General features: G+C 48.4%; 84 protein-coding genes (2 of these 84 cut by a window edge). 44 read left to right on the forward strand and 40 right to left on the reverse strand.

Annotated elements, in window-relative coordinates; translation table 11 throughout:
• From QUW60_RS00220 to tilS, 5 genes are all read right to left on the reverse strand, one after another.
• On the reverse strand, nt 1-103 hold the start of the coding sequence (locus QUW60_RS00220) for an AbgT family transporter (RefSeq protein ID WP_289557998.1). Its footprint begins 590 nt before the window's first position; 103 of the gene's 693 nt are visible here — the first part of the coding sequence; its start codon is at nt 101-103; its stop codon lies off the left edge, out of view.
• Nucleotides 96-818, reverse strand: coding sequence for a DUF5932 domain-containing protein (locus QUW60_RS00225; RefSeq protein ID WP_258338235.1), 723 nt, complete (start codon nt 816-818; stop codon nt 96-98). The genes QUW60_RS00220 and QUW60_RS00225 overlap by 8 nt, the downstream gene beginning before the upstream one ends.
• 22 nt (nt 819-840) lie before the next feature.
• Nucleotides 841-5,241 (reverse strand): DUF5113 domain-containing protein, encoded by a 4,401-nt coding sequence (locus QUW60_RS00230; RefSeq protein WP_289557999.1) that lies wholly within the window; start codon nt 5,239-5,241, stop codon nt 841-843.
• 211 nt (nt 5,242-5,452) lie between these two features.
• A complete protein-coding gene (locus tag QUW60_RS00235) occupies nt 5,453-5,629 on the reverse strand; it encodes an Hc1-related histone H1-like protein (RefSeq protein ID WP_258338233.1) in 177 nt (58 codons plus the stop codon).
• 117 nt (nt 5,630-5,746) lie between these two features.
• The gene (gene tilS / locus QUW60_RS00240; RefSeq protein ID WP_289558000.1) at nt 5,747-7,030 is read right to left on the reverse strand and encodes a tRNA lysidine(34) synthetase TilS; all 1,284 of its coding nucleotides are present in this window, start codon (nt 7,028-7,030) and stop codon (nt 5,747-5,749) included.
• 146 nt (nt 7,031-7,176) lie between these two features.
• Here tilS and feoB point away from each other — a divergent pair, with 146 nt between their 5' ends.
• Both feoB and QUW60_RS00250 read left to right on the forward strand, forming a co-directional pair.
• Nucleotides 7,177-9,651, forward strand: a complete 2,475-nt coding sequence (gene feoB / locus QUW60_RS00245; protein ID WP_258338231.1) for a ferrous iron transport protein B — start codon at nt 7,177-7,179, stop codon at nt 9,649-9,651.
• A gap of 12 nt (nt 9,652-9,663) precedes the next feature.
• Nucleotides 9,664-9,867: a FeoB-associated Cys-rich membrane protein gene (locus QUW60_RS00250; protein WP_258338230.1), complete on the forward strand. Its 204-nt coding sequence runs from the start codon at nt 9,664-9,666 to the stop codon at nt 9,865-9,867.
• 101 nt (nt 9,868-9,968) lie between these two features.
• Here QUW60_RS00250 and QUW60_RS00255 read toward each other — a convergent pair whose 3' ends face one another.
• Nucleotides 9,969-10,685: a DNA alkylation repair protein gene (locus QUW60_RS00255; protein WP_258338229.1), complete on the reverse strand. Its 717-nt coding sequence runs from the start codon at nt 10,683-10,685 to the stop codon at nt 9,969-9,971.
• 114 nt (nt 10,686-10,799) lie between these two features.
• On the opposite strand from QUW60_RS00255, the gene QUW60_RS00260 reads away from it, so the two are divergent.
• The 11 genes from QUW60_RS00260 to phoR all read left to right on the forward strand — a co-directional run bounded on the left by QUW60_RS00260 (nt 10,800) and on the right by phoR (nt 21,575).
• Entirely contained in the window at nt 10,800-11,252 is a 453-nt protein-coding gene (locus QUW60_RS00260) for a hypothetical protein (protein ID WP_289558002.1), read from the forward strand.
• A 98-nt stretch (nt 11,253-11,350) separates the two neighbouring features.
• Nucleotides 11,351-12,532 carry a tryptophan synthase subunit beta gene (trpB, locus tag QUW60_RS00265; protein WP_258338227.1) on the forward strand — a complete coding sequence of 394 codons (1,182 nt, stop codon included), beginning with the start codon at nt 11,351-11,353 and terminating at the stop codon, nt 12,530-12,532.
• 43 nt (nt 12,533-12,575) lie between these two features.
• Nucleotides 12,576-13,976, forward strand: coding sequence for an anthranilate synthase component I family protein (locus QUW60_RS00270; RefSeq protein WP_289558003.1), 1,401 nt, complete (start codon nt 12,576-12,578; stop codon nt 13,974-13,976).
• Between the two features lie 18 nt (nt 13,977-13,994).
• On the forward strand, nt 13,995-14,558 hold the full coding sequence (locus QUW60_RS00275; protein WP_258338225.1) for an anthranilate synthase component II: 564 nt from the start codon (nt 13,995-13,997) through the stop codon (nt 14,556-14,558).
• Nucleotides 14,559-14,570: 12 nt separating this feature from the next.
• Entirely contained in the window at nt 14,571-15,566 is a 996-nt protein-coding gene (trpD, locus tag QUW60_RS00280) for an anthranilate phosphoribosyltransferase (protein ID WP_289558005.1), read from the forward strand.
• 23 nt (nt 15,567-15,589) lie between these two features.
• Nucleotides 15,590-16,381 carry an indole-3-glycerol phosphate synthase TrpC gene (trpC, locus tag QUW60_RS00285; protein ID WP_258338223.1) on the forward strand — a complete coding sequence of 264 codons (792 nt, stop codon included), beginning with the start codon at nt 15,590-15,592 and terminating at the stop codon, nt 16,379-16,381.
• Nucleotides 16,378-17,016: a phosphoribosylanthranilate isomerase gene (locus tag QUW60_RS00290; protein WP_289558006.1), complete on the forward strand. Its 639-nt coding sequence runs from the start codon at nt 16,378-16,380 to the stop codon at nt 17,014-17,016. Before trpC ends, QUW60_RS00290 begins: the two co-directional genes overlap by 4 nt.
• On the forward strand, nt 17,013-17,789 hold the full coding sequence (gene trpA, locus QUW60_RS00295; protein ID WP_289558008.1) for a tryptophan synthase subunit alpha: 777 nt from the start codon (nt 17,013-17,015) through the stop codon (nt 17,787-17,789). The genes QUW60_RS00290 and trpA overlap by 4 nt, the downstream gene beginning before the upstream one ends.
• A 109-nt stretch (nt 17,790-17,898) precedes the next feature.
• Nucleotides 17,899-18,948, forward strand: a complete 1,050-nt coding sequence (locus QUW60_RS00300; RefSeq protein WP_258338220.1) for an asparaginase — start codon at nt 17,899-17,901, stop codon at nt 18,946-18,948.
• Between the two features lie 102 nt (nt 18,949-19,050).
• Nucleotides 19,051-19,740 carry a two-component system response regulator PhoB gene (phoB, locus tag QUW60_RS00305; protein ID WP_258338219.1) on the forward strand — a complete coding sequence of 230 codons (690 nt, stop codon included), beginning with the start codon at nt 19,051-19,053 and terminating at the stop codon, nt 19,738-19,740.
• Between the two features lie 26 nt (nt 19,741-19,766).
• A complete protein-coding gene (gene phoR, locus QUW60_RS00310) occupies nt 19,767-21,575 on the forward strand; it encodes a two-component system sensor histidine kinase PhoR (protein WP_258338218.1) in 1,809 nt (602 codons plus the stop codon).
• 245 nt (nt 21,576-21,820) lie between these two features.
• On the opposite strand, the gene QUW60_RS00315 is transcribed toward phoR, so the two are convergent.
• The gene (locus QUW60_RS00315) at nt 21,821-22,609 is read right to left on the reverse strand and encodes a DUF4738 domain-containing protein (RefSeq protein ID WP_258338217.1); all 789 of its coding nucleotides are present in this window, start codon (nt 22,607-22,609) and stop codon (nt 21,821-21,823) included.
• 34 nt (nt 22,610-22,643) lie between these two features.
• Complete coding sequence (locus QUW60_RS00320) at nt 22,644-23,960, reverse strand: UDP-glucose dehydrogenase family protein (protein ID WP_258338216.1); 1,317 nt, start codon at nt 23,958-23,960, stop codon at nt 22,644-22,646.
• A gap of 119 nt (nt 23,961-24,079) precedes the next feature.
• On the opposite strand from QUW60_RS00320, the gene QUW60_RS00325 reads away from it, so the two are divergent.
• The 6 genes from QUW60_RS00325 (at nt 24,080) to hydF (ending at nt 31,034) form a co-directional block, all read left to right on the forward strand.
• Complete coding sequence (locus QUW60_RS00325) at nt 24,080-25,168, forward strand: HU domain-containing protein (protein ID WP_289558011.1); 1,089 nt, start codon at nt 24,080-24,082, stop codon at nt 25,166-25,168.
• 24 nt (nt 25,169-25,192) lie between these two features.
• The gene (locus tag QUW60_RS00330) at nt 25,193-25,735 is read left to right on the forward strand and encodes an FHA domain-containing protein (protein WP_258338214.1); all 543 of its coding nucleotides are present in this window, start codon (nt 25,193-25,195) and stop codon (nt 25,733-25,735) included.
• 101 nt (nt 25,736-25,836) lie between these two features.
• Entirely contained in the window at nt 25,837-27,312 is a 1,476-nt protein-coding gene (locus QUW60_RS00335) for a 4Fe-4S dicluster domain-containing protein (protein WP_289558013.1), read from the forward strand.
• Between the two features lie 9 nt (nt 27,313-27,321).
• The gene (hydE, locus tag QUW60_RS00340; RefSeq protein ID WP_289558015.1) at nt 27,322-28,377 is read left to right on the forward strand and encodes a [FeFe] hydrogenase H-cluster radical SAM maturase HydE; all 1,056 of its coding nucleotides are present in this window, start codon (nt 27,322-27,324) and stop codon (nt 28,375-28,377) included.
• A 2-nt stretch (nt 28,378-28,379) separates the two neighbouring features.
• Nucleotides 28,380-29,798 (forward strand): [FeFe] hydrogenase H-cluster radical SAM maturase HydG, encoded by a 1,419-nt coding sequence (gene hydG, locus QUW60_RS00345; RefSeq protein WP_258338211.1) that lies wholly within the window; start codon nt 28,380-28,382, stop codon nt 29,796-29,798.
• A 45-nt stretch (nt 29,799-29,843) separates the two neighbouring features.
• Entirely contained in the window at nt 29,844-31,034 is a 1,191-nt protein-coding gene (gene hydF, locus QUW60_RS00350) for a [FeFe] hydrogenase H-cluster maturation GTPase HydF (protein WP_289558016.1), read from the forward strand.
• Nucleotides 31,035-31,138: 104 nt separating this feature from the next.
• On the opposite strand, the gene QUW60_RS00355 is transcribed toward hydF, so the two are convergent.
• The 4 genes from QUW60_RS00355 to QUW60_RS00370 all read right to left on the reverse strand — a co-directional run bounded on the left by QUW60_RS00355 (nt 31,139) and on the right by QUW60_RS00370 (nt 35,153).
• Complete coding sequence (locus QUW60_RS00355) at nt 31,139-31,612, reverse strand: DUF4625 domain-containing protein (RefSeq protein WP_289558017.1); 474 nt, start codon at nt 31,610-31,612, stop codon at nt 31,139-31,141.
• A gap of 64 nt (nt 31,613-31,676) precedes the next feature.
• On the reverse strand, nt 31,677-32,438 hold the full coding sequence (locus QUW60_RS00360) for a DUF4625 domain-containing protein (RefSeq protein ID WP_289558018.1): 762 nt from the start codon (nt 32,436-32,438) through the stop codon (nt 31,677-31,679).
• Nucleotides 32,439-32,489: 51 nt separating this feature from the next.
• The gene (locus QUW60_RS00365; RefSeq protein WP_289558019.1) at nt 32,490-34,685 is read right to left on the reverse strand and encodes a TonB-dependent receptor; all 2,196 of its coding nucleotides are present in this window, start codon (nt 34,683-34,685) and stop codon (nt 32,490-32,492) included.
• Between the two features lie 135 nt (nt 34,686-34,820).
• Entirely contained in the window at nt 34,821-35,153 is a 333-nt protein-coding gene (locus QUW60_RS00370; RefSeq protein ID WP_258338206.1) for a hypothetical protein, read from the reverse strand.
• Nucleotides 35,154-35,283: 130 nt separating this feature from the next.
• On the opposite strand from QUW60_RS00370, the gene QUW60_RS00375 reads away from it, so the two are divergent.
• The 6 genes from QUW60_RS00375 to QUW60_RS00400 all read left to right on the forward strand — a co-directional run bounded on the left by QUW60_RS00375 (nt 35,284) and on the right by QUW60_RS00400 (nt 44,148).
• A complete protein-coding gene (locus QUW60_RS00375) occupies nt 35,284-35,706 on the forward strand; it encodes a Fur family transcriptional regulator (protein ID WP_258338205.1) in 423 nt (140 codons plus the stop codon).
• Between the two features lie 404 nt (nt 35,707-36,110).
• Nucleotides 36,111-36,734, forward strand: coding sequence for a hypothetical protein (locus QUW60_RS00380; RefSeq protein WP_289558020.1), 624 nt, complete (start codon nt 36,111-36,113; stop codon nt 36,732-36,734).
• Between the two features lie 458 nt (nt 36,735-37,192).
• The gene (locus tag QUW60_RS00385) at nt 37,193-37,849 is read left to right on the forward strand and encodes a response regulator (protein WP_258338203.1); all 657 of its coding nucleotides are present in this window, start codon (nt 37,193-37,195) and stop codon (nt 37,847-37,849) included.
• A gap of 48 nt (nt 37,850-37,897) precedes the next feature.
• Nucleotides 37,898-38,878: a hypothetical protein gene (locus QUW60_RS00390; protein ID WP_289558022.1), complete on the forward strand. Its 981-nt coding sequence runs from the start codon at nt 37,898-37,900 to the stop codon at nt 38,876-38,878.
• Nucleotides 38,879-38,922: 44 nt separating this feature from the next.
• Complete coding sequence (locus QUW60_RS00395; protein WP_289558024.1) at nt 38,923-41,010, forward strand: leucine-rich repeat domain-containing protein; 2,088 nt, start codon at nt 38,923-38,925, stop codon at nt 41,008-41,010.
• A gap of 507 nt (nt 41,011-41,517) precedes the next feature.
• Nucleotides 41,518-44,148 (forward strand): AAA family ATPase, encoded by a 2,631-nt coding sequence (locus tag QUW60_RS00400; protein ID WP_289558026.1) that lies wholly within the window; start codon nt 41,518-41,520, stop codon nt 44,146-44,148.
• Nucleotides 44,149-44,223: 75 nt separating this feature from the next.
• Here QUW60_RS00400 and nqrF read toward each other — a convergent pair whose 3' ends face one another.
• The 6 genes from nqrF to QUW60_RS00430 are packed head-to-tail and all read right to left on the reverse strand — an operon-like array spanning nt 44,224 to nt 50,057.
• Nucleotides 44,224-45,492, reverse strand: a complete 1,269-nt coding sequence (nqrF, locus tag QUW60_RS00405) for an NADH:ubiquinone reductase (Na(+)-transporting) subunit F (RefSeq protein WP_289558028.1) — start codon at nt 45,490-45,492, stop codon at nt 44,224-44,226.
• An 18-nt stretch (nt 45,493-45,510) separates the two neighbouring features.
• Nucleotides 45,511-46,134 carry an NADH:ubiquinone reductase (Na(+)-transporting) subunit E gene (gene nqrE / locus QUW60_RS00410; RefSeq protein WP_258338199.1) on the reverse strand — a complete coding sequence of 208 codons (624 nt, stop codon included), beginning with the start codon at nt 46,132-46,134 and terminating at the stop codon, nt 45,511-45,513.
• A gap of 20 nt (nt 46,135-46,154) precedes the next feature.
• Complete coding sequence (locus QUW60_RS00415) at nt 46,155-46,793, reverse strand: NADH:ubiquinone reductase (Na(+)-transporting) subunit D (protein ID WP_258338198.1); 639 nt, start codon at nt 46,791-46,793, stop codon at nt 46,155-46,157.
• A gap of 14 nt (nt 46,794-46,807) precedes the next feature.
• Entirely contained in the window at nt 46,808-47,491 is a 684-nt protein-coding gene (locus QUW60_RS00420; protein ID WP_258338197.1) for a Na(+)-translocating NADH-quinone reductase subunit C, read from the reverse strand.
• Nucleotides 47,492-47,502: 11 nt separating this feature from the next.
• Complete coding sequence (locus QUW60_RS00425; protein WP_289558031.1) at nt 47,503-48,678, reverse strand: NADH:ubiquinone reductase (Na(+)-transporting) subunit B; 1,176 nt, start codon at nt 48,676-48,678, stop codon at nt 47,503-47,505.
• Between the two features lie 26 nt (nt 48,679-48,704).
• Nucleotides 48,705-50,057 (reverse strand): Na(+)-translocating NADH-quinone reductase subunit A, encoded by a 1,353-nt coding sequence (locus QUW60_RS00430; protein WP_289558033.1) that lies wholly within the window; start codon nt 50,055-50,057, stop codon nt 48,705-48,707.
• A gap of 431 nt (nt 50,058-50,488) precedes the next feature.
• On the opposite strand from QUW60_RS00430, the gene QUW60_RS00435 reads away from it, so the two are divergent.
• From QUW60_RS00435 to QUW60_RS00455, 5 genes are all read left to right on the forward strand, one after another.
• On the forward strand, nt 50,489-53,230 hold the full coding sequence (locus QUW60_RS00435) for a SusC/RagA family TonB-linked outer membrane protein (RefSeq protein WP_289558035.1): 2,742 nt from the start codon (nt 50,489-50,491) through the stop codon (nt 53,228-53,230).
• An 11-nt stretch (nt 53,231-53,241) separates the two neighbouring features.
• Nucleotides 53,242-54,879, forward strand: a complete 1,638-nt coding sequence (locus QUW60_RS00440; protein WP_289558036.1) for a RagB/SusD family nutrient uptake outer membrane protein — start codon at nt 53,242-53,244, stop codon at nt 54,877-54,879.
• A gap of 254 nt (nt 54,880-55,133) precedes the next feature.
• Nucleotides 55,134-59,675 (forward strand): translocation/assembly module TamB domain-containing protein, encoded by a 4,542-nt coding sequence (locus tag QUW60_RS00445; RefSeq protein WP_289558037.1) that lies wholly within the window; start codon nt 55,134-55,136, stop codon nt 59,673-59,675.
• An 18-nt stretch (nt 59,676-59,693) separates the two neighbouring features.
• Nucleotides 59,694-60,722 carry an agmatine deiminase family protein gene (locus QUW60_RS00450; RefSeq protein ID WP_289558039.1) on the forward strand — a complete coding sequence of 343 codons (1,029 nt, stop codon included), beginning with the start codon at nt 59,694-59,696 and terminating at the stop codon, nt 60,720-60,722.
• 15 nt (nt 60,723-60,737) lie between these two features.
• Nucleotides 60,738-61,625 (forward strand): carbon-nitrogen hydrolase, encoded by an 888-nt coding sequence (locus tag QUW60_RS00455; protein ID WP_258338190.1) that lies wholly within the window; start codon nt 60,738-60,740, stop codon nt 61,623-61,625.
• 470 nt (nt 61,626-62,095) lie between these two features.
• On the opposite strand, the gene QUW60_RS00460 is transcribed toward QUW60_RS00455, so the two are convergent.
• Nucleotides 62,096-63,601 carry a TrkH family potassium uptake protein gene (locus tag QUW60_RS00460; RefSeq protein ID WP_289558041.1) on the reverse strand — a complete coding sequence of 502 codons (1,506 nt, stop codon included), beginning with the start codon at nt 63,599-63,601 and terminating at the stop codon, nt 62,096-62,098.
• A gap of 713 nt (nt 63,602-64,314) precedes the next feature.
• Between QUW60_RS00460 and QUW60_RS00465 the strand changes: the two genes are divergently transcribed.
• Nucleotides 64,315-64,437: a hypothetical protein gene (locus tag QUW60_RS00465; RefSeq protein ID WP_258336959.1), complete on the forward strand. Its 123-nt coding sequence runs from the start codon at nt 64,315-64,317 to the stop codon at nt 64,435-64,437.
• 110 nt (nt 64,438-64,547) lie between these two features.
• Here QUW60_RS00465 and QUW60_RS00470 read toward each other — a convergent pair whose 3' ends face one another.
• The 14 genes from QUW60_RS00470 to QUW60_RS00535 form a co-directional block, all read right to left on the reverse strand.
• Complete coding sequence (locus tag QUW60_RS00470) at nt 64,548-65,057, reverse strand: UpxY family transcription antiterminator (RefSeq protein ID WP_258336805.1); 510 nt, start codon at nt 65,055-65,057, stop codon at nt 64,548-64,550.
• A gap of 5 nt (nt 65,058-65,062) precedes the next feature.
• On the reverse strand, nt 65,063-65,506 hold the full coding sequence (locus QUW60_RS00475; protein WP_289558044.1) for a lipocalin-like domain-containing protein: 444 nt from the start codon (nt 65,504-65,506) through the stop codon (nt 65,063-65,065).
• 18 nt (nt 65,507-65,524) lie between these two features.
• Nucleotides 65,525-67,000: a capsule assembly Wzi family protein gene (locus QUW60_RS00480; RefSeq protein WP_289558176.1), complete on the reverse strand. Its 1,476-nt coding sequence runs from the start codon at nt 66,998-67,000 to the stop codon at nt 65,525-65,527.
• Nucleotides 67,001-67,085: 85 nt separating this feature from the next.
• Entirely contained in the window at nt 67,086-68,225 is a 1,140-nt protein-coding gene (locus QUW60_RS00485) for a GumC domain-containing protein (RefSeq protein ID WP_289558045.1), read from the reverse strand.
• Nucleotides 68,226-68,367: 142 nt separating this feature from the next.
• Nucleotides 68,368-69,186 (reverse strand): glycosyltransferase, encoded by an 819-nt coding sequence (locus tag QUW60_RS00490; protein ID WP_289558047.1) that lies wholly within the window; start codon nt 69,184-69,186, stop codon nt 68,368-68,370.
• Between the two features lie 20 nt (nt 69,187-69,206).
• Nucleotides 69,207-70,319: a glycosyltransferase gene (locus QUW60_RS00495; protein WP_289558049.1), complete on the reverse strand. Its 1,113-nt coding sequence runs from the start codon at nt 70,317-70,319 to the stop codon at nt 69,207-69,209.
• Between the two features lie 5 nt (nt 70,320-70,324).
• Complete coding sequence (locus QUW60_RS00500; RefSeq protein WP_289558050.1) at nt 70,325-71,377, reverse strand: EpsG family protein; 1,053 nt, start codon at nt 71,375-71,377, stop codon at nt 70,325-70,327.
• On the reverse strand, nt 71,377-72,519 hold the full coding sequence (locus QUW60_RS00505; protein WP_289558053.1) for a glycosyltransferase family 4 protein: 1,143 nt from the start codon (nt 72,517-72,519) through the stop codon (nt 71,377-71,379). Before QUW60_RS00505 ends, QUW60_RS00500 begins: the two co-directional genes overlap by 1 nt.
• Complete coding sequence (locus QUW60_RS00510; protein ID WP_289558054.1) at nt 72,519-73,346, reverse strand: glycosyltransferase family 2 protein; 828 nt, start codon at nt 73,344-73,346, stop codon at nt 72,519-72,521. The genes QUW60_RS00505 and QUW60_RS00510 overlap by 1 nt, the downstream gene beginning before the upstream one ends.
• 8 nt (nt 73,347-73,354) lie before the next feature.
• Nucleotides 73,355-74,443, reverse strand: coding sequence for a glycosyltransferase family 4 protein (locus tag QUW60_RS00515; RefSeq protein ID WP_289558055.1), 1,089 nt, complete (start codon nt 74,441-74,443; stop codon nt 73,355-73,357).
• A gap of 20 nt (nt 74,444-74,463) precedes the next feature.
• Nucleotides 74,464-75,339: a glycosyltransferase family 2 protein gene (locus QUW60_RS00520; RefSeq protein WP_289558057.1), complete on the reverse strand. Its 876-nt coding sequence runs from the start codon at nt 75,337-75,339 to the stop codon at nt 74,464-74,466.
• A 4-nt stretch (nt 75,340-75,343) separates the two neighbouring features.
• On the reverse strand, nt 75,344-76,771 hold the full coding sequence (locus tag QUW60_RS00525; RefSeq protein ID WP_289558059.1) for an oligosaccharide flippase family protein: 1,428 nt from the start codon (nt 76,769-76,771) through the stop codon (nt 75,344-75,346).
• A 225-nt stretch (nt 76,772-76,996) separates the two neighbouring features.
• Entirely contained in the window at nt 76,997-77,839 is an 843-nt protein-coding gene (locus tag QUW60_RS00530; RefSeq protein WP_289558061.1) for an Rpn family recombination-promoting nuclease/putative transposase, read from the reverse strand.
• A 435-nt stretch (nt 77,840-78,274) separates the two neighbouring features.
• Complete coding sequence (locus QUW60_RS00535; RefSeq protein WP_258336815.1) at nt 78,275-80,602, reverse strand: transglycosylase domain-containing protein; 2,328 nt, start codon at nt 80,600-80,602, stop codon at nt 78,275-78,277.
• A 504-nt stretch (nt 80,603-81,106) separates the two neighbouring features.
• On the opposite strand from QUW60_RS00535, the gene pyrB reads away from it, so the two are divergent.
• Genes pyrB through QUW60_RS00565 form a run of 6 tightly spaced genes read left to right on the forward strand, consistent with a single transcriptional unit; the run spans nt 81,107 to nt 85,925 of the window.
• Complete coding sequence (pyrB, locus tag QUW60_RS00540) at nt 81,107-82,051, forward strand: aspartate carbamoyltransferase (protein WP_289558062.1); 945 nt, start codon at nt 81,107-81,109, stop codon at nt 82,049-82,051.
• 48 nt (nt 82,052-82,099) lie between these two features.
• Nucleotides 82,100-82,558, forward strand: a complete 459-nt coding sequence (gene pyrI, locus QUW60_RS00545; RefSeq protein ID WP_434736821.1) for an aspartate carbamoyltransferase regulatory subunit — start codon at nt 82,100-82,102, stop codon at nt 82,556-82,558.
• A gap of 2 nt (nt 82,559-82,560) precedes the next feature.
• Entirely contained in the window at nt 82,561-83,127 is a 567-nt protein-coding gene (locus tag QUW60_RS00550; RefSeq protein ID WP_258336818.1) for a flavin reductase family protein, read from the forward strand.
• A 3-nt stretch (nt 83,128-83,130) separates the two neighbouring features.
• Nucleotides 83,131-83,868, forward strand: a complete 738-nt coding sequence (locus QUW60_RS00555) for a porin family protein (RefSeq protein WP_289558066.1) — start codon at nt 83,131-83,133, stop codon at nt 83,866-83,868.
• A 29-nt stretch (nt 83,869-83,897) separates the two neighbouring features.
• On the forward strand, nt 83,898-85,178 hold the full coding sequence (gene glyA / locus QUW60_RS00560; RefSeq protein ID WP_258336820.1) for a serine hydroxymethyltransferase: 1,281 nt from the start codon (nt 83,898-83,900) through the stop codon (nt 85,176-85,178).
• 30 nt (nt 85,179-85,208) lie between these two features.
• Nucleotides 85,209-85,925: a YiaD family glycine zipper/OmpA-like lipoprotein gene (locus QUW60_RS00565; protein WP_258336821.1), complete on the forward strand. Its 717-nt coding sequence runs from the start codon at nt 85,209-85,211 to the stop codon at nt 85,923-85,925.
• Between the two features lie 69 nt (nt 85,926-85,994).
• Here the strand turns inward: QUW60_RS00565 and QUW60_RS00570 are convergent, their stop codons facing one another.
• Together QUW60_RS00570 and QUW60_RS00575 are read right to left on the reverse strand one after the other, a co-directional pair.
• Complete coding sequence (locus QUW60_RS00570; protein WP_289558177.1) at nt 85,995-86,618, reverse strand: trimeric intracellular cation channel family protein; 624 nt, start codon at nt 86,616-86,618, stop codon at nt 85,995-85,997.
• Between the two features lie 19 nt (nt 86,619-86,637).
• Nucleotides 86,638-86,943 carry a hypothetical protein gene (locus tag QUW60_RS00575; RefSeq protein ID WP_289558070.1) on the reverse strand — a complete coding sequence of 102 codons (306 nt, stop codon included), beginning with the start codon at nt 86,941-86,943 and terminating at the stop codon, nt 86,638-86,640.
• On the opposite strand from QUW60_RS00575, the gene QUW60_RS00580 reads away from it, so the two are divergent.
• Entirely contained in the window at nt 86,943-88,511 is a 1,569-nt protein-coding gene (locus QUW60_RS00580; protein ID WP_289558072.1) for a sulfatase family protein, read from the forward strand. The genes QUW60_RS00575 and QUW60_RS00580 overlap by 1 nt on opposite strands.
• Nucleotides 88,512-88,695: 184 nt before the next feature.
• Here the strand turns inward: QUW60_RS00580 and QUW60_RS00585 are convergent, their stop codons facing one another.
• Nucleotides 88,696-92,643 (reverse strand): hybrid sensor histidine kinase/response regulator transcription factor, encoded by a 3,948-nt coding sequence (locus tag QUW60_RS00585; RefSeq protein ID WP_289558074.1) that lies wholly within the window; start codon nt 92,641-92,643, stop codon nt 88,696-88,698.
• 259 nt (nt 92,644-92,902) lie between these two features.
• Here QUW60_RS00585 and QUW60_RS00590 point away from each other — a divergent pair, with 259 nt between their 5' ends.
• From QUW60_RS00590 to QUW60_RS00610, 5 genes are all read left to right on the forward strand, one after another.
• Nucleotides 92,903-96,241 carry a SusC/RagA family TonB-linked outer membrane protein gene (locus tag QUW60_RS00590; protein ID WP_375337932.1) on the forward strand — a complete coding sequence of 1,113 codons (3,339 nt, stop codon included), beginning with the start codon at nt 92,903-92,905 and terminating at the stop codon, nt 96,239-96,241.
• Nucleotides 96,242-96,252: 11 nt separating this feature from the next.
• Complete coding sequence (locus tag QUW60_RS00595; protein WP_258336826.1) at nt 96,253-98,100, forward strand: RagB/SusD family nutrient uptake outer membrane protein; 1,848 nt, start codon at nt 96,253-96,255, stop codon at nt 98,098-98,100.
• A 46-nt stretch (nt 98,101-98,146) separates the two neighbouring features.
• Nucleotides 98,147-100,060 (forward strand): DUF5006 domain-containing protein, encoded by a 1,914-nt coding sequence (locus tag QUW60_RS00600; RefSeq protein ID WP_289558078.1) that lies wholly within the window; start codon nt 98,147-98,149, stop codon nt 100,058-100,060.
• 77 nt (nt 100,061-100,137) lie between these two features.
• Nucleotides 100,138-102,471 (forward strand): glycoside hydrolase family 20 protein, encoded by a 2,334-nt coding sequence (locus tag QUW60_RS00605; RefSeq protein ID WP_289558080.1) that lies wholly within the window; start codon nt 100,138-100,140, stop codon nt 102,469-102,471.
• A gap of 23 nt (nt 102,472-102,494) precedes the next feature.
• Nucleotides 102,495-104,735 carry a M26 family metallopeptidase gene (locus tag QUW60_RS00610; RefSeq protein ID WP_289558082.1) on the forward strand — a complete coding sequence of 747 codons (2,241 nt, stop codon included), beginning with the start codon at nt 102,495-102,497 and terminating at the stop codon, nt 104,733-104,735.
• A 444-nt stretch (nt 104,736-105,179) separates the two neighbouring features.
• On the opposite strand, the gene QUW60_RS00615 is transcribed toward QUW60_RS00610, so the two are convergent.
• Genes QUW60_RS00615 through QUW60_RS00625 form a run of 3 tightly spaced genes read right to left on the reverse strand, consistent with a single transcriptional unit; the run spans nt 105,180 to nt 112,236 of the window.
• Nucleotides 105,180-108,770: a glycoside hydrolase family 2 TIM barrel-domain containing protein gene (locus QUW60_RS00615; RefSeq protein WP_289558084.1), complete on the reverse strand. Its 3,591-nt coding sequence runs from the start codon at nt 108,768-108,770 to the stop codon at nt 105,180-105,182.
• A gap of 11 nt (nt 108,771-108,781) precedes the next feature.
• Nucleotides 108,782-110,602, reverse strand: a complete 1,821-nt coding sequence (locus tag QUW60_RS00620; protein WP_289558086.1) for an alpha-L-fucosidase — start codon at nt 110,600-110,602, stop codon at nt 108,782-108,784.
• Between the two features lie 5 nt (nt 110,603-110,607).
• On the reverse strand, nt 110,608-112,236 hold the full coding sequence (locus tag QUW60_RS00625; RefSeq protein WP_289558087.1) for a glycosyl hydrolase family 18 protein: 1,629 nt from the start codon (nt 112,234-112,236) through the stop codon (nt 110,608-110,610).
• 249 nt (nt 112,237-112,485) lie between these two features.
• On the opposite strand from QUW60_RS00625, the gene QUW60_RS00630 reads away from it, so the two are divergent.
• Complete coding sequence (locus QUW60_RS00630; RefSeq protein ID WP_289558088.1) at nt 112,486-114,057, forward strand: sulfatase; 1,572 nt, start codon at nt 112,486-112,488, stop codon at nt 114,055-114,057.
• Between the two features lie 87 nt (nt 114,058-114,144).
• Here the strand turns inward: QUW60_RS00630 and QUW60_RS00635 are convergent, their stop codons facing one another.
• Nucleotides 114,145-115,343: the 3' portion of a peptide MFS transporter gene (locus QUW60_RS00635; RefSeq protein WP_289558089.1), read on the reverse strand. The gene runs 364 nt beyond the window's last position; 1,199 of the gene's 1,563 nt are visible here — the last part of the coding sequence; its start codon lies beyond the right edge, outside the window; it ends in the stop codon at nt 114,145-114,147.

Genomic DNA, 115,343 nt, shown 5'->3' on the forward strand with positions numbered 1-115,343 from the left:
CCCCCTCCCACTCGTAAACAGTGCCTACCCACGACATAAACGCAGCAAGCACCGTGAGCAGGAAAAAGCAAGCGGCCGGATGCAACAAGGATTTTCTATTCATCGTCAGGCTCCAGGTTATCGATATCCAAAATACGTAGTTCGAAGGCCCGTGTCACCAGCCGGCAGGCATTTACGCCAGTACGTTCGCTGGGCTTGAACAGGCGGTTGACAAGCTCGTTCTGACGCTTCTCTATCGACTTGACCCCAAACGGCATGCCTTTGAGGTTTGTGATCATTTCTTTCGTATACCCCAATGCCAGATGACGAAGCAGGCGTTCGTCATATTCGTCGATATCATAATCCACAATCGCTTCCTGCCTGCGCTGTTCCGCTTCAACCGTCTGCTTGAAACGCTCTACGATCTTCTCAAGAATCGGATAATTGAATACCAAGCGTTTGCCGTCCATAACAGCCTGCACATCGGTTGCTGTAAGCAGTTCGCCGGTTTTCAGGATGATACCCACCGCCCCTGCATTAAGCGCGTCGACCCAAAGTTTCTCATTGAGCACCTCGCCCGTAAAGATAAGCACTTTCAGTTCCGGACGTTCCCGATGCAGACGGGAGCATATTTCAACACCGATTGTAGTCGAGCCTCCCAGTCCAAGATCGAGCAACACCATATCGGGCGTCTTCGCTTCAAGCAGCGTCCAGAACTCTGCTTCGGTCATAGCTGTCCCTATAACTTCAGCATTGGGTATCTCATGACGAAAAATCTCTTCAGTTCCTTTCAATTCGAGTTTTACGTCTTCAACAATAATCACTTTAAATTTATCCATATTATGCAAATTCTGTCTGTTTTCATTTGTTCTTCCTTCGGAATGGTACAGTGAACCATACTGCAAATCCACCGCCCTCTGCCCGACAAGCGTTTATACGGCAGCCTCTCTTTCCTGCAAACTCATCATGATCACGAACAATCTGCTTGCAAACAAGGTATTCTGTCCCGGTCAAAGTCATCCCATCGGCTCCGCCGCACATTCTCCGTTTGTCGGGATAAAAAAGACCGTTCAGTTCTTCCGGAGTCATCTCGCGCCGGCTGTCGATAAAGTCAGTCCGCACGAAATCGCCATCCTGACGGATTATCAGTTTCAGATGCCCCGGCATCCGCACGCGCACGGCTTCGTCTATCAGGTTTTGCAGGAGGAAGAGCAACAGCACGGGATCACCTGTAGCGCAAAGAGGTTGCGATTCAACCGTCAGCTCCACGGCAAAATCCTGCTTACGCATCAGCTTGCTGAAGTATTTCATTCCCTCGTCAGCCAACGCTTTCATGTCAACTTCCATACGCCGGAAAGTCACTTCTTCCAACTGGCGGGCGGCACACGATGCCAGCAGCGTAAAGATATCTTTATAATATTCCACCAGCTCCGCCATATCATCCAGCACCGCCTTCTTCTCCATTCCGTCCATTTCGCCCAAGCGGTTTACCATCTGCAAGATACGATTCGGATAATAAACCGTTTCGTGTTTGATTGTAGAAAGGCAATTATCAAGCACCATATTCTGAACGTGAAGCTGGTTTTCTTCAAAAAGAACCCGTCGGGCCTCATCTTGAGCCAGTTCGATGTCGCGGCACTTGCGGCTGACCTGCACTATGGTATTATACAAGATGACTGCCAGATAATTGCAGACCAGTTCAACCAGCAGCCTGTCTTCTTCACGGATATCGGAACGTTCGGCCTTCAAAGCCAGCACGCCGATACAGCGCGAGTCGCCTCCGGCCTCTATCCACAAAGGCAGGCAGCTCCAACCGCCTTCTCTGACCCATGATGGCTTGCCCGTCTCGTAGCATTTCCGCAAATATTCCTCCCAGTCCTCACCGTCCGCCTTCTGGCGGCACGTAAATCTCAGACTGTGAGTTTCTTCATCCATTACAGCCAAGGCCAGATTCTCCAGCGGAAGCAATTCATTCATTTCAACAAACATCGCATCCAGCACATCAGAAGCGACATTATTTCCTTCGGCATTCAGCGAAGCGGAAAACACTGCCTTGTTTACGGCAAAAACCTGCTCCATATTGTAACGGTAGCGGAAACGGCGGCGGAAATACAGCACATAATAGGCGATGAAGCACCCCAGAACGATGATGACGAATATCGACAAGGCTATCAGTTTGTTTCCTGCCGACTGACGCATCTGAAGACAGTATTCCTCTAATGACGAATCACGGCTCAAACGCTTGTAAAGCGAAACGTAAGCCGCATTGTTATAACGGTAACGACGAAAATCCTTCAATGCCAAAGAAGCGACCGCCGCTTCATTCCGCACATCAAGCAATATATAATAATCCGTATCAAAACGGTTGGCAAGCCACGTAAGTTCACCCGCTTCATCCGTATCGTACAAAGACAGCAAAGGCGATTTCCGCCCCGAATATTCCAGATAGTGCGTGTTCATAAAGTACAGCACACTGTCGGCCAGCCGGATGGCAGTCTGGTAGTCCCCGTTCACATTGCAGTCGTACACCCAGTTGGCGTAATCATTAGCTATCGCAAGCAGGCTGTCATAATGCGACACATGCAATGGATCCGCGGCGGCCGAAACAGTTCCCGACGTAGCCTTGGAACAAGCTCCCAGCCCTACAGCACAAACCATACCTGCAGCCAACAGCGCGCGGCTGATTCCCTTCGGCAAACGAAAGTAAAAACGGCTTCCCTTTCCCGGAGCACTTTCAATGCGGAACAGGCACACATCAAACACCTTATTCGTCTTGCGGTACTTCTCGATTATGCCCTTGCAGTTCATCAAGCCGAACCCATGGCCTTTCTGCTTGTGAAGCTGCGACACGTCCGACGCCGTATCCATGCCTATAACACTTGAATCATAAACCTTCTCATCGAGAATCCGATGGATGTCACTCTCAGAAAGTCCGGGGCCGTCATCGGTAACCGACACTTCCACATAGTTTTCGCCCTCGTCCGCTTTAAGTTCAACGTGTCCTCCCTCCTGCGTATATTTCCGGGCATTGTCCGCCAAGGTATTGATCATGAACAATGTCAAGGCCTTGTCTGCCTTTACAACGGCATCCGTATCCTTTACAACAAGCTGCAGATGTTTCATTTCAAACGAACGCCGTCCCTTGGCTGCCACGGCAAACAAATCCCGCAAGGCGAAATTCTCAATCTTCAGACTCAGCGTTCCCTGGCGCAGTTTAATCCACAAAGCCAGAATATCGTTGTATTCATTGATCTTATCAGCCAGTTCGCCTATATAGTCCAGCCTCATCCGGCTGACCTCATCATTCTGCCGAAATGCCTCTGTCCGAAGTTTCCGGATCTCGTTCACCATCCGGTCTATAAACGGAAGTATGCCCGTTACGATCGAAAGGCAAGCCTTCTTCACTTCATTTCTGCATTTGTTGTCAATCAGATGCTGTCTGTGGATATACTGCTCTTTCTCGAGCTGTTTCTTCTCATCGTCAAGCGAAACAAGATTCAATCCGTTTTCAATGGTCCACGCCACATAAGGCAGAAGCAGATTCAACAAAGCCATATCCTCTTTATGCAGTGCGGCAGAAAGAAAGAGCCGCAACGTTCCTACCTGAACTGTCTTTCCCGGAGAAACCAAAGCGAACGAACGAACTGTCCTGTCATCGTCCGGGACAGCCTCTTCACCGTCCATATCTGCAAGACATATCTGCAAGTCAGACACTCCGAACATCGCATCCAGACCTTTCCGCAATGTTTCAGACACAGCCAAAGCCACCTCGTCCTGCGATACAGCATCGGCAGGAACAGAGCCTGTAATATGCTGGCAAAGCAAAAGCACCTGCTTCAGCCTTTCCACATAAGCAAGATTCTTCTTCCTCCAATAACGGTTAAGCACCACAAACAGGCAGGCAAACGCGAACAGCCCGCCGATAACCATAACCAGAAGCACATTCAACTGCCTTCCCTCACGCTCCAGCGCGACGTAACGGCTTTCAAGTTCCTTGTCCTGACGGGTATAGTCAAGAATATCCAGATAAATATTCCGGTTATAGTCAGACTCGGCCTTCATGCCCAAGGCCGAATAGCTCCGGCTCAACTGTTCACGCAATCGTGCGACCCATTCCGGAACAGTCTTGATTCCCTCCTCATTAATCCACTTCAGCTCGATCGAAGAAGCCGCATTGGGAATAAAGGTACGCAGGCGGTCGGTTGTATCCTCACAATGATAATACCTCTCATGATGGAGGTTCACATAATCCAATGCTGTCTGCAAATTGGGAAGCGCCTTTTCCGACTGTCCCGAATAATTGTAATAAGTGGCAATCGTGCGGTATGTCCCCGATATCTGATACCAGTCGCCATACTCCTTGAAAAGCTTCAGGGCATGACGGGCAAAACGCAAAGGCAAGCTATCGACGGAGAGTTCTTCCGGGTTGACCATACGCAGCAGTCCCGCCCTTTCCCGGACCAACAACTGCCGGTTCCTCCTGAAGTTGAGCATCTCGGCCATAGCCTGCAACGCATTGGCTTCAAAGTAAATATAACCGCTATCAGAGCTTGCCTGCAAACATTCTACAAGATACGAGAACTCTCCAAGTACCGTTTCTTCACGTGTCGGTGCCTGATACATTCCTCCCGACCCTCGCATATACATATAATACAGCCATTGCCCTCGGTCGTTGCGCAACGAGCTGAGCGGAATGGAATCAATGGAAGCCAAAGCCTCGGCTTCCTGGTCCAGATAATAATAATAGACTCCTGAAACGATATAGAATTCGGACAGAGCATAATCGAAACGTTTCTGCAATCTCTCATCCTGAAGCCTGCCTTCCTCCCGAATGCGCCGGATGCGATTAAGCGCACTGTTTCTATAATCATAGAACTCTTTGTTCATCGAAGTACGCTGGCAGATTTTCATCATTCCCACATCTGCGACCAGACGCTCTATTTCATTTCTTCCTGCATCAGTCGCACGTTTGTAAAGCGAAGCGGCGCGTTCGAAATCCATCCGCATGAATGCGCAGAAAGCGCGGTTGTTCAAGGCCTCCGCCTTCTTTGCAGATCCTCCCTCTACGGCCAGCTTCCATGCCTGGTCCGCCAGACGGGAAGCTTCTTCAAGGTTCTTATAGCGCATTTCATATGAAAGACAATTCAGCGAATCGACCTTTTCGTCGTTCAGTCGGCTGGCAGAAGGCTTGCATGAGGCCAGCACCAGCATCCAGAGCCATGCTACCCAACCGATACCGTCTTTCAAATCATATAAAACCATCGTCCAGATAAAAACATTTATACAAATGTAGGAAGTTCCGGCCAAAAAGAAACGCTTTCCTCTTTAAAAAATAAAAAACGGCTTGAAAGAAATTCTTCCCAGCCGATGCAGACAGTCCGTTTCAGACACATATATAAAAAGAAGGAGTTGCTTCATGTTTTTACCAACAAGTCTGCAATTCCTTCTCTTGCACAAAAATGCACCACGAGTCTTATTTCTTTGATTCGTCCAAAGAAACCTTTCTGAATTCCTTCAAAGCCTTTTCCAACTCCAAAGATGCCTTGCGTGCACGAGTTCCTGCAGCTTTGTTTCCCTTTTCAATCTGCAGATCTGCATCTGTCATCATTGAATCATACAATTCTTTGATTTTTGCAACAATTTCATTCATAATCTTATTTTCGTTTTAAATTAAACATATTCAAATGTAAACACATTTGCTTCAAACTGAATATTTCCGCCAGCTTTTTTTGCATCTTTTAATACAATCATTTTCTTTTTGTACAAATCAACCAAGTTCCACCCACATTTTCAAAATTCTACGTGTTTCCGGAGTCACTCTGAACCGGTTGTCGGCACGTTCTCCCACCAGCCATACAATATCTTTTCCCGCACAAACAACCATCTGCCGTTCCTTGTCGAAAAGCGACTTCTTGCAATCCCGCAGATAGTTTCTCACGGACTTGAAGCCCTTCATGCCGAACGGAACGAACTTGTCGCCCGAACGCCACTTGCGCAGGAGCAATTCATCTCCGGCCTTGTCAGCATCCAGATAAGCCACCGCTCTGTCCTTCGGCACATCAAAAGGAGCCTCAGTCAATATAATCTCATGCCGCAGCACAAACATGCGTTCATCTCCCTGGCGCACCCTCCACCGAAGATTCCCATGATCTGTCACCAACACATACCCGGAAGTTTCAAACATTCTGCCCGACTCACCCAGCCGGAGGCAACAAAAAATATCATCCAGCTGCGAAGCGTTTACCCCCAGCGGATACAGCACTTCATGCAAGACGGATCTGGGGGCAGGCTCACGCAGCAAAACAGCTCCGTCAAGCATGTTTTCTCCTGCCAGCACACGCTCTGCGGCTTCGGCCACCGCCCGATGATACACTTCAGCCACTTCCTCCAGCCGAGAAGCCGTTCGGGATATGCTTTCGACAACCGACGGATTGACAGACTCAAGCAGCGGAATCACCTCCAGCCGGAGCTTGTTGCGCGTAAACTCGCTCTGAAGATTCGTACTGTCAGTCACGTAATCCTGACCGAGATATTTCAGATAATCCAATATATCTTCCCTATCCACGCAAAGCAGCGGACGGACCACCTTTCCGTTCACCGCACGAATCCCCAGCAAGCCGTCTATTCCCGTGCCTCTGACCAGATTCATCAAAAAAGTTTCCACGCTGTCATTCCGGTGATGAGCCACCGCAACCACTTTCGCATCCACAGCTTCCGACACACGGGCAAACCACGCATAGCGCAAGTCACGTGCGGCCATTTCAACGGATATCCCCTTATCAGAGGCATAGCCCGCCGTATCGAAATCTGTCTTGTGGAGCTTTACTCCCAAATCTTCAGCCAGCGAAACGACAAACTTCTCATCGCGCACAGATTCTTCCCCGCGAAGATGGAAATTGCAATGCGCAGCCTCGCAATGATAGCCCAGACGAAGCAGGACACGAAGCAGCGCTACCGAGTCGGCCCCGCCGCTCAACGCCACAAGCACCTTGTCGCTTTTACCGAACAAGCGCTTTTCTTGTATGAATGCACTTACTTTTTGTTCAAACATAATGCAAACATATAAATTTCCCTCCACAATTGCCGTCCGGGAAAAACGATTCTTGCAACCGGACCGCTTTTATTTAAAAACAATCTAAATAATTTGCATGAACCGATACAATAATCTATTTTTGCACCAAACTAAAAAAATAAAACATGAGATTGTCTGAATTAGAAACCGGCCAGAAAGGAATGATTGTCAAAGTGCTCGGTCACGGAGGCTTTCGCCGGCGCATCATTGAAATGGGATTCATCAAGGGAAAAACGGTAGAAGTCATACTCAACGCCCCGCTGAAAGATCCCGTAAAATACAAAATCATGGGCTACGAAGTGTCGCTCCGGCGTCAGGAAGCCGCCATGATTGAAGTCGTAAGCGAAGAAGAAGCGCGCACGCAAAACAACGAAGACACATTTCTGAAGCCGATCACCCAGAACACACCGGTGCCGGAAGAAACGATGAGGCGTCTTGCCCGGGGCAAACGGCGCACCATCAACGTGGCACTGGTGGGAAACCCGAACTGCGGAAAGACTTCACTGTTCAACGTTGCCTCGGGAGGACACGAACACGTAGGGAACTACAGCGGGGTAACCGTCGATGCCAAAGAAGGGCACTTCGATTTCCAAGGCTACCACTTCCGCCTGGTAGACCTGCCGGGCACCTATTCGCTTTCGGCCTACAGTCCTGAGGAACTTTACGTCAGGAAGCATATAATAGAAGAAACCCCCGATGTCATCATCAATGTCGTAGACGCGGGAAATCTGGAACGGAACTTGTATCTTACCACACAGCTCATCGACATGAACGTGCGGATGGTTATCGCGCTGAACATGTATGACGCGCTGGAACACAGCGGGAACAAGCTCAACATACACGGGCTGAGCGAACTGCTCGGCGTGCCTATCGTGCCCACCGTCAGCCGTACAGGCAGAGGCGTTGACAACCTTTTCCACGTCATCATCGGGCTTTATGAAGGAGCCGACTTCATGGGGCAGAAGAAGGAAATAAAGAACGAAGTGCTGCGCGAGTTCCGCGAATGGCACGACCAGTGCGTGCAGGGACACAAGTATGAAGGCCCGAAAGAGGAAGACCCTTTCGCCCACCAGAGCTTCATCCGCCACATCCACATCAACCACGGGCCGGAAATCGAAGCGAGCATCGACGCCGTGAAAAAGGAAATATGCAAGAACGACAATATCCGCCATGAGTATTCCACCCGGTTCCTTGCCATCAAGCTCCTGGAAAACGACAAGGACATCGAGAGCAGGGTTGTAGCCCCGCTGCCAAACGGCAAGGATATCCTGGCTGTGCGCGACAAGGAAGCGGAGCGGCTGAAGCGGGCTGTGAACGAAGACAGCGAGCAGGCAATCACCGATGCCAAGTATGCATTCATCTCGGGCGCGCTGAAAGAAACCTATACCGAGACCAACACAAACACCGAAGCGTTCACCCGTGTGGTCGACAGCATTGTCACTCACCGCATCTGGGGATTCCCCATATTCTTCATCTTTCTGTACATCATGTTCGAAGCCACCTTCGTGCTCGGAGCCTATCCGCAGGCATGGATCGAATGGCTGGTGGAACTGATCGGGACAGGAGTAGAGCACTTCATGTCGCCCGGACCGCTGAAAGATCTGGTAATCGACGGCATCATCGGCGGTGTGGGAGGCGTCATCGTGTTCCTTCCGAACATCCTGCTGCTCTACCTCTTCATCTCGTTCATGGAAGATTCGGGCTACATGGCGCGCGCGGCCTTCATCATGGATAAAATCATGCACAAGATGGGACTTCACGGAAAGTCGTTCATTCCGCTCATCATGGGCTTCGGATGCAACGTTCCTGCAATCATGGCCTCGCGCATCATAGAGAGCCGCAAGGCACGGCTGGTCACAATGCTCATCAACCCGCTGATGTCGTGCAGCGCCCGTCTGCCCATCTATCTGGTCCTGATCGGCGCGTTCTTCCCCTCCAAAGCCAGTCTGGTGCTTCTTTCCATCTATGCCATCGGCATCCTGCTGGCCGTACTCATGGCGCGCGTCTTCACCAGATTCATCGTGAAAGGCGACGACAGTCCGTTTGTGATGGAACTTCCGCCCTACCGGATGCCGACCGCCAAAGTTGTGGCACGCCACACCTGGGACAAAGGCAAGCAATACCTCAAGAAAATGGGAGGCATCATCATGATCGCTTCCATCATCATCTGGTTCCTGGGATACTATCCGAACCATGAGGCATACGCCACAACCGCCGAACAGCAGGAAAACTCGTATATCGGACGTTTGGGAAAAGCTATCGAACCGGCCATCGAGCCGCTCGGCTTCGACTGGAAGATGGGAATCGGAATCCTTTCGGGAGTCGGCGCGAAGGAGCTGGTCGTAAGCACACTGAGCGTGCTTTACACCAATGAAGACGATGTAGAGAACATCAACCTGTCCGAACGCATCCCCATCACACCGCTGGCCGCCTACGGCTACATGCTGTTCGTGCTGATTTACTTCCCCTGCATCGCCACAATAGCGGCCATCAGGCAGGAATCGGGAAGCTGGAAATGGGCAGCCTTCGCCGCCCTCTATACCACGGCTCTTGCCTGGATCGTTTCATTCGCTGTCTATCAGATAGGCAGCCTGTTCTAAACCGAAAAGCTTATGGACTTACAAGACATACTGGTATATATAATAGTTGCCGGATGCGTGATATTCGCGTTCCGGCACTACATCAAGATTCTGTTCAGAAAAAAGAGCAAGGATCCGGGTTGCGGATACGGATGCGCAGGCTGCCCGCACGCATCCCGGGGATGCAGTGACGACAGACTCAAAAAGACAGGCGCACAGAAGAAAGCGCGCCAATGAACAAACGGCAGGCACTGAAACACGAAGCCGCAGAAAAGGATGCCGGATTCAAGGCATACAGCACTTTTCCGGCTTCGTGTCTTTGTGCCTGAAAATCCGTTTCAGCCCACCCTCTTCATTTTTCTTATCAGATCTTTCGTATCCGCCGGAACGCGGTTCGACTCGATAATCTTCCGCAATGTCTTATTATAAGTGTCGCTGTCCAGCGAAGAATGTTTCAGATATTCCATCGTCCGTTCCGGAAACTTGACGAAACATACCGAAAGCGCCCATGCCACTCCCATCTTCACGTAGTATCCTTCTTGCCGGATCTGCTCGAAGCAGGCAAACATTTCATCCAGATGATCCCCGTCGACATAATATTCCATCATGCGCACGACACCGAAACGCACCTCAAACTCCCGCGACGATTTCAGCCACTCTTTCAGATATTCCCATATGCGCTCCTGGTGTTTCCTGAAATAAGCCTTTCCTCCGGCAAACTGAAAGACATCGCATTCCGACCAGCTTTCGATTACCCACACAAACTTTGTCACCCGATGAAGATATGCCTCGATGTCGTCATCGGGCTTGATGTAACCGAGCACCAGCCCCTGAAGCATCCTTTCCTCCAGATAATCATTGTCGGCTCTCTCCAGAAACAGTTCCCAGTCGTTTTTGGCAATCTGCCTGGCCAGGTTTCTCAGATCGGGCACACGGATACCTAATATATGCTCAACGCCCGGATGCAGGCTTTCCGTGAATTTGCGGTTTCCTTCCGCCGCCAGCCGCAGCAGATGCTCCCGCACCGTAAGGTCATTTATTTTCAAATCGTCCATTTTACGCCATCAATAAAAAACGGGGGTGAAGTTATTGTTTTTTATGCAAACGGCAATTGTCCGCAGACTAAAATTTGCAAACGATTGAACCATGCGGGACATCGCGCACGGCACATGAAGGAAACAGACCGGCGAATGCCCGGCAGATTCTTCACCTCCAGCCTGAAGACATACATCTTTAATCTAAAGATTGGCATCTCCAGCCTGGAGATTTATATCTTTAGGCTGGAGATACAGATTTTGTCCCGCAAGGCCACCTTTCCGTCACATTCGCCGGCAGTGCCGCAAAGCCTCCGGCCGACGGAGGCACACAGTCCTCTCCCTGCAACAGAAAAACAAGAGATGCAAGATTTCCGGCAAAAAAACAGAAAAAAAGTTTTGGCTATTCAAATTTATCCGTATATTTGCAAGCGTATAGAAACAAACCGGAACAATCCGGCAATAAAACAACAGATAATACAACGCTATGTTACATACAATGGTAAATACATTCTTCTGGTGGCGCCTCTTGCAACTTCCAAAGTCGTAAGGGAAACCAGTCGCGTGTATATGTTACCATCCAAATAGAGCAAACCATATAGCAAAAGGGCTGTCGTACTTTACGGCAGCCCTTTTTGTTTTATCCCCAGACAAATCAGTTAATCACACTAAAATACAAAAACATCATGAAGACTTATCAAGTGAATCAAGAAGGCTACTACGGAGAGTTCGGCGGAGCATTCATCCCCGAAATACTCCACCGCTGCGTGGAAGAGCTGAGAAACTCGTACCTGCGCATCATGGAAAGCGACGGCTTCAAACAGGAGTTCGACACGCTGCTCCGCGACTACGTGGGGCGTCCTTCCCCGCTCTACCTCGCCAAAAGGCTGTCTGAAAAATACGGCTGCCGGATCTACCTGAAACGCGAGGACCTGAACCACACGGGAGCGCACAAAATCAACAACGCCATCGGACAGGCACTCATCGCGCAGCGCATGGGAAAGAATCGGATCATCGCCGAAACGGGAGCCGGACAGCACGGAGTGGCAACGGCGACGGTATGCGCCCTGCTGGGCATGGAATGTGTGGTATACATGGGAAAGACCGATGTGGAACGCCAGTATGTAAACGTGCAGCGGATGAAGATGCTGGGAGCGAAAGTGGTGCCGGTGACTTGCGGAAACATGACACTCAAGGATGCCACCAACGAAGCCATACGCGACTGGTGCTGTCATCCGGCCGACACATACTATATCATCGGCTCTACCGTGGGGCCTCATCCTTACCCCGATATGGTGGCCCGGCTGCAGTCGGTCATAAGCAAGGAGATCAGAAGGCAGCTTGCCGAGCATGAAGGGCGCGACTATCCCGACTACCTGATTGCCTGTATCGGAGGGGGAAGCAACGCAGCGGGAACCGTCTACCACTACATCGATGACGAAAGGGTGAAAATAGTGCTTGCCGAAGCAGGCGGGAAAGGAATCGGAACGGGACTGTCTGCCGCAACCATCCAGGCCGGACTGCCGGGAATCATCCACGGCTCGCGCACGCTGGTAATGCAGGACGAAGACGGACAGATTCTGGAACCTTACTCCATTTCCGCAGGACTGGATTATCCGGGCGTGGGTCCGATGCACGCAAATCTGGCCAGACAGCACCGGGCTACAGTTCTTGCCGTCAACGATGACGAGGCCGTCCGCGCCGCATTCGAACTGACCCGCCTTGAAGGAATCATACCTGCACTCGAATCGGCACATGCCCTAGGCGCGCTCGAAAAGGTGAACTTCAAGCCCGAAGACATTGTGGTGCTCACGGTTTCCGGCCGGGGCGACAAGGACATAGACACTTACCTGAAGTTCATGCAATGAAAAGACATAAGCTTCAAACATCACTTATCACATACATAAGGACATGAAAACATTTCACTACCATACAAAATACAAACTGATTCTCGGCGACCTGCATACGCCGGTAACCACTTATCTGAAACTGCGCGACCTGTTTCCGCAAAGTGCCCTGATGGAAAGCTCCGACTACCACGGATCTGAAAACAACCGATCGTTCATCGGACTCGACCCGATAGCAAGCGTGTCTGTGGGCCACGGGAAAGCCGTAATGGTCTACCCCGACCGATCGAGGGAAGAACTGGATCTCACCGAATCGTTCAGACCCGAAAACGCCATCAGCAAGTTCCTCTCGCGCTTCAAGGTAGAAGGAGAATACGCACGATACTGCGGACTTTACGGATATACCACGTTCAACGCCATCCGCTATTTCGAGCACATCCCCATCAAAGACAGCAAAGACAGCAAGAACGATGCGCCGGACATGCTCTACATCCTCTATAAATACCTGATCGTATTCAACGACTTCACAAGCGAAATGACCCTGGTGGAGATGCAGAACGAAAACGAACCCGACCATATCGAGGAGGTGAAGAAAGCGATTGAAAACCGCAACTACACCACCTATCAGTTTCGCGCCACAGGTCCCGTCACCAGTACGCTGACCGACGAAGAGCACAAAGCAAACATACGCAGGGGCATCGGACACTGTCTGCGTGGAGATGTATTCCAAATCGTTCTTTCACGGCGGTTCGTCCAGCGCTACGAAGGGGACGACTTCCAACTCTACCGTGCATTGAGAAGCATCAACCCTTCGCCCTATCTGTTTTATTTCGACTTTGGGGGCTTCCGCATCTTCGGCTCTTCGCCCGAAACGCATTGCCGGATTGAAGGCCGCCACGCAACCATCGACCCCATCGCCGGCACCGTAAGAAGAAACGGAGATAAGGAAAAAGACAGGATACTGGCGGAACAGCTGCTGAAAGACCCGAAAGAAAACGCCGAACACGTGATGCTGGTAGACCTTGCGCGTAACGACCTGAGCCGCAACTGCCACGACGTACACCTGGATTTCTACAAGGAAGCCCAATATTACAGTCATGTCATCCACCTGGTAAGCCGGGTAAGCGGAGAACTGAACGAGGGGGCAGATCCCATCAAGACATTCGTCGACACGTTTCCGGCCGGCACGCTGAGCGGAGCGCCGAAAGTAAAAGCCATGCAGCTCATCAGCGAAATGGAGCCGCACAACCGCGGCGCATACGGCGGATGCATCGGATTTATCGGATTCGACGGATCGCTCAACCAGGCCATCACCATCCGCACTTTCGTAAGCCGCAACAACGAACTTTGGTTTCAGGCCGGAGGCGGAATCGTGGCCAAAAGCAATGAAGAAAACGAACTGCAGGAAGTTAACAACAAGCTGGCGGCACTGAGAAAGGCTATCTTTCTTGCCGAACAGCTGTAACAAAAAGCAAACTACATCATGAATATTGTAATCATAGACAATTACGACTCGTTTACATACAACTTGAGTCATCTGGTAAAAGAATTGGGAGCAACAGTCACCGTAGTGCGCAACGACCGGTTTGAGATGGACGAGCTCGGAAAATACGACAGGATTCTGCTCTCGCCGGGACCGGGGGTGCCGGAAGAAGCCGGAAAACTGCTTGATGTAATCCGCACATACGCCGGAAAAAAGCCGATCCTCGGAGTGTGTCTTGGCGAACAGGCTATCGGAGAAGTATTCGGAGGCAGGCTCACCAACCTAAAGAGCGTTTATCACGGCATACAAAGCCGAATCTCGATCGTAGCCGACGACCCTATTTTTGCGGGACTCCCCCGTGAGATAAGCGTGGGACGGTACCATTCGTGGGTAGTCGACACGGACGGCTTCCCGGAATGCCTCGAAGTGACTGCCGTCAGCAGCGAAGGGCACATCATGGCTCTCCGGCACAAAGAACTGGACGTGCGGGGCATCCAGTTTCATCCCGAATCAATCCTTACTCCCGACGGAAAACAAATGCTCCGCAATTGGATAAACCACTAAACAGATACAACTATGAAACAGATACTTAAACGACTATTCAATCACGAAACGCTTACGCAGGAAGAAGCGTGCAAACTGATGGCAGGCATCACAAAGGGAGAATGCAACGAGGCGCAGATAGCCGCATTCCTGACCGTATTCCAGATGAGAGGGGTAAAAGTGGACGAACTGATCGGATTCAGAGAGGCCTTGCTCGCTTCACGCATTCCGGTTGACCTGGCAGCCTACCGTCCGATCGACATCGTGGGTACGGGCGGCGACGGGAAGAACACATTCAATATCTCAACCTGTGCCTGCTTCATCGTGGCCGGAGCGGGCTATCACGTGGCCAAACACGGAAACTACGGAGCCACATCAGTGAGCGGGGCGAGCAATGTAATGGAACTGCACGGAGTAAAATTCACCAACCGGCAGGATATGCTGGAACGCTCGATCGAAAAATGCGGAATGGCGTACCTCCACGCTCCCCTCTTCAATCCGGCCATGAAGACGGTAGCTCCCATCCGGAAGGCGATGCAAGTGCGCACGCTGTTCAACCTCCTCGGACCGCTTGTGAATCCCTGCCTGCCGGAATATCAGCTGCTGGGAGTGGCCGACCTTCCACAGATGCGCCTGTACACCAACACGCTCCAGCAGCTCGGCATCGGCTTCGCCGTAGTAAACAACCTGGACGGATACGACGAGATCTCGCTCACCGACGAGTTCAAGGTGATGACAAACCTTTATGAAACGATACACCGTCCTTCCGAACTTGGGTTCTCGCTCGTCAAGCAGGAAGAGCTCCACGGAGGAAACACGTCGCAGGAAGCGGCCCGCATCTTCGACAATGTGCTGCAGGGAGAAGCCACAAAAGCGCAGACAGACTGTGTGCTGATCAATGCCTCGTTCGCCATTCAGGTCATGGAGCCTGCAAAATCGATCGAAGAGTGTGTGGCAATAGCACGCGAATCGCTCAACAGCGGCAGGGCACAGCAGACCTTCAAAAAATTCATCGAACTAAACAACTGAACATCTCATCAGAACAAAACAACATGAAAAAAGACATTCTACATGATATCATAGCACAGAAACAGATTGAACTGACCCAGCAGAAAGCGTCTGTACCCGAATCGGCGCTGGAAGAGATGCTTGACGGAAGGCCGGCAGACGGCCGCAGCATGAAAAAGGCGCTGGCCGAATCACGCGTGGGAATCATCGCCGAATTCAAGCGCAAATCGCCTTCAAAAGGCTGGATAAACCGGGATGCGAACCCGCTTGAAGTGGCCGAAGGATATGTCCGGAGCAAAGCCTCAGCACTTTCGGTACTGACAGACGAACCGTTTTTCGGCGGAACGCTGAAGGATCTGGCAAACATACGCAAGGCGGTGGAAGTGCCTGTTCTTCGGAAAGACTTCATCATCAGCCGCTACCAGCTTCTTCAGGCTAAACTGACAGGAGCCGACGCTGTTCTGCTTATCGCCGCCGCCCTGTCGCCCAAAGACTGCTTCCTGCTGGCACAGGAAGCCCACAACCTCAACCTTGAGGTCCTGCTCGAACTGCACAGTGAAGAAGAGCTGGGGCATTATAACGAGTACGTGGACATGGTGGGAATAAACAACCGGAACCTGGGGACCTTTCATACTGACGTAGAGAACTCGTTCCGCATGGCCGGGAAGCTCCCCAAAGATGCCGTCCGTGTTTCAGAAAGCGGAATATCTTCGCCCGAAACGATACACAGACTCAGAGAAGCCGGCTACCAGGGCTTCCTCATCGGAGAAACATTCATGAAAACGCCCGATCCGGGAAAAGCTTTGTCTGACTTCATCAAACGCCTGGACCTATGATCGTAAAAGTATGCGGCATGACCGACGGAGAAAATATCCGCCAGGCCGAAAAGACTGACATGCAATGGATGGGATTCATCTTTTATCCTCCCTCTCCGCGCTGCGTCCACCGCAAGCCCGACTATCTGCCCGAAACGGTCGGGCGTGTAGGGGTATTCGTTGACGCAGCGACAGAAGCGATCTTGCAGATTGCAGACGAGTGGAACCTGGAACTGGTACAACTGCACGGGAAAGAAACGCCGGAACAATGCAGCACACTGCGGAAAAGCGGACTGAAAACAATCAAGGCTTTTTCCGTGGGGAGCAGGGAAGCATTGCATTCCGTCGCTGCCTATGAGAACTCCTGCGACTTTTTCCTGTTCGACACACCCTGCACGGAACACGGAGGCTCGGGACGCTCCTTCAACTGGAGCCTGCTGAAAGACTATACAGGAAGCACCCCCTTCCTCCTGAGCGGCGGACTGAATCCGAACAGCATCGGAGCATTGTCCCGATTCACCCACCCGCAATGGGCAGGAATAGACCTGAACAGCGGGTTCGAACTGGCGCCGGGCATCAAGGATACAGAAGCCCTCGGCAAGTTTATCAGAGCATTCAAGAAAATGTATTCACAACAAAAACAACAAGCATTATGAACCGTATCAACAAATTATTCAGCGAAAAAAAACACAATATCCTGTCGGTATATTTCTGCGCAGGAGATCCGACACTGGAAAGCGTACCTCAAATCATACGCACGCTTGAAAAGAAAGGAATAGACATGATAGAAATCGGAATCCCGTTCAGCGACCCGATGGCGGACGGTCCCGTGATCCAGAACGCAGCCATGCATGCGCTGCGCAACGGGATGACGCTGCGCAAACTGTTCGGACAGCTGGCCGGCATCCGGCAAGACGTAACCATCCCTCTCATACTGATGGGCTACCTCAACCCTATCCTGCAATACGGATTTGAAAACTTCTGCGCCTCCTGCCGCGAATACGGAATCGACGGGGTCATTATCCCTGACCTTCCGTTCAAGGAGTATCAGGAAGAATTCCGAGCCACGGCAGAAAAATACGACATCAGAATCATCATGCTCATCACGCCCGAAACAAGCGAAGAAAGAATCAGGCAGATTGACGAACATACCGACGGATTCATCTACATGGTTTCCTCTGCCGCCATCACCGGAGCACAAAAGAACTTCAACGAACAGAAGCAGGCTTACTTCAAACGGATCGACGGAATGAATCTGCGAAATCCGCGGATGATCGGTTTCGGAATCTCAAACCGGCAGACATTCGAAGCAGCCTCATCATACGCCGCAGGATGTATCATCGGAAGCAAGTTCATCACACTTCTGGAAGAAGAAAAAGGCGATGCAGCTAAAGCGGCCGACCGTCTGCTGGATGCGCTCAGACAATAAAAAACCGGGCAGGACGCGTACATTTTGCTATTTTTTCCATCCCGTTTCTTCTCCATCACACCGAAAAATACTATCTTTGTGCCAATTAAGCATAGAAACAAAAGACAACATGATAAGACCAGATTATCCTTCCGTTCTGCTCATTTACACTGGAGGAACAATCGGTATGATAGAGAATCCGGAAACCGGAGCATTGGAAGCGTTCAACTTCGACCAATTGCAGGAAAATGTACCGGAATTGAAGCGGTTCAACTACCGTATCTCATCGTATCAGTTCAATCCGCCCATCGACTCCTCCGACATGGAACCGTCACTTTGGGCCAAACTTGTGAAGATCATCGAGTACAACTATGAAAATTTCGACGGATTCGTCATTCTTCATGGAACTGATACGATGGCTTACACGGCCTCGGCACTGAGCTTCATGCTTGAGAACCTGAGCAAACCGGTCATCCTTACCGGAAGCCAGCTTCCGATCGGCGTTCTGCGCACCGACGGAAAAGAAAACCTGATCACTTCCATCGAAATCGCGGCCGCAAAACACGCGGACGGAACAGCCATTGTGCCCGAAGTGTGCATCTTTTTCGAGAATCATCTGCTCCGAGGCAACCGGACAACCAAAATCAACGCGGAAAATTTCAACGCTTTCCGCTCATACAACTATCCGGCTCTCGCCACAGTGGGCATCCACATCAAGTATGAATACGACAAAATCCGGAAAGTGGATCCGACACTGCCGATGCACGCGCATTATGTATTCGACACAAACGTTATTATCCTGACCCTCTTTCCAGGCATACAGGAAAATATCGTAAGCACCGTACTTAACCTTCCGGGACTGAAAGCCGTAGTCCTCAAGACATACGGATCGGGAAATGCACCGCAAAAGGAATGGTTCATCCGCCTGCTGGCCGACGCCACCCGCCGCGGCATCGTCATAGTAAACATATCGCAATGCCAGACAGGCATGGTAGAAATGGCGCGCTACGAAACCGGACTGCAACTCATTGATGCCGGCGTGATCAGCGGATATGACTCGACGGTAGAAAGCGTGCTCACCAAACTGATGTTTCTGCTGGGACACAATCTATCGCCGAAAGAAATACGCAACGAACTGAGCCACCCGTTGGCCGGAGAATTTACCCGCCCCAAACTGTAACATAATTGTAACAGTTATTTCATAAGGAAGAAACAAGATACGGCCATCTTTGCCCTCAAAAACAGACCAAACATTTCTAATTATAAAAAACGGAAACAAACCATGAACAATGATTATCGTATATTGGTCGTAGATGACGAAGAAGATTTGTGCGAAATTCTGAAATTCAACCTTGAAATGGAAGGATATGCAGTAGACACAGCCAACTCCGCAGAGGAAGCTCTCAAACTGGATCTGGCTCAGTACAGCCTGCTGCTGCTCGACGTGATGATGGGAGAAATTTCCGGCTTCAAGATGGCCAGCATGCTGAAAAAGAACAAGGACACGCAAAACATACCCATCATATTCATCACCGCCAAAGACACGGAAAACGACACGCTCACCGGATTCAACCTGGGCGCGGACGACTACATATCCAAACCGTTTTCATTGCGCGAGGTCGTAATGAGAGTAAAGGCCGTGCTGCGCCGCACAGCCGGAGTGCAGACACAGACTCCCGAACAGCTTGCATATAAGGGGCTGGTGGTAAACATACCGCAGAAAAAGGTGACCATCAACGGCGAGGAAGCTCCGCTGACAAAAAAGGAATTTGAAATCCTTCTGCTTCTGCTGCAAAACCAGGGAAGAGTGTTCTCGCGCGAAGACATCCTTGCCAAAGTATGGCACGACGAAGTTTACGTGCTTGACCGTACCATTGATGTGAACATCACCCGCCTCCGCAAGAAAATCGGAGAATACGGCCAGCGAATCGTTACTCGCCTGGGATATGGATATTGTTTTGAATGTGAATAAAAAAGACTGCGACTGCTAAAACTGCCATGACTAAAATTTCTTTACGGTTTCTTTCGTTCAGCCAAAAGCTGTTCCTCTCCGTCGTGTTCCTTTTTCTGAGCTATGCCGTCTGCTTCATCCTCTTCCAGTACCAAAGAGAGAAGTCGTTCAAATCAGAACTGCTGAACATCCAGCTGCAAAACTACAACAACCAGGTATATGGTTTCATCGCCGACAACAAAGGCTTTACAGGAGAAACCATGCAGCATTATGTCACCACGCACATGATTCCCAACCTGCGGGTCACCATCATCAAACCGTCGGGACAGGTGATTTACGACAACACAAACCGAAACTGGAAGTCGTTTGAGAACCACGCGGACAGAGAAGAAATACAGGAAGCCTTAATGTACGGAAGCGGATACTCGATAGGCAGGCAGTCTGAATCGAATGAGGGGCAGGAATATTTTTACTCGGCACGCTACTACCCTCCCTACCGGCTCATTGTACGCTCTGCGCTTCCCTATAACGTAAGTCTGGCAGAACATTTGCGCGCAGACTCGGGCTACCTGTGGTTCGCGTTCATCATCTGTTTTCTTCTGCTTGTGATCTTCTACCGCTTCACCCGCAAGCTGGGAGTGTCGGTAACCAAATTGCAGCAGTTCGCCATGAAAGCGGACAGAAATGAGCCTATCGACATGGACATCCTGCAAACGTTCCCCAAAAACGAATTAGGAGAAATCTCCCAGCATATCATCAAAATCTACAAAAGACTGCACCGCACCAAAAGTGCCCTATACATCGAGCGCGAGAAACTGATTCTGCATCTTCAGACATCGCACGAGGGGCTGGGCGTGTTTACGAAAGAGAGAAAAGAAATCCTGGTGAACAATCTTTTCACTCAATACATCAACAATATATCCGACAGGCATCTGCATTCGACAGAAAAAATCTTTTCCATACCTGAGCTCCAGCCCATCAATGACTTTCTGTCCCAGAACATCAGCACGGAGAGTTTCAGCAAAGAGGAGAAGCGCTTCTCGATGCACATCAACAAAAACGCGCGCTCTTTCACTATCGAGTGCATCATCTTTCAAGACATGTCGTTCGAAATATCAATCAATGACATGACACAGGAAGAAGAGCAGGCACGCCTGAAACGCCAGCTTACCCAAAACATCGCTCACGAACTGAAGACTCCGGTAAGCAGCATCCAGGGGTATCTTGAAACCATCATCAACAACCCCAACATCCCGCAGGAAAATGTGCGCTCGTTTCTTGAGCGAAGCTACGCGCAAAGCAACCGCCTGACTTACCTGCTCCGCGACATATCGGTGCTGACACGCATGGACGAAGCCCCCGAAATGGTGGAAAAGGAAACGGTCAACCTCAGCAAGATTGTCGGAAACATTCTGAACGAGGTGGCTATGGGACTTGAAGAGAAACATATCACGGTGGTCAACAAGATGCCGATGAACCTTATTGTGACCGGAAGCAGCTCGCTGCTGTACTCGATTTTCCGCAACCTGACAGACAATGCCATAGCTTATGCAGGCACAAACATCAAAATAACCATCAGCTGCTTCCGGGAGGACGAACGCTACTATTATTTCAGCTTTTCCGACACTGGCGTAGGAGTCCCTGAAGAACACTTGAACCGCCTGTTCGAACGGTTCTACAGGGTAGACAAGGGACGCTCCCGCAAACTGGGAGGAACCGGCCTCGGCCTTGCCATCGTAAAAAATGCGGTCATGTTCCACGGAGGCACAATCTTCGCGAAAAACAGAGCAGAAGGAGGCCTTGAATTCGTATTTACACTGCTGAAAGATTCCGGACCCAATATACGGGAACAATGACACAATCCGAATGATACCGGAGCTAATTCTATGTTCCAGCGTTTGAACTATACAGTCCAGCAGCTGGACTGTATAGTCCACGTATGTGGACCGTACGGTTCACGCGCTGGACTATAGAATACACAAGCGCATGTGCGTATTTCCCACGGGAAAACACATACGCCTCAACTGCTCAGCGCAAAAAAGAAGCGAGCAAGAAAACCTCCGGAAAACGGAGATGCAACAGCCAAAAGAAGCGTCAGGAACTATCTTACCCGGTAGGTCAGTTCTCCGTCACGGCTGATGCCCAGTCTTACGTTATAGCAAATGGCACCGCCCGGAACGCAAAGAGTGGCCTGATACCAGAAGCCTTCGCTGTCGATCCCCGCAAAATTCATATCAGACAAGATGGCAGAGCGCAGAAAATCCGCAGGAACCACTTGCGAGAACATTTCCTTATTCATATCGCGTGCAAACAGGCATTTCTTTCCCTGGTATATACAGATATGGATAATGTTGTCGTAGTAAATGTTCTCAACGGGAAGCCCTTCTTCGCTCACGCCCATATTGACAACTTTCTTCCTGGTCGGATTGATGTAAGCATACCCTCTGAAACGTTCTCCGCCATAAACGATGACAGAGTCCTTTTCAACGACCTCATCGGCCGTTTCCGGCACTTCCACCGCTGTTCCGAACGAGATCGTGTCCGTTTCGGCCTTGTGCAGGGAAACCATATCGCCGGCAAGCGTCCGATATCGCAGGAAGTACATTCCCCTTTCCTGTATCGGATAGTTCAACGTGTCCGCCCCGAATACGACCAGCGTATCATTCCTCACTGTAAAAGACATGGGCAGGTTTATCTGGCTGGCATAATAGATGCTGTCGCCTTTGATCTTGAAAAGCGGAAGCTCCGTATTATCATCCAGCCATATCCCCTGAAGCTCATGCACAGCCGTCGAATCAATCTCATCCTTGCGCTCTTCGCCGTTCTTCTGCGACGAGTTACACGCTACGCATAAAAGCACGCAGAGTGCCGTGAAATGAAACTTTCTCATATTCTTTCCTTATGCCTTGCCTCTGCCAAGCCGGCTATTTGCTTCCGATGCAATGGTAGGCAATGCCTGATTCGGCAAGTTCTTTTCTGTCATAAATATTGCGTCCGTCAAAAATGACGGCATTGTTCATTGTCTTCTTGATGACTCCCCATGCGGGCAGACGGAATTCTTTCCATTCGGTCACGAGCAGCAAGGCATCGGCATCAAGCAAGGCATCGTACATGTCGCAGGCATAATAGACGGCATCCCCGAAACGGCGGCGGGCCTCGTCCATGGCGGCCGGATCGTAAGCACGCACAACGCATCCCGCCTTCAGCAGCCGGTCAACCAGCACCAGTGCAGGAGCCTCGCGCATATCATCGGTTTCAGGTTTGAAGGCAAGCCCCCAAAGAGCAATTGTCAGGCCTTTCAGATTCCCCTCATAATATTTCTCAAGCTTACGGAAAAGGATATCCTTCTGGTCTTCATTGACTGCTTCCACCATCTTGAGCACGCGCATCGAATAGCCGTGCTCTTCTGCCGTGCGGATAAGCGCCTTCACGTCTTTCGGGAAGCAGGAGCCGCCGTATCCGCAGCCCGGATACAGAAATTTCCGCCCGATTCTCGTATCTGACCCCAAACCGCTCCGCACCATGTTTACATCGGCGCCCACCAGTTCACAAAGATTGGCAATGTCATTCATAAAGCTGATGCGGGTGGCCAGCATTGAGTTGGCCGCATATTTGGTCATTTCAGCCGAAGGTATATCCATAAATATCACCCGGAAATTGTTGAGGAGGAACGGACGATAAAGCTTGCTCATCAGTTCTTTCGCCCTTTCCGAATCAACGCCCACCACCACACGGTCGGGAGTCATGAAGTCTTTTATGGCATTTCCTTCTTTCAGGAATTCCGGATTGGAAGCCACGTCGAAATCTATCTGAACGCCTCTGTTGCGCAGCTCTTCCTCTATCACGGCCTTCACCTTGCGCGCCGTCCCCACAGGTACCGTGCTCTTTGTCACCACCAGCACATAACGGTTCATGTTCCGCCCGATAGTATGAGCCACCTCAAGCACGTACTGCAAGTCTGCACTTCCGTCCTCATTGGGAGGAGTGCCGACAGCCGTAAATACGATAGACACATCGTCCAAACAGTTTTCGAGCGAAGTCGTAAAGCTCAGTCTGCCGGCCTTTACATTACGGAGAACCATTTCCTCCAGCCCCGGCTCATAAATGGGAATCTCACCCTTATTCAATGACGCGATCTTTTCGGCGTTCGTATCAACGCAAACCACATTCGCTCCGGTTTCTGCAAAACAAGTGCCCGACACCAAGCCCACGTATCCTGTTCCGACAATAGCTATATTCATATCCTTGAACTGTTTTTTTAAATGTTTCAGCGCACAAAATTATAACAAATTTGGATTAGATGAGAAATTTGCCTCAGAAAGATACTTCAGATAACAGAAAAAAATATTAATTTTGCGTTATGAATGAATTAGCGAAACATATAGAAGTATTGCTGCTTGAGAACGACTGTGTCATTGTTCCGGGGCTGGGGGGATTCATCGCGCACAACCGTCCGGCATCCTATGCAGAAGAAAAACATATATTCGAGCCTCCCATGCGCACCGTGGGGTTTAATCCGCAACTCATCATCAACGACGGATTGCTCGCGCAGTCATACATGCAGACATACAACACCGACTTTCCCGACGCAACGAGAAGAATTGAAAAGACGGTAAACGCAATCAAAGAAGACATTTATCGGGAAGGACAGGTAAAGCTGGAAAATATCGGCACATTATATTATAATATGAACGGACTGTATGAGTTTGAACCGTCAACCCGTTCTTTCTTCACTCCGGACCTTTACGGCCTGGAAGGATTCAGCATGGCTCCTCTCGCTGAAATCCGCCGCATACCTTCCGTTTCCGTGCCCGCCAAGGACGAAAGCAAAACAACGGTTTCGTTGTATAATTGGCTGCGCACCACTGTAGCGGTTGCAGCGGCTGTTCTGCTGTTCTTTATCCTCTCCACTCCGGTAGAGAACACTTACATAGACGACGCCAACTTCGCTTCGCTCGGCTCGATCGACATGTTCGATGCCATCCGCGACCAGTCTGTCGCCACTTCCCTTTCTCTGCAAAAGCAAAAAAGCCCGAGCAAAGAAGACGACAAGAAAAAAGCGCGCAACAATATCAATACGCTCAAGCCGGTCAAAGTAAAAACCGAAACCGTAGCGGCCAAAACAGCAACAAAAAACATAGCAAAGGCGGAGAAGAAGACTGAAAAGGTGGAGAAAAAAACAGAAAAGGCAGAGAAGAAAACTGAAAAGAAGGTTGCCGGAAAACGTTCCTATGTCATAGTGGCCAGCCTGACCAGCAATGCCGACGCGCAGAGAACGCTGAAGAGCTTCATAAAAGACGGCTATACAGACGCAGAAGTCGTAGAGTCGAACGGCCGCTTCCGCATCGCCCTCGGGCACTTCTCGAATGAAGCCGATGCTTACCGCAAAGTGCAGGAGATCAGAAAGATTGACAGCTTCAAGAATGCATGGGTCTTCACATCCAAATAACCATCTTATTCTTATTTTCCGCTTATGAAACGTGTCAGATGCCCCAAGTGCGACAATTATATACAGTTTGATGAAACAAAATACGAAGAAGGACAGTCGCTCGTCTTTGTTTGCGACAATTGCAAAAAGCAATTCAGCATCCGTATCGGAAAAACAAAGCTGAACGCAGCCAACCGCCGCGAAGAAAAAGTTGACGAAAAAGAAGGAATACAGGATTTCGGCAACATAACAGTCATCGAAAACATTTTCGCCTACAAACAAGTGTTCCCTCTCCACGAAGGAGACAACCTGATCGGAAGGCGCAACAAGGGGGACAAGATAGACATACCCATTGAAAGCAATGATCCGAGCCTGGACAGAAGACACTGCTACATCAATGTTTCAAGAAACAAGCAGGGAAAACTGACCTATACGCTGCGCGACAACAACAGCGTGACGGGCACGTTCCTGATGAACAGCCTGCTCGGGCCGAAAGACCGCATACGGATTGAAGACGGCGCCGTGGTGAGTTTGGGAGCCACGACCTTTATCCTTCATGAAGCGCTTGCCGAGGATACGGACAGATAAACGCCTGCCCGCATAAGCAGGCTTCCCAGATCCGGCATGCGTCCTGCATATCCCGCACATGAAACCCCGAAACGAATACTAACTTTTAACTTTTTACATACATGGCTTTTACTAACAACGTAATGATTGTCCGTCATAAGCTGCTGGAAAATCTGGTAGCCTTATGGAAGGAAAACCAACTTGTTGAGAAGATTGACCGCGTCCCCATCGAAATGACACCCCGCCGCTCGCAGCCCGTGGGACGGTGCTGCATACACAAGGAACGCGCTGTCAACAGATACAAATTGCTTCCGTTGCTGGGATGGGACATGACCGACGAAACCGATGAGCTGACTCCCCTGTCCGAATATGCCCGCAAAGCGTTGGAACGCCGCGGAAAGATCAAGGAGAACATCCTTTGCGTCATCGACGAAGCGTGTTCTTCGTGCGTGCAGGTCAACTATGAGGTAAGCAACCTTTGCCGCGGATGCGTGGCAAGAAGCTGCTACATGAACTGTCCGAAGGGAGCTGTCCATTTCGACAAGAAAACCGGACAGGCGCACATAGACCATGACAAGTGCATAAGCTGCGGACTGTGCCATAAAAGCTGCCCTTACCATGCCATCGTATACATTCCTGTGCCATGCGAAGAAGCATGTCCGGTAAAAGCCATCAGCAAGGACGAAAATTACATCGAGCATATTGATGAAAGCAAATGTATATATTGCGGGAAATGCCTGAATGCCTGCCCCTTCGGAGCCATCTTCGAAATATCTCAGGTATTCGACGTTTTGGAAGAAATAAGAAACGGGAAACAAGTGATAGCTCTTCCCGCCCCTTCTGTACTGGGACAGTTCAAAGCCAGCATCGATCAAGTATACGGCGCACTGAAACAAATCGGATTTGCTGATGTAATCGAGGTTGCGGAAGGTGCCATGCACACCACAAGCAACGAGGCGCACGAACTGCTGGAAAAACTGGAAGAAGGACAGAAATTCATGACCACTTCTTGCTGCCCGTCGTATATCGAACTGGTAAACAAGCATATCCCCGGCATGAAGCCGTATGTTTCGTCTACCGGCTCTCCCATGTACTACGCTGCACGCATCGCACGCAAGAAATATCCGGACGCTAAAATCGTATTCATCGGTCCGTGCATCGCCAAACGAAAGGAAGCGCAGCGCGACGAATGTGTGGACTATGTGATTACCTTCGAAGAACTGCATCCGATTTTCCGCGGACTGGGCATCGAACTGGAACAAGCCAATCCTTACAAGGTGGCATACGAATCGGTCTGCGAGGCTCACGGATTCGCACAGGCCGGAGGCGTTGCAGGAGCTGTCAAGGCTTATCTGGGTCCCAAAGCAGACGGCATCAAAGTGCTTCAGTTCTCTGACTTCAACAAGAAGAATATCGGCGTTCTCCGTGCGTATGCAAAGACAGGAAAAGTGGACGCACAGTTCATCGAGATGATGGCATGCGAAGGAGGATGCGTGACCGGACCAAGCGCGCACAACGATCCGATGGCAGGCCGCCGCCAACTGAACCAGGACCTGCTGAAACGTACACTGAAATACGAGAACCTCCGCGAAGAATAAACTCTTCTTATGATAGAACTGATCAAGCGTCTTCGTCGGGAACACACGTTAGCTCCCGACGAATTCCGCACGCTGCTGACCGGATGCACACCCAAGATGCTGGAGGATATCTGCGGAGAAGCCAGGGAAGTGGCGCAAGAATCTTTCGGAAACAGAATCTATATCCGCGGACTGATTGAGATTGGAAACGGCTGCCGGAACGACTGCTACTATTGCGGCATCCGCCGGAGCAACCGCCTTGTGAAACGCTACCGGCTGGACAATGACACCGTGCTGGAGTGCTGCCGGAAAGGATATGCCCTTGGATTCCGTACCTTTGTCTTGCAAGGAGGTGAAGAAAGCGAAGCCGCAGACGAAGCCATGGCAGAACTCATCAAACGCATCCGTGAAGAATTTGCCGACGCAGCCATCACGCTCTCGCTGGGAGAAAAGCCGGCCGAATCATACGAACGTTTTTTTCGGGCCGGAGCAAACCGGTACCTGCTCCGCCACGAAACGCACAATCCGGAGCATTACCGGACACTGCATCCCCAAAGCATGTCGCTCGCCCACCGGCTCCGCTGTTTGGACGACTTGAAGCGAATCGGATTCCAGACGGGTACGGGCATCATGGTGGGAAGCCCCGGGCAGACAGTGAATCATTTGATAGAAGACATACTCTTCATCGAAAAGTTCCGTCCGGAGATGATTGGGATCGGCCCTTTCATCCCACACTGCGACACACCTTTCGCTGCATCTCCTCCGGGAAGCCTGGAACAGACGCTGCTGATGCTTTCGATCTTCCGACTGATGCATCCGCATGCGCTCATACCTTCCACCACTGCGCTTGCCACCCTTTCGCCCAAAGGACGCGAACGGGGAATTCTGGCCGGAGCAAACGTGGTGATGCCCAACCTCTCTCCGGCAGAAGAGCGGAGCAAATACGCGCTCTACAACAACAAGGCTTCGATGGGAGCAGAATCTGCGGAAGGGTTGCGGCAACTGAACCGGCAATTGAAAAGCATCGGATACGAAGTTGATTACGGACGGGGAGATCACCCTTCCAGAACGAAAAGAACACTATAATTATGTATAAAAAAGAATCCAGAAAAGCGGAAGAATTCATTTGTCATGAAGAAATCATAGAAACCCTCGATTATGCAAAACAGCATGCAAACAATCTCGGCACAGTACGTTCCATCCTTGAAAAGGCCCGTGCCTGCAAAGGACTCACGCACCGGGAAGCTGCCATACTGCTGGAGTGCAGCGATCCGCAGCTGACCGATGAAATTTACCGGTTGGCACGTGAAATCAAGCAGAAGTTCTATGGCAACCGGATTGTCATGTTCGCACCGCTGTATCTCTCGAACTACTGCATCAACAGCTGCACTTACTGTCCGTACCATATCAAGAACAAACATATCGCCCGGAAGAAACTCACTCAGGAAGATATCCGGAGAGAAGTCATCGCCCTGCAGGACATGGGGCACAAACGGCTGGCTATCGAAGCAGGAGAAGACCCGCTGAACAATCCGATAGACTATATCCTGGAATCCATAAAAACCATCTACAGCATCAAGCACAGGAACGGAGCTATCCGACGCGTCAATGTGAACATAGCAGCCACAACTGTCGAGAACTACCGGAAACTACGCGATGCAGGCATCGGCACGTATATCCTGTTTCAGGAAACCTACCACAAAGAAAACTACGAAAAGCTGCATCCACGCGGACCGAAAAGCAACTATGCCTATCATACGGAAGCGATGGACCGTGCCATGGAAGGAGGCATAGACGATGTGGGCATCGGCGTGCTGTTCGGACTGAATACGTACCGGTATGATTTCGTCGGGCTGCTGATGCACGCGGAACATCTGGAAGCGGCCTTCGGTGTAGGCCCGCACACCATCAGTGTGCCCCGCATCTGTCCGGCAGACGACATTGATGCCGGCAGCTTCAAGGATGCCATCTCCGACGAAGTGTTCCAGAAAATCGTAGCGGTCATCCGCATCAGCGTACCTTATACAGGCATGATCATCTCCACCCGCGAATCACAGCGGTCGCGCGAAAGGGTGCTCGAACTGGGGATCTCCCAGATAAGCGGAGGGTCGCGCACCAGCGTGGGCGGATATGCAGAAGCTGAACTTCCGGAAGAAAGCTCAGCACAGTTCGACATAAGCGACCACCGCACATTGGACGAAGTGGTGGCATGGCTGCTGAAATTAGGATATATACCCAGCTTCTGCACTGCCTGCTACCGGGAAGGACGCACGGGCGACCGCTTCATGTCGCTGGTCAAGACCGGACAAATCGCCAACTGCTGCACTCCCAACGCATTGATGACACTGCAAGAATATCTGGAGGACTACGCTTCTCCGGAAACAAGGCTCCTCGGAACAGACATGATCCGCCGGCAGATGGAAGAAATTCCCAACCCTGCCATACGCCGCCGTGCCGTAGAAAATCTGACACGGATCAAAGAAGGCAAACGCGACTTCCGATTCTGATTCTTCCGGAAAAGCTGCTTACGCAAACATTTAATATACAAACCTATGAACGAAACTCCCCGATCCAACCGCCTGCATATTGCCTTCTTCGGCAAACGCAACAGCGGAAAGTCTTCACTCATAAACGCGCTGACCAGCCAAACCATATCTGTCGTTTCTGACGTGCCCGGAACCACCACCGACCCCGTGCTGAAAGCAATGGAAATTCATGGCATAGGTCCCTGTGTCTTCATCGATACGGCTGGACTTGACGATGAGGGCCAGTTGGGCGAACTGCGCATAAAGCAGACGCTGCGCGTCATGGAGCGCACAGACATCGCACTGATGGTATGCACAGACGGCGACATCACCCGGGAAATGCAATGGGCCGGACGGCTGAAAGAAAAAGATGTGCCCGTTATCTGGGTTCTCAACAAATGTGACCTGCTTGACGCTCCCCAACAGACTATGAGGCAAATCGAGCAGATATGCGGACAGGTGCCGCTTCCAGTCAGTGCAAAGCAGCACCAGGGAACGGAAGAAATACACCGGCGGATTGCCCAGCTGCTGCCCGACGAAACCATGAACCGCGGACTGCTGGGAGGACTTGTTGAAGAGGGAGAAACCGTCATGCTGGTCATGCCGCAAGACCTGCAAGCACCCAAAGGAAGGCTCATCCTTCCGCAAGTGCAGACCATACGGGAGCTTCTCGACAGAAAGTGCCTGGTGATGAGCTGCACCACAGACAAGATGGACCAGATGCTCCAAGCGCTTGCACGTCCCCCCAGACTGATTATAACGGATTCGCAGGCTTTCAAAACAGTATACGAGAAAAAGCCGAAGGACAGCAGACTGACTTCATTCTCCATACTCTTCGCACAATACAAGGGCGACATCGATTATTTCCTGAAAGGTGCGGAAGCCATCGGAAGGCTTACTGAGGATTCACGCGTGCTGATAGCCGAAGCGTGCACCCACGCTCCCATGACAGAGGATATCGGCAGGGTGAAGATTCCGAACATGCTGCGCAAACGCATAGGCGGGGGACTGCAGATTGATGTGGTGTCGGGCAACGATTTTCCGGAAGACCTCTCCCCCTACAGCCTGGTCATTCATTGCGGAGCCTGCATGTTCACTCGCAAATATGTGCTCAACAGAATCGCTTCGGCTAAGGAACAGCACGTGCCGATGACGAATTACGGAGTTGCCATTGCATGCCTGACCGGAATACTTGACAAAGTTGAAATCACTCATTGATTCCAGAAGATTTATATAGAGGGTGTGCCAACACAAAATTTGGCAATCAACAGGAAATGGGAATGCCGCTCGTCTCGATAAGACGAAGAATCAGCCACTGAACCTTACTCTACAATTTTCAGACTGATGCCTTTCAACTGCTGCCATCCCGCCTTGTCTGTCAGCCGTACCATAAAGTGATAGTCGCCCGTATCGATGTTTTCGGGGATATCGATATCTACGCTTGCATGAAACAGCATCAGCCCCGGTTCAATGGAGTAGTCCTGATTGTAAACCCAAGGATTGACAGGCTTCTTTTTCGGATTGAGCGTACAGTCAGCTGCCGATGTGGAATGAGAGTGGTGGTCAAAATTGTTGTGTATCTCGATGTTAAAGCTGCCCAGTTCCCGGTTGTCCGTAAAGGTATATCGGAAAGCGATGGTTTCACCTTTATGATAAACCTCGCAGTCGAGCGGCGACGGAAGTTCTCCGTCTGTGAAATCCGGCTTCTCCATGTCTTTTGCCGGGTCATCTTCATTGCCGGAACTGCATGATGCCACCAGTACGGCGGCAAGCATTAAAAATACGATCTTCTTCATTTTGAATATCTGATTTGAATGAGGCTGTCCGCCATGCAATGGCAAGAACGGACAGCCCGGTTGTTCATTTTTCGGTTATTTGGATTCCTTCAACTTCTTCGGTCGTGGCATTGCCTTCGGCATCTGTCACGGTAAAGTGAAGATGGTATTCACCGGCGGGAGCATCGGCAGGCACTTCGATGTGTTCATGAAAGTGAACCGAAGTTTCCCCAAGATACTTGCCTGTGAAAATGGACGTAAACTCATATCCGGCATCACTGTTGTGCAGCTCCACCTCTATCCCGGCGATTTTCAAGGGTGCAGTTATATCCGCTTCCAAATGCAGCTCTTCTCCTGCTGCGGCTGTCTTGCCGTCATCTTTACCCACTTCAGCAAGTGCCACCTTGGGTGCCCCATCGGCAGGCACGGTAATTTTCAGTTCGGACGTGACCGCCGTGCTTTGCCCCTTTTGGTCTGTGACTGCCAGCGTCAGTTCATAGTCGCCTGCAGCGGTATTGGCAGGAATACCCACATGCTCGTGGAATGTAGCGTTGCGCACACCGATATACTTGCCGTCGGTCCATGATGCGGCAAGCACAGCATTTGTACCGTCCGCGCTCGCAATACTCAGGTCTATGTGTCCGATAAGCCCCTCGGCTTCCAGCTCGCTTTCAAGATGCAGGTCTTTCCCTGCTACTACGGACTTGCCGTTTCCGCTTCCTACCTCGGCAAGAGCTACCACGGGTTTTGCCACGCCAGTCTGTCCGCCGTCGCTGTCGCACGACGATACTACGAATGTGATTGTACTGAGCAGCAACGATGCTGCCAACAAAATTCTCTGTTTCATTGTCTTTGGTGTTTTTATGGGCGGTATGCCCGGTTTATATTAACAGGTAATCTAGAAACTCCATGCAGCCATAAGCGAGAAGTTGCGCCCAGGTTCGGGTACGCCTATCAGTCGATAGTAACTGGTGTGATCGAAATACCGTCTGTTGAGGATGTTCTCGCAACGGAGCGTCACACGCAGCACGTTTCCGCCAAAGCGAAACGACTTCCCTGCCGACGCAGCCAAAAGCCAATATCCGGGAGTGGGTTCCTCGGGTGGCACGACTTCATTCTGCGCCCCGACTGTCCGGCATTCCACAGCCACAAAGCCGCTGTCGTCTTCATCGCTGGCAGGCAACCCGCAACGGAGTTCCATGTGTGCCGACCATGGGGTAGAGCAAGGAAGCGAATATCCTTTCTTCTCGCCCGAAAGTTGACGCGCATACAGATATTCCCCGTCCGCCTCCAGCACGAAATGCCGCAGGAAACGCCAAGAGAGCGAAGCCTCGAAGCCCCACCGTATAACCCGGCTTTGCATGTATCGGTAGAGTTGCAAGCCCTCGCGATATTCGGACGTGGGATTCAGATAGATGTAGTTCGGGAAATAATTGACATACGGGGTTAATGACACATCCAGCGACCCATGTTCGTATATCAGCCCGGCATCCGCCTGGTACGATTCTTCCGGCTTCAATCCGGCATTGCCTTCTTCGTAGCGGAAGATGTTGTAGTTGATACCATTCATGCCAAGTTCCTTGGCAGTGGGTATACGGAAACTCTTGCCTACATTGGCTTTCAGCAGCCAATCTCCTGTACGCCGGTTGACGCCTACAGACCATGTGAAACAGCCAAACGACTGCCTCATGCCGGCGGAGCGTTGCACAAATACGGAATCACCGTCCGGCTGCGGTGTCTTGTACCAGTCACGATAGCTGTGGATACGCACCGTACCGCGGTCGAAGCGTATGCCTGCGCTGAAAATAAGGTCATCGCTGACGACAAAACGGTCGTAAGCATATCCGCCGAACGCCAGTTGCCCGAAGTCAGGCAAAATAAAGCCCCATCCGTCACGGCGGTTTTTCTGGTATTCGGCACTTGCTCCCGCTTGCAGCGAATGCCGTCCGAGCATCAGACGCAACCGGATGCCGGCAGATACCGTCTGCTTCGTGAAACGGCGCTCGAGCGTATTCGGAGGAACAGGCATGTATCCGTGGGAAACGGGTTCCGAATGCTCGCTCTGACGGTTGTGCTGGTAGGCAAAACTGCCCTCCACTGCCCCGCCGTGCCAGTGCCATTCGGTGCGGTTAGACAGCATGAGATGGTTTACCGTATGAGAGGGCAAATCCACATCGCGGCACGAACGGTCATAGTCTATGTCCGACAGCATCACCTCAAGACCGTGGGCATTGGCGAAGAAACCGCTGCGTGTATTCACATCCGCCATGCGGAAGCAAGTTTTCATACGGCTTCCCTCGTAGCCGATCAGAAGGCTTCCGTCAAGTTCGCGCCCGGCTGTGTTGCGTAACCTCCGGTCATGAAGCTTGATGTAGTAAGAATAATAGCGTATGCTGTCGGTGGGTATGCGATAGTCGGCATAGTCGATGAGCGTGGCGTTCGCCTTGTACCAGAAGTCGCCGCTGCGCCCCGCCATGCGGAGCGCGGTGCCGACAGACTCGTTGTTGCTCCGGGCAAACAGATTCACGCTGCCGCCGAAGCGTTCCTTCGGTGCACGGTCGCTTATGAGGTTTATCACGCCGCCGATGGCATCGGAGCCGTAAGTGACCGCTGCCGGACCTTTTATGACCTCCACCTTGTCCACGGCATATTGGTCGGTTTCCAGCCCGTGGTCATCCCCCCACTGCTGTCCCTCGTGCCTGATGCCGTTTTCCGCCACCAGCACACGGTTGAATCCCAATCCGCGTATAACGGGTTTCGATGCTCCGGATCCTACTGCCATCGCTTTCACGCCCGGCAGCCTCTCCAACGTTTGCATCAGCGAGCCGCCAAAGTTGTCCTCCACATACCCCCTTGTCACACCCAGCGTGTTCTGTGCCGAGCGCATCTGTATCTCCTTATAGCCGCTGTTTCCTTTTATCACCACTTCCTTTAGAGAAATGCCGTCCCTCATCATGCGCCCGATACTGTCGGCAGAAACATCGGCCTTCACTGTATCAACAGGGACACAAAGAGGCTCTGCGTTCATCGTGCAGAGCGCATGGCAAGGAATGACGAAAAACAGAAGCATGGTCATCAATGTCTTCTTTTCCATCTGAAAAAAAATGAATGTTGCTGTTTGTTGCGTAAATCCTCCTGTCCGGACAAAGTGCAACCTTTCCTGCATCACAACGCATCAGTTGCAAATCCTGTTTCTCTACAAGGGACAGAAGACCGTAAACGGATTTATCTAAACAAACATATAGGGAGGCGCACGCAACGAGGGTGACGGTCCTTTTCTCTGGATGACATCCGCATACGGACAGTCAATGAAAATATAGACCGGTTGCGCAAAAGGAACAAGAAGAATAGCCGGTGCTTCCACAAAAGGCGACAAGAAGAAATGGCATATCGGGCACGTACCGCCATCATCGCTGCCTTGCGAATGGCTGGAAGCGGAAGCGTGGCAGGTTGCAGCCATGGCTCCATCGTGAAAGTGCGTTGCCTTCACGATGCTTATCGGCATGAGGGTTAGCAAGAGTACCCATGCGATGATGATCCTGTTTCTTCTTTTCCTTTTCATTCTTCTAAGCTCGCGTGCAAAGATAATACTTCCCTTGTAAATGCAACAATGTTTCATATTCTATTTTAGTTAAATTTCATCACACGGGACAAAAAACGTATCTTTGCACCCGTCTTAATCAATACAAATTATGAACGCAACCGATATATTGAAAGAAAAGGGACTGAAAAAAAGTGCCCAGCGCATATCCGTCATCACGATTCTGCAACAGAAGCTGGTTCCCCTCACGGAAGAAGAAATAAAGGAGGACATGGGCGAAATCTATGACCGTGTGACTTTTTACCGCACAATGCAGGTGCTTGTCGGCATGGGGATTGTACACCGTATCGTGGTGGACAACACAACTACAAAGTATGCCCTGAACACGGATGGGGAAAACAAGTCGCACGTGCATTTCTATTGCAGAATCTGCCATGCCGTAATATGCCTGAAGGATGTCCCGGTACACCGCTACCAACTGCATGGCAATTACAAGCAGGAGGATTGCGAGGTCTTGATAAAAGGGGTGTGCCCTGCCTGCATGACCTTCGATTCAGACAACGAAACAAAATAGGAAAAGAACCATGGCAGTTGCTGTGAGAACATATTTTATTGTTGAACAAGGAATAACCGGAATAGTACAATGAATCACATGATTTGTCACTGGCACGGAGTGGCTTTATAAAGACCTTTCTATTAAGAAACTGTTTTGAATTTATCGTGTGCTGATTTGGGATGAGTTTTTGAGGCATTTCCGTTTGTGTGATGAGGAAGATAGCGGGCTATCTGACGAAGAACAGAAGCGGAAAAGACCAAAAAATAGCCCAAAGCACACACGAAAACGAATACATCAAGCCAAGAAAAACTTTTTGGAGAAATTCAAAACAGTTTCTAAGCCATCCGGTGCCTTTTCTCCCTTTTTATTCGTTTATTCCGGAAATATTTCGTAAATTCGGGACAAACCAATGAACAGCAGCTATGAAACCCATTTTTCACTTCGGATGCGGACTCGTCATGGGCTCCTTCCTCACATTGTTTCTGGCCTCGCTTTGGGGAATCTCTTCGCTGAACGAAAAAAGCCAGACAGATGAAAAAGAAACGGCACAGGTGGTGCAGCAGGAACAACCGTCCGCACCCGAAACTACCGCCGGCGAGAGCAAAACGCACCAGTCCCGAACTGTCGAAAAGAGAACGGTATCCGCACAGCCACAGAAGCGTGTAAAGAAACAGGAACCCGAACCTCAGCATACAGCGGCAAAGCCGCAGCTGAAACCGGTGACAACAGCGGAAATAGCTGCAGAAACGGAAGCTCTTCCCGAAAAAATAACACAGCAGACACCTCCGGAACGCAACACCCGGACGACACGGACGCAGGAGGAAGAGAGCAGACAGTACACGGAAATACAATGGAAAGGGGAATCTTATTCGCTTTACATCGGAATGCCGAAGGAAGCCGTGCGCGAAATATTCGGAAAACCCGGAAACGTAAACGTGATGAATCTGTACGACGGGGTACACGAAAACTGGCAGTACCGGTCGAGAGGGCACATGTTGATGCTCTCGTTCATCAACGGAAAACTGGACGGGATCATGCAGCTATAATTCCCCAACCAACAGACGGGCAACAGACCGGCATCTGCTCCCCTGTCTTTACAGCAGGCTGTGAAAGGAAAGGTTCTGCCAGCCCATGAAACAACGGCATTTCCTGCGGAATAATCTGTATCTCCAGGCTAGAGATATACATCTCCAGCCTGAAGACATACATCTTCAAGCTAAAGATGCACGTCTTTAGACTGAAGACAGACTTTTCTGCGGGAAATCCCGCCGTTGTTCATGCGAAACAACCCGAAAATGAAACGGCAGTTTCCGCATCGGGAACGCGCCGAATTCAAGGCGACGACAGAAGCTATCATTGGAAAAACAGGTCCCGCATACCGACAACAGGCATGATTTGACCGAAAAACCACTAACAAAGCCTCTAAAATCACGGTTTTTGATGATGCCGTATATCTTAAAAAAACTTTTCTTTGCAACATAGTTCTAAACATAGTACTGAATTGATGGAAGAAGGGAAAGACATACGGATGCTACTGGTGGACGATCACGAACTGGTATTGCAAGGATTGAAATACATCATAGAATGTTCATTGCCGGATGTGAAGCATATCTGTACGGCATCATCCGGCCGAGAAGCCATTTCCCTCATTACATCCCAACATTTTCATTTGTGCGTGCTGGATCTGGAACTACCCGACATGTCGGGGCTGGATGTCATCGCCTGCATCCGCGAGAAAAATGCCGGCACACGCATTATTGTGAACACCATGCACGAAGAGCTGTGGTGCATCAAGGAACTGCTGCAGCGCCAGGTGGACGGTATTCTGTTCAAGTCCGTTTATCCGAGCGAAATGCTGGAAGCCATCCGCCGCATATTGCGGGGAAAGACCTATTACTGCGAGCAAGTGCGCCGGACACGCGCCAAAATGGAACGCAGCGACAAGCAACGGCGCGACACGCTGACTCCACGAGAGTTGGATGTGCTGAAACTGCTGTCTGAGGGGAAGACTACGCAAGAAATAGCACGCGAACTTTGCGTATCAACCAATACCGTCGACACGCATCGCCGCCATCTGCTGGACAAGTTGGGGGCGCGCAACGTGGTCGACCTCCTCATGACCGCCATAGCCAAAGGAATTATCACGGTCCGCAAACGCTGATTCGTCAGACAAACCTAATATAATAACCCATAAAACACTTGACACCTTATGTTAACAGACGCTACAGCTCTTACTCCTGTCCTATTGTTAAGCCAGATACTCTTCTGGGGAAGCATCGTTTACACGTCATTGCTAATATTGCGCTATCGCAAGATTACCGACTGGTATAACCGGAAAGCCGGAACGGAAATCATCATTCATCTTCATTTCCGGTCACTAACTCCGCTGTTGCTGACGGGAGTTTTCGGTTTCACTATACTGATCATCGGGATGCTTCTTTCTGCATCCAATGACAACATTACTGACCAACAGGTGAACAATATGCTGTGGCTAAGCTGCCTCACTTTGGTCTACCCCATTTTCTGGCTGGTATGGCGGCTGGTAAAGGCAAGTCGCAGCGAAAATCCGCGTGCCGCACGCTGGCGTCTGCTCTACGATGCACTGCTGAACCTCTCTGTCGGCTTCGGAGGCGGAATAGCAATCATCATCGCCGTATGTCTGACCGTATTGGGATCGTTTACCAAATGGGATTATTTCTTCCCTGAAAAGTGGCGCGACATCGCCGGAGTTGATGTGGTGCCCCAAAGCAAAAAACATTATTGGGTTGCAGCCGGTCTTGCCGTTGTCGCTATAATAACGCAGTTTATTCCGGACGGTGATCACATAGCAGAAACAATAGCCGGCATCGTAGCCATGGCAGCCATCGGCTTAGTGGCATGGAAAGTATGGCGCACCCCTCGGAAAGAACGTCACAGCATCGTGTGGCGTTGGGGATATATTGCCGTATCCTTTTATATCGTGTTCATCGTCACGGTCTGGATCATCCTCATTACAGTGATGCTGTATGTTTTCTACTTGATTCTGACACACGTTGTAGGCAGCGGTACGGAAGGCAAGAGCAGCGGCAGAACACGGCACAGCGTATCATGCAGCCATTTGAGCCACGATATTTTGGGCGGCTCAAACAAATGCAATATCTCCGGAGATACCTGTCCGAAAATAAATGGCGGCCATTGCCCGCATCAATAACGACAATCTCAGCAATTTATAATTTACCATTAATCTTATAGCTTATGTTACGAAACTGGTTACTGTTATTATTTCCTCTTCTGTTCTTCTCAAGTTTTAGCGGCTGTTCCGATGATCCCGATGACGAATGGTCAGATAACAATGACTCGTCGATAGGGGTATCCGACAATGAAAGTTCTACACTTGACGGCGCCCCCGCCTTCGCGCGTTTCGAGGATTCACAGCTCGAAGTCTCTTCTGATCCGACGAATCCCATCCCGGTGGTTCTCTACACAAATCTGTCCATGCCATACATTGAAGTTGACACCGATGTGGCCGGCGCATTCATTTATGCCAATGAAGTTACGCCGCCGGACATGGAAAACGGCGGACAGTGTGAGGTGATGCTGGAGGTGACGCGTAACATCCTGCAACACAACACCGAAACGGGCGTTGACGAAGCACTCTCAAGACAAGGTTCGATAAACGTTGTTTCCGGAGGAAAGACCCTCGCCACACTGAACATCGTGCAGGAAGCACCGCCATACTGCAAGCTGAACGGCAACATACAGTCGACATTCAGCAGGCTCAGCTTTCCTTTCACGGCCAGCGAATCGACAGCAAAGGTGTACTATTATCTGTCGGACAAGGCGCTTCCCCGTTCCGAAGCGTCAGGCATTCTCTACGACAGATGGGAACGCGAAGAGCTTGTTTTGTCTGAGGGACAGACAGAATTCACATTAGATTTCAACGGTCTTCTCGTAAACACGCCCTATTATCTGTATGTACGTCCCGTGAGCGAGTACGGAAGCACACTGGAAACCAACTACTTCAGCGAATACACCGCTTCCACGGCTGCCGGACAAAGCGAACAGGACCTTGTACTACTAGTCAGCGCCAATCCTGCCAATAACTTTACGGTATATATACCTCTTCACAGCGATTACACAACAGGTACGTTGGATTGGGGAGACGGCACAGTGGAAACAGTGGCAGACGGATTTCATAACATTCAACATAAATACGATGTCACCACAGCCACTGAATTCGAAGTGCGCTTCAGCGGAAAAATGACCAATATGAGTCTTAGCGCCCCGGGCACTGCTCCTATTTCCGCGATGGAAAACACATTGTTGGGTATTCTTCAATGGGGATATACGGGACTGGAAGAAATCGATTTAGGCTCTTTCACAAGTCTTTCATATGTGGCACCGGATACACAAGGTGCTTTCCGCAACATGAAACACTTTGGTGTAGAACCATACGGAGGAAGTTTCACGGGAACCAGCATTACGGAAATCCCCGAAGGTTTTTTTGACTATGCTGTCAATGCGACAAGCTTCGACTTCACTTTTGGCGGATGTTCAAAGCTGGCTTCTTTGCCCAAAGGGTTATTCAAGAACTGTACGAAAGCAAAAAGTTTCCAGCGTACTTTCATCAGCTGCACCTCACTGACAGAATTGCCTGCCGACCTGTTCAGCAATTGCTCGGAGGTAACCACATTCGAAACGACTTTCAATGGCTGTTCCGGACTGAAAGAAATTCCTGCGGGATTGTTTGATGCCTGCACCAAAGTCGTCAACTTTGAAGGAACCTTTGGCAACTGTACTTCATTAACTTCAATTCCTGCAGGACTATTCATCCACAATAAGCAAGTAAACTATATAGGTACTTGTGCACGGCGTAATTCCAGTGGAGGTTATTTAAATGGTGGGCGGGGACTGTTCCAAGGTTGTACAAACCTGAAAGAAATTCCTGCCGGTCTGTTTGCTTCGTTCAAAAAACTTGAAGACGCGTCTTTTGCTTTCACATCATGTAGAGGATTGAAAACATTGCCAGCCGATTTGTTCAGCGTTTGTACTTCATTAGAATACTTGGAAAGTACTTTTGAATACTGTTCCAGCCTTCAGTCGCTGCCAGTTTCACTGTTTGACAACAACCGCCAGCTGAGAATTGTCGGCTCACTTTTTGAAGGCTGTTCTGCCTTATCCGGCGAATCTCCTTATACAACGATAGGAAATGGAACAAAAGTACATCTATACGAACGCAGCAACTATAATACCGAATTTGTAGCACCCGATAACTATGTATGGTGCTTCCGCCATTGCACAGGCTTGTCAGATTACGATGCCATACCAAATCATTGGAATTAACATATCAGGTATCCAAAGCCTTCTGCCGAAAGGCCACCGGCAAATGCATGGATGCTGAGATTTCTTGCTTGACTACGGGGGGTGCAGCTTCAAAGCTGCGCCCTCATTTTTTTCACAGAAATCCGGCAAAAAACTTGTACATGTCAACACCTGTTTCTATATTTGCGGCAGAACGATGAAATAGACCAATCATGCTTCAAAAGTTTCAAATCAAAGAAAACAGACAGAAAATCATTTCCAGCCGGCAACAAGACGTTGCAAGGCGTGAAAGTGAATGTTGTCGTGTTCTTTGATTTGATGGACACCCCTCCGGCAAAACAGGTTAAGTGCGCCCAAAGCAGACGGGGCCGGAGAAATCTTGGGAGATCCGAAACACTCCAATGTTCTTAAATGCATGTCCTCATTTTTCAAATGAAGACATGTTATCCTAATAAGGATATGCAGACTGCATGTCCTCTTTTTGTTATGCACCTTATTGAAATATCTCACCGTTAAAAACTTGAAGCCATGATTGATAATGTATACAATGAAACACCACTGACTGACGGATTTGACAAATTTATAGAAGACTCCAACAAAACAGAAACCGAACGCTGCACGTATGACAATATAGACTACATTGTCCCTGCAGGCTTTTCGCCCGCCACCTACTCCTTCCGGTCGGCTGAACTGATTCTTGACGGAAACAACCTGATGGACAAGGAAACGAACTTCAAGGCCTGCCTCCCCGACACCCGGTTTGCAATATCCTTTTTTCTGTTTGTCACTCAGGTAGAAAATGAAGGATGCTGCGACGATGAAGCAGTGCAGGCATGGCTGTATAAGAAAGGAAAGCGGAAAGCACTTGCAATCCGAAAGGAAATCCCGAACGAAGACGGCATTTATTTCGATTTCTCCGAGCTGGGCGACAGCCTGAGTCCGGGCGAATACTTTCTGCTTCTCAACAACCTGGAAGCGTCGGAAAGCGACTGCAACTTTGAAGCCATGGGAACAAACCTCAGGTTCTCGTTCTCCATCCTGCCCGACGGACGCCATCTGGCACATCCCGACATACGGAACATCCGGCTGCATCGTGACCGGACACCGCTTGCCGGCACTTCCGGACGGATAAGTCTTTCATTCAGTCTTTCAAGAGCCATGCGGAAATACGATGAATTCACAGCCTGCTGTTATGACGAATCATTTTTCCTCATGGACAGGATTTTCATCTCACAAAGCCCTGAAATGCCGCAGAGCAGAAAAGTCTGCACCAGCCTCAATTCACCGTTTATCTGGATGCCGGGCCAATACACTTGCCTGCTCAGCCACAACGGAGAACCTTTCCATAAAATATCTTTCAGCCTGGAAAATGAAAGGATATCCGTAAAGATGAGTGAAAGCATCAAGAAACACTCATCCGAGTACATACTCTTGAGATACATGGAATCCGACCGAAGAAACTCGTTCTATTGGAGCGAGCTGAGGCGTACCCCCGGATTCGGAAGCATAAAGCGAAAGGCGATGGAATACTTTCAGGACAACGCACTGAACTTAATGCGGAAAGACTGCGATCTGGGTCCGATAAGACGGAACATGAATTTCCTGTTCATCGGAAAAGAAACTGAAGGAACAAAGAACGCAATAAAAGATTTCGCCTTCATTCTCTGCGAAACCAGAAATTTCAACTATGTGGATGCAGAAGAACTGACCGAACAGAAAAACCTGGCTGACCCCTATGCCGCGGTCAACGGACTGTTCGAGGGACTGACAGAAGGCGTTGTCTGCATCTCCAATCTGTATGCCCTGCTGAATGCCAACGAAAACAGATTCTTTCAAAAACTGGAAAAGAAACTGAAGACAGAGCGGAAGCTCACGCTGTTTTTCCTTGGAACAGATGCCGAAATCAATCAAGTGTTCGAAACCAATCCGACGCTAAAAGGCCTCTTCCCCGAGAAAAACAGCGTTGGATTATGCAGCTATACGGTTTCCGATATCGCCCATGCTCTCCAGAACACGCTGAAAAAGCAGCAGTTCTCATTCTCGGAAGAAGCGGAGCTGCGCCTTACCAAACTGCTGGCAGGCATGGATGCCAAAGGAAAACTGAAGAATTGGGGGGCAGAACAGGTGGAACAATTCTTCACCGGTTCCATTCTTCCCTGCTTCTGGCAACGCATTCTGGATATGGAATGCCAGGAGGAAACAAGCATGAAACAGGAGCTTTCAAAGATTAAGGCCGAAGACATACATGACGGTTTTACCGACGGAAAAGACACATCATTCGAACAGGAAATGAGCGGACTGAATGCGATGACCGGACTTCACGAGGTGAAACAGCTCCTCAACGCAACATTCAACCAACTGCAGTTTGATGATCTCCGAAGCAGAATGGGACTGGCCGTCCGGAAAAAAGGCATCCACCACATGATATTCACGGGCAACCCGGGAACAGGAAAAACGACAGTGGCCAGAATGATCGGAAAAATCTTCCATGCGATGGGACTCCTTTCGAAAGGCGATGTAATCGTGACGGAAAGAAGCCGGATGGTAGGACAGTTTCTCGGCGAAACAGAACGCAACATGCAGGAGATTTTAAGGAAAGCGCAAGGCAATGTTCTCTTCATCGATGAAGCCTACACACTGACAGCAGACAAAGACAATCGAAAGGATTTCGGATACCGGGCTGTCGAATGCCTGCTCACAGTCCTGTCCAGAAACAGCCCGGACATGATAGTCGTTCTGGCCGGATATGAAAAGGAAATGAACCAAATGCTGGCAACCAACCCCGGACTCCGCGGACGGTTCCCTCACACGCTCCGGTTCGAGGACTATTCGGCAGACGAGCTGATGGAAATAGCCCTGCAACTCTTCCGGAAAGAAGAATATATCCTGACCGGCGAAGCGAGCAGGCAACTGTACGAAACCATCAGCGAAGCGGTTGCCGACAAGACAGAAAGCTTCAGCAATGCCCGCTGGATAGAGCAATATGTGTATAGCGGCATTCTTCCGGCTATGGCCGAACGGGTGCTGAACCGGGGCGGAGCAATTGACAAAGAGTCTTGCCGGACGGTTGAAAAAGAAGATGTTGAAACGGCATTTCTCAAATTCAAGCCTCGCCAGATAGAAACGGCCGTGATACCTCGCATCGGCTTTCGGGCATAAATCAGCAAAAAGGTGTGCCAAAACGGGAATCCCCGCATGGCACACCTCTCTCCATTTTATATGATGCTCCGAGATTTATCCTCCAAAGTTATCATACATGATTGAACTTGGATCAACTCCCAGACTGTCAAGCATCTTAACTACTGCATTCGACATCGGTCCGGGACCGCACATGTAGTATTCAATATCCTCAGGCGCCTCATGATTCTTCAAGTAAGTATCATACATCACCTGATGAACGAATCCCGCCGTATATTTTACACCAGCCGCATCGGCAGCAGGATCCGGACGGTCAAGCGCAAGATGAAAATGGAAATTCGGAAAATCCTTTTCCAGCTGCAGGAAATCCTGAAGATAGAACACCTCGTTCAGCGCACGTGCTCCATAGAAATAATGCATCACACGATCCTTCGTGCCCAATGTACGCGTCATGTGCATGATCTGCGCACGCAACGGAGCCATACCTGCACCACCGCCTACCCATATCATTTCTTTCTTGGAATCGAATATCGGATGGAAATCTCCGTAAGGACCGCTCATCAGCACCTTGTCACCCGGCTTCAGGGTAAAGATATAAGACGAAGCGATACCCGGATTGACATCCATAAATCCGCTGCGGTCCGGTTTGAACGGCGGAGTGGCGATACGCACTGTCAGCATAAACACATCTCCCTCTGCCGGATAGTTCGCCATAGAATAGGCACGCACCGTCGGCTCCGTATTCACACACTTCAATGAGAACATGTTGAACTTCTTCCATGCAGGCAAGTATTCGTCACCGATCAGCGCCTTGTCTATATCCTTGTCATAATCCATCGCAAACGCGGGAATCTTGATCTGCGCATACGATCCGGGGATGAAGTCCATGTGCGCTCCCGCAGGCAACTGCACCTTGAACTCCTTGATGAAAGTGGCCACATTCTTGTTGGAGATTACCGTACATTCATACTCCTTGACACCCAAGACAGACTCGGGAACCTTGATAGCCATGTCGCCCTTCACTTTCACCTGGCAGCCCAAACGCCAGTGGTCCTTCTGCTGCTTGCGGCTGAAATGTCCCACTTCAGAAGGAAGGATCTCGCCTCCTCCATCAAGCACCTGGCACTTGCACTGTCCGCACGAGCCTTTGCCCCCGCACGCCGACGAAAGAAACACATCGTTTACCGCCAGCGTATTGAGCAGCGTAGATCCCGATTCAACTTCCATCACTTTGTCACCGTTGATGGTCAGCTTCACCTTTCCGGAAGTCACCAGAAACTTCTTTGCCACCAACAGAATCACAACCAGCACCAGAATGGTCACCAGAAACACTCCGATGCTTGCCAATATAAAATGCATATCCATAGTCTTGCTTCCTTTCCGTTAAATGTCCAAACCTGAGAAACACATAAAGGCCATCGCCATCAGTCCGACGGTTATGAACGTGATGCCCAAACCTCTCAACGGAGCGGGCACATTCGAATAGGCCATTTTCTCGCGAACGGCAGCCAGCCCCACGATAGAAAGCATCCATCCCAGCCCCGAACCTAAGGCATATGAAATGGAATCCCACACATCACCTATATATTTCGGATCGGAAGGAGTAAGATTGATGCGCTGCTGCATAAAGAGCGACGCTCCCATAATGGCACAGTTCACGGCAATCAGCGGCAGAAAAATACCCAGCGACGCATAAAGCGAAGGGCTGAAGCGTTCGACCGCCATCTCCACAAGCTGCGTAATAGCTGCTATGACCGCAATGAAAAGAATAAAGCTCAAGAAGCTGAGGTCGATTCCCAGAATGCCGTCGGCCGCCAGCACTTTAGTCTGCAACAGATAATTTACCGGAAGGGTCACCACCAGCACGAAAGTTACGGCAATGCCCAAACCGACAGCGGTCTTCACATTCTTCGATACAGCCAGATACGAACACATGCCTAGGAAGAAAGCGAAGATCATGTTGTCCACAAATATCGAACGGACCAATAAACTAAAAAAATGTTCCATAATTTCTTTTCGGTTAGACGTTAATCATTTTCTTGCAGTTCTTTATGCTTTGCACGCTGGTACCAGATGATACATGCCACGATGATTAAAGCCATCGGCGGCATCAGCATGAGTCCGTTGTTCACGTAACCTGCCTCTTTCACTGCATCGTAATTCAGTATATTATATCCCAACAGGGTTCCCGATCCCAGAAGTTCTCGTATGAAAGCCACCATCACCAGAATCTTGGCGTAGCCCAAACCGTTTCCAAGACCGTCAAGACAGGACTCCCACGGACCGTTCGCCATGGCAAACGCTTCCAGCCGTCCCATCAGGATACAGTTGGTAATGATCAGACCTACATAAACCGAAAGCTGTACGCTCACATCATACGCAAACGCCTTCAGCAGCTCGCTCACAATGGTTACAAGCGCAGCCACTACCACCAGCTGCACGATGATGCGGATGCGGTTCGGTATAGTCTTCCGGATCAATGAAATCACCACATTGGAAAACGCCGTAATGATGGTAACCGAAAGTCCCATCACAATGGCCGGCTCCAGCTTGGAAGTAACAGCCAGTGCCGAACAGATGCCCAGCACCTGCACCGTCACCGGATTGTTCATGCTGATCGGAGCAGAAAAGACCTCTTTGTTCTTTGCTGAAAATAGATTTCCCATCGTTTATCTCCTCCTCATTCGTTTTTTAAAGTTAAGAATTTAGTGTAATGCGCCAAACAACTTTTCAGCATGGCATCCACACCGACAGAAGTGATCGTTCCTCCGGAAATGCCGTCCACCTGATACTCGGGACTCTCCACTTTTCCGAACTTCACCACGCCCAGTCCGATGTTTTCGCCGTCCATTACCTGCTTGTCCTTGAATTCGCCCTGAAAATGTTCGCCGGCAATTTCAGCTCCCAGTCCCGGAGTTTCGGAAGCGTGAGAGAAATAAGTGCCGTAAACCGTATTCTTGTCCTCATTCAAGGCTATATATCCCCAAATAGCTCCCCACAAGCCTGAGCCATAAACGGGAATCACATATTTTTTCTGGCCGTCCACCTCACATACAAAGATATGGGCACGTCCGTTTTCCTTGAACTCTTTTTCGTAACCGGTAACAAACTTGCCTTCGTAAGGGGTCAGCGTTCCGTCGCCGGCAACGATCTGATCTTCCTTCACAATTCTGGCAAATTCCGATTCCACATCCTTCACCCCCCGAATATTGAGTGCCGAAAGAATCTGGTTCTTCGTGTCAAGCTCCACATTCTTGCCCTGCAGATCGCGCAGTGAAGAATTGACAAAAGCCAGCAGGAATGCAACGATAACCACAAGTACCGAAGCATAAACAATCGTATAAGAATTACTGTTTGTATTCATCGTATCCCGTTTTAGTTGTTAGACACAGCACGTTTCGCACGGCGTGAGATATTGTTCTCCACCACCACATAGTCGATGAGCGGAGCAAAGATATTCATCAGCAGAATCGCCATCATCATCCCTTCGGGATAACCCGGATTGAGCACGCGGATAATGATTGCCATGGCTCCAATCAGGAAACCATACACAAACTTGCCGTTCTCGGTACGCGAAGAAGTAACCGGGTCGGTCGCCATGAATACGGCTCCGAAACAGAACCCTCCCAAACACAAGTGCTCATACCAGGGCATATGCGCTATGGCCGTATCCGGTCCCCACGCATTGAACACCGCTCCCGTCAGCGCGCCGCCAATAAACACCGACAGCATGGTTTTCCAGCTTGCCACACCGCTCCACAGCAAAATCACCGCTCCGATGGCTATGGCGATGACACTGGTTTCGCCGATCGATCCCGGAATCAGTCCGGTCACCATATCCCATGAAAAAGCCGGACAGTCGGCAGCCGTAGCGGCAGTCTTGGCAATTCCCAGCGGAGTGGCGGTTGTCAGCCCGTCGACTGTTGCGCCTATCCCGAAAATGCTTTCGCCGGCCACCCACACCCTGTCGCCCGACATGCTTGCCGGATAAGCGAAGAACAGGAAAGCGCGCGTCACCAGAGCCGGATTGAAAATGTTCATTCCCGTACCGCCGAACACCTCTTTCGCAAAGACCACAGAGAAAGCGACGGCAATGGCCAGCATCCACAACGGACAGTCTACCGGAACAATCATCGGAATCAGCATTCCCGAAACCAGGAATCCTTCCTGAATCTCCTCCTTCTTCCATTGGGCCACAACAAACTCTATTCCCAGTCCCACCACATAAGACACGATGATCTTGGGCAGTACGGCCAGGAAGCCATAGAAAAACATTTCCCAAAAGCTGCCTTCTATGCCGGCAGCGTGGAAATGCTGATAGCCAACATTGTACATTCCGAACAGCAGCGCCGGCATGAGCGCAATCACTACAAACGACATGATCCGCTTGCTGTCGATGGCATCATGGATGTGAGTTCCCGTCTTCGAAGTCGTATTCGGAACAAACAGAAAGGTTTCGAATCCATCGAACACGGAACGGAAAGCATGATATTTGCCTCCCTCCTCAAAGTTCGGCTTTATCTTGTCAAGATAATTTCTTAATGCATTCATTCTATTATAACGGTTTTAATTTGAAATTAGCACATTTCCTTGCGGAGCATGTCAAGGCCTTCACGAACGATACGCTGCAGTTCCATCTTCGACGAACAGACAAATTCGCACAGGGCAAAATCCTCCGGAGCCACTTCATAGATGCCAAGAGCCTCCATCCGGTCAATGTCGCCGGCTATAATGGCCTTGATCAGATATTCGGGCAGGATGTCCATCGGGAACACCCGGTCATATTCGTTTGACATAATCATGTGGCGTTCTCCGCCTTTTACACGCGCATCGAGCACATATTCCTTTTTTCTGCCCGAAAGCCAGCTGAAATAAGAATGGCTCACGCTGAAATCTCCGGTACGGGGCATAATCCACCCCAGCATTTCATGCACGCCACTGCCTTCCGGAATCACGGTCAGCTGGCTGTGGAATGCGCCCAGAAAACCATTGCCGGAAATCTGTTTTCCCGTCAGCACGTTTCCGCTGATATAGCGCAGCTCGCTGTCCGGAGTCACGTTGCCGGCAAACACATTTGTCAGCAGAGCACCTACCTTCAGCTTGCAGTAGGCAGGCTTCAGCACCTCCGAACCGGTCAGCGCAACCGTGCGCGTCAGATCGACGCGCCCCGTATTGAACAGGCGCCCGATAAATATCACAGCCTGCGGATCGACCGTCCAAACGGTTTCTCCCTTGTTTACGGGAGCGATGTGATTGATCTGCACGCCAACATTCCCGGCCGGATGAGGACCGTCAAAAACCGTAACGGCCACATCTTTTGCCCCGGTCAGCGCAGAAGAAGTCTGATGCACGCTGATACCTAAATACGTTTTCGCTATCTTGGCCAAAGCACTGAGCCCTGTTTGAAAATCAGCCTCCTGCCCTTTCAGCACAAACTCAAAATCGGGAGCCAGCGGACTGCTGTCGAAAGCCGAAACGAAAATAGCTCTCGGAGCCACTGACGGGTCAGCTATCACGTCATACGGACGCTGGCGCACAAACGCAAACATACCCGATTCAAGCAAAGCCTCCTTCACAGCCTGCGCGTCCATCGACGCAACTTCTTTCCTGCCGAACTCTTCAAAATCCTGTTCCGCAGCAGCCTCCACGGTAATGCTCATCACTTTCCGTCGCGCCCCGCGCTCTACACTTGTCACAACTCCACTGACGGGCGACACGAACTTAACTTCTGGATGATTCTTGTCGATAAACAAGGGTCCTCCGGCCATTACATACTCCTGCTCCTTGACAACGACTTTCGGAGAAACTCCCGTAAAATCATCGGGACACAGTGCATAGAATCCCGGTTCCTTCACTGGCTTTACCTCTGCCGCAGCCTTTCCTTTCAGGTTTATGTCCAGGCCTTTACGCAATTTGATACAATTTGCCATATTGGATTACAAAAAATGGTTTCAATATTTTGCCTGCAAAAATAACGAAAAAAAAGAACGAAAGACATCTTTCGCCTCCTAATTACTGAAATATTTCTTTAAATCTCCCCGCAACGGTGTCATTCCACCCGGCACGGTCCGCATTCTGCAACACCGGGTGAGCAATCGGCGCATCGGCGAGAAGGCCGCAGAAAAACGAATGCAGCCCGCAAGAATCTTTATCTCCAGCCTAAAGATATATATCTTCAGACTAAACATACAGATATCCAGACTGAAGACAAACATTCCAAAGGCTTCGGCCGGCTTGCGGATACATAAAAATCTCCCAATCCGCCTGCCGCAAACAGGACAATGCAGCCTCATCTGCCCCGCCAATGATTAGGATTTGTCAAAAATATTGTTTATTTTCGCAAAAACCGCGCACCTTAGAAATGAAAAAAGAAAAACACCTTCTGACAGCTTGCATCGTCTTTTCTTCATTGTGCCCGCAAACGCTGGCGGCACAGGAAAAAGAACAGCATACAGAATCTGTACGCGATTCTGTATTGAACATCGGGTATGCCCAAGGCAGCCTGATCAACCTTTCGGGTTCGGTAGAACGCATCACCGAACAGCAGATGAACAAAGAACAGATCACCAATCCCCTGGAAGCCATCCAAGGACGCGTGGCAGGGCTGACCATTCTGAAAAGCAGCAACGGCATGGCGGCCCTGGAGTCCGTGCGGATGCGGGGAACCACTTCGCTGACAAGCGGAAACGATCCGCTCATCATCGTTGACGGCGTGTTGGGCGATCTGACCATGCTGACATCCATCTACCCTGCCGACATCGAAAGCTTCACCATCCTGAAAGACGCTTCCGAAACGGCACAGTACGGATCACGAGGAGCTTCGGGCGTCATCAACATCGTCACCAAGAAAGGAACGGCCGGAAAGACGCGCGTAAATTACAGCGGCAGTTTCGGAATAGCCCACGTTTACCGTCACCTGGACATGCTTTCGGGCGCAGCATACCGGAAGGTGGCTGCCGAGAACGGCCTGCACTTCCTTGACAAAGGCTATGACACGGATTTCCAGAAAGAAATCGAACAGACAGGCCTGCAGCAGAACCACAACATAGCTTTCTACGGAGGAGGAGAGGCTTCAAACTACCGCGTTTCGCTGGGCTTCCAGAACCGCGAAGGGGTCATACAGAACGAAAGCATGAAGCTGTTCACCTCAAACATGAACATGAGCCAGAAGCTGCTGGACGGACTCATCGACTGCGAACTGGGACTGTTCGGCTCCGTAAAGCGCGACCGGACGCTTTTCGACTACCAGAAGACATTCTATTCGGCAGCAACGTTCAACCCCACCTTTCCCAACCATAAGAATCCCGAAACCGAAGGATGGGACCAGATAACCGCAGCCAGCCAGATCACCAACCCGCTGGCATGGATGGAAGTGAACAACCAGAATGCCACGTCTTACTTCAGCGCCCACGCCCGGCTCACGCTCCATCTGATGAAGGATCTGAAACTGATACTGTTCGGCTCGTACACATACAGCGACAGCGAAGACTCGCAATACCTCCCTACCAGCGTATGGGCACACGGACAGGCTTACCGGGGCGACCGCAAATCGGAATCGCTTTTGGGAAACCTCATGCTGACCTACCGCAAGCGCAAGGGGTCGCACTTCTTCGATGTGCTGGCTTTGGGCGAACTGGAGAAAGACACATATAAAGGGTTTTACACCACTGCAACCAACTTTTCTTCCGACGAAAACGGGTTCAACAACCTGCAGGGCGGAGCGCTCCGCCCGTGGGAAGGCACCGGATCATACTACGAAGACCCGCACCTGGTTTCGTTTCTGGGACGCGTCAACTACACGTTCGGCAACCGCTATGTCCTGACCTTAAACGCACGCACAGACGCTTCGTCCAAATTCGGGACAAACCACAAATGGGGATTCTTTCCTTCTGCGTCCGTTGCGTGGAACATCTCGGAAGAAGCCTTCATGAAACGTTTCCGCTATATAGACAACCTGAAAATCCGCATGGGATACGGACTTGCAGGCAACCAGGCCGGCATCGACTCATATACCACCATGGCTCTGGTACGCCCCAACGGGATAACGCCCGTCGGCAACACGCCTCTCGTCACATACGAAAGCCTCCGGAACGTCAATCCCGACCTGAAATGGGAAGTGAAGCGCACATTCAATGCCGGATTCGACCTGGGGCTGTACGGCAACCGGCTTCTGCTTTCGGTCAACTACTACAACTCGAAGACCACGGACATGCTTTATTCATACAATGTCAGCGTGCCGCCCTTTGCCTACAACACCCTGCTGGCAAACCTGGGCTCCATGCGAAACAGCGGAACGGAAATATCCATAGGCATCACTCCGCTGAAGACAAAAGACATGGAGCTGAACATCAATGCCAACATCACCTTCCAGCAGAACAAGCTTCTCTCGCTGAGCGGAATGTACAACGGAGAATATGTGTCGGCTTCCGAATATACGGCCATAGCCGGACTGAACGGAGCAGGCACGCACGGAGGATACAACAACATCGTATACCAAATCGTGGGACAGCCCCTGGGAGTCTTTTACCTGCCTCACTGCGAAGGGCTCGTTTCGGACGGACAAGGGGGATACACCTATCAGATAGCCGACCTGAACGGAGGAGGGGTAAACCTGGAAGACGGAGAAGACCGCTATATAGCCGGACAAGCCATCCCGAAAACGCTGCTGGGCTCAAACATCAGCTTCCGCTACAAGAACGTGGACATCTCTTTGCAGATAAACGGAGCTTTCGGACATAAGATATACAACGGAACATCCCTCTCGTACATGAACATGAACAGCCTGCCCGACTACAACGTGCTGGAAGATGCACCCGGGCAGATGATAAAGGACCAGACGGCCACCGACTACTGGCTGGAGAACGGCAATTACGTCAATTTCGATTACCTTACCGTCGGATGGACTGTCCCCTTAAAGCATACCCGCTTTCTGAAAGGGCTGCGTCTGGCAGGCACCATCAACAATCTGGGAACCATCAGCAGTTATTCGGGACTTACCCCACTGATAAATTCCAGTCTGGCAAACAACACGCTGGGAGTGGACGACAAGCGCACCTATCCGCTTTCGCGCACATATACCGTCAGCCTTAACCTCAACTTTTAATCCGGAACGTTATGAAAACACAATATGCCTTTATCTTTTTGCTGCTCTTTCTCCTGCCTGGAGCTACTTCATGCAGCAAATTCCTGGAAGAAGATCCACGCGACAGCCTTGACGAAAGCACGGCCTACGAAACGCTGCAGCAATTGTTTCAGAACGGAGTGCTGTCGCTCTACAACCACATCGGCGGATACAGCGACAGCCAAGGACTGCAAGGAACCGGGCGAGGCGTATACGACCTGAACACCTTTACCACCGACGAAGCCATCATGCCGACAAGAGGAGCCGACTGGTATGACGGAGGATTCTGGCAAGGACTCTACCTGCACCGGTGGGGAGTGAACAACGATGCGATACACGACACGTGGGAGTATCTCTACAGGGCCATCATCCTGTGCAACAAATCGCTGGAAGCAATCCAGTCGTACGCCCAGAAGCATCCGAACGAAGACACACGCATCTACACGGCAGAAGTGCAGGCACTGAGAGCCATGTTCTACTATTACACAATGGACTTGTTCGGCAACATTCCTCTGCTCCTAACCTCTGACGTGCACGTAAGCGACATCAGGCAGCAGAACCGGAGCCAGACGTTCCGCTTCATTTTCAACGAACTGCAAGAGGCTGCTCCCCTATTGAGCAAGGAGCGCAGCAACCAGCCGGGCGTCTATTACGGAAGAATGACACAGCCGACGGCACATTTCCTGCTGGCAAAGCTGGCTTTGAATGCCGAAGTGTATGCAGACGACCTGTGGACAGACGCTGACAGGCCCGACGGCAAACAGCTGTTCTTCGACGTAGAAGGCAGCCGTCTGAACGCCTGGGAAACCGCAGAGTACTACTGCCGGCAGATCGCTGCCGCCGGATACACGCTGGAACCGGACTATACACTCAACTTTGCCATCTTCAACGAATCGTCGCAGGAAAACATTTTTGTCATACCGATGGACAAGACGCTCTACACCAACCAGTTCATCTATCTGTTCCGTTCGCGGCACTACAACCATGCCAAAGCGTATGGACTAAGCGGAGAGAACGGTTCGAGCGCTACTCCCGAAGCCCTGGAAACATTCGGATATGACACTCCCGACACCGATCCGCGCTTTGATTTCTGCTATTTCGCCGGTCCTGTAAAAGACCTGGACGGGAATCCCGTCTTGCTGGACGACGGACAAACGCCTTTGGTCTACGAGCCTTGGCAGGTCGGTATCGACCTTTCAGGAAGTGCATACGAACAAACCGCCGGAGCACGGATGAAAAAATACGAGGTGGACAAGAACGCACTGAAAGACGGGAAACTGATCAACAACGACATCGTTCTGTTCCGCTATGCCGACGTGCTGCTGATGCTAAGCGAAGCAAAGGTGCGAAACGGAGAAAACGGCGATGCAGAACTGAACGAGGTGCGCGGCCGGGTAGGTGCCGCTCCACGGACGGCCACACTTGAAAATCTGCTGGCAGAAAGGCAGCTGGAACTCGCATGGGAGGGCTGGCGCCGCCAAGACATGATCCGTTTCGGCACTTTCACTCGGTCCTACAGCTTCCGTCCCCAACTGGAGAACGAAGCGAGCGGATTTACCACCGTATTCCCCATTCCCGAAAAAATACTCGAGATGAACGAAACGATGAAACAGAATCCGGGATACGAATGACCCAACGCAGCCTCATAAAGAAACGGATTGGGCGATGATTATTTCCTGCCGCCGATTGAAACTGAAGGAACGTGTCTGGCGTTCAAGCGTTCCTTCAGCGATGCGCTGCGGCTAATGAAACCGGAATACCGTTTCAGCAAACCGGAACGGAATCATATCTTCTGGAGCCAAGACGTAAAAAATTACTAATAACCCGTTCCCCTAAGAGAGTTATTCAAACGTTATTTGTAATTTTGTCAGCTAAATCAAGGAAAATGAGCCGAGCCGCACGTATAAAAGAAACCATCCGCTTCACCATTATTTTCATACTGGTGTGCTATTTCGGACTGATAGCTCTTGTCGGTACGCCGAGAGTGCAGCAGCGCCTGTCGGCCTTGGTTTCAAAAGAGCTTTCCGGTTTCTTCCAGACCAACGTACAGGTAGGCAACATTGATTTAGGATTTCTCAACCGAATCATCATACAGAATGTTCGGATTGACGGCCGGAACGGAGAGAAAATGTTCCACATCTCACGCCTGTCTGCAAAAGTCGACCTGTCTTTTCTTTTCCACCAAAAGATACGTATCAGCAGCGCCCAACTTTTCGGACTCAATGTCAGTCTGACAAGGGACAACCCGGAAGCTCCCCTCAACTGCCAGTTCATCATTGATGCACTGACGCCTGAAAACAAGACACAGGCCAGACGACCCATAGACCTCCGCATCAATTCTGTTCTGATACGACGCGGACAGTTCAGCTACGACATCAAATCCGTGCCCGAAACAAAGGGCGTGTTCAATGCCGGACATATAGCCATAAACAATCTTTCAGCAACGATATCCCTGAAAGCCTTTCAAAGCGACTCGCTCAACCTCCAGCTGCGCCGCATGAGCTTCAGCGAACAAAGCGGCTTCCAGCTCAAACGCTTCCGCTTCAAAGTTACGGCCAACCAACGGGAAATCTGCCTGAACGACTTGTTCATGGGACTCCCCCGCTCGGCTGTTTCCATCGACACGCTGGCTATCAGCGGACAAGACCTCAACAAACCGGCCGCGGTTTCCGACAACCTGAAATACGGTGGCCGGATACGGGCCTGTGTCACTCCGGCCGACCTGTCAGCCTTCGCTCCGGTTCTTTCTAACTTCACAGACTCTGTGAGCATGAACCTGCGCTTCCATGGAAAAGGGAAGCAGATAAACATCCCCTACTTTTCACTGAACGGGGCAAACGGAGGGCTGGAACTCAGCGCAACCGGAATGGCTGACGGAAACACAGCCCCGCTCCGTCCTTACTTTTTCGGAAACGTGAAAAAGGCTTCGTTCACCGAAACGGGAATCGAATGGCTGGTCAAGAACTTCAAAGGAAGCGGAACGCAGGTCCCGCCCATCCTGAAACGGCTGGGATATGTTTACTTCAAAGGCGACCTGTCAGGCTATCCGACCCAACTGACCGCACACGGACTGTTCCAGACAGACCCGGGCGACATAAACGCCAACATAACCATGTTTACCGACACAGTGAGCGGACTGAAGACTTATTCCGGAAAAGTGTCGGCTGATGACTTCGGACTGGGACTGTTGCTCGGGAAAGAAGACAAACTGGGCAACGCTTCGTTTAATCTTGAACTTCAGGACTTCAAATACCGCAACAAGCTTCCTGAATCTTACATTAAAGGAACCGTCACCTCGCTCGAATATAACAAATATGTCTACAAGGAAATTCTTCTTGACGGCAATTTTAAGCCGGGAGGATTTAACGGACACGTTTCGCTGAATGACCCCAACGGCAACATCGAGATCAACGGAAGCTTCGTCACCGGCCAACAGACTCCGGATTTCAACCTGAAGGCTGTAATGCGGAATTTGCGTCCGAACAAACTGCGCCTGACTGAAAAATACGAAGATACAAATGTTTCTCTCAATCTTACAGCAGACTTCAGCGGGCATTCAATCGACGACATGCAAGGAAAAATAACGCTGGACAGCCTCAACATAAACAGTCCGGAAGACAGCGAAAAAAGCTATTTCATGCCATACTTGCAGGTATTGGCAGGACCTTCGGGCAACACAGAAAAAAGCGTCCGGATCGAATCGCCTTTCCTGCATGGCGAGGTGCTGGGGAACTATTCCTACCGCACCGTCCTGACAAGCATCCGCAAAATCATATCGCAGCATATTCCCTCATTGATGTCGCAGAAAGAAAAGGATGCTGAAACCAACAACAACTTCAGGTTCCGGCTGTCTGTCGACAACAGCGATTTCTTCAACAAGGCCCTGCAGATACCTTTCGAACTGCAGATGCCCGCCACTTTTTCAGGACAGCTCAACGACAGCCTGCATAACATCAGAATAAACGGCTACCTGCCTCAGTTCACTTATCAGGGAAAATATTACGAATCGGGAACATTGCTGTGCAACGGCGACACCGACAGGCTGCAATGCCAGTTACGCGCCAGCCTGCTGATGAAAAAGGGGGCGATGTTCAACATCTCCCTGCAAACGCAAGCCCGGAATGACAAGCTGAACACCACACTGTTCTGGGGAAACAACACCCGCCAGACATTCAGCGGAAAAATCGAGGCGGTAACCGCATTCCTTAAAAACCCCTCCACAAACGAGCTGGAAACAAACATCGACATACACCCAAGCAACGTCATTCTGAATGATACTGTCTGGAAAATGCATCCGACAAACCTCAGCATCAAAAAAGACAGCATCGAAATCCGGCATTTTCTCTTCGAGCACGGCAACCAATATATAAGCGCAAACGGAAGAATCGGCAAAAACAACGTTGATTCATGCCTTGTTGACATGAAAAATATCCGGCTGAACTACCTCATGGACATCATACAGTTCCGTTCAGTCAGCTTCAACGGAAATGTAAGCGGCAGAATCTGCCTGCGCAACCTCATGACTGACCCGGACATTCAGGCACGGCTGAATGCCGACAACTTCTCCCTCAACGAAGCGTTGCTGGGACAGGCTGCCATCAAGGGATCCTGGGACAAGGAACTTGGGGGAATCAGACTGACAGCCGACATCAGGCGCGATGCAAACTGCTCGACATTCGTCGACGGATACATATCGCCCAAACAAAAGGGGCTCGACCTGCACATCCGTGCCGGAGGTACACCGCTGTCTTTTCTCCAGCCTTTTGTCAGAAAGATATTCAGCGACGTGAACGGAGAAGCGTACGGAAACGTCCGGCTGTTCGGACCGTTCGCCCAGCTCGACCTCGAAGGCAGTGCAAAAGCGCGCATGGGAATGAAAGTCAACATTCTCAACACCCGGTTCGAAGCAGAAACTGATTCTGTCCATATCTCCTCCGGAATTTTCCGCTTTAAAAATGTCAGGCTGAAAGACAGCAAAGGACATACCGGGCTTGCTCATGGCATCCTTACGCATACCAAAATGAAAGACATGCACTACCGGTTCTCCTTCAGCACCGACAACATGCTTGTCTACGATACAAAGGCAGGCTCTCCGGAGTTTCCCTTCTACGGGCATATCTACGCCACAGGCAATGTCAGCATACAAGGAGGGGACAACCAGCTAAACGTGGATGGGACGGTGCGCGCCGACGCTCAGACAAGTTTCTCATACATACTGAAGGCTGCGGCAGAAGCCACAAACAGCAGCTTCATAACATTTGTAGACCATACTCCACGCCGGCAACAGCTTGATGTAAACGCTGAGATCTATCATTACCTGAATTCACAGGACAAGGATGAAGACAACGAGGACCAGGCGGACGTCCACATCAATCTGCAAATAGAACCGACCGAGCAGGCAAGCATGAAAATCATCATGGATCCCGCAGCCGGCGACAACATATCGGCACACGGCACCGGGAACCTGAGAATCAATTTCTACAACAAAGGAAATTTCCAGATTTTCGGCACCTATAATATAACTGAGGGAATATACAAAATGAGCCTCCAAAACGTGATCCGGAAAGACTTTATACTCCAGCCGGGAGGAACAGTAACGTTCAGCGGCAATCCGCGGAGCGCCGACCTCAACATACAGGCTGTATACACGGTCAATTCGGCCTCGCTCAACGACCTGATAGCCGATGCATCATCATCGAAAGGCAACGTAAGGGTCAACTGCCTGATGAACCTGAGCGGCAACCTTACATCACCGGAACTGAAGTTTGATCTGGAGCTTCCCACGGTCAGTGAAGAAGACCGGGAACTGGTGCGCAGCCTGACAAGCACGGAAGAACAGATGAACACACAGATCATCTACCTGCTTAGCGTCGGCAAATTCTACACCTACGATATCGCAGCCGAGAATGCCACCCAGACAGACGCAACAAGCTCGCTGGCTTTCAGCACCCTGTCAGGACAGCTCAACAACATGCTCTCGCAAGTGATCAACAGCCAGAACTGGAACGTAGGAACCCACCTGACAACAGGCGAAAAAGGATGGAGCGACGTAGAGGCTGAAGCAATCCTTTCCGGACGCCTTCTCAACAACCGGCTGATAATTAACGGAAACTTCGGATACCGCGAAAACACGCTGCAGAACACCAACTTTGTAGGAGATTTCGAAGCAATCTGGCTTCTGACACCCAACGGCGAATTCCGCCTGAGAGGATATAACCAGACCAACGACCGGTATTTCACCAAGTCAACCCTGACAACTCAAGGCATCGGCCTGATGTACAAAAAGGACTTCACCAACTGGAGGGAACTGTTTGACTGGTTCCTGCGACGGAAACGGAACCGCACTACCAGACAAGCGGAAGAAGAAGGACGCAAGGCAGCACTGCAAAATCAGCCGGCTGCGCAACAGAAAAGAGAACAAGAATGAAGATAAAGCAATTCAAACATGGAAAAAACTTATTATTTACCCGCTGAATGGCATAAGCAAAGTTACATACAGCTCACTTGGCCGCATAACGAAACCGACTGGGCATATATGCTTGATGAAGTAGAAGAATGTTTTCTGAACATAGCCCGCGAAATAGCGTCCCGGCAACCGCTGCTGGTGGTAGCGCCCAACTTTCCGGAGAAACTGAAAGACTTCCCTTTCAGACGGCAGATACGCTTCGTACAATGCCCTACCAACGATACATGGGCACGCGACCACGCATTCATCACGCTCATAGACAGACATGCAGACCCGCTGCTGCTTGACTTCTGCTTCAACGGATGGGGAATGAAATTTGCAGCCAACAAAGACAATCTGATCAACCGTCACCTTTCCGGAAGCGGCATACTGAACGGCGACTACACCAACTGCCGGAATTTCGTACTCGAAGGCGGATCGATAGAAAGCGACGGTGAAGGAACCCTCCTCACCACGTCCACTTGTCTGCTTGCCCCTAACCGCAATGATACCATGACACGCGCAGACATCGAACGGTATCTTATTGAGAAATTCAACCTGAGGCAGGTGCTTTGGCTTGACTACGGCTATCTGGCCGGGGATGATACAGACAGCCATATCGATACGCTGGCAAGGCTCTGCCCTGACCACACCATCGCTTACGTACAGTGTACAGACAGGAACGACGAGCACTATGGCGCACTGCTGTCAATGGAGAACCAACTCAAAACATTCCGCACGCTGGACGGCGATCCTTTTCATCTGCTCCCCCTGCCTATGCCCGACGCCATTTATGATGACAACGGACAACGGCTTCCGGCAACCTATGCCAACTTTCTGGTCATGAACGAAGCCGTACTCTATCCCACATACAACCAGCCGGAAAATGACACGAAAGCAGCTAAAGTGCTGGCTGAAGCATTCCCCGGAAGAGAGATTGTCGGCATAGACTGCCGCGCACTGATCCGCCAGCATGGCTCGCTCCATTGCGTGACAATGCAATATCCAGAATCCGTTATTTCATTATAAAAGCAAATTGAACATATGAAAAGAACCATCCGTGTTGGCATAGTCCAGCAATCATGCACCAGCGACATCAAACTGAACCTTGAAAAGCTGCATCATAACATTGCGGCTGTAGCACAGGCTGGAGCGCAACTCGTCATCCTTCAAGAACTCCATAACACTCCCTACTTCTGCCAGACAGAAGACACCGGGATGTTCGATCTTGCAGAACCTATACCCGGACCTTCCACCGGCTTCTACAGCGAAATAGCCGCAGCCTACAGAATCGTCCTGGTAACGTCACTTTTCGAACGCCGCGCACCGGGACTCTATCACAACACAGCAGTCGTATTCGACAAAGACGGAAGCATAGCCGGAAAATACCGGAAAATGCACATACCTGACGATCCGGCCTATTATGAGAAATTCTATTTCACACCGGGCGATCTGGGATTCGAGCCCATCGAAACATCCGTCGGGAAACTCGGCGTACAGGTGTGCTGGGACCAATGGTATCCGGAAGGCGCACGCCTGATGGCGCTTAAAGGAGCCGAACTGCTGATTTATCCCACAGCCATCGGTTGGGAAAGCACAGATACACAAGAAGAGAAAATGCGCCAGTTAGGGGCATGGGTCACCGTACAGCGCGGACATGCTGTTGCCAACGGACTTCCTGTGATTGCCGTAAACCGCGTAGGACATGAGCCGGACCCTTCAGGCATGACAAACGGAATCCAGTTTTGGGGAAACAGTTTCGTTGCCGGTCCGCAAGGCGAAATTATAGCCCAGGCAGACAACTTGAAAGAAGAGAATATGGTGGTTGAAATCGATATGGAACGCTGCGAAAACGTACGCCGCTGGTGGCCGTTCCTCCGCGACCGCCGCATCGATGAGTTCGGACAACTCACGAAACGGTTCATCGACTAAGGCAAACAAGCCAGAACATGAAAAAACGGACAGAACGCTAAAAGATCATACGTCAAACGACTTTTAGAGCCTGTCGTTTAAGAAACTGTTTTGAATTTATCGTGTGCTGATTTGGGATGAGTTTTTGAGGCATTTCCGTTTGTGTGATGAGGAAGATAGCGGGCTATCTGACGAAGAACAGAAGCGGAAAAGACCAAAAAATAGCCCAAAGCACACACGAAAACGAACACATCAAGCCAAGAAAAACTTTTTGGAGAAATTCAAAACAGTTTCTAAGAGTTTCTAAATTTTCTCAGGTTTATTTTGCGAATTGTTTTCGAGAATGTTTCTCTGTTTTTACGAGGATGACAGTGGGCTGTCTGACGGGTGAAAGCGGGGAAACAGACCGGAAACAAACTCAAAAAGGGGCGGACAAAAATACTGAATCGGAATATTTAAACGCGCTCAGGGTTCTGTTCTTTTTTTACGGGTCATCTCTTTTCCCAGAAACTCGGAGAAAACATCAGCAGAATGCCGAACAGTTCCAGACGCCCTATCAGCATAAGGAAAGACGACAGCCATTTTCCTGCATCCGGCAACGCATTCCATGAATAGGCGGGTCCAAACGCCCCCATCGCCAGTCCGGCATTTCCTATACTCGACACAGTAATGCTCAAAGCCTCCATCGTACCGAGTCCTATAAACATATAAACCAGCCACCCGACAAAGATGCAGGCAAGATACAGCAGAATAAATGTGCTCACCATCGATATGGTGGACTGAGAAACAGCCATACGGTTCACTTTGATCGGCAGCACGGCACGCGGGTGCATCATACGGCGGAATTCATTCTTGATATTCCGGGCCACGATAAGCAGACGCATGATTTTAGCCCCGCCGCTGGTAGATCCGGTGCAGCCTCCGGCAAACATACAATACATCAGCAGCACCCACGTAAACGGAGCCCATTTCATATAGTCGTCCGTACCGAATCCGCTTGACGTATGAAGCGTAGCAACCTGAAAAAGCGACTTGCGGAAAGCTTCTTCAACCCCATAGCCGTTCTGCAAGACCAGCGAAACAGCGATAAGCAGCGTAACTATAAGGATAGATCCTAAGAACCATTTCGTTTCATCATCGCGGAACAACTGGCCGAAACGCCCTTTCATGCACATGAAATACAATGAAAAGTTCATCGCCGACAAGATCATGAATATGGCAATGATATACTCGATGAACGGAGAGTTCCAATAGGCTACACTCGCCTGTTTTGTGGAGAATCCTCCCGTAGCAGTCGTTCCGAAAGCATGGCAGACGGCATCAAACCATCCCATCCCCCCAATCACAAGCAGAACGGTTTCTACAATGGTCAGAATGGAATACACTGTCCAAAGCCATTTGGCCATCACACTGATCTTCGGATGGATCTTGTCGTGCGTCACGCCCGTAGCCTCAGCCTTGAACAACACCTGGTTGCCCACTCCGAAAATCGGCAATACGACAATCGTGAAGAAAACGATTCCCAGCCCTCCGATCCAATGCGTGAAACTGCGCCAGAAAAGCATTCCATGAGAAAGCGATTCAATATTGTCGAGCACCGTAGCTCCTGTTGTCGTGAATCCGGACATCGTTTCAAAAAAGGCATCGACAACAGAAGGAATGCTCCCGCTGATATAAAAGGGAAGCATGCCGAAAGCGGTGAAAAGCAGCCACGTAAAAGCAACTACACAATAGCCGTCCCTGCGAGTTACAATATTCTTCGCATTCCGCCCCCCTAGAATCAGCAGCCCTCCTACTCCCGCATTCAACAATGCTGAATAAACAAAATATATATAGTCCGCCTCCTGATAGTACAGGGAAACTCCCATGCACACCAGAAAAAGCATCGCTTCCATAGTAAGCAGAATGCCTAGAATCCGGAAAATCATTTTTCTGTTAAGCAGGCTGTTCTCCCGCTCTCCGGATATTTGCACCGTTGTCAATAAGAAATCTTCCATAAATCTTCATTCTGAAAAACGGTGGCAAAATAAGACAAATATTTCGGTTATTGCAAGAAAAGAACACCAGATATTATAATCCTCAATGCCACTATGCGCAATTTGGCACAAACGTATAACCGGTATCGAAACAGGCTCTTGCTTTTAATTTGTAAGCCACGCTGTGAATCCTTTCCCTTTTCCACCTTAATTCATCACAACAGACAGCGGTGAGAAAGCATCGTTCTCAAAAAAGTTTCAATCTATAAGAGAGCCAAATTCTACCTAAAAATAGCTTCATTCTAAGTTATGGCATCAAAATCTCCCAAATTTACCTGCCTATTTTTTGTATATTCGTAAAAAAAGCATAACTTTGTAAATATGCTGAAGCAACCGTTAGTGCAAAACGGCATGCAGGAAGCGGCAAGAAAGAATAAGATTGTCATGAAACAGTATGATTTGTAAAAAAGACTCGACTCCATGTACCAGCAATTGTCAATGGGCGAATGCGAGTCTTTATTGCCAAAACAACTTAAATCTCTTCTATAAAAACAAATCACAGAATGGCGGTCGGCAAGAGAGCCTGCACCGCCATTTTCATTTGCCAAACGCATCCGTCTGCAAATTCCCAGCAGATTCTTGCGGCTTTCATGAAAATATATACCTTCGCATATAAACAACTGAATCATGAATAAAAACACGTACATCCCGGTTCAACAGGGCAATGAAACCGTATGCTGCGAAACAAAGCCAACTTTGCCGTACTTGAAGGGCTGCCAACCGTATTGCTCAACGACAAGACAAAAATTATCAAGATTTTGGGAAGCGCTTCCAGTGATGGCATCGATGATTTATAACATCCGATCCAAAGCAGGCAAGAGAATAGCTTTAAGGTTGCACACAGAAAACACTGGCAACAGAAGATGTTATGTTTCTGTGCTCTATTTTTAAACGATCAAATGGCGGATCATATCTTTTCGACATATCCGACAGGTATTTCTACTGTAGCAGCCCCCAGCTGTTCGATTCTTACCATAATTTGCGACTTCCCTTCCAACTGCGACATTTCTCCTTCCAACCCAGCCAAAGGACCTTTGATTACACGTATTTTATCTCCTGGATTTAAATGTGCATTGATAAATCTGACAGATTCTTCAGAAAAGTCAAGCATGAACCTGAACTTATCCATTTCGTCATCTGGAATTATGGCAGGCCTTCGCCTGCATCTGTCGAACAAACACCCTGTTACAGCCGGGACATTCCGGATAATTTCCAGTCTGTTGTGCTCACTTGTCCGGACGAAAATTATCATCGGAATAATTACTGTTTTCAGTCTTTTTTTTCTGTCGCTCCATTGTTTCACGACCTCCTGTACCGGCAGATAGTTGGTAATCCCCATTTCATCCAGCCTTTCTGCGGTTTTCTTTTCGTGATGCATTTTCACATACAGTGCATACCAGTGTTCTTCTTTATCCATTATGCTCAGAATTTCTTGAATTTCAATATGGCATAGTCAGATTCCAAAGTCATAGAATGGCTGTCAACACTGATTACATTGAATGTAGTGTTTACACTGTTTAATCCGTAAGGCTCCAATTGCCACACCTCTGCCGGGACAGAGCTTTCAGGCACATCATACGTGCTCATATCCGTCATGGTAATTGTATTCGATGCTTCATCGTAGCTGTACCTTCCCCGAAAAGGAGTAAGTTCGAGTGGACCTTGTTTCTCTGCAACTTCCACGACCCAGAGTTGGATACTGTAATAAATCCTTTCACATTTGTGAACCTGATTATCCGATTGGGTTGTAAATTCCAGCAACTGCCAATGGCCTTCTATGTCCGGATTAATAGGCTCTTTTTGGCATCCGACTAAAACAAGTACAGTTGTCAGCAGACAGATGATTGGGTAAATTATATGCTTCATGATTGACTTCAGTAAAAATTAAAAAATAGTTCCGGTTTTCTTTATAGTCAGCATACCTCCGGTTGAATTTCCCAAATAGTTTCCGCGGTCTAATCCGAGAGCCAGCGAAGCACTCCATCCTTTTGCCCATTGGGGCGAATAAGTGGCCTCGTAAAGCGAACTGAACTGTTTGCGCTGTTTATCTAACGGAGCTAAATACGTCCCCCAATAACGCGTAAAAGAAATCAGCATTCGGTAGCTCCATTCGTCTGACGGATTTCCGGAAATGCCCAAATGGTTTGCTCTGATCCGGTTGCTCCGGAAAGAAATCGAATGGTCATCGTTGTAGAGTGGACCGGATATAAGCGGATTGCCCATTCCCATTCCCATATATTGCCATCCGCCATAAATATAATGGTTATAATAGTCATCATTGGCACTTATCTGATATTCCGGAAATTGTCCCCAGAATCCGTCATATAACAATGGACCGGCCTGGTCTTTGGTTGCAATCCCCTCCCATACAGCAGAAGTGACCCATTTGTTTTTAGGGAAAGTAATTTCCAGTCCCAATTGTCCGTCCTTCCATCTTCCATACTCCCAGAACATTTGGGATGTATCCTCGAAATAATGCTCCAGATAGGCACGGAATTTCCAGTTTCCGACGTAATAGTTCAATGCAAAGTTCCAGCTTCCTACATGGTTTCCTTCCACGTTCACCTGTTCTCCTTCAGGAGTATCACTTCCTCCCGTTTGCGGAAAGAAGGCTTTCCAATATGCTTTCAGATTATGCGGCATTTCAGTATCCAGAGTTACACTTCCGTCAGCTTCTTTATAGTATCTGCTTCCGCCGAACTGTGCCGCCATCAGAATTCCCGCTTCGAATTCCAGCGGAAATTTGTCCTTATTGCCGAAACGGAGCATCAATGACTTGCTGTGATAAAGTACATTCTCTGTAAAATATTGTCCCGGACTCACATAATCCCGCTGCCAGTCATATTCGGCAAAAGATCCGTAAGCGATATGCCCTTTAAATGCCAGCCAGCCTTTAGTTCCCGGAACATTCCAGTACTCAGGCATCTCAACTCGAATCTGAGGCAACGGATGCGCATTCGGTCCTTCTACCATCATGCCGCTGCTCAAAGCCGTATTCTTCTCCAAAGGAAATCCGTCGCGTTCTTTGATGCCTATGCTCAGCGTCAGTACTTTCCATGAAAAATCGGCGTACAACTGCTGTATATTGAACGCTTTTTGGTGGTTCACAGTCCCTGCCAAATCTATTCCTGCAGCGATTTTCCAGTTATGCCTCATTTCTTTCTCGTAAGCAATCCCGGCACGCATGTAGCCAGAGTTCGGCTCAACGCTAGACAGTCCGTAGCGGTTGGCAGTAAACCATAGAGGAGCATACGTCCCCCCTCCGGCAGTAGCTCCCAATTCAACTCTATATTTCAAGTCTGTGTCTAATTGAGCATATACAGCGGTTATAAGAAACGCAAATGTAGCCGTTAATGTCATTCTTTTCATCTGGTAATATGCTTGTGTATTTGAATAAGTGAGTAAAAAAACATGGCTGTTGTTTTTATGATATTCAGTATTACTTTCACTGATTTTCATCTTTTTCCGTCTCTGCTTTCGGACTTTTCATTTCGGTTTTGAATGAAGTCCAAAAATCTTCTCCAAAAAGGATCCATGCGGATTCACAGATGAAAGCGAGAAATACGAATCCTATTAAAAGAATCATCTTTTTTGGTGAAGAGGGATGCAAAGGAATAGTCGATGGCTCAACAACCGCAAATACCGGTTTAGCTTCCTGCACCTTAGCCTTAGCCAATTGCAGTTGCGTTTCCATCTGACTGTAAACCTCGTAAGCAGCAGTTGCCGCTTTTTGCAACCGTTCACTTTCCGCTTTAACCGACTGCAAAATTATATTCTTGTTAGCGTCCGCAAAATGCGCATATTCTTTTTGTGCTTTTATATAGATAGCTTCCCTTTCTTGAGTTATTTTTTCCAGATAAATACAATCCTGCTGCGCTTTGCGTGTACGATAGTCTGTAATATACCGCTGAAGCTTAGTAATCGCACTATCTGCAACTAATGCTGTAGCTACAGGATCTTGCAGCTTTACGCTGACAGTTGTCATGCTTGTCTTTTTGTCAGTTTCAGCGTCCAATACTTTCCTCAACATTCTAATGCGTTCGCTTTGCTTTCGTGTCAGTCTGAACGGGTCGATTGGCTGATTCTCTTTTTCTTCCGGCTTGTCCTTAAACAAGGAAACAACTCCACCGATAGCTTTCCCAGGTAATCCTATCATATACCCCCACCACGGTTTATTTTGTGTATCCAAATAATCATAAAGACTCATAGAAACACTGTCTTTTGTCATGACAGGCGTTTCCAGCATTTCCAATAAGAAAGGAGTGGTTTTTACTATTTCAGGAAACATATTGAAACTGAGAGCATCTTCTCCCAAGCTGGCAGATCCACTGCTTAAGCCGAACATGGAAGCGATACTGGCCAGCCCTCCTGTATTGTCCAATCCCGATTCCGGTGAAAGCGAAACTTTCACTTCATATTCTTTCGGAAGACTGAAGCCTATGACTAAACCGATAAGAGCACCCACTCCAATAGCTTTGTAGATCTTTCTCCTATCATCCACTAATTTTTTTAACAAAACGATTAAGTCAATTTCCGCTACTTCTTGTTGCTTTTTTTCCGTAATATCGTTTTTCTGTTCCGTCATTTTGATAAATCAATTTTTGTTGAGGCAAAGATATGATTTTTTTCTGTTGTTCAAAAACTGTTGTAATATGTATTGTAGTTCTATTCTATTAATTTATTGAATATTAGAATATTAATTAGAGACATCTGCATGGTTGCTATTTTTATTTATTCAACAATTTAATCTGGTTAAGACATTTTTTATTAGCATCAGCTCTTTTTCTGTCAAATATCCATCCCCACTTGTTGAAATATTTAATAGTAGAACGTATATGATATTTCAAAAGTTTTTTGTTTTTGTACGAACCCTTTTCATATTCATGAAATACAGCAACATTTGGGTAGAATACCGTTTTTGAGATCTCTCCTATTCTTCGGCATAAATCCACGTCTTCGCTGTACATAAAGAACCTTTCATCAAAAAGTCCGACTTTTCCGATGACATCCATTCTGACAAACATAAAGCAACCGGATAATATAGGTACCTCCATTATCTTATTATAGCCTGAAGAATGGAGTTCATATTTTCTGTCAATCTTTTGCTTGATTGATTTTATCGGAATAAATCTTCTGCCGATCAGATTCATAGGAGTAGGCATAAGCTTACATAGAAGTTGCGTTTCTCCATCTGGAAAAAGTATTTTGGGCATAACCTGTCCGCAGTCTTTGTTTTTGTCCATAAAAGATGCGAGCTCTTCAATTACATTATCACTCCAATATATATCAGGATTAATTATAACGTGATATTTAGCCCCCAACTCCAAAGCCTTTTTCAATGCTATATTATGTCCATGCCCGAAGCCTAAATTCTGACTATGAATATATTTTATTCTGTCAGATATTTTAGAATATTCACGCAGGCTGTCATTCGATGAATTGTCTATTATATAAAAAACAGAAATATTTGACTTTAAAACACAGTCCATCAACCGTAAAAGATCAGATGGTTTTGTATGGAAAGTAACAAGTGATGCTGTGATCATATTTTATTATGCAGTTAATACTAAATAATGGACTTTATCTTCTTTATAAATTTCCCTTCATTATAATTTGCTAAGAATATAGTTTGGGCTGTCGCTTTCTCTTCTGAACTGATATCAGAACATTTTTCTATCATTTCGATAAATTCTCTTTTATCGTTTGCCTTTATTAAAAATTCCTTACTATTTGAAACAATATTATCTATCCCTTCAAAAGCTATATCCGTACCAATTATTGGAGTTCCCAATGCTAATGCTTCAATTACTTTTACTTTTACTCCTGCTCCAGAAAAAAGAGGTGCTATCAATGCTTTTGATCTAGCTATAATCTTATATGGATTATCCACAAACCCAAGATACCTAACATTCTTAAAGTCAGAAATAATGTTTTTAATTTCTGCATTCAATGATCCACCAATAATCTTTATGTTAACATTTACACATGAAGGATAAACTTCTTTGAGAAACCATCTTAATCCATCTGAGTTCTCTTTTCGGTTCCAAGCACCATAAAAGACAAAATAATCCTCTATTTCGATATTATTTAGGTCAATATCAAGTATTTCTTTTCCAATATAGAATGGCACTATATCAGAATCTATTCCATACAAATCCTTTAACAACAACTTGTCCTTAGCTGAGAAGGTAAATATACTATCTCCTTTTTTAAGAAATTTTTTTTCTGTTAGTTTTACAAACCAATTATAAAGAAATGATTTTTTTTTTCTTTCGTATTTTTGGGCTATAATGTCATGACACATCATGACTTTATACGGATTAGTTATAGACATAGAATAGATAAATGTTTGGCTAAAGTCAAAATAGACCATATCATAATTATCTTGATTAGATTTTAACCATTTATTAACAGCATTATCATATCTTACAGAAAACAAAGGAAAACTGCATTTTCTTATTGAATAGTACAACGTCTTAAATAAACTGTTAGTATTAAGTTCCATTATAATATTCAGATTCTTGATATTTTTAACCGTAATTTCGTGGTTAGGATAATTCCAGTATATTACATCAACGTTATAGTCATGCGACAAATCTTCTAAAAGTTTCAATGAATAATTTTGTCCTGCGGTTTTATTGTTTACCGGATATGCCGTTATAAAAAGGATACTATTCATAAAAATTAGTAAAACAAGTTGATATCAATATCATAAGGTAAAAGAGAGATACTTTCTCCGTCCAAAATGGAATTTTTAAAAAAATAGATTGATAAAAAGAATAACAAGAAATAGGCATAGCTAATTTTGGATATTTGCTTCTTTTGTTCATATACAATATATGGAATCAAGAAAATCATGGAAAGCATGAAATAGTTATTCATCCTGAGGATAAGTTCACTAAGAAAACCATTATTAACAGCCAATAAACTTAACAATAAAAATGAGAAAAAATTCATATTGAAGAAAACCCTGTAGTCTTCATTAAAATCACTTTTAGCTTCTTTATATATAAAATATAAAGATATTGAACCAAATAAAATTACAAGAAACAAACTTGGTGGAGAGAATATCATATTTAGATATACTCCAAATGGAGTTAATGATATAAAATATATAAATATTTTACTTCCTACAGTAAAAACAAGGAATAACACCAATTTGCTTATCCATTTTATTTTTCTGCATAATATAAAATATAAAGGAATAAATAATAAAACAGAAAGGTGAAAACAAAATCCTGCCAATAATAATGCGACAGCATATCTGATAAATTTACGTTGTTGTATAAAGGTAATTGAATAAATGAAGATTCCCATCGCTACATATTGCCTTATAAGGTTTAATGAAGTTAGGTAAAATGGCCCTACAGTGATATACACCAATGTTGCACCAAAATAATATTTAGGATCCAATCTTATTATGAATTTGTAGAAAAAGACATTTGTGATTATAGAACAGACCAAGAATAACAACTGTTTTGTACCACCTATAAGTCCTATAAACCTCATTAGTAACACAAATCCATATTCTTTTATCTCTACCTCATTACCTTTAATTGCATCATCAAAAAGCTCCACATAAGTTGAATAATCTATACCAACATTATCTCTTAATCCCGAAAATAATGCAAGAAATAGAAAGACAAACTGTATACACGTTTTTCGATATTTCGTATTAACAATTTGCGATAAGACCAAGAATAAAATACAAATAATATATAGGAACAAGTATGGCATTATTTTGCTTTTTTCGTTATTAACTCATAAAAATGTCTTTTCCAAATATTCATAATAAATGTTAGCTCAAATTTCTTGGCATAAAATATTGCAACATCTTTAGCATTCATTCTTCTGTTAGAATCATTTATCCAGTTTTCTATTTCCACTGCTAAAGCATATATGTTACCATTCTCTATCAGACTACCCAGCCTTGGGTCTTTTATTATGTCTTTAGGGCCACAAGGAAAATCAAAAGAAATAACTGGAATGCCATAAGATAACGCTTCAATCAGAACCATTCCAAAACCTTCGTATCTTGATGTCATAACCAATAATGACGAGTTTAAATAAATTTCTTCTATATTCTTTGTTGCAGGTTTTATATATGTGTTTGTCCCAATTCCACAATCTATTATTCTTTTTTGTAGTTTGTCTTTTTCTATGCCATCCCCATAAATTATTAGCGTCCAATCACTATGTTCTTGAGCTATTATAGACCATGCATCTATCAATCTGTCAAATCCTTTTTGATATGTCAAACGACCTATTGCTATTATCGTCTTATTATCCAGATTAGAATGCAAGGATGGGATTTTTTCTAAAGGGTTAGGGATGACGCTTATGTTGTCTAGATTGCCCCACATCTCTTTATCTTCTTCGGTGAGAACCACAAATGAATCATATTTTTTTATAATACTCACCCATATTATGGTTCTTACATATTGAAGCAATTTCATTATTAATACTCTCTCTTCATTCACTTTTTGTTTTTTACAAAAATGATATTCAAGCAATTTTAAACTTTTATCCTTAATATAAGGCAATATATCAAATTCATAATCAAACATTGAAATACAAATGTCAGCATTAATTTTTTGCAGAACTTCATTCAGCCTTTTTTTATGGATCTTTTTCTTTTTTCTCCTGCATATCATTTTTTGTATAATATTCTTGTCATCATCCTCATCGTAGTTAACATCAAGATCATGAAATGTTATATTAGTCGAGAAATTAAAGAAATTCTTCTTACCATTCTGCTGTACCCTTATAATATGAACATCATACCCTAATGTATCGGCTAGATAGTTTGCCTTTGTCATCAGCACTTTCTCCATACCGCCACAGTTAAATGTAGCATTTATGCAGTAAACAATTCTCATCACTTCTTATTTTTTAGTCGAGGAAATAGAGTTATAATATGCAACTGTAATACTATTCTAAGCGCTTTAAATAAAGAAAAGTACCGATAGTTATATACAAAAGCATCATGCGGTGTATAAACAGGGGAGTACAAAGCCTTGAACCTATTTTTAACAGACTGTTTAGGATCCATGTACTTTTCCGTATATGAATGAGCTTCACAATACCCTACATATTCAGGCATAAGATAGACTTTGATATTATTTTTCAATGCCCTTAGAGAATAATCATTATCACCATAGGCATGTTTATATGTAGGATCAATAATACCTATTTTCTTGACTACATTATTAGGTACAACTATAAAATTGCCAAAAAAGATTTGTATTTCTTGAAGTTTGCCATTTGGACCAACTTTTTTATCATCAATAAATTTTGCTCCATATGTCAGATCCCCATTTTTTTTAGAGCGAAAAGCCCCAGTTATTATTGCATAATTGTTTACTTTATTGCACAATTTTATTCCATTCTCTAATGATTCATCAAATAGTTCAACATCATCATTCAGCCATATATAATAATCATAATCTTTAGTATTACATGCCTCTTTCCATGCCACATACATGCCTCTGCACCAGAACAGATTACCGTTTCCTTTAATGACCTTTACTTTTGAAAAATTCTCCTTGACCATTGTGTAGGTACCATCCGTTGATCCGTCATCTGTTAGATAAACATCAAAATCGTATTCCGTTATTTTTTCTATATTTTTATATACCGAGTTCAAACATTTGTATGTCTTTTCCTTTCTATTGTGTACCGTAAGTAAAATTGCTACGCTTTTCATATTTAGCATCAAATATTACTGATAATATAATTGTATAATTTCTCAGCTTGACTCCTATAATCGTATTCCGTTTTAAATATATCGGATATTTTTTCCAATTCTTTCATTCTTTGCGGATGCCCCAATACTTTTTTCATCACTTCTGCCAATTCCTTTTCGTCAGTAGAAGGAGTGTAATAATTAAGTAATCCTTTTGTCGTTTCATATAAGGCCGTATCTTTATTTGTTATTACCGGAATCTTATGAATTGCGGCCTCAATAGGCGTAAATCCAAATCCCTCTTTTGTTGACGGATGTACAAGCAAATCTGCATTGGCATAATAATTGGCCAACGCTTCATCTGATACCGATTCCGATATGTGTATAATCCTATTGTCCAATTTATTTTGTTTTATAAAAGGAAAGGCTTCTTTTTCCCATGATTGATCGGGTGATTTTCCGATTATAATTAATTTATGTTCTATCTCGTCCTTGATCAAGAAGAAAGCTTTTAAGAGAGTGATAACATTTTTGTATTTGTAGAGTGTGCTTACATATAAAATATATTTTTGGCTGATTATTCTTTTCCCTTTATTTTCACATATCATGACAGCATTGTATATTGTATGAAATTTCTTTCTGTTAAAAAAAACGTATTTTTTTTGTATTTCTTTTTTTACATAATCTGATATTGTGATTATTTTCCTGCTCCTCGCTATAATAATAGGAAGGCAAAAAGCATAAATCAGTCTTTCTTTGATTCCGTTAACCGAAAGTGCGTGTAAATCGTGAAATGTTTGAAAGACGGGCTTGTTACAAAAAAAATAAGTTGAATAAAATTGAGGAGAAAATACGGCATCACAGTCTATCTTATTTATCTCTTTTGTCCACGTTATGCTGTTTTTCAATATATTCAACCTGCCTTCATTATTTACATTAGATTTAATACATTTAAACTCAGGATACCTTTTTCTCATTTCCTCAAATATATTTTTATTACATAATAAAAATATATTCTTCGCCTCATTATCCCTCAACCCTTTTATGAGCCTGTCCGCATATATGAAAACACCACTTTGACAGGATTGATACGCTGATAGATCAATTAATAATCTCATTTTATGTTTAGCGGTATATCTTATTTAAATATAGCTATTGTTTTTCTTAACCTATAAAGATTTATCTGCATTTCCGTTTTTTTGCCTCTAAATAAAAGATAAACGATATTAAGAAAACAATTTATAGAATACACAAAGTTACTTAAATAGTAATAAGACTTCCCATAGACTTTAGTAAGATATGTTTTTCTACCATCGAAAAACATATCTTCAAATTTAGTTTTCAAAGTAAAGCTTTGACCTTCGAGATGGATTATCTTTGCGCTTGGCACATTGTAAATTCTATACCCTTTTTGTTTAACTTGATAACATAAGTATGTTTCTTCAAGATACATAAAGAAATCTTTATCAAATCCTCCAATCTCATTAAAAAGTTTTTTTGAAATCATAAGTGCAGCACCAACAACATGGGCAACTTCTTTCGGAGATTTTGTAATGTTAAAATCTTCGTTATATCTTTTTGACGAACAATGCCTTGAGTTTATAATCTCTTGTCGTATTCCTGGTGACAACATTTCATATGAATGTCCAGCACTCATATTTGCTTGATAAAGATTTGCTCCACAAATGCCAATGTCTTTATGCTCAATCATAAATTTATATAATTCTTTCACGGCATTGTTTATTAGAATAGTATCTGGATTCAAACAAAATAAATATTTTCCCTTTGCATATTGGGCACCTAAATTATTAGCCTTGCCGAATCCTAAATTCGTTTCGGATTGTATATATTCTATACGACTGTCTACTTTAAGCACCTGAGGTTTATTGGGCGAATTATTATCAACTACAATAATTTCAAAATCTAGACCTTCAGTTTTTTCATAAATGCTGTCCAGGCAATTGAGTATGAGCTTCTCCGTATTATAGTTTACTACTATTATAGATACATCCATGCTACTATTTCTTTAATTTGTATATAAGAGGAAGTATTATTTCATTTCTCAAATAGAATCTTTGAACGATAAAAAAATATATTCCAATGAATGCACTGGATATTCCTAGTCTGAGGAATGCATTTCCTTCTACGTTCAAATAAATAAGAATGCATATAGCCATAGCGGGTATGTATGAAAGTAAGTTTTTGGATAATTCCTTAAAAGGAAATTTTATTTCTGTATTTTTCTGAACAAAATATTGTGCAGATATTAAAACGGATATTTCAGATATGAGCCATACAATTGCTGAGCCTGTACTTTTTAAAAAAGCGACAAGGAGAATATTTAATAGGATGCCAACACTAGCACCAATAATAGAATTGATAAAAATAGCTTTATCCCTTTTCAGTGGCATCAAGATTTGTATAACAATGATCTGTTCATAACCGATAATTAGGATTAATGGCATAACAATTCTTGTTGCTGGAATAGCCCCTTCAAATCCTTTTCCTGAAATAATCTCAATAATTTCAGGACTGAATGTACAAGCAATGATAACGATTGGAATAGCTATAGAGAAAAGAACTCCGATTGATTTGTGAATTAGACTTTTAAATTCTTCTTCTTTTCCTTCGGATAATAATGCACTTATTCTTGGAAGCATTACTCCTGTAAAGGCTGAATAAAGCGCAATGATAATGGTATAAAGTTTTGTTGCAGTTGTGTAGTAACCGACTTCCGTAGGATTAGTAACAAAACCTAAATATGCTACATTAAAAGAAGTGTACATCGTTGTTAACATGCTGTGAAAACCTAATATAAAAAATTGCGAAACATATTTTTTTATAGCCAGTTTCTTTAATGTAAGCTGTGTAAAATGACGTATATAACTCCAATTAAAGATTGCGTTTATGGTTATCATCAGTGTGGTAAGAAGGTAATAGACAGGATAATCATTAGGCGTATGAATGAATAAGAACACAGCTATAACATACAAGCATTTTACTCCAATAGTAATAGATGTTACATATTTAAACTTTTCTATGCCCCTATAGAACCAATCAACAAGAAAAAAGTTAGACAATAATCTTATTGCTCCTATGTACATCAAAGCCCTATATTGGAATAAATCCGGGACTAAATATATAGCCCCAATAAGAGTTACTAATGAAACGACAGTTGAAATGGCATTTAAAAAAAATAAACTTGAAAAGGTACTGTTTAAATCGTCTTGATTTTTTTTCGCGCTTGCAATTTCTCTAATACCAATTATCCCAATTCCCATCATGGAAAAGAGTATAAAATAATTGACAATGCTGTCTACGAAATTACATATACCTATATTTGTAACGCCTAACACCCGTGAAATGTAGGGATAAGTTATAAAGGGAAAAATATAGTTAGAAGTGACAAGAATACTACTATAGATAAAGTTTCTTTTAATACTCATTGGTATTTAGGTATGCTTTTTGGTAATGCTTGCCGTTACTTTTCCCGCATCTAGAAAAAACAGCGTTCAACAGCGAACAGCAAAATAAACAGCAATTAAAATATCACAAAACAACTCTTTTTTGTCGTTCCTCCAAAGAATTAAGTTTAACAATAAACTATTTAGAATTTTAACATGGGAATTATATACGGAACTATTGAGTGGGCAATCATTTGTCTAAGCATATTACAACTCGTTAATCTCCTCAGCGGAAAGGCCTGTTATTTTCATGACAATCTCTATTGGAATGCCTTCAGCCTTCATGCCGCGCGCATTCTTTACCCTTTCTTCCTTTCGACCTTTGCTTTCTGCAGCTGCAACAGTATTCTGCCAGTCCCGATAGACTTTAAGACTTTCTTCGTAGGCATAATACTCTTCTGGTGAGAACCGTGCGATTTCCGCTGTCTCAAAAAGTTTTGTGAAGATACGTTCCTGAAGAGCTTTAGGGCGCTCCAGCAAGCGTGAAAGATTTTTCAGCACGAAAAGCCATTTCTCGAACATGCTTTCAAGCCGGTCTTCGGCCTTGTTGAACTTAGGCATTTCAAGATAAACGAACGTGAGCTTCTCGAAGAACACTTCGCCCGTCCGCTTGTCAATAAGCTGCACATCGTGCCTGTACTCTCCTTTATCCTTATGGCCGAAAGTGAAGTCAAGAATTCCGATGATGTAAACGGCCTTGAGTTCATAGTTCCAATTCCCTTTCCGTGCCTGCTCCCGTATGGGGAACGTGGCATAATACACACTCCTGTCCTTGAAAAACTCCTGTTCTCCTTTCTGCATTTCGACGAGTATCTTTTCACCTTTCTCATTGGTGCAGTATACGTCAAATACTGCTCTTCTGTCAGTTTCAGTTGTTCCGAGCTGTTCTGTAGTGAGATATGTCAGTTCCTTGACCGTTTCTTTTCCGTCAAACAGACTGTTGATGAAGCTGATGAGCAGATCCTTGTTCATCTCTGTTCCGAAAAGCTTCTTGAACCCGAAGTCTGTATAGGGGTTGATGTATATATCTCTGATTCCTTCGCTTCCCATATTTATGTTTGCTTGGCTTCTGGCAATGCTTCGCCGTTACCTGTCCCATATCCGCATCAAGAGATAACTCTCGAAGGCAGGACATGCAAGGTAAGCGGTTCTCTCCTAAAATAGTACAAAGTTAGGCTTTTCCCGTGAAAAGCGCAAAAGCGGATGACGGAATTTGAGCGTCACTCCATCTTTTCTTGTTAAAATGAGCGGAATATACAAATACTGCATGGAGCTTAGGAGGAATTGAACACGAATGCGAAGCAACAGGACTATCTGCGTGCGTTTTTCGTCAGCGTATAACGGATTCCAATATACGCGCCGCGGAATCTCCCAAAGGAACAACTCATCTGATCGAAACGAAAATGGCGGTACGGCAAAAAGCCCTACCGCCATTCCTGTATTTGGGTTTTATAGAAAAAAAATTCAAGCTGTCTAAACCTCCGGCTATTGGAAGAAGATGTCGTCAAGGCGGCTGTTATGCTCCTCTTCTATTTCTGTCAGACGGTCTTTGCATGGGTCGAAATCGCCGGGGATGTCAAACGTTTCATCCTCCGAGTAGCCCAGCGTCTTGTCGGCAAACACCTTCTGCATGTAAATGCCCCACACAGGCAACGCCATAGAAGCTCCCTGACCGTCACGCATCCAGTCGAAATGAATGTCACGCTCTTCGCCTCCAACCCAGCAGCCGGACACGAGCGACGGCGTGAAGCCCATAAACCATCCGTCTGAGTTGCGGTTTGTGGTTCCGGTCTTGCCGCCCATATCCGCCTTAATGCCATAGAGCCGGCGCACGCGGCCTCCTGTTCCTTCATTTATCACGGCACGGAGCATCACAAGCATCTTGTAGGAGGTTGACTCGCTGATCACTTCATTTATCTGAGGCGTGAACGTAGAGATTACATTCCCGTCGTTGTCCTCAATACGCGTAACAAACAGCGGAGCGGTGCGGATGCCTTTGTTCACGAATGCCGTATAAGCGCTCACCATCTCTCCTACGGAAATCTCGCAAGGACCCAGACAAAGCGAAACGGTCGGCTGGACATCCTTGTTCAGCACGCCGAACGAATGGATCAGACGGGCAAGGTCATACGGGCTGAGCTTGCTCATCAGGTAGGCGGAAATCCAGTTGTTCGAGTTGGCAAGCCCCCACTTCAGGGTCACCATCTCTCCGTAGTGCTTCTTCGAACTGTTGCGCGGCGACCAGGCACGGCCGTTCTCGTCAAACAATGTCTGCTCTACGTTGCGCACTTCGTCACAGGGAGAGAAACCGTTTTCCATTGCCAGCGAATAGACGAAAGGCTTCACGGTAGACCCGATCTGACGTCTTCCGACCATCGCCATGTCATACTGGAAATAGTTGTAGTTAGGTCCGCCCACGTATGCCTTTACATGGCCGGTCAGCGGATCCATCGACATAAACCCGGTACGCAGGAAATGTTTGTAATACTTGATGGAGTCCAGCGGAGTCATGGTGGTATCCCTGTCGCCGTCCCATGAGAACACGGTCATCTCGTGAGGAGTGTTGAAAGCCTTCGTGATTTCAGCCTCGCTGTATCCGGCAGCTTTCATGGTGCGGTAACGGTCGCTCTGACGCACAGAACGCATCAAGATCTGCTCCACCTCGGCCGGCGTCAGCTCGTTGGTGTAGGGAGCTGTCTTGCGGCCTTTCTTCTCCTTGAAGAACCTTGGCTGGAGGTATTTCGCCACATGCTCATACACGGCCTCTTCGGCATAGCGCTGCATACGGGAATTAATGGTGGTGTATATCTTCAGCCCGTCTACATAGATATTGTAGTTCGTTCCGTCCTTCTTCTTGTTCTTCGCGCACCAGCCGTAAAGCGGGTTGGTTTCCCAGGCGATGGAGTCCTCATAATAAGCCTGCATTTGCCAGCCGCGGTATTTGCTGCGGTCGGGCTTCTTGGCAGTCATTATGCCGCGCAGGTACTCGCGGAAATAAGTGGCCAGCCCGTCCTTATGGTCAACCGGCTGGAACTTCAACACCAGCGGCAATGCCTGAAGCGAATCGCACTCGGCCGCGGAGAGATAGCCAGCCTTGCGCATCTGGTCGAGCACTACATTGCGGCGTCCGCGCGCACGTTCGTTGAAACGGCGCGGATTGTAGAGCGAGGGATTCTTGCACATTCCTATCAGCGTAGCGGCCTCCTCAATCTTCAGGCTCTTCGGATCTTTTCCGAAATACGTCTTCGCCGCAGTCTTGATGCCTACGGCATTGTTGAGAAAGTCAAACTTGTTGAGATACATGGTGAGAATTTCCTCCTTCGTGTAATAGCGTTCCAGCTTCACGGCAATCACCCATTCGATCGGCTTCTGCAGCAGACGCTCCATCACGTTGTCGGCCGTGGGCGAATAAAACTGCTTGGCAAGCTGTTGGGTAATCGTACTTCCTCCGCCGGCGTGCTTCTGCATGAGGATGCCCCGCTTCACCACCGCACGCAGAAAGGCGCGGGCGTCAATTCCCGAATGCTGGTCGAAACGGACATCTTCCGTAGCGATGAGCGCATGCACCAGATGGGGAGAAAGATCGTTATAGCCCACATACACACGGTTTTCCTTGCTGAGCGACCACGTCCCGAGCAACTGTCCGTCTTCCGAAAGGATCTGTGTGGCGAATTTCAGGTTCGGGTTCTCCAGCTCCTCGACAGGAGGGACATATCCGATCTTCCCTTTTGAGATGGCTGTAAAGACAATGGCCACCGCAGCGATTACGAGTGCAAGAACCGCCCAAAGTATAATGATAAAAGTCTTTCTCATATTCTGATTAAAAACAAATTCTTTTTTATAAACTGCAAATTTAGGGAAAATCATCGGATTTTTCCAAGAATCCTTTTCAAAAATTGAAGCGGGACACAAAAGGGACGTTCAACGCACTGCACAACAGCCTCTTGCAGCCCGATACAGGACATATACGGGACACGAAAGGCTGTCGACACCTTATATAAAAGAAAGAAATAAAGAAAGAAACCCCTACCCTTGCTCTTTTGACAGCCACAATTCCCCATCCGCCGAGGACCCACGACAAACCACAGCGTTTTCAGCTTCTCCGCACACGTACAGGCAGCCTGCGGAAAGCCTCAAAATTCACCGCGTAAAAAATAAATTCTTTCCCATCATCTTCACCAATCTTTCCCATCATCTTCATTCAAATGACGGCTTATTTTCAGCCCCCTCCCGAAAACTCCGGAAAACAGATGGTTTTTTCTATTTTTTTCCCTACCTTTGAACTCCGATATTTATAACAGCATTAAAAAGCTTAATATGGAAAATAGAAGTTTAGTCACGATTGCCAGCCACACGAAAGAGAAAATCCTCTACCTGCTGGAAATGGCAAAAGAATTCGAAAAGAAACCCAACCGCCATCTGCTTGACGGAAAAATAGTTGCAACGCTTTTCTTCGAACCTTCAACACGCACGCGGCTGAGTTTTGAAACGGCGGCAAACCGCCTCGGAGCAAAGGTCATCGGATTTACAGACCCTAAGGTTACCAGTTCGTCGAAGGGAGAAACGCTGAAAGACACCATCATGATGGTGAGCAACTATGCGGACATCATCGTGATGCGGCATTTCCTGGAAGGCGCGGCAAGATATGCGAGCGAAGTGGCGCCGGTACCTATCGTAAACGCGGGCGACGGAGCCAACCAGCACCCTTCGCAGACCATGCTCGACCTCTATTCCATATACAAGACACAGGGCACGCTGGAAAACCTGAACATCTATCTGGTGGGTGACCTGAAATACGGACGCACCGTACACTCGCTCCTGCTGGCCATGCGCCACTTCAATCCGACATTCCACTTCATCGCGCCCGACGAGCTGCGGATGCCCGACGAATACAAGCTGTTCTGCAAGGAAAACGGCATACACTTTGAAGAGCACAAGGAGTTTACGGAAGAAATCATAGCCGACGCAGACATCCTTTACATGACACGCGTGCAGCGCGAACGGTTCACCGACCTGATGGAGTATGAACGGGTGAAGGACGTATATATCCTGCGCAACAAGATGCTGGAGCACACACGCCCGAACCTGCGCATCCTGCATCCGCTGCCCCGCGTGAACGAAATCGCATACGACGTGGACGACAACCCGAAAGCCTACTACTTCCAGCAGGCGAAAAACGGACTTTACGCGCGCGAGGCAATCCTCTGCGACGTGCTGGGCATCACCCTCGACGAAGTGAAGGCTGACACCGAAAAGCTATAACGAGAACATCAAATCTGACCAGATTATTCACTTATCCATCCTATGAACATGAACGAGAAAAAAGAACTGCAGGTGGCCGCGCTGAAAAACGGTACGGTCATCGACCACATACCTTCGGACAAACTGTTTACAGTGGTGTCGCTTCTCCATCTGGAAGACGTGGCTGCAAACATCACCATCGGAAACAACTTTGAGAGCAAGAAGCTCGGAAAGAAGGGCATCATCAAGATTGCCGACCGCTTCTTCAGCTCAGACGAAATCAACCGGCTCTCCGTCGTGGCTCCGAACATCGTGCTGAACATCATCAAGGATTACGAAGTGGTGGAGAAAAAGGCGGTGATCATGCCCGACGAACTGAAAGGCATCGTGAAATGCAACAACCCGAAGTGCATCACCAACAACGAGCCCATGCAGACATGGTTCCACCTGGTGGACAAAGAAAAAGGCCTGCTGAAATGCCACTACTGCGAAAAGGAACAGTCGAAAGACAACATCAAGCTGCTGTAGCCATGAAGCAGGACTGGAAACCGGGAACAATGATTTATCCTTTGCCGGCGGTGCTGGTGAGCTGCGGAAGCTGCGAAGAAGAATACAACATACTTACCGTGGCATGGACGGGAACGCTGTGCACCAACCCGCCCATGTGCTATATCTCGGTCAGACCCGAACGGCATTCCTACCCCATACTGAAGAAAAACATGGAGTTTGTCATCAACCTGACCACAAAGGATATGGCATACGCAACCGACTGGTGCGGCGTGCGCTCGGGAAAAGACTACAACAAGTTCCACGAAATGAAGCTCACGCCGGGAAAAGCGGCAATGGTAAGCGCACCCATCATCGAAGAGTCGCCGCTGTGCATTGAATGCCGGGTAAAAGAAATCCTTTCGCTCGGTTCGCACGACATGTTCATCGCCGATGTGGTGAACGTGAAGGCCGACGACAAATACCTGAACTCGGAAACGGGAAAGTTTGAACTGGCCGACTCGGGACTGCTTGTCTATGTCCACGGAGGATACTACGAACTGGGCAAGAAGACAGGCAAGTTCGGCTGGTCGGTAGAAAAGAAAAAATAGCCTATGTGGAAGAGTCTGACTCTCATCATCTTCTGTGCGGGAATGCTGATTGCGGAAACCTTGCAGGCACAACGCATTTCCACACCGATGGTGACCCTCAAGAAACCACGCTTCAACGTGGGAGTAAGAGCGGGGTTCAACTCTTCCATGTTTTTTACCGACCGTTTCACCATCAACGGAGAAGAGCTGGAAGGAATGCAGAACAACTACAAAGTGGGCTACTTCGCATCCGTCTTCTGCCGCTTCAACATGAAGAAGCACCACTTCATCCAGCCGGAGATTTCGTACAACGTACTGCTGGGAAGTATCTCAATCCCCTATACGCTTGCAAACTCTTCGCTGATCGAAGAAAGCGCGCTCATCAAAAGCCGGGCGACGACAATCGACATCCCTCTGCTCTACGGCTATAAATTTGTCGACATTCATCCCTACGGAATGGCTTTCATGGTAGGGCCGAAAGTGGGATGGGTATGGAAAGAGCATTGCGAGAACACGTATTCAGGTTTCTATCAGAAAGGCATACACGAAACGGTGGGACCGGTAAGATACAGTGCCGTAGCCGCATTCGCCGTCAACATATCAAACATATTCATCGACTTCAGATACGAGGTCGGGCTGCACAATGTGACCGAATCAATCGGATACGACAGCTCTGCCACCGAGGAGCCGTATAACCAGGCAGAAATAAAGATAAAGCGGAGATTGAACGTACTGAGCTTTTCAGTCGGAATCATTTTCTGACAATTCAAATCCAAAAAACATTTATAATCATGAAAAAAGACGACGCTATTTTTGACATCATCGAAAAAGAGCACCAGCGGCAGTTGAAGGGTATCGAACTGATCGCTTCGGAGAATTTTGTAAGCGACCAGGTCATGCAGGCCATGGGATCGTGCCTGACCAACAAATATGCAGAAGGCTATCCGGGCAAACGCTACTACGGAGGATGCGAAGTGGTAGACCAGAGCGAACAGCTGGCCATCGACCGCCTGAAACAGATTTTCGGCGCAGAATGGGCCAACGTACAGCCCCACTCGGGCGCACAGGCTAATGCCGCTGTGTTCCTAGCCGTACTGAATCCGGGCGACAAGTTCATGGGACTGAACCTGGCACACGGAGGACATCTTTCGCACGGCTCGGCCGTAAACACATCCGGCATTCTCTACACGCCGTGCGAATACAACCTGAACAAAGAAACCGGACGGGTAGACTACGACCAGATGGAAGAAATCGCCCTGCGCGAACGCCCGAAACTGATTGTCGGAGGCGGATCGGCCTACTCGCGCGAATGGGACTACAGGCGTATGCGTGAAATCGCCGACAAGGTGGGCGCGCTGCTCATGATCGACATGGCTCATCCTGCCGGTCTGATCGCAGCCGGACTGCTCGACAATCCGGTAAAATATGCGCACATCGTGACTTCTACCACACACAAGACGCTTCGCGGTCCGCGCGGAGGTGTCATCATGATGGGCAAAGACTTCCCCAATCCATGGGGAAAGAAAACGCCGAAAGGTGAAATCAAGATGATGTCGCAGCTGCTCGACTCTGCCGTATTCCCCGGCATACAGGGAGGCCCGCTCGAGCATGTCATCGCAGCCAAAGCTGTAGCATTCTACGAATGTCTGCAACCGGAATACAAGGAATACCAGAAACAGGTGCAGAAGAACGCGCGCGTATTGGCACAGGCACTGATGGACAGAGGGTTCACCATCGTTTCGGGCGGCACGGACAACCACTCAATGCTGGTAGACCTCCGCACAAAATATCCGGATCTGACCGGGAAGGTGGCAGAAAAAGCGCTGGTAAGCGCAGACATCACGGTCAACAAGAATATGGTTCCGTTTGATACCCGTTCGGCATTCCAGACTTCCGGCATCCGGCTAGGAACTCCCGCAATCACTACCCGCGGAGCCAAAGAGGACTTGATGTATGAAATCGCCGAAATGATCGAAACGGTTCTCTCGAATGTAGACAACGAGGAAATAATTTCTTCAGTTCGTCACCGTGTGAACGAAACAATGAAGGGCTATCCGTTGTTTGCATACTAGAAAACAGCTTAACTAAAATAAGAAAACATTATGAACAAAATGACTTCAATGGCTATCCTACTGAGCGGATGCTTGGTGCTTAGCGGATGTGGAATGACAAACACGGGTAAAGGCGGACTGATTGGTGCAGGCAGCGGCGCCGCACTGGGAGCTGCACTCGGCGGCATATTCGGACACGGCAAAGGAGCGGCAATCGGTGCTGCCGTAGGCGGTGCTGTCGGTGCAGGCGCAGGCGTGCTGATCGGCAAGAAAATGGACAAGGCAGCAGCCGAAGCTGAAAAGATTGAAGGGGCACAAGTGGAAATGGTTACGGACAACAACAACCTGCAAGCCGTAAAGGTAACTTTTGACTCCGGCATTCTTTTCCCTACAAGCAGTGCCACACTCAGCTCATCGGCCAAAGCCGCATTGAGCAAGTTTGCCAACAATGTGCTCAACCAGAACCGCGACATGGACGTATCCATCTACGGATATACTGACAATACGGGATGGAAAAACTCAACGGCAGAACAGAGCGCACAGAAGAATCTGAACCTCTCGCAGGAACGCGCACAGAGCGTATCAAGCTACCTGCTGGGATGCGGCGTTTCTCCCAACCAGCTGAAATCTGTAGAGGGAATGGGCGAAGCCAACCCGGTTGCTGACAACTCGACTGAAGCCGGACGGCAGGAAAACCGCCGCGTTGAAGTTTTCATGTATGCCAGCCAGCAGATGATCCAGCAAGCAGAAGCCGGCACTCTGCAATAAAAGACTTTGCCGCAGAAGGCGACAGAGGCGAGCATACGCGCCTCCCGCCTTCTGCGGCAATCTCATGTATCAAGAATCAGAGGATTCTTCTCCTTTCAGAATAGGAAGTGTAATCCGAAACTTTACGGCAAGCACACGCGCAAGAAAGACGGTTGTTCCGCCTATTATCTGCGACACATACGACTCCAGACCTTCTATCAGGCAAATCCAATAGACCAGACCGCCTATCACGCAAGCCATGGCATAAATCTCCTTGCGGAAAATCAGCGGAATCTCATTGATAAAGATGTCACGCAGCACACCGCCGGCAGCACCTGTTATGCTTCCCATCATGATCGCGATCCAGAAAGGATACCCCAACGAATAGGCCTTGCTGAAACCTACTACGGTGAACAGAGCCAGACCGATGGTGTCAAAAATGAAGAAGGTGTTGTTCAGCCGGATAACATAACGCCCGAAAAGTATCACAAAGCCCATCGCAAGGGCCGTACAGATAAGATACATCGGATCAATCATCCACGCCGGTGTCACGTCAAGCAACAAGTCGCGTATCGTTCCGCCACCGATGGCCGTAACCAGTCCCACGACATATGCGCCGAACCAGTCGAACCGCTTGGCAGAAGCCAGCCGGATGCCGCTGATGGCAAAAGCAAACGTCCCGACAAAATCGAGAATCGTTACAAACGAAGGAATGTGAAAAAAGTCCATATATTCAAATTACTGTTTTTTTACTGTTCATTTCTGCCTGCACCACCTCCGGCTGTCCGACCGCGGATGCAGAATTTTCCGGTACAGCCGCACGCAGCCATGCAATTCGCCCGCAAAGATAATCATAAATCAAATATACAACAGATTTTGGTTTCCATTTATCACGCGCCAATGCCAGCCGCACAATACCAATAATCACCAATAAACTACCAAATATGACCATTCGGCCGCCAATGCCGGCTCCGATCTTTGCAAGAAAGAAATATAAATGTAAATTTGTGCATTCAAGAATCACAAAATTTACAGCCAATGAAAAACATCGCCTTATTAAGCGGGGCAGCGGCATTAGTGTTCCTGACAGGAGCATGCCAGAACAGGAAAGATGTGCGGACCCCAAAGTACAACATCGTCTACATCATGACAGACGACCACACGGCTCAAATGATGAGCTGCTACGGTTCGCCTTATGCCGAAACGCCCAATCTCGACCGCATCGCCAACGAAGGCGTGCGATTCACGAACAGCTTCGTAGCCAACTCACTGAGCGGCCCCAGCCGTGCATGTATGCTTACAGGAAAGCACTCGTGCGCAAACAAATTCTATGACAACACGACCTGCGTATTCGACAGTTCGCAGCAAACCTTCCCCAAGCTCCTGCAAAAAGCGGGATACCAAACAGCCGTCATCGGCAAATGGCACCTGGAGAGTCTTCCGTCAGGGTTCGACTATTGGGAAGTCGTGCCGGGACAAGGAAGCTATTACAACCCGGACTTCATAACGCAAGACAACGATACAATCCAGAAGCATGGCTACATAACAAACCTGATCACTGATGACGCCATCGACTGGATGGAAAACAAGAGGGACAAGGACAGGCCGTTCTGCCTGCTGATCCACCACAAGGCAATCCACAGAAACTGGATGGCCGACACCTGCAACCTGGCTTTATACGAAGACAAGACTTTCCCTCTGCCCGATAACTTCTACGATGATTATGAAGGACGTCCCGCAGCGGCTGCACAGGAAATGAGCATAGTCAAAGACATGGATCTGATCTATGACCTGAAAATGCTCCGTCCCGACAAGAACAGCATCCTGAAAGCGACCTATGAATCGTTTCTGGGACGCATGGACAAAGCACAGCGCGCAGCCTGGGACAAGTTCTACGATCCGATTATCAAAGATTTCTACAAACAGAACCTCTCGGGAAAGGAACTTGCCAACTGGAAGTACCAGCGGTATATGCGCGACTATATGAAAACCGTCAAATCACTTGACGACAATGTGGGGCGTGTGCTTGACTATCTCGAAAAAAACGGACTGCTGGAAAACACGTTGGTTGTCTACACTTCCGACCAAGGGTTCTATATGGGCGAGCACGGATGGTTCGACAAACGCTTCATGTATGAAGAGTCAATGCATACCCCGCTGATTATGAGGCTTCCGAAAGACTTTACACGCAAAGGGGACATCACGGAACTGGTGCAGAACATTGACTACGCTCCTACTTTCCTTGAACTGGCAGGCGCTCCCGTTCCGGAAGACATTCAGGGTGAATCGTTGCTTCCGCTGCTGAAAGGAGAAAAGCCCGAAAACTGGCGCAAGGCACTGTATTACCATTTCTATGAGTACCCTGCAGAACATATGGTGAAACGCCATTACGGTGTACGGACAGAACGCTACAAACTCATCCATTTCTACAATGACATCGACTGGTGGGAACTGTATGATCTGACGAAGGATTCATCAGAAATGCACAACCTTTACGGACAGAAGGAATACGAACCGATTGCAAACGAACTGAAAGAAGAGCTGAAACGCTTGCAGGAACAATACAATGACCCGGTCCGCTTTTCTCCCGACAGGGACAAGGAGTAACCTTGACCTGAAGCGATATTCTTCTGAATGAGTCCCAAAGCGAAAGCCGGCATTCAGAGCCATCAACCTGGCCGAATGCCGGCTTTCGCCTGCTTTTTCCCCAACCAGCCTCAGAGCCTGAATTTTCCGGTCAAGCAATATTATACCCAGATTCTTAAGCCAGCAAAAGACATCCCTATACAGGTCACTCCTTGCCTTTGGCAAACTGCTCCTTATACTCCGTAGGCGTGCATCCTGTATACTGCTTGAATGTGGTACTGAAATAGCGCGCAGTAGAAAATCCCGTAACATCTGCTATTTCTGCAAAAGACATGTCGGTAGTCTTTATCAGCACAATTGCCTTTTCCAGCTTGATCTTGTTGATATAGTCATTCAGCCCCATTCCGGCAACAGCCTTCAGCTTGTTGTACAAAGAAGTGCGGCTCAAGCCGATTTCCTGACAGATGAAAGGGACTCCCAGCTCCGGATTGTTGAGGTTTTCGTTGATAGTCTTGTTCAGTTTCAGCAGGAAATTCTCATCAACGGCACTGAATGCCGCCTCTTTAGGCTCCGGCAGAAATGCAGACTGCGAATACCTCTGCCTGATGTCTTCCTTAAGCTTCAGCTTGCTTCTCAGTATTTCAAGCAATGTTTCCACCTCAAAAGGCTTCGGGACATAGGCGTTGGCTCCCATCTTATAGCCCGCCTGCAAGCTCTGCTCTTCGTTGCGGGCGGTCAGAAGCACAACAGGAATATGGCTGTAATCAATATTCGACTTGATATACCTGCAAAGCTCATACCCGTTCATTTTAGGCATCATGATGTCGCTGACCACAATGTCCGGAAGATATTTCTTTAAAATCTTCACAGCTTCCTCACCGTCGGAAGCCGAATAGACCTCCTTGAAACAGCCCGCCAGCGATTCCTTCAAGAAATCAAGCAGTTCATCGCTGTCATCAACAACCAGCACCGTATATTTCTTCGTATCGATGCTGCTTTCATTATTGCTCACCAGCTTTTCTTCCGTGTCATTGAACAGTTCGTTAAGATAAGGCTTGGACTCACACGAAACCTTTTCCGGCTGCAAGTCAGAAGGCAGTTCAAAATAGAATGTGGCTCCTTTCCCCACATTGTCAGAAGCGCCTATTTTTCCCTTGTGAAGCTCCACAAGAACTTTGGCGTAAGACAGTCCGATTCCTGTACCCGTACGTTCCTCGTTCCCCTGATAGAATCTGACAAAAAGTTTGTTCAAATCAACGCCTTGCAACCCCATTCCTTCATCAGACACAGAAATGCGCACCTTTCCGTCCTCCGCCAGTCGTGAAGCCACCCGGATCGTGCCTCCTTCCGGACTGTGCTTGATGGCGTTCATCAGGAAATTGGTCAGAACGATTGTACACTTCTCCTTGTCAAAGCAAACGGCCCGGATCTGGGGATCGAGTTCCGTAACAATTTGAATCCCTCTTGCCTTTCCTTCATCGTAAAAGTCGCCGACCGTATTTTCAATCCATTCGTTCATCGGATAAAGCTCGAAGTGCATGTTGCTTGTCCCGGTTTCCATCTTCCGCAAGTCAAGCACCATATCTATCAGTTCCTTCATCTTCTCCGACTGGCGATAGATTCTGCCAAGAGGAAGAAAATCAGGATTCTGAGGCGACATGTTTTGCAGAATCCGCTTCAAGGGGGCATGAATCAGAGTCAAAGGAGTACGCAGCTCATGACTGATATTGATAAGGAAACGCACTTTCTGCTCATAAATATCTTTTTCTTTTTCTTTCATCGCAAGTTTCAGCCGGTTGGTCTTTTTCCGGTAATACATTCCCGAAACCGCAAAAATCAAAGCAATCAGCAGCAAAGGGGCAACCAGTTTGAACACCCATGTCCGATACCAGGGAGGAAGCGCATCAACGGTAAGCAGCAGTCTTGGATCCGTCCACTCTCCGTTCTGTCTGTTGCAGGAAACGAAAATCTTATGCTCTCCCGGAGGCAGCAGACGCAGGCTTATCTCCGGGCTGGCAGACTCAAAGTTCTGTATTCCGTCAGCATTCTGCATCGTAAGTCTGTACAGCCTTTCTCTGAAAATATCTTTCTCTTCAGACATGACAAACAGCGACAAGGCCTTGCTTCCCCAAGGATAATTGACATGCGGATTTCCGTCCCAACTGATATTCTTTATCGGAACCCCATCTATCTGTACGCCGGTCAGCCTTATCAAAGGCTTGTCGGTTTCGTCAAACGAGAAGAAACGGCTTATATGCAGCAGTCCCCTGATGCCGCCCAAGTAGATGTCGCCGTCATTGTCACGCAGCATCGGCTTTCCCAGGTATTCATTATGCGCCACTCCGTCGGACTCCCCCAACATGGAAAAACGTTTTTCCTTCAGAAAATAAACATAAAGATTATTGTTCGCGCCGATCCATAAGCGGTCCGAGCCGTCGCGTATCACACTGTTCACTCCCCGGAAAGCCTCAGCGTACACGTCTTCCGAATGTTTGCCGGCAATATCAAAGCGGATGATTTTTCCGTTTGAACCGATCCAGACATTCCCCTCTCCGTCCAGCGATGCGGAATTGATTATTTCTGTCGAAGGAAAGTCCGACAAACATTCCATCTTATCTCCGCCAACGGCCAGACGGTAAAGGTTTCTGTTGTCACGCATATACGTATAACCGCCCTCCTGTCCGACCGGGAGCAAGCTTCCGCCCACATAAGGCAGTTCCGGAGAAACGATCTTCCCGATGCGCCCGGTCCTGACATCGTACCGGTAAATGCGACGCCCGAACATCAGGATATTGCCTTCCGACTCATTGAACAGATTCAAAGTCTGCCTTTTGTAAAGGAGCAGCCTGTTTATTTCACTGTCAGACATTTTCAAAGGCTCCAGATTCCCGCTATCCATATCAAACAAGAAGAACCCCCGGGTATAAAGAGAAAGCAGAAGCTTTCCTCCGCCAAACTCAGCAATAGAAGCCACTTTTGCATAGCGGGTTTCCGGATAATGAGCAAAGGTATACGTCCGCGTGTCAAGCCGGTTGATTCCTTCCCCGTCAGTACCAATCCATATATAAGGCGAACCCGGTTTCTGATACAGGCACAGTACGGTAGGATTGCTCAGCCCGTACGGACTCCCCAAAGGAACGTCTGTAAAGGTACAGACCATGCTCCTTTTGATATTGATGACACCGTTGCGTACACTCCCGGCCCAGATGGCGTTATTGCTGTCTTTATACAACACTTTTATTGATGTGCCGGGAAACGAGCGCTCGTCAGCCTGACGGTGAGTCAGGATATTCACGCTGCCTGTTTCCGGATCCAGAATATTGATTCCACCTCCGTCCGTACCTATCCAAAGCAGCGAATCCTGCTTTACGAGCGAAAGTATGACGTTACTGTTCATATCCGAATTCACCGTATTATAAAAGCCAGTCCGCTTCCCGGACAACTTGTCGAAGCACGACAGCCCGTGATTATACGTAGCAATCCAGACACGTTCCCCATCAACAAGCATGGCCGACACTTCTTTCGAGCAGTCATAGGGAGCTTTTGTGAAGGTCTTGGCATTCATGTCAAGAATGAAGACTCCTTCATCCATGTTCTTGCACAGCAGAAGTTGGGACGAGAGGGGAACCATACCGTCTATCCGAAGCCGTTTCTTTGTTTTCAGTTCCGCAACCGGAACCGCGCAATGCGCCTTTGCATCGTAACGGTAGACGATATCTTTTCCGCCCAGGTACAAGATATCATCAGCAAGGCACGCGGAAAAGGCCGTCACCGTACGTCCTTCCGAATCAGCAACTGTCCGGAAACAGTCGTCCTGTCTGTTATAAATACATACTCCGCCTGGCGTAAGCACCCAAAGATTCTCCTCTTTGTCAGCAAGTATGTCCCATATCACATTTTCAGGCAAAGAATTTTCCGGCTCAGCATGAACGTATGACTTCATCGTCCCTCCATCGTAACGATACAGCCCCTTGGGTGTTCCTATCCACACATAACTGTTAGGCTCCTTGTAAATGCAGTTCACTTCGGAAAGAGGGACTGCCCCGTCGGAAATGGGCTGGAATACATAATGAACGGCATCAAGCGCAAAAGCCGGGCAGCCCCCAAGGACTATCATTATACAGATAAAAATATCTTTCAGAACTTTTTTCATTTTTATGTTTTTCGTAAGTCTAAATACAAAGTTAAAAGTTTTTTATCAAAATCCAAACGTACCGGAATATAAAGAGGAGAAATGCGGCATTCCAGAAACAAAAGCTGCTTTCAATATCATCCGCAAGCACTTCCATTTTTATCCGCCCGGAACAAATAACCAAATTTTGAAGTTTAAATGACTTTATTTGGAATGCTCCTGCCTCTATTAGCAATATTTTTGTTGAGCATAAAATTCAAACAATGTTAAAATTTAAGCTATGGAAAGTATGAGAAAGAAACTTGCAGTTTTCTTCTTAGTACCGCTGCTCGGGATGCTTGGAGCCATCGACGCTTTTGCCCAGCAGAAGGTAGTTTCCGGACAAGTGACCGATGAAACAAATTTCGGCATTCCGGGAGTAAATGTACAAGTAAAAGGCACAAAAACCGGAGTAATAACCGATCTGGACGGAAATTATTCGATAGAAGTGCCAAGTAACAAATCTGTTCTTGTCTTTTCTTTCATCGGGTATGCGACACAGGAAGTGCCCGTAAAGAACCAGACAAAAATCAATGTTCTTTTAAAGGAGGATTCCCAGACATTGGACGAAGTAGTCGTTGTCGGCATGGGTACCCAGAAACGCAACACGATTACCGCAGCCGTGGCAACTGTAGATCAGGAAGCGATCGTAAACCGTCCGGTAACCGACCTGACCAGCGCGCTGCAAGGTAACGTAGCCGGATTGAACTTCGCTTCGGATGCGGCCGCTGACGGTGTAGGCGGTGAAGTCGGTGCAGAGATCAAATTCAACATCCGCGGTATCGGTTCTATCAATGGAGGTGAGCCTTATGTGCTGGTCGACGGTGTTGAACAAAGCATGCAGAACGTAAACCCTTCCGACATTGAAAGTATTTCTGTCTTGAAGGATGCCTCTGCAGCCGCTGTTTACGGTGCCCGCGCTGCATACGGTGTGGTTCTGGTAACCACCAAAAGCGGAAAAAGCGGAAAGGCGCGCGTGACCTACCGCGGTTCTGTCGGATTCAGTTCGGCCATCAACATGCCTAAGAGCATGAACTCCCTGGATTTCGCCAACTACATAAACGAGATCCGTGACAATACGGGACAGACAGCACTCTTCTCCGACGAAACAATAGCAAGAATACAAGGATTCATGCAGAATCCCTATTCTGCCGAGTTTCCAGGCATTGACATCAACCAGGCAGGCGACGGATGGGCTTCCACTTATTATAATCAGTATGCCAATACAGACTGGTTCGACTATTACTTTAAAAACAATGCACTGCGCCACTCGCACAACCTGAACATTTCAGGCGGAACAGACAAAGTAACCTACTATTTAGGTATGGGATATACTTATCAGGAAGGTTTGATGGATCATGTGGATGACAATTTGAGCAAATACAATGTCAATGCCAAATTGCAGTTCAAGGCCAACGACTGGCTGAAGTTCAACTTCAACAACAATGCTACGGTGAATATAATCAAACGACCGATGGCAAACCAGACAATCTTTTACGGAACAATCGCCGACCGCTACCCGACTCAGGTAACGCAGCTTCCTGCAGAACGGAACAACCTGCCTACGTGGAACGAAATGCTCTACATGGAAAATACAAGATATAACCAGAACCGCATTTCTGACGCAATGTCTATCTCAGCCACAATCACACCGCTGGAAGGATGGGACATCGTCGGAGAAATGAAGATGCGTCTGGATGTTGAAAACAACGACCTTGAAATGGGCTTTCCGAAAACAGTTCTGCCGAACGGTACGATACAGACTATTACGGGTAACAGACAAGGATATCAGTACCCGGGAATGACATGGAGAAACACACAGTTCGGCTCTTATACAAAAGGCAATGTGTTCAACTATTACCTGTCGCCCAGCATTTCTTCTTCATATACCCACCAGTGGGGCGACCACTACTTCAAGGCAATGGCCGGTTTCCAGTGGGAAGTGCAGAACAACTCGAACGGCTATACCTATAAGGACGGCATGATGAGCGAAGACATCTTCTCGTTTGCCAATGCAAACGGAGTGCTGTATGCCGGAGACAACAGAGAACACTGGGCTACAATGGGGGCGTTTGCACGACTGAACTGGAACTGGAGAAACATCTATTTCCTTGAATTCAGCGGACGCTATGACGGCTCTTCACGTTTTGCTCCGGGGCATCGCTGGGGATTCTTCCCTTCGTTCTCCGCAGGATACGACATTGCACGCACTGACTATTTCAAGAATCTCAACTTGCCGATCTCTCAATTGAAAGTACGCGTTTCATACGGACGTCTGGGTAACCAGAACGGAGCGGGACTATACGATTACCTCGGCACAATGGTATTGAATGCAGCGCACCAGAACGCATGGCTCCTGCCAGGTGCAGCCGACGGAAGCATCGCCAAAGGAACCATCGCAATGACTCCTGCCATGATAAGTCCTTTCATCACCTGGGAAAAGGTTGACAACGCAAACTTAGGTCTGGACCTTACACTGCTTGATGACCGGCTGACTCTTACTGCCGACATTTACCAGCGTACAACCCGCGACATGATCGGACCGGCAGAAGCGATCCCCTCAATCAGCGGTATCATTCCGGACGACCGCGCCAAAGTCAACAACGCAACTTTGAGAAACAGAGGTTGGGAACTTTCCGTACACTGGCAAGACCAGCTGGCATGCGGATTCAGCTATGGCGTGGGATTCAACGTATTCGACTATAAGGCGGTAGTCACCGAATACAATAATCCGGAAGGATTGATATACAACAACCACACAGGTCTTGACCGGAACAAGGGATATTATAAAGGAATGGACATCGGTGAAATCTGGGGATATGCAGCAGACGACCTGTTCATGACCAACCGTGAAGTGGACGAATACTTGAAAACTACTGACCTGTCCTTCTTCAAATCCAATACCCAATGGGAACGCGGCGACCTGAAATTCATCGATTCAAACGGTGACGGCAAGGTAGATCCGGGAAAAGGAACACTGGCGGACCACGGAGATTTGCAGATTATCGGAAATACCACTCCACGATATTCGTTCGGTATCAACCTGAATCTCGGATACAAGGGCTTTGAAGTATCTACCCTGCTGCAAGGTGTCGCAAAACGCGACTTCCCGATGGCCGGAAGTACGTACCTGTTTGGAGGAAGAAACTATTTTGAAGAACACCTCAACCACTTCAGCCCGGAAAATCCGAACGGATACCTTCCGCGTCTGACAGACGCTTCGACCGGAGGCGGTGACATTGACTGGAAAGTCAACACCGGATACAATACGACAAGATATTTGCTGAATGCGGCTTATATGCGTATGAAGAACCTGACAATCTCTTATACGTTCCAGAAGAACGTCACGAAATATCTTGGATTGGAGAACCTGAAAGTTTATTTCACTTGCGACAACCTGTTCACCATCGACAAGCTGCCCAACGCATTTGACCCAGAAACGCTGAACCAGGTCAACACATGGGCAGGAGGAAGCAACGAACAGGCTCCGGGACTTACTTCAGCCCTGACTCAGAACGGTAACGGTAAAGTTTATCCGATGAACCGCAACTTTGTATTTGGAATTGATTTAACTTTCTAATTGAAAACAAGATGAAAAAGACACTGATAATATCACTCATTGCGGCAAGTGCAATGGCTACGACATCATGCTCCGATTTTCTCGACAGGCTGCCGATGACCGAGCCGAACAACGAAACATATCTGTCTACCGAAAATCAGGTACGCAGCTATATCAACGGACTGTACATGGCGATACCGACATTCAACCAATACGGACTGGGAGTGCGCGCTGAAGAAAAGAACAGCGACAACATCCTTGCCGAGCAGTATGACGAACGCCTCAACGGAGAGTTCACCAATTTCAGCGGAGCCAGCGACTGGTCTACAGGATATCAGAACCTGCGCGACGTGAACTATTTCTTTCACTACTATACGGTCAGTGAAGATGAAGAAAACGATAACCTGCGTTCGCTCCGCGGAGAAGCTCATTTCCTGAGAGCCTACTGGCATTTCTATCTGCTGAAAAGATTCGGGAACATTCCGCTGATGGATGCGTTCTGGGATGAAAATGCAACAATTGAAGGACTGCAGATTCCGCAGAAACCGCGCAATGAGGTGGCCAAGTTTATCCTGCAAGATCTCACCACGGCAAAAGGACTGCTGCACGGCAGAAGCGAATACAAGGGATTGCGGATCAACAAAGAGGCCGCGATGATTCTTGCCATGAACGTTGCCCTTTATGAAGGATCATGGGAAAAATACCATGCGAACGACGCTTTTGCAGCTCAGACAAACGAGTCGGAATATTTCTTCAACCAGGTAATCACCTGGGGAGATGAACTGTTCCAGGCGGGCATCACGCTCAACACCAAAGATACCGATCCGTTCGGTGCCACGACTCCTGCCGACGCGTTTGCGCACATGTTCAACCAGAAGGACTACAGCAATGTGCCCGAAGCCGTTTTCTGGAAGAAATATTCGATGGCAGAAGGTGTATACAACAGCGTAGTTCCCTCATTGGCTGGCGGCATCGTTGATACGGACGGGGCGGCAGGCCTGTCTAAATCGCTTGTAGACAACTACCTGAATGCAGACGGAACATTCATCAACCCGACAGATGCAAAGTACAAGGACTTCAACGTGATGTTCGAAAACCGTGACCCGCGCCTGACGGAAACAGTGATGAGCACCGGACACAAGTTCAGATCAGCCACCATAACTCGCCCGATGTGCGTGAAGGAATTCATCCAAGACGCCACAACGGATGAAGAAAAGCAATCGAACGCGGAAATTCTTTCGCCTTATCTGAACGGTGACGGCAACGGACGCAACCTGACCGGATTCCATACCGCATTGGGAGTTGACACGACCTACACAAGAGATTCGTTCTGGGATACGGGACTCGTTATCTTCCGCTATTCCGAAGCGCTGCTCGCATATGCAGAAGCGGCTGAAGAACTGAAGAAATGTGATGACACCGTTTTGGAAAAGACGCTGAAACTGTTGCGTGAACGCGCAGGAGTAACTTATGTGAAGCCGAACGATATGGGCAAAGACCCTCATTTCTCAGACTTTGGCTACGAACTGACGCCGAACATGCAGGAAATAAGACGCGAACGCCGCTCAGAACTTGCACTCCAAGGCTTCCGCCTGGATGACCTGATGCGCTGGAAAGGCGAAAAGCTGATCGTAAACCAAAGAGGACGCGGCGCATATTTAGGCCATGACGGTGTTTTATACAAATCGTTCAACACAAGCGACACTGAAACCGCCAACGCGCTGGGAAGACTGCTGACCGATGTAAACGGATGGCTCGACCCGCTGCAAGGACGTTTGCCCAACGGATATCAGTTCCATGCAGACAGAGATTATCTGATGCCAATTTCTCCGGACGAACTGGCACTGAACAAACAGTTGAAGCAAAACCCTAACTGGTAATCATATGCTGAAAGTCAATTCAAATCAGATTTAAGAAAAAGAAACTATGAAACATTCATTTATCAACTATACGTGCGGAGCTTTTTCCTTACTCCTTTCAGCGGGACTGGCAGGATGCGAGGACACATACAAAGTGGCTCCGCTGGCAGAAGTTGTCGACCTGACCATGACGGTAGACAACAACAATCTGGCCATGGGCGAAACCATGTATATTACCTTTGACGTTACGGACAAAGAAAGCCAAACCGCCAACGAAGAATTCGACATCAAGCTAAACGTGACAGCCAACGGACTGGAAGATGCCACTACCCTGTTCGAGAATTTTCCGTCAGCAATTGTCTTCGGCAAAGGCGAATCCTCCAAAACAATCTCAATCCCGGTCAAGAAAGAAGGAATCTCCGGTTCCTATGCCGTCAATCTGAACGCTTTCGCACGCGGATATACAATTGGCAATGCTTCGCAGAGCGTACAGGTGGCCGACTACCACTATACGACAATCTCTCTGAAGAACAATGCGGACAATGAGGTCAGAGAAAACCAGACATTTACACTGGTGGCTTCGGTCAATGTGCCCGTGAAAGAAGACGTTACCGTTAAAGTAACTCCGGGAACAGGACTGAAAGACAAGGTTGACGAGATGCCTTCCCAACTGGTAATTCTTGCCGGAAGCAGTACGGCCGAAAGCGACCCGATCACAATGGAAAGCGACCCGAAAACAACGGAAGACGAAACGTTCGACATTAACTTTGAAACAAACTCGCAGACTTATCCGCTGAGCGCAGACCGGTTGAAGATTACCAAAATCGACATTCACAAAGGAATGGGTACACAGATTATGGACGAACGCTGGCTGTATGAAGACGCGGATGAAATGTATGTTTCAGAAGCCCGGCAGAAAGATATAGAAGCCTGGGGACCGTCACAGAGCTACAGACTCATGCATGAAGGCGATCCGCATCCCAACGCCGGCAAGGTGCTGCCCGAAGGAAAATGGAAATTTTACAGAGCATACGAATTCCATAATGTGGCTTTCTGCAAAAAGCCGACAAAGACCAATGACGGAAGTTGGACAAATGAAGATTATCCGCAAGGATTCGCAGATCAGAACACACAGGCTGTAGAAACAGGAGGTGCTGTCGACAACGCAAGATATACATGGATTACGTCTGAAGGATATCTGCGGATGATAACCTTGAAAGAACAGACAAAATCCAAACGCAACCAGCAAACCTTTAATTTCGGAACGTCTGCACTGTATGCAAACAAATTTAATTCGAACAACACCAACAACCATAATTACGCGCCCCAGAATATACGTATCTATCCGGGCATGCGCATTGAAGTAAGAGCACGTATCCGTGGCGCCAAGGCCAGAATGTTGCCGGGCATATGGCTTCAGGGAAACCAGGCACAGGGAGGAGATAACCCATGGGTCGTTTGGCCTGCTTACGGCGAAATCGACGTGATGGAAAACAATACACTCGCTAATGCCAATACTGTGGAACAGACATTCCACGTGGGAACAATCGTTGACAACAAACATTACAACCCCACAATCGATGCTAAAAGAGTCGGATTCAGCGGCACAGTAGACCAGTTCAATATCTATTGGACAGAATGGCTCGACAACGAAACGGTTACTATGGGTATCAACGGAATAGAAACCATCCGCATTACAAAAGCAGAGGTTGAAAAGAACGGGTATCAGTGGCCGTTCACAGACCAGATAAACGATGAAGGCCTGCATCTGCTGCTTACCATGATGTTCTTGGGCAAGGTAGCTCCAAACGATTCCGAATCTGCGGCATACGCCGGCATCACATACCAGGATGCCAGAACTTCACAATACAGCGGTGCCGACTCTCCGATTCCAAGAATGGAAATCGACTGGGTAAGATTCTACACCGACAACACCTACAACACGCACGGGAAGCAATTCAATCCCATAATTCTGTACTAATCAGACCAGGCGGACAATCTTGACTCAGCATCAGGAAATGCAGAAAGGCTGTCCGCCTTTTTAACCTTACTGAATCAATGACAAGAAAACAGTTTAACAGCATATTGTTCGCAGGACTGGCTTTGCCGCTCCTTCTGTCATGCGGAAACGACAAGCCGCCGACGGAAAGCTGCATATTGCCGAAACCTGTGGCAATGGAACAAGATCATGGAAAAGGCTTCACATTCTCCGGCAGCACAAGCATTGCGGTAGAAAATGAAGCACAGGCCGCAGCGGCACGGAATTTTGCCGAACTGTTCGCTCAATCTGCCGGATTCACGCCCAAAGTCGATGTGGGGAACAAGGAAAAGGGCGATATCAGCCTTGTCACAGACAAATCGCTCGCACCGGAAGCCTACACGATGAACGTCACTCCGAAAAAGATTGAAATCAAGTCGGCGGACACGGCCGGATTCTTCTATGCGCTTCAGTCACTGCGTCTGTCGCTGCCTCCGGCAATTGACGGAAACAGACAGGTGGAAGCAAACTGGACCGTACCGCCCATGAAAATAGACGACAAGCCCCGTTTCGCCTATCGCGGACTGATGCTGGATGTGGCACGGTTTTTCATGCCGAAAGATGAGGTGATCAAACTCATCGACTGTATGGCCATGCTGAAACTCAACAAACTGCATATGCATTTGTCGGATGACACCGGATGGAGGCTCGAAATCAAACGGTATCCCAAACTGACAGAAGTGGGCGCATGGCGCGTGGACCGCGGCGAACAGCCGTTCTATGCAAGACGCAACCAGCAGCCGGGAGAAAAGACTCCGGTCGGCGGATTCTATACGCAGAACGAGATGAAAGAAATCATCGCTTACGCAGCCGAACGGCAGATTGAGGTGATTCCGGAAATCGACGTGCCGGCTCATTCATGCGCTGCACTTGCCGCTTACCCCGAACTCGCCTGTCCGGTTGTAAAGACACCCATCACGGTTCTGCCCGGACTGGGAGGAAAGCACCCGTCAATCATCTATTGTGCAGGAAAAGAAGAAACATTCAGGTTTCTCGAAGGAGTAATCGACGAGCTGGCAGATCTCTTCCCTTCGCAATACATTCACATGGGCGGCGACGAAGCGGCCAAGACGTACTGGAAACAGTGCCCGCTCTGCCAGGAACGGATGCGCCGGGAGAAACTGGCAAACGAAGAAGACCTGCAAGGCTACTTCATGGGCCGGCTTAACGAGTATATCCGGAGCAAAGGAAAGACAATGATGGGATGGGACGAGCTGACAAACAGCAAGGTTCCGGAAGGCACGGTCGTTTTCGGCTGGCAAGGATACGGAAAAGCTGCGCTGAAAGCTGCCGAAGAGGGACATCCTTTCATCATGGCTCCTGCACGCGTGCTTTATCTGATCCGCTACCAGGGACCGCAATGGTTTGAGCCGACCACCTATTTCGGCAACAACACATTGAAGGATGTATACAACTTTGAACCTGTACAGAAAGACTGGAAGCCTGAATACAAGGATCTGCTGAAAGGAATACAGGCATGCATGTGGACTGAGTTCTGCTACAAGCCCTCGGACGTTACTTACCTGACCTTCCCCCGCCTGGCTGCCGCAGCAGAAGTGGCCTGGTCGCCCGAAGGCTCCAAAGACTGGGAAGCTTTCCAGAAGGCACTCGACAACTACCTTGCGCATCTGGACGCGAAAGGCATCGTCTATGCAAAATCGATGTTCAACATCCAGCATAAGGTAACTCCGCTGAACGGAAAACTCAACATCAAACTGGAATGCGAACGCACGGATGTGGAAATCCGCTATACCGTCGACGGAACAGAACCTGCTGCGGAATCTCCCCTATTCAAGGATTCTCTGCTGACAGACAAGGCAATGACATTGAAGTGCGCAACCTTCAAAGACGGAAAGCAGATGGGCAAGACACTTGAACTGCCGCTGCTGCGCAACAAGGCTACCGGAAAGAAAGTGATCAGCAGCAACCCTCAGACAGCGCTGCTGACTAACGGAGTAAGAGGAAGCCTGCGCCAGTCGGACTTTGAATGGTGTACATGGGACAAGCTCGAACAAAGTTCGTTCACCGTGGATCTCGGCCAGACGGAAACAATCGGCAAAGTGACGCTGGGATGCCTGACAAACTACGGAATGGCTGTCCACAAGCCGAAAAAGATTACGCTGGAACTCTCGGAAGACAACCGACGCTTCACGGAAGCCGGCAAAAAGACATTTGACAAAGACGAAATCTTCAAGGAAGGAAACTACATTGAAGACATCGCATTCGACGTGAAAGGAAAACAGGCGAGATACGTGCGCATCAAGACGGAAGGATACGGCAAGTGCATTCCCGAACACTATATGCGGCCGGGACAGCCTGCACGCTATTATTTTGACGAACTGACAGTTGAATAAATAACCTTACAAACGATATTGATATGAAAAAGTTTAAACACCTGATGAATGCCGGACTTTTAGGCAGTGTGATCGCACTAGGCTCTTGTTCGGAAGAAAAGATAATCGACCTCAATACGGGAGGCGAAGGAAGCAGCTCTCAGGCAGAAGCTGTGGACTGCACCGTAAATGCCACAATCAAGTCACTCAAGACTTTTGAAACACGCGCGAACTGGCAGAACGAAGCATACGCATGGAACGCACAGGATGCCTTCACCGTATGGGAACAGAAAGAAGGCGCAGGATACAACTTCACAATCAGCACGGGATATGACGGATCTGCACCTGCGGCTACAGCGGAATTTGCAGGAAAGATGCCTTTGGTTGACGGCCATAAACTGGTGGCAGTCTATCCCTTCAAGGAGGCAAGCACATTCGATGAAATCGCCACATTTGCTATCCCCGCAGAATGCACGCAGGCTGCAGGCAATGCAGAACTTGGCGCCTACTCTTTCATGGTGGCCACCACGAACGTAACGGACGGCGCGATTCCAGACCTCGAATTTGCTCCGCTGACAGCCACGCTTCAGTTCGACCTGAAGAACGTTGCGAAAGAAGACCTGAAGGTCCGCCGCATCACTGTTGAAAGCAACGGCGAGGTATTTCCCGGCGCAATGAAAATCAACAGCAACGGTGAGGTGGAAAGCGTATCAGACATGCGCAAAAGCCTTTCGCTGAACATGAGCGACCAGACTGTCGCTCCCAATGCGTCGCTGAACGGCTACTTGAATATCATTCCAACGCAGTATAATGCCGATGCAAACAAAATAAACGGAGAAACAGGCATATCCCTGAAAGCTACAGTCGTAAACTCGAAGGATGAAGAGCAGGTAATCACAATCCTGAGCAATGTCGCCCTGAAAGACATGAATGAAAAGACGGGCATGGACATGGAAGCGTCCGCCTATCAGTTTGCAGCAGGCAAGAGATACAAAATCACTTGCGAACTTGACAACTTCCGCATTCCGGAAGAGGGATATGTTGCCGACGAAGAAGGCAATGCCACCATCTACAACCTGGACGGACTCATCAAATGGAGTGCCGACGAAGCCGCAAAATCCAAGACCGTCACTCTAATGGCCGTTCCGGGCGACGAAGACTCCTGGACTAAGGAAGTCGACTTTGAAGGAAAAGAATGGAAAGCCATCGACTTCTTCGCAGGAACATTCAACGGAAACGGATTCACATTCAAAAACATGAAGGGCTGTTTCGCCAAGACAAACGGGGGAACAATCAAGGACCTTACATTCGAAAACGCGACAATCAGCACTGCGGAAAGCTCTTCGGCCGGACTGATACTTACCAACAACGGAACGCTGGAAAACATTACGATATCAAATATCAACATGAATGTTTCTGCCAACACCGCCGGAGCCTTGGCCGCATCCAACAGCGGAACGGTTGCCGGATGTACACTTGAATCGGGAACGATCAATATAACGGTTTCAGCCGACGGAATGGCAGGAGGACTGATTGGAAGCAGCACAGGCAACATAACCGATTGCAAAGTCGGAAAGTCAGATGTAAGCTTATCGGTTGATTGCGGTAACTACAAGGTAAATGTAGGCGGACTTCTGGGACAAACGCCCAACGCTGCGGGCAAGCAACAAATAACAAATTCATCCGTCAGCTCCAGCGTCACCGTTTCTACAACAGGAACAACGCCAAACCCCAATATAGGCGGACTTGTAGGATGGCTTGCATCAGGCTCAATCAGCGCAAGCAGCGCGTCAGCAACCTTTGATGTAGCAATGGGAAGCATCGGCGGCCTGGTGGGACAGATACAATCTCCGAATCCGGGCAGCATCACGCTGTGCTATGCTTCCGGTAGTCTGAACATAAAGGAGGGAGGCTTCTCAAGCTCCAACGTAGGAGGATTGATTGGAAAGACATTTAATACAAAAGCACAAATCAGTTCCTGCTATACAACATTCACACTCCCGGAAACAGCAAACAAGCTGGGCGGCATACAGGGAGATTGCGGAGGAGCAAGCGCACCCGCATATACAGCTTGTTTCTACACGCAGGAAGGAGTTGCGGCCATAAACAATCCGGTCAATACGGAAATTCCCACATTGAAAGACCTTGCCCCCATTTCAACAGCGGACTTGAAAGGAAAAGCAAGCGAAATGAACGCTGCCGCCTCCACAGCCGGATGTACGGCATATCAGTTTGCTGAAAACAGTTCGGACACTGAACCGCTGATTATCAAAGCCGCAGAATAATTTCAATAGGTTCACCAATACTTCCCCAAGAGGCCGCAGAGAGCGCAGGGAGCAAAAATTCTCCCTCCATCTCCGGGGCCTCTTTTTATTTGCCCCTCCTCTTCGAGGCTTCCCCAAGAAGAAGACAGCGGGAACGAAAATATCCGCGGAATGTACTCTATCCCCAGCCTGAGGATGTGTATCTTTAAGCTGAAGACATGCATCTCTAGCCTGAAGATGTATATCTCCAGGCTAAAGATAAAGAAAATGTCCGTCCTTCCGCATATCAGCAGCCTGCATTTCTCATTCAACCAGCCGGAAAGAAAGACGGAAACCGGCCCGCCGGAATGCACATAACACCGGAAAAGCACAAAGACAAAAAAGACAAGAAAGCACAGGGTACACCGTCCGCGTCGGATGGATTTCCCTGTGCTTTCTTGTCTTTACGGCAGCCTGAGAGCGAGGTTACTCACAGGCACTGATACGCAGCTTATAAGCCATCGGACTTTCCGGCACCCGGTATTTGGGCAACGTATCCACGTCACGTCCGCAGCTCGCATTGCCTATGCCCCGTATCGCCGCATCCAGATGAAGCACGATATAAGGCCTTTCGCGCAGCTCCCAAACGTGTTTGCCGTTCATCAGATCGGCATCCGTATAGCGCAGCGCAGAGAACGACACATTGCCTTCCGTACGGATACATATACCCTTGCCGCTAGCGTCGGTCAAGGTCAGTTCACGCAAGCCCTCACGGTTGCCCATCGACTGAGGCTTCATATACTCTTCAACCATTCCGTCAACCGTAGCCGAATAGCGGCCTACAAAACAAGCGTCTTTCCGGTCAACATAATTCTCCCACGGTCCGAGAGCATAATAGTTCACATTGCTCATCGTCGAATCAATGCCGCAAACCAAACCAGCGCGGCGCAAATCAGCCGTGTGCGGCACAAAGCGGACATCCACATCAAACGATCCTCCCGGAACGAAAGTGTAGACAATCTCCGTATCGCACAACTTTCCGGTGCGTGAAGTACGGACAACCACAGTTTTGCCTTTCTTCACCGCTTCACATGTTCCGACAGAATCCAGTCCGTTGGAAGTATCCTTGAACAAATCGTTTTCAATCCAGCGATGGTTGTCGTACACGAATCCTTCGCCCCCGCTGATTATACGCTTCCCGTTCATCACAAGCGCAGTCATGCGTCCCGTCGCCTTGTCAAATACAGCTTCGATTCTTTCGTTCTTCACCGCTATCTTTCCGCCATCGTCAGCAACCTTCAATCTGCCGCCTTTGCCGGCTTCCAGTTCAGGCAAACCGCGGCGCGAAACCAGTTCATACTGCATCCGTGCCACTTCGTGACCGGACTTGCACCACGCCGTTGCTCCACGGCGGCATACATACAAGTTCAGCATCACCTCTCTTCCATCCTTCTCCGCCTGTTTCAGGCTGACACCTTTCAGGTTCAGCAGCACGGCAGCCGAATCCCCCGGAGCAACCGCATCCAGACCGATGCTGTCGGCAGCCGCCACACATCCGTCAGCAACCGTTTCCCAGCGCAAATAGAAATCGTCCAGCGAAAGGAAATTGTATTTGTTTCGCAGCTGCACCTTCACCGAATTCTTCTCCATGTCCGTTGCTGCCAGGCAGAAGCCGACATACTGATAAATCCTTTTCACCTGCTTCAGCTCGGGAGTTTCCTCACGCGTAGCCGGAATAATTCCGTTTGAACAGAAATTTCCCTGATGCGGGCCGGGGAAGTCATATCCGGTGTGCAGGCGATAAATGCCCTTCTTCATTTCATGAGGCTCGTAAATTGCCTGGTCAACCCAGTCCCAGATGGCTCCTCCTATAACAGAAGAGCTCCCTTCGATGCTCTCCCAATACTCACGGAGATTTCCGATGGCATTCCCCATCGCATGGGCATACTCGCAAATGAACATCGGCTTGTCAAACGAATTCACATACTCGTCCATCCATGCCATGCCCGGATACATTTTCGAATACATATCGCTGAAGCGGTTTCCCCCGAAAGGTTTTCCGTCGCGTGTTCCCTCGTAATGCACCGGACGGGAATCAAGACGCTTCGCCGCGTCGTAACAAGCCTGGAAATTGCTTCCGCCTCCGGCTTCGTTTCCCAGGCTCCAGAAGATAACGCTCGGATGGTTACGGTCGCGCAAAATCATGCGGTCCACACGGTCCACAAAAGCCGGTATCCACGACGGCATGTCACTGATAGACTGGTTGGCATGATCCTCCAGATCAGCCTCATCCATCGTATACAATCCGTAATAGTCGAACATGGCATACATTTTGGCCGCATTGGGATAATGCGCCGTACGGATCGTGTTGATATTGTTCTGCTTCATCATGAGCACATCCTGCAACATCGACTCCACAGTCACGGCACGGCCGTAGCGGGGATGCGTATCATGCCGGTTCACACCCTTGAAGAACACACGCTGCCCGTTGACATACACCAAAGAACCCTTGATCTGAATGTCACGGAAACCGTATTTCGTGGAGAATGCCATTTCATCCTTTCCCCCCTCACGCTGGATAACTTCCACCGTATACAAGTTCGGCGTTTCGGCCGTCCAGGGCAGCAGCCCGCTCAGGCTGAACGACACCTGCGTCTTGCAAAGGGTATCTTTCGCGGCAAAAGCTGCATGAGCCTGCTTTTCTGCGACCAGCCTGCCCGAAGGATCAAGCAGACGGACAACCAGCTCTTTCTTTCCGCTCAAACGGCTGCGGTTGTCAAGTGTCAGTTCCACATTCATCTCACCCGCCGCAAAGTTCTTCGAAGCATCCAAAGAAGAGGTGATGTAATGGTCGCGCACGCTGACCATAGGCACATTGTAAAGATATACGTCACGGAAAATGCCGCTCATGCGGAACATATCCTGGCATTCCAGATACGAACCGTCGCTCCAGCGGAACACCTGCACGGCCAGACGGTTTGTACCCTTACGGAGATAAGCGGTCAGATCAAACTCCGCCACATTGTTCGAACCTTGCGTATACCCTACATAATGGCCGTTGAGGTAAACAAACGCGGCACTGTAGATTCCTCCGAAATTGATAAACGTGCGCTGTTTTTCCCACCCTTCAGGGAGTTCAAAGAAACGCACATAAGAACCTACCGGATTGATGCCGTAATTTTTTCCTCCGTCATTGAAGCCTTTGCGGGCGTTGATGTAGGGAGGAGTGTTTGAATGGGGATATTCCACATTCGCGTAAATGGGACGGTCGTATCCCTGCATCTCCCAGTTGGAAGGTACGGGAATCTTGTCCCATCCGCTCACGTCGAAGCTATCCTTATAGAAGTCTGACGGACGCTGCGAAGGTTCCGGCACAAAATAAAAGCTCCAGTCGCCGTTCAGCAAACAGAAAGCCGAACTTTTGGAGTAGACCCATGGGGTCTGGTAATAGTCTTTGTCAGCACGCATTTCGCCGGCACTCCGATAAGGCATGTAAGTGGCGTGCCCCGTTTCCTTGTTTTCCGCAAAACGCGTTTCATCTTCCCAGTACACTTTCTCGCGGGCCACATCCTCTACACGGAAAGAAGCGGGCAAAGGCATGCCGCTTGCTTTGACTGCAAACAAAGATGCTGCCGACTTGCCTTCCTTTTTCTTGTCCGCCAGCGCAAGCGAACCGTCCTTGCGGCAGACCATCACCAGCTCCGGGGTATTGGCAGGAACCAGACGCACAAATTTGCCCGCCGCTTCCACCAGCCAAAGCTGCGACTCGTCCGAACCGTTGTTCTCAGTCACCCCCACCTTATTGTCGGAGCGGGCATGAATACTCAGGTTCACAAAAGGGTTGATGAAGCGGCAACTGCCCGACAGACCGCTGACACTCCACTGCTGCATTTTGTCCGTTTCGTCCGGAGAAAGCAAGACCACGGGCTGCCCGGCAGACTTGCAGCCGACCACCTTGTCCGGCATCCCCGAAGGAACCAGCACATACAATTTATTCTTGTCGAACGACAGTTGTGCAAAGACATTCAAGGCACAGACTGAGAAAAACAGAAAAGTTAAAAACAGACGATGTTTCATGATATATTGCTTTATTTGACTAAGGTTACTCCAAGTTCATCCATCCCGACAACCGCCTTTCCGCCGGCAGGAGCCGTAGCATCCAGTTTGATATAGCGTGCCTTGACCGGCTTGCCGAAAGTAACGGTCTGCGGCAACGGGTTGTGCATGATGTTGCTGAATTCTCCGTTGGTGGGGACTTCAATCCAGCTTTTCCCGTCGGAACTGATAAAGAACTTATAGTGGAAAGCCATTGCCGGACTGGCGGTTTCGTTCCGCGGAGCATAAGTGAAAGCAGACAAGGTGACTTCCTGCCCGAGATCAACGGCAAGCGGCTGGCTGTCCACCACCGTCCATCCGTCGCGCGGCAAGTCGTTCCACTTGGCCTTTCCGGTTTCGTCCGCTATCGGCCCGGCGTAATAAGAAGCCACATTACAGATATTCGCCTTTCTCCGGGAAGACAATACGGTTATTCTCAGCCTTTCGGCACTTACTTCCGGGAAACGGATCATCCGCTTGTAGCCTACGGTAGTGCCTTCTCCCAAACACTTCCACTGTCCGCCTACAAGCCCTTCTACCTTGAAAGCCTCCACACGCTGGCCTTTGGAAATGTCTTCCTGCAGCAAGACCACATTGATTTTTGCATCCGGCTTCTGACTGTATTCACGGCTGGCTCCCGATTCGGCCTGCCACAATCCCTTCCCGTCTGAGGTATAGTCTACACCGAAGGTTTTCTCTCTATAAGCGGCAAACTCTTTCAGCCGCTCCACATCATTTTCATGAATCAAGCCGCGGCGATCGGGAGGTATATTCAGAAGCAGCACGGAATTATACCCTACCGACTGAAAATAAATATCCGACAACTGTTTCAGGCTCTTCACTTTGCCGTCTTCCGCAGCGTGATAGAACCACCCTGGACGTATGGAAACATCTACTTCCGAAGGATACCAGAACAGTTCGCCTGCCTTCGACAATATCTGGCGGCCTCCGAGGTCTGCGGCCTTCGGGAACACACCCAGCGCCTTGTTATTCGCTTCTGAACGGGCATAAATGCCGGGAGTAAGCACTGTCGCGCTCCACTCTGTTTCGCGCCCCAGTCCCTTCTCGTTTCCAACCCAGCGCACATCATCGCCCATGATCGCCATTGTAGCTTTCGGCTGCAAACGCTGGATCGTCTTATAGAAAGCATCCCAGTCATAAACCTGCTTCTTTCCGTTGGGACCTTCTCCGTTGGCACCGTCAAACCACACTTCATGCACCTCTCCATAATTGCTCAACAGTTCGGTAAGCTGTTCTATAAAGAACCGGTTGTATCGGGGAGAATCACCATAGCACTCGGCATTGCGGTCCCATGGGGACAGATATACGCCGAACTTCATGCCATACTTCGTGCAAGCATCGCGCAGTTCCTTCACCACATCACCCTTTCCGTTTCTCCAGGGCGAGGAGGCCACCGAATGTTTCGTCGTTTTGGTAGGCCACAGACAGAACCCGTCGTGATGCTTGGCGGTGAGAATCACCATTCTGAAGCCTGCCTCCTTCAGATTCTTCACCCACTGTTCCGCATTCAGTTCCGTAGGGTTGAACAACGCGGGGTCTTCTTTTCCATCTCCCCATTCCCTGTCGGTAAACGTGTTGATACCAAAATGCAGGAAAGCGGTCAGCTCCATCTGCTGCCACTCCAGCTGTTGCGGAGTAGGAACCAGGCGGGCAGCCATATCCACTTTCTGTTCGAGCGAACTCCCCGGAGGGAAATTCAGATGCTTCACAAAATAATGCTCTTCCTGCGCCTGAGCGGAGAGAGCCGCCAGACACAGACAAGCCATTGCTGTCAAACGATTCAGTTTTTTCATGATATTTATTTTTTTGAGTGTTGTCTTCCAATTTCTATTTCTTCGTTCATGGCTCTCAGCAACGAGCGCCGGTCAGTAACGGGCATATCTGTCGCAAGATCCCAGCTCATCATTCCTCGCAGGCCAAGGCCGAGCGCATAACGGGTTTTCTTGCGGATCGCATCCTGCCCGTCAAAAAGAAACTCCTTGCCCCTGCAAACAGCCCGCTCCTGAGCAGAATCCTTCACCAGATTCTGCATGACAAAAGCGTAATACGACTCCGTATCCAGCTTTCCGTTGCTCTCCACACCGAAGAAAGGAACTCCTGCCACCAGTTTCTTGGCAGGAAGGCCATACTCCAGCACTTCCTGAAGATCCTTGACATACTGCGCATACGGAAAACGTACAGGACGGGGACCATAAGCCTGGATAGAAATGAAATCGAGTGCGGCAACAGCCTCTTCCGACAATTTATATGAAATGGGATGAAGCGACACGGAAAAGACCGGAGCATCTCCTATCTCCTCCCGCACAACTCTGACCGTTTCATTATATCCTCTGAATCCTTCTTCCGTATTTGCGGGCCATTCAAAATCAAGGTCAACCCCGTCAAACGAATATTTTTCAATCAGATCCTTCAAAGCAGACGCAAATACTTTCCGCGCCTCAGGAGATTCACACATCGACTTCCACGCTCCAGAAGTTATACCCAGGCGAAGCATGGTTTTCCGGGATGTCACCTCCGACCGGATGTCACGCAGCACATGCGCCCAGGTGCGGCTGTCTTCTCCCGGATTGTCCGGCTTGTCATATTTCCAGTATGACAGCGTCTTGCTCATCCTCCACGAATCATATCGTAACGTATCCGAGCGCTGCAATCTTGCCACTTCACTAGCAGACAGTGCAGCCGAATTGAAGAATGTATTGTCGAGCTTGCCCTTCAGTCCGCCGCCCAAAAACATTTCTTCCTGCATGAAAGGAACAGGCTTTCCTTTCAGACCGCCGTTTTCCGGAAACCCGTGCACTTTCCCGTCTACATACAGAAACGAAGGAGAACTTCCTTTGGCATTATACGACAAGGCGACATAATGCCACCCGCCCTCCGACAGACCGGTACCGGCAAAATCAGCCGAAGAACCATCGACGGAAAAACGCAGCCCGCCCGCTTCTCTCCCCAATGTCAATGACACATTGTGGATGCCGGCGCTTTTTCTGAAAAGTTCTCCGCCGCAACGCCATTCATCAACATAAATCCATGTGCCGAAAGAAAACTGGCTGACACCCGCTGTGGCCGTATTCAGCAAATCATATCCTCCGTTCATCACACCAGTTCCGTCAAAAGAAACAACGCCTGTTCTTCCAGCCGCATCCTTCAAATATACGGCTCCGCCACTGAACGAGGCCTGATTGTCGGGAATCTCGAAACACAGCCGTCCGTCAGGATAAGGACTGCACGCCATAAATATCAGATCTGTGCAGGCATTCATGCTTTCTGAAGACACTCTGTCTATCTCATAAAAACTGGCACGGATATATGAACTTACAATAAAAGGAGATGCGTCTTTCTCCGGATTGCCATCGGCCCCCGACACACCCAAGGTACTGCAACATACCGCCAGCACAAACGCTGTCCTGTTCCAGAATCGTTTTCTCATAAATACAAAGTTTCTAAACAAAAATATTTTTATACACGGAAGAATCAAGAGCCTGCCTCAATCCCTTATTTACAAAAATGCGGCTAAATTATGATTCCCGATTCCAAAAATAACTATTTTATAGTCTGATTTTAATTACAAACGGCATTATTAATCTAAAATGGACTCTGATGACCAAATTCAGACCCTTATTTTTAACCAGAAACAAAAAAAATATCCTACTTTTATCGCAAACAATTATAAAAAGCCATGAGAAAAAAATTCACATTAGGAAATGCCCTGCTATCAGCTTGCTGCCTTTCCTCACTATCCCTTCACGCCCAGACTGCCGACCGCCCGAACATTATACTGTTTCTGGTGGACGACATGGGATGGCAGGACACTTCTGTTCCTTTCTACAACGATTCGGTCATGCCTCTGAACCGAAGATACCACACGCCCAACATGGAACGGCTGGCAGAAGCCGGGGTCAGATTCACCCGAGCCTATGCCTGCCCGATATCCACCCCCACCCGTTGCAGCCTGATGTCGGGCATGAATGCAGCCAGGCACAGAGTCACAAACTGGACACTGGACTACGACAAACGGACAGACGCAGAAAGAGGGGACATAGTCCCGCCGGAATGGAATTACAACGGCATACAGCCTGACACCGTCACCTCAACTCACGACAGAAAAAATACGACACTGATTACCGGATTGCCGGAAATTCTGAGACGGAACGGATACTATACCATCCATTGCGGAAAAGCGCACTTCGGCGCAATTTCTACAACCGGAGCAGATCCGTCGGCTTTCGGCTTTGAAGTCAACATCGGAGGAGGAGCAAACGGCGCTCCGGGGAGCTATCTGGGTACAAGAAATTTCGGACAAGGAAAATGGGCGGTGAAAGGACTTGAAAAGTATCACGGACAGGACATTTTCCTTTCAGAAGTTCTCACCCGGGAGGCTTTGTCAGCTCTGGAAAAGCCCATCGCTGAAAAGAAACCGTTTTATCTGTACATGTCACACTATGCCGTACATGCACCCTACGATGAAGACAAACGCTTCAGCGGAAAATACAGAAACCGCTATGACGAACAGTTGAAGGATACGCTGAACGAAATGGAAATCCATTACGCCGCATTGGTGGAAGGGATGGACAAAAGCCTGGGAGATATCCTTGACTTTCTGCAGAAGCGGCCGGAAGTGGCGTCGAACACAATCCTTCTGTTCATGTCGGACAACGGAGGACAGGCCCTCAACAACGTCAGACAGGGCAAGGCAAACAGGGATCAGAATTATCCGGCACGCGCAGGTAAAGGCTCGGCGTTTATGGGCGGCGTGCGGGAACCGATGATGGTCTGCTGGCCGGGAGTAACGGAAAAGAATACAACAAACGACAATCCGGTGATGATTGAAGATTTCTTCCCGACAATTCTGGAGATGGCGGGAATCTCCGGCTACACAACTTCCCAGACCGTAGACGGAAAGAGCTTTGTCCATTTGCTGAAGAATCCTGACGAAAAACGCGAACGGCCAATCTTATGGCATTTCCCTAACTTGTGGGGAGAAACGCAGAACAAGGAGGAAGGCTACGGCGCTTTCTCTGCTTACCTGAAAGGAAACTACCACCTGATATACCACTGGGAGAACAGGAAACTCAGACTCTATAACATAAAAGAAGACATCAGCGAGCAGAACGATCTTTCCGCGCAATATCCGGATATCGTGAAAGCGCTCGCCAAAGAAATGACTGATGAACTGAAAAGATGCAAAGCACAGCGTCCGTCGCTGAAAACCACGGGAAAACGGATCGCTTATCCCGACGGATCGCTTTGATACATAACACAAAAAAGTCACAACGAAGCAGTTTCACCGCATTCGTTGTGACTTTTTTATTTCCCTTCAGATTCGGTCAGGTATCCGTCATTTTGCTACTTTCTCCAGCCACCTTACCATCGACAGCATGACAATCATCGATGCTCCGGTAGCCCCGACAAACACAAGCCAGCAAGCCCAGATGGGAACTGTGGTATAAAGCAGGCCGCCGATAAAAAGCAGCGAGTTGCCCACCGCCGTTGCAGCCAGCCAGCAGCCTTGCATCAGTCCCTGCAAGTGAGGAGGAGCAACCTTTGAAACGAACGACAGTCCCAGCGGAGAAATAAACAGTTCGGCTACGGTAAGGATGAAATAAAGCCCCACCATAATCCATGGAGTTACACGGATAGCGTCAATCTGTTCGGTAGTCATCGTTGCAAGCGCATCTTTAGCGGGCAACGTAAGCGAGAAGAACATCAGGAACAGATATGCCAGAGCGGCGATTCCCATACCGATGGCTATTTTCATCGGAGTGGAAGGTTCTTTTCCTCTCTCTTTCAACGAACCGAATATCCACATGATTACAGGAGTCAGGAATACGACAAAGAACGGATTGACTGCCTGGAATATTTCAGCCCCCTTTATCTGAGTAAAGCCCAAATCAATGTTGATAACGCTCAAATCCACATAGTCGCGGGCAAAATAGGTCAGTGAATAGCCGTTCTGGTGGAAAGAAAGCCAGAAGAAGATCACTACGCCAAACACGGCGAACAATGCATATATGCGCTGGCGGATTTCGGTTGCACTGATCTGAATTTCTTCCTTTGCAACAGCAGCCTGCGAAGATTCCGCATCAGCCACCTTATGGCCCGGATCAGGGAAGGAAGCCTTGTTCTTCAGATAAATTACCAGCGAAATGAGCATCGCTACAATAGCCGCCATGAAAGCATAATGGAATCCGCGGTTGAAGACATCAAGATAACTGTTCACGAAAGCAGACATGTCAGTTACCTGACTGCCGTCGAGCATCACCTTGTTGGCCAGCGTAGTCAGCTTCTCCATTTCCTGCGGAAGCATTGTCCCCGCTCCTTCAAGGTATTTATGGCACAATTCGGGCAAAGTGGCATCGTAATCGAAATTATTGGCCTTCAGCCACCAGTTGCGCACGCCGATAGCGATGAACGGTGCGAACACGGCACCCACATTGATAAACATATAAAAAATCTGAAAGCCGGCATCACGCAGATGCGAGTATTTCGGATTATCATACATCTGGCCGACCAGTGCCTGAAGATTTCCTTTGAACA

Origin of the sequence: Bacteroides gallinaceum (genome assembly GCF_030373775.1) — a bacterium.
GTDB lineage: Bacteria > Bacteroidota > Bacteroidia > Bacteroidales > Bacteroidaceae > Phocaeicola > Phocaeicola excrementipullorum.

Excerpts from the sequence above, each read along its gene's own strand:
- QUW60_RS00460 (WP_289558041.1), bottom strand. The coding sequence starts at position 63,601 with ATGGAAGATTTCTTATTGACAACGGTGCAAATATCCGGAGAGCGGGAG.
- QUW60_RS00300 (WP_258338220.1), top strand. The coding sequence starts at position 17,899 with ATGATAAGACCAGATTATCCTTCCGTTCTGCTCATTTACACTGGAGGA.
- QUW60_RS00625 (WP_289558087.1), bottom strand. The coding sequence starts at position 112,236 with ATGAGAAAACGATTCTGGAACAGGACAGCGTTTGTGCTGGCGGTATGT.
- QUW60_RS00330 (WP_258338214.1), top strand. The coding sequence starts at position 25,193 with ATGAAACGTGTCAGATGCCCCAAGTGCGACAATTATATACAGTTTGAT.
- QUW60_RS00520 (WP_289558057.1), bottom strand. The coding sequence starts at position 75,339 with ATGGATGTATCTATAATAGTAGTAAACTATAATACGGAGAAGCTCATA.
- trpA (WP_289558008.1), top strand. The coding sequence starts at position 17,013 with ATGAACCGTATCAACAAATTATTCAGCGAAAAAAAACACAATATCCTG.
- QUW60_RS00535 (WP_258336815.1), bottom strand. The coding sequence starts at position 80,602 with ATGAGAAAGACTTTTATCATTATACTTTGGGCGGTTCTTGCACTCGTA.
- QUW60_RS00415 (WP_258338198.1), bottom strand. The coding sequence starts at position 46,793 with ATGGGAAATCTATTTTCAGCAAAGAACAAAGAGGTCTTTTCTGCTCCG.
- QUW60_RS00390 (WP_289558022.1), top strand. The coding sequence starts at position 37,898 with ATGTTAACAGACGCTACAGCTCTTACTCCTGTCCTATTGTTAAGCCAG.
- QUW60_RS00485 (WP_289558045.1), bottom strand. The coding sequence starts at position 68,225 with ATGACGGAACAGAAAAACGATATTACGGAAAAAAAGCAACAAGAAGTA.
- QUW60_RS00290 (WP_289558006.1), top strand. The coding sequence starts at position 16,378 with ATGATCGTAAAAGTATGCGGCATGACCGACGGAGAAAATATCCGCCAG.
- QUW60_RS00525 (WP_289558059.1), bottom strand. The coding sequence starts at position 76,771 with ATGAGTATTAAAAGAAACTTTATCTATAGTAGTATTCTTGTCACTTCT.
- phoB (WP_258338219.1), top strand. The coding sequence starts at position 19,051 with ATGAACAATGATTATCGTATATTGGTCGTAGATGACGAAGAAGATTTG.
- QUW60_RS00395 (WP_289558024.1), top strand. The coding sequence starts at position 38,923 with ATGTTACGAAACTGGTTACTGTTATTATTTCCTCTTCTGTTCTTCTCA.
- QUW60_RS00615 (WP_289558084.1), bottom strand. The coding sequence starts at position 108,770 with ATGAAACATCGTCTGTTTTTAACTTTTCTGTTTTTCTCAGTCTGTGCC.
- QUW60_RS00375 (WP_258338205.1), top strand. The coding sequence starts at position 35,284 with ATGAACGCAACCGATATATTGAAAGAAAAGGGACTGAAAAAAAGTGCC.
- QUW60_RS00355 (WP_289558017.1), bottom strand. The coding sequence starts at position 31,612 with ATGAAGAAGATCGTATTTTTAATGCTTGCCGCCGTACTGGTGGCATCA.
- nqrE (WP_258338199.1), bottom strand. The coding sequence starts at position 46,134 with ATGGAACATTTTTTTAGTTTATTGGTCCGTTCGATATTTGTGGACAAC.
- QUW60_RS00610 (WP_289558082.1), top strand. The coding sequence starts at position 102,495 with ATGAAAAAGTTTAAACACCTGATGAATGCCGGACTTTTAGGCAGTGTG.
- QUW60_RS00365 (WP_289558019.1), bottom strand. The coding sequence starts at position 34,685 with ATGGAAAAGAAGACATTGATGACCATGCTTCTGTTTTTCGTCATTCCT.
- QUW60_RS00490 (WP_289558047.1), bottom strand. The coding sequence starts at position 69,186 with ATGATCACAGCATCACTTGTTACTTTCCATACAAAACCATCTGATCTT.
- QUW60_RS00235 (WP_258338233.1), bottom strand. The coding sequence starts at position 5,629 with ATGAATGAAATTGTTGCAAAAATCAAAGAATTGTATGATTCAATGATG.
- QUW60_RS00470 (WP_258336805.1), bottom strand. The coding sequence starts at position 65,057 with ATGGATAAAGAAGAACACTGGTATGCACTGTATGTGAAAATGCATCAC.
- QUW60_RS00495 (WP_289558049.1), bottom strand. The coding sequence starts at position 70,319 with ATGAATAGTATCCTTTTTATAACGGCATATCCGGTAAACAATAAAACC.
- QUW60_RS00445 (WP_289558037.1), top strand. The coding sequence starts at position 55,134 with ATGAGCCGAGCCGCACGTATAAAAGAAACCATCCGCTTCACCATTATT.
- QUW60_RS00530 (WP_289558061.1), bottom strand. The coding sequence starts at position 77,839 with ATGGGAAGCGAAGGAATCAGAGATATATACATCAACCCCTATACAGAC.
- QUW60_RS00320 (WP_258338216.1), bottom strand. The coding sequence starts at position 23,960 with ATGAATATAGCTATTGTCGGAACAGGATACGTGGGCTTGGTGTCGGGC.
- trpD (WP_289558005.1), top strand. The coding sequence starts at position 14,571 with ATGAAACAGATACTTAAACGACTATTCAATCACGAAACGCTTACGCAG.
- QUW60_RS00430 (WP_289558033.1), bottom strand. The coding sequence starts at position 50,057 with ATGGCAAATTGTATCAAATTGCGTAAAGGCCTGGACATAAACCTGAAA.
- pyrI (WP_434736821.1), top strand. The coding sequence starts at position 82,100 with ATGAACGAGAAAAAAGAACTGCAGGTGGCCGCGCTGAAAAACGGTACG.
- QUW60_RS00455 (WP_258338190.1), top strand. The coding sequence starts at position 60,738 with ATGAAAAGAACCATCCGTGTTGGCATAGTCCAGCAATCATGCACCAGC.
- QUW60_RS00565 (WP_258336821.1), top strand. The coding sequence starts at position 85,209 with ATGAACAAAATGACTTCAATGGCTATCCTACTGAGCGGATGCTTGGTG.
- QUW60_RS00225 (WP_258338235.1), bottom strand. The coding sequence starts at position 818 with ATGGATAAATTTAAAGTGATTATTGTTGAAGACGTAAAACTCGAATTG.
- QUW60_RS00435 (WP_289558035.1), top strand. The coding sequence starts at position 50,489 with ATGAAAAAAGAAAAACACCTTCTGACAGCTTGCATCGTCTTTTCTTCA.
- QUW60_RS00420 (WP_258338197.1), bottom strand. The coding sequence starts at position 47,491 with ATGAATACAAACAGTAATTCTTATACGATTGTTTATGCTTCGGTACTT.
- QUW60_RS00595 (WP_258336826.1), top strand. The coding sequence starts at position 96,253 with ATGAAAAAGACACTGATAATATCACTCATTGCGGCAAGTGCAATGGCT.
- QUW60_RS00370 (WP_258338206.1), bottom strand. The coding sequence starts at position 35,153 with ATGAAAAGGAAAAGAAGAAACAGGATCATCATCGCATGGGTACTCTTG.
- QUW60_RS00590 (WP_375337932.1), top strand. The coding sequence starts at position 92,903 with ATGGAAAGTATGAGAAAGAAACTTGCAGTTTTCTTCTTAGTACCGCTG.
- phoR (WP_258338218.1), top strand. The coding sequence starts at position 19,767 with ATGACTAAAATTTCTTTACGGTTTCTTTCGTTCAGCCAAAAGCTGTTC.
- QUW60_RS00475 (WP_289558044.1), bottom strand. The coding sequence starts at position 65,506 with ATGAAGCATATAATTTACCCAATCATCTGTCTGCTGACAACTGTACTT.
- QUW60_RS00260 (WP_289558002.1), top strand. The coding sequence starts at position 10,800 with ATGAAGGAAACAGACCGGCGAATGCCCGGCAGATTCTTCACCTCCAGC.
- hydF (WP_289558016.1), top strand. The coding sequence starts at position 29,844 with ATGAACGAAACTCCCCGATCCAACCGCCTGCATATTGCCTTCTTCGGC.
- tilS (WP_289558000.1), bottom strand. The coding sequence starts at position 7,030 with ATGTTTGAACAAAAAGTAAGTGCATTCATACAAGAAAAGCGCTTGTTC.
- QUW60_RS00450 (WP_289558039.1), top strand. The coding sequence starts at position 59,694 with ATGGAAAAAACTTATTATTTACCCGCTGAATGGCATAAGCAAAGTTAC.
- QUW60_RS00230 (WP_289557999.1), bottom strand. The coding sequence starts at position 5,241 with ATGGTTTTATATGATTTGAAAGACGGTATCGGTTGGGTAGCATGGCTC.
- trpB (WP_258338227.1), top strand. The coding sequence starts at position 11,351 with ATGAAGACTTATCAAGTGAATCAAGAAGGCTACTACGGAGAGTTCGGC.
- QUW60_RS00600 (WP_289558078.1), top strand. The coding sequence starts at position 98,147 with ATGAAACATTCATTTATCAACTATACGTGCGGAGCTTTTTCCTTACTC.
- QUW60_RS00480 (WP_289558176.1), bottom strand. The coding sequence starts at position 67,000 with ATGACATTAACGGCTACATTTGCGTTTCTTATAACCGCTGTATATGCT.
- hydG (WP_258338211.1), top strand. The coding sequence starts at position 28,380 with ATGTATAAAAAAGAATCCAGAAAAGCGGAAGAATTCATTTGTCATGAA.
- QUW60_RS00325 (WP_289558011.1), top strand. The coding sequence starts at position 24,080 with ATGAATGAATTAGCGAAACATATAGAAGTATTGCTGCTTGAGAACGAC.
- QUW60_RS00555 (WP_289558066.1), top strand. The coding sequence starts at position 83,131 with ATGTGGAAGAGTCTGACTCTCATCATCTTCTGTGCGGGAATGCTGATT.
- QUW60_RS00385 (WP_258338203.1), top strand. The coding sequence starts at position 37,193 with ATGGAAGAAGGGAAAGACATACGGATGCTACTGGTGGACGATCACGAA.
- QUW60_RS00500 (WP_289558050.1), bottom strand. The coding sequence starts at position 71,377 with ATGCCATACTTGTTCCTATATATTATTTGTATTTTATTCTTGGTCTTA.
- QUW60_RS00250 (WP_258338230.1), top strand. The coding sequence starts at position 9,664 with ATGGACTTACAAGACATACTGGTATATATAATAGTTGCCGGATGCGTG.
- QUW60_RS00275 (WP_258338225.1), top strand. The coding sequence starts at position 13,995 with ATGAATATTGTAATCATAGACAATTACGACTCGTTTACATACAACTTG.
- QUW60_RS00425 (WP_289558031.1), bottom strand. The coding sequence starts at position 48,678 with ATGAATGCATTAAGAAATTATCTTGACAAGATAAAGCCGAACTTTGAG.
- QUW60_RS00620 (WP_289558086.1), bottom strand. The coding sequence starts at position 110,602 with ATGAAAAAACTGAATCGTTTGACAGCAATGGCTTGTCTGTGTCTGGCG.
- QUW60_RS00465 (WP_258336959.1), top strand. The coding sequence starts at position 64,315 with ATGCTGCGAAACAAAGCCAACTTTGCCGTACTTGAAGGGCTGCCAACC.
- glyA (WP_258336820.1), top strand. The coding sequence starts at position 83,898 with ATGAAAAAAGACGACGCTATTTTTGACATCATCGAAAAAGAGCACCAG.
- pyrB (WP_289558062.1), top strand. The coding sequence starts at position 81,107 with ATGGAAAATAGAAGTTTAGTCACGATTGCCAGCCACACGAAAGAGAAA.
- QUW60_RS00505 (WP_289558053.1), bottom strand. The coding sequence starts at position 72,519 with ATGAGAATTGTTTACTGCATAAATGCTACATTTAACTGTGGCGGTATG.
- trpC (WP_258338223.1), top strand. The coding sequence starts at position 15,590 with ATGAAAAAAGACATTCTACATGATATCATAGCACAGAAACAGATTGAA.
- QUW60_RS00580 (WP_289558072.1), top strand. The coding sequence starts at position 86,943 with ATGAAAAACATCGCCTTATTAAGCGGGGCAGCGGCATTAGTGTTCCTG.
- QUW60_RS00440 (WP_289558036.1), top strand. The coding sequence starts at position 53,242 with ATGAAAACACAATATGCCTTTATCTTTTTGCTGCTCTTTCTCCTGCCT.
- QUW60_RS00515 (WP_289558055.1), bottom strand. The coding sequence starts at position 74,443 with ATGAGATTATTAATTGATCTATCAGCGTATCAATCCTGTCAAAGTGGT.
- QUW60_RS00550 (WP_258336818.1), top strand. The coding sequence starts at position 82,561 with ATGAAGCAGGACTGGAAACCGGGAACAATGATTTATCCTTTGCCGGCG.
- QUW60_RS00510 (WP_289558054.1), bottom strand. The coding sequence starts at position 73,346 with ATGAAAAGCGTAGCAATTTTACTTACGGTACACAATAGAAAGGAAAAG.
- nqrF (WP_289558028.1), bottom strand. The coding sequence starts at position 45,492 with ATGGATATGCATTTTATATTGGCAAGCATCGGAGTGTTTCTGGTGACC.
- QUW60_RS00585 (WP_289558074.1), bottom strand. The coding sequence starts at position 92,643 with ATGAAAAAAGTTCTGAAAGATATTTTTATCTGTATAATGATAGTCCTT.
- QUW60_RS00400 (WP_289558026.1), top strand. The coding sequence starts at position 41,518 with ATGATTGATAATGTATACAATGAAACACCACTGACTGACGGATTTGAC.
- QUW60_RS00255 (WP_258338229.1), bottom strand. The coding sequence starts at position 10,685 with ATGGACGATTTGAAAATAAATGACCTTACGGTGCGGGAGCATCTGCTG.
- QUW60_RS00360 (WP_289558018.1), bottom strand. The coding sequence starts at position 32,438 with ATGAAACAGAGAATTTTGTTGGCAGCATCGTTGCTGCTCAGTACAATC.
- QUW60_RS00630 (WP_289558088.1), top strand. The coding sequence starts at position 112,486 with ATGAGAAAAAAATTCACATTAGGAAATGCCCTGCTATCAGCTTGCTGC.
- QUW60_RS00270 (WP_289558003.1), top strand. The coding sequence starts at position 12,576 with ATGAAAACATTTCACTACCATACAAAATACAAACTGATTCTCGGCGAC.
- hydE (WP_289558015.1), top strand. The coding sequence starts at position 27,322 with ATGATAGAACTGATCAAGCGTCTTCGTCGGGAACACACGTTAGCTCCC.
- QUW60_RS00335 (WP_289558013.1), top strand. The coding sequence starts at position 25,837 with ATGGCTTTTACTAACAACGTAATGATTGTCCGTCATAAGCTGCTGGAA.
- feoB (WP_258338231.1), top strand. The coding sequence starts at position 7,177 with ATGAGATTGTCTGAATTAGAAACCGGCCAGAAAGGAATGATTGTCAAA.
- QUW60_RS00315 (WP_258338217.1), bottom strand. The coding sequence starts at position 22,609 with ATGAGAAAGTTTCATTTCACGGCACTCTGCGTGCTTTTATGCGTAGCG.
- QUW60_RS00380 (WP_289558020.1), top strand. The coding sequence starts at position 36,111 with ATGAAACCCATTTTTCACTTCGGATGCGGACTCGTCATGGGCTCCTTC.
- QUW60_RS00605 (WP_289558080.1), top strand. The coding sequence starts at position 100,138 with ATGACAAGAAAACAGTTTAACAGCATATTGTTCGCAGGACTGGCTTTG.